This is a genomic window from Flavobacterium sufflavum (assembly GCF_004016525.1).
Taxonomy (GTDB): domain Bacteria; phylum Bacteroidota; class Bacteroidia; order Flavobacteriales; family Flavobacteriaceae; genus Flavobacterium; species Flavobacterium sufflavum.
The window spans coordinates 403,700-519,042 of sequence record NZ_SACJ01000001.1 but is presented as its reverse complement, the minus strand read 5'-3'; the positions used below and the strand labels follow the sequence as shown (position 1 = coordinate 519,042).

84 protein-coding genes (2 of these 84 running past the window's edge) are annotated in these 115,343 nt (G+C 35.8%); 56 read left to right on the top strand and 28 right to left on the bottom strand.

The genetic code is table 11. The features are described from left to right. From EOD40_RS01760 to EOD40_RS01635, 26 genes are all read left to right on the top strand, one after another. Positions 1-375, top strand: partial view of a glycosyl hydrolase gene (locus EOD40_RS01760; RefSeq protein WP_128193176.1) — the 3' end only. Its footprint begins 3,048 nt before the window's first position; 375 of the gene's 3,423 nt are visible here — the last part of the coding sequence; the start codon falls outside the window, past its left edge; its stop codon occupies positions 373-375. Positions 376-380: 5 nt separating this feature from the next. Continuing rightward, positions 381-1,805, top strand: coding sequence for a sialate O-acetylesterase (locus EOD40_RS01755; RefSeq protein WP_128193175.1), 1,425 nt, complete (start codon positions 381-383; stop codon positions 1,803-1,805). Between the two features lie 103 nt (positions 1,806-1,908). Beyond that, the gene (locus EOD40_RS01750) at positions 1,909-4,242 is read left to right on the top strand and encodes a DUF5703 domain-containing protein (protein WP_231129559.1); all 2,334 of its coding nucleotides are present in this window, start codon (positions 1,909-1,911) and stop codon (positions 4,240-4,242) included. A gap of 7 nt (positions 4,243-4,249) precedes the next feature. Next, the gene (locus EOD40_RS01745) at positions 4,250-6,718 is read left to right on the top strand and encodes a pectate lyase family protein (RefSeq protein ID WP_231129558.1); all 2,469 of its coding nucleotides are present in this window, start codon (positions 4,250-4,252) and stop codon (positions 6,716-6,718) included. Positions 6,719-6,813: 95 nt separating this feature from the next. After that, the gene (locus tag EOD40_RS01740; RefSeq protein WP_128193173.1) at positions 6,814-8,829 is read left to right on the top strand and encodes an aceric acid hydrolase; all 2,016 of its coding nucleotides are present in this window, start codon (positions 6,814-6,816) and stop codon (positions 8,827-8,829) included. A 320-nt stretch (positions 8,830-9,149) separates the two neighbouring features. Then, positions 9,150-12,350: a SusC/RagA family TonB-linked outer membrane protein gene (locus EOD40_RS01735; protein ID WP_128193172.1), complete on the top strand. Its 3,201-nt coding sequence runs from the start codon at positions 9,150-9,152 to the stop codon at positions 12,348-12,350. A 25-nt stretch (positions 12,351-12,375) separates the two neighbouring features. After that, positions 12,376-14,403, top strand: coding sequence for a RagB/SusD family nutrient uptake outer membrane protein (locus EOD40_RS01730; protein WP_128193171.1), 2,028 nt, complete (start codon positions 12,376-12,378; stop codon positions 14,401-14,403). Between the two features lie 121 nt (positions 14,404-14,524). Continuing rightward, positions 14,525-16,243, top strand: coding sequence for a polysaccharide lyase (locus EOD40_RS01725; protein ID WP_128193170.1), 1,719 nt, complete (start codon positions 14,525-14,527; stop codon positions 16,241-16,243). Between the two features lie 93 nt (positions 16,244-16,336). Next, the gene (locus tag EOD40_RS01720) at positions 16,337-17,002 is read left to right on the top strand and encodes a DUF3826 domain-containing protein (RefSeq protein WP_231129557.1); all 666 of its coding nucleotides are present in this window, start codon (positions 16,337-16,339) and stop codon (positions 17,000-17,002) included. A 23-nt stretch (positions 17,003-17,025) separates the two neighbouring features. Further along, positions 17,026-18,711 carry a thrombospondin type 3 repeat-containing protein gene (locus EOD40_RS01715; protein WP_128193169.1) on the top strand — a complete coding sequence of 562 codons (1,686 nt, stop codon included), beginning with the start codon at positions 17,026-17,028 and terminating at the stop codon, positions 18,709-18,711. Positions 18,712-18,755: 44 nt separating this feature from the next. Continuing rightward, positions 18,756-21,935: a DUF6298 domain-containing protein gene (locus EOD40_RS01710; RefSeq protein ID WP_196781406.1), complete on the top strand. Its 3,180-nt coding sequence runs from the start codon at positions 18,756-18,758 to the stop codon at positions 21,933-21,935. A gap of 2 nt (positions 21,936-21,937) precedes the next feature. After that, the gene (locus EOD40_RS01705) at positions 21,938-23,356 is read left to right on the top strand and encodes a glycoside hydrolase family 140 protein (RefSeq protein WP_231129556.1); all 1,419 of its coding nucleotides are present in this window, start codon (positions 21,938-21,940) and stop codon (positions 23,354-23,356) included. Positions 23,357-23,480: 124 nt separating this feature from the next. Next, positions 23,481-25,061, top strand: coding sequence for a glycoside hydrolase family 28 protein (locus EOD40_RS01700; protein ID WP_128193168.1), 1,581 nt, complete (start codon positions 23,481-23,483; stop codon positions 25,059-25,061). 13 nt (positions 25,062-25,074) lie between these two features. Then, a complete protein-coding gene (locus EOD40_RS01695) occupies positions 25,075-25,995 on the top strand; it encodes a glycoside hydrolase family 43 protein (protein ID WP_128193167.1) in 921 nt (306 codons plus the stop codon). Then, on the top strand, positions 25,995-27,863 hold the full coding sequence (locus tag EOD40_RS01690) for a sialidase/neuraminidase family protein (protein ID WP_128193166.1): 1,869 nt from the start codon (positions 25,995-25,997) through the stop codon (positions 27,861-27,863). The genes EOD40_RS01695 and EOD40_RS01690 overlap by 1 nt, the downstream gene beginning before the upstream one ends. Positions 27,864-27,988: 125 nt before the next feature. Further along, positions 27,989-30,778 (top strand): family 78 glycoside hydrolase catalytic domain, encoded by a 2,790-nt coding sequence (locus tag EOD40_RS01685; RefSeq protein ID WP_128193165.1) that lies wholly within the window; start codon positions 27,989-27,991, stop codon positions 30,776-30,778. 41 nt (positions 30,779-30,819) lie between these two features. Continuing rightward, the gene (locus EOD40_RS01680; RefSeq protein WP_128193164.1) at positions 30,820-32,232 is read left to right on the top strand and encodes an alpha/beta hydrolase family protein; all 1,413 of its coding nucleotides are present in this window, start codon (positions 30,820-30,822) and stop codon (positions 32,230-32,232) included. Further along, positions 32,216-34,693, top strand: a complete 2,478-nt coding sequence (locus EOD40_RS01675) for a glycoside hydrolase family 95 protein (protein ID WP_128193163.1) — start codon at positions 32,216-32,218, stop codon at positions 34,691-34,693. Before EOD40_RS01680 ends, EOD40_RS01675 begins: the two co-directional genes overlap by 17 nt. 133 nt (positions 34,694-34,826) lie before the next feature. Beyond that, complete coding sequence (locus tag EOD40_RS01670) at positions 34,827-36,392, top strand: MGH1-like glycoside hydrolase domain-containing protein (RefSeq protein ID WP_128193162.1); 1,566 nt, start codon at positions 34,827-34,829, stop codon at positions 36,390-36,392. Positions 36,393-36,457: 65 nt separating this feature from the next. Beyond that, positions 36,458-39,214, top strand: a complete 2,757-nt coding sequence (locus tag EOD40_RS01665; RefSeq protein ID WP_128193161.1) for a glycoside hydrolase family 78 protein — start codon at positions 36,458-36,460, stop codon at positions 39,212-39,214. A 2-nt stretch (positions 39,215-39,216) separates the two neighbouring features. After that, positions 39,217-40,362 (top strand): sialidase family protein, encoded by a 1,146-nt coding sequence (locus EOD40_RS01660; protein ID WP_128193160.1) that lies wholly within the window; start codon positions 39,217-39,219, stop codon positions 40,360-40,362. Positions 40,363-40,507: 145 nt separating this feature from the next. Next, positions 40,508-41,416 carry a sugar phosphate isomerase/epimerase family protein gene (locus EOD40_RS01655; protein WP_128193159.1) on the top strand — a complete coding sequence of 303 codons (909 nt, stop codon included), beginning with the start codon at positions 40,508-40,510 and terminating at the stop codon, positions 41,414-41,416. A gap of 111 nt (positions 41,417-41,527) precedes the next feature. Continuing rightward, complete coding sequence (locus tag EOD40_RS01650) at positions 41,528-44,260, top strand: alpha-d-galacturonidase (protein ID WP_128193158.1); 2,733 nt, start codon at positions 41,528-41,530, stop codon at positions 44,258-44,260. A 70-nt stretch (positions 44,261-44,330) separates the two neighbouring features. Continuing rightward, positions 44,331-47,828: a malectin domain-containing carbohydrate-binding protein gene (locus tag EOD40_RS01645; protein ID WP_128193157.1), complete on the top strand. Its 3,498-nt coding sequence runs from the start codon at positions 44,331-44,333 to the stop codon at positions 47,826-47,828. 94 nt (positions 47,829-47,922) lie between these two features. Beyond that, a complete protein-coding gene (locus tag EOD40_RS01640; protein WP_128193156.1) occupies positions 47,923-50,352 on the top strand; it encodes a sugar-binding domain-containing protein in 2,430 nt (809 codons plus the stop codon). 660 nt (positions 50,353-51,012) lie between these two features. Further along, positions 51,013-52,902, top strand: a complete 1,890-nt coding sequence (locus EOD40_RS01635) for a peptidase U32 family protein (protein ID WP_128193155.1) — start codon at positions 51,013-51,015, stop codon at positions 52,900-52,902. Between the two features lie 196 nt (positions 52,903-53,098). On the opposite strand, the gene EOD40_RS01630 is transcribed toward EOD40_RS01635, so the two are convergent. From EOD40_RS01630 to EOD40_RS01610, 5 genes are all read right to left on the bottom strand, one after another. Further along, positions 53,099-53,431, bottom strand: a complete 333-nt coding sequence (locus EOD40_RS01630) for a 2Fe-2S iron-sulfur cluster-binding family protein (protein ID WP_128193154.1) — start codon at positions 53,429-53,431, stop codon at positions 53,099-53,101. Positions 53,432-53,711: 280 nt separating this feature from the next. Further along, a complete protein-coding gene (locus tag EOD40_RS01625) occupies positions 53,712-54,122 on the bottom strand; it encodes a BrxA/BrxB family bacilliredoxin (RefSeq protein WP_128193153.1) in 411 nt (136 codons plus the stop codon). Between the two features lie 112 nt (positions 54,123-54,234). Further along, a complete protein-coding gene (locus tag EOD40_RS01620) occupies positions 54,235-55,380 on the bottom strand; it encodes a lycopene cyclase family protein (RefSeq protein WP_128193152.1) in 1,146 nt (381 codons plus the stop codon). A 35-nt stretch (positions 55,381-55,415) separates the two neighbouring features. Then, positions 55,416-55,880 carry a thioredoxin family protein gene (locus EOD40_RS01615; protein ID WP_128193151.1) on the bottom strand — a complete coding sequence of 155 codons (465 nt, stop codon included), beginning with the start codon at positions 55,878-55,880 and terminating at the stop codon, positions 55,416-55,418. A 7-nt stretch (positions 55,881-55,887) separates the two neighbouring features. Beyond that, positions 55,888-58,191, bottom strand: coding sequence for a TonB-dependent receptor (locus tag EOD40_RS01610; protein WP_128193150.1), 2,304 nt, complete (start codon positions 58,189-58,191; stop codon positions 55,888-55,890). Between the two features lie 108 nt (positions 58,192-58,299). On the opposite strand from EOD40_RS01610, the gene EOD40_RS01605 reads away from it, so the two are divergent. Further along, entirely contained in the window at positions 58,300-60,171 is a 1,872-nt protein-coding gene (locus tag EOD40_RS01605) for an Nramp family divalent metal transporter (protein ID WP_128193149.1), read from the top strand. A gap of 73 nt (positions 60,172-60,244) precedes the next feature. Further along, complete coding sequence (locus EOD40_RS01600) at positions 60,245-60,898, top strand: metal-dependent transcriptional regulator (RefSeq protein ID WP_128193148.1); 654 nt, start codon at positions 60,245-60,247, stop codon at positions 60,896-60,898. A 123-nt stretch (positions 60,899-61,021) separates the two neighbouring features. On the opposite strand, the gene EOD40_RS01595 is transcribed toward EOD40_RS01600, so the two are convergent. From EOD40_RS01595 to EOD40_RS01570, 6 genes are all read right to left on the bottom strand, one after another. Continuing rightward, positions 61,022-61,147, bottom strand: coding sequence for a FeoB-associated Cys-rich membrane protein (locus tag EOD40_RS01595; protein WP_128193147.1), 126 nt, complete (start codon positions 61,145-61,147; stop codon positions 61,022-61,024). 6 nt (positions 61,148-61,153) lie between these two features. After that, the gene (gene feoB, locus EOD40_RS01590; protein ID WP_128193146.1) at positions 61,154-63,253 is read right to left on the bottom strand and encodes a ferrous iron transport protein B; all 2,100 of its coding nucleotides are present in this window, start codon (positions 63,251-63,253) and stop codon (positions 61,154-61,156) included. Then, the gene (locus EOD40_RS01585) at positions 63,253-63,492 is read right to left on the bottom strand and encodes a FeoA family protein (RefSeq protein ID WP_128193145.1); all 240 of its coding nucleotides are present in this window, start codon (positions 63,490-63,492) and stop codon (positions 63,253-63,255) included. The genes feoB and EOD40_RS01585 overlap by 1 nt, the downstream gene beginning before the upstream one ends. 144 nt (positions 63,493-63,636) lie before the next feature. Further along, a complete protein-coding gene (locus EOD40_RS01580; RefSeq protein ID WP_128193144.1) occupies positions 63,637-64,302 on the bottom strand; it encodes an SCO family protein in 666 nt (221 codons plus the stop codon). Between the two features lie 48 nt (positions 64,303-64,350). After that, positions 64,351-65,295 (bottom strand): DMT family transporter, encoded by a 945-nt coding sequence (locus EOD40_RS01575; protein ID WP_231129555.1) that lies wholly within the window; start codon positions 65,293-65,295, stop codon positions 64,351-64,353. A 2-nt stretch (positions 65,296-65,297) separates the two neighbouring features. Continuing rightward, positions 65,298-66,122: an NAD-dependent epimerase/dehydratase family protein gene (locus EOD40_RS01570; protein WP_128193143.1), complete on the bottom strand. Its 825-nt coding sequence runs from the start codon at positions 66,120-66,122 to the stop codon at positions 65,298-65,300. A gap of 169 nt (positions 66,123-66,291) precedes the next feature. Between EOD40_RS01570 and EOD40_RS01565 the strand changes: the two genes are divergently transcribed. Together EOD40_RS01565 and EOD40_RS01560 are read left to right on the top strand one after the other, a co-directional pair. Next, positions 66,292-66,750 carry a DUF4352 domain-containing protein gene (locus EOD40_RS01565; RefSeq protein ID WP_128193142.1) on the top strand — a complete coding sequence of 153 codons (459 nt, stop codon included), beginning with the start codon at positions 66,292-66,294 and terminating at the stop codon, positions 66,748-66,750. Between the two features lie 139 nt (positions 66,751-66,889). After that, positions 66,890-67,402 carry a hypothetical protein gene (locus tag EOD40_RS01560; protein ID WP_128193141.1) on the top strand — a complete coding sequence of 171 codons (513 nt, stop codon included), beginning with the start codon at positions 66,890-66,892 and terminating at the stop codon, positions 67,400-67,402. A gap of 191 nt (positions 67,403-67,593) precedes the next feature. Here the strand turns inward: EOD40_RS01560 and EOD40_RS01555 are convergent, their stop codons facing one another. From EOD40_RS01555 to EOD40_RS01540, 4 genes are all read right to left on the bottom strand, one after another. Beyond that, entirely contained in the window at positions 67,594-67,962 is a 369-nt protein-coding gene (locus EOD40_RS01555; protein ID WP_128193140.1) for a flagellar basal-body rod protein FlgG, read from the bottom strand. A gap of 130 nt (positions 67,963-68,092) precedes the next feature. Next, on the bottom strand, positions 68,093-70,618 hold the full coding sequence (locus EOD40_RS01550) for a M28 family peptidase (RefSeq protein WP_128193139.1): 2,526 nt from the start codon (positions 70,616-70,618) through the stop codon (positions 68,093-68,095). Positions 70,619-70,642: 24 nt separating this feature from the next. Then, the gene (locus EOD40_RS01545) at positions 70,643-70,990 is read right to left on the bottom strand and encodes a hypothetical protein (protein ID WP_128193402.1); all 348 of its coding nucleotides are present in this window, start codon (positions 70,988-70,990) and stop codon (positions 70,643-70,645) included. A gap of 3 nt (positions 70,991-70,993) precedes the next feature. Beyond that, positions 70,994-72,523 (bottom strand): bifunctional GNAT family N-acetyltransferase/carbon-nitrogen hydrolase family protein, encoded by a 1,530-nt coding sequence (locus EOD40_RS01540; protein WP_128193138.1) that lies wholly within the window; start codon positions 72,521-72,523, stop codon positions 70,994-70,996. A gap of 211 nt (positions 72,524-72,734) precedes the next feature. Between EOD40_RS01540 and EOD40_RS01535 the strand changes: the two genes are divergently transcribed. Next, the gene (locus EOD40_RS01535; protein ID WP_128193137.1) at positions 72,735-73,070 is read left to right on the top strand and encodes a single-stranded DNA-binding protein; all 336 of its coding nucleotides are present in this window, start codon (positions 72,735-72,737) and stop codon (positions 73,068-73,070) included. A 226-nt stretch (positions 73,071-73,296) separates the two neighbouring features. On the opposite strand, the gene EOD40_RS01530 is transcribed toward EOD40_RS01535, so the two are convergent. The 5 genes from EOD40_RS01530 to metG all read right to left on the bottom strand — a co-directional run bounded on the left by EOD40_RS01530 (position 73,297) and on the right by metG (position 77,930). Further along, positions 73,297-73,482 (bottom strand): hypothetical protein, encoded by a 186-nt coding sequence (locus EOD40_RS01530; protein ID WP_128193136.1) that lies wholly within the window; start codon positions 73,480-73,482, stop codon positions 73,297-73,299. Between the two features lie 80 nt (positions 73,483-73,562). Beyond that, the gene (locus EOD40_RS01525; RefSeq protein ID WP_128193135.1) at positions 73,563-74,081 is read right to left on the bottom strand and encodes a ferritin; all 519 of its coding nucleotides are present in this window, start codon (positions 74,079-74,081) and stop codon (positions 73,563-73,565) included. 141 nt (positions 74,082-74,222) lie between these two features. After that, on the bottom strand, positions 74,223-74,909 hold the full coding sequence (locus EOD40_RS01520) for an HAD family hydrolase (RefSeq protein ID WP_128193134.1): 687 nt from the start codon (positions 74,907-74,909) through the stop codon (positions 74,223-74,225). A gap of 5 nt (positions 74,910-74,914) precedes the next feature. Continuing rightward, positions 74,915-75,793, bottom strand: a complete 879-nt coding sequence (locus EOD40_RS01515; RefSeq protein ID WP_128193133.1) for a DMT family transporter — start codon at positions 75,791-75,793, stop codon at positions 74,915-74,917. Positions 75,794-75,869: 76 nt separating this feature from the next. Beyond that, positions 75,870-77,930, bottom strand: a complete 2,061-nt coding sequence (metG, locus tag EOD40_RS01510) for a methionine--tRNA ligase (RefSeq protein WP_128193132.1) — start codon at positions 77,928-77,930, stop codon at positions 75,870-75,872. 296 nt (positions 77,931-78,226) lie between these two features. Between metG and EOD40_RS01505 the strand changes: the two genes are divergently transcribed. Beyond that, a complete protein-coding gene (locus EOD40_RS01505) occupies positions 78,227-78,832 on the top strand; it encodes a hypothetical protein (RefSeq protein ID WP_128193131.1) in 606 nt (201 codons plus the stop codon). 160 nt (positions 78,833-78,992) lie between these two features. Here the strand turns inward: EOD40_RS01505 and EOD40_RS01500 are convergent, their stop codons facing one another. Continuing rightward, a complete protein-coding gene (locus EOD40_RS01500) occupies positions 78,993-79,508 on the bottom strand; it encodes a TlpA family protein disulfide reductase (RefSeq protein ID WP_128193130.1) in 516 nt (171 codons plus the stop codon). A gap of 144 nt (positions 79,509-79,652) precedes the next feature. On the opposite strand from EOD40_RS01500, the gene EOD40_RS17915 reads away from it, so the two are divergent. The 10 genes from EOD40_RS17915 (at position 79,653) to EOD40_RS01455 (ending at position 89,310) form a co-directional block, all read left to right on the top strand. Further along, complete coding sequence (locus tag EOD40_RS17915; RefSeq protein ID WP_164905435.1) at positions 79,653-79,823, top strand: hypothetical protein; 171 nt, start codon at positions 79,653-79,655, stop codon at positions 79,821-79,823. A 110-nt stretch (positions 79,824-79,933) separates the two neighbouring features. Continuing rightward, positions 79,934-80,473: a DMP19 family protein gene (locus tag EOD40_RS01495; RefSeq protein WP_128193129.1), complete on the top strand. Its 540-nt coding sequence runs from the start codon at positions 79,934-79,936 to the stop codon at positions 80,471-80,473. A gap of 232 nt (positions 80,474-80,705) precedes the next feature. Continuing rightward, positions 80,706-81,794, top strand: coding sequence for a sensor histidine kinase (locus EOD40_RS01490; RefSeq protein ID WP_128193128.1), 1,089 nt, complete (start codon positions 80,706-80,708; stop codon positions 81,792-81,794). A gap of 236 nt (positions 81,795-82,030) precedes the next feature. Beyond that, the gene (gene serS / locus EOD40_RS01485) at positions 82,031-83,302 is read left to right on the top strand and encodes a serine--tRNA ligase (RefSeq protein WP_128193127.1); all 1,272 of its coding nucleotides are present in this window, start codon (positions 82,031-82,033) and stop codon (positions 83,300-83,302) included. A 135-nt stretch (positions 83,303-83,437) separates the two neighbouring features. Then, positions 83,438-85,216: a tetratricopeptide repeat protein gene (locus tag EOD40_RS01480; protein WP_128193126.1), complete on the top strand. Its 1,779-nt coding sequence runs from the start codon at positions 83,438-83,440 to the stop codon at positions 85,214-85,216. Positions 85,217-85,293: 77 nt separating this feature from the next. Continuing rightward, the gene (locus tag EOD40_RS01475; RefSeq protein WP_128193125.1) at positions 85,294-85,605 is read left to right on the top strand and encodes a DUF4286 family protein; all 312 of its coding nucleotides are present in this window, start codon (positions 85,294-85,296) and stop codon (positions 85,603-85,605) included. 134 nt (positions 85,606-85,739) lie between these two features. After that, complete coding sequence (rsmA, locus tag EOD40_RS01470; protein WP_128193124.1) at positions 85,740-86,519, top strand: 16S rRNA (adenine(1518)-N(6)/adenine(1519)-N(6))-dimethyltransferase RsmA; 780 nt, start codon at positions 85,740-85,742, stop codon at positions 86,517-86,519. Continuing rightward, positions 86,509-87,858: a magnesium transporter gene (gene mgtE / locus EOD40_RS01465; RefSeq protein WP_128193123.1), complete on the top strand. Its 1,350-nt coding sequence runs from the start codon at positions 86,509-86,511 to the stop codon at positions 87,856-87,858. Before rsmA ends, mgtE begins: the two co-directional genes overlap by 11 nt. 11 nt (positions 87,859-87,869) lie before the next feature. After that, entirely contained in the window at positions 87,870-88,649 is a 780-nt protein-coding gene (gene proC, locus EOD40_RS01460) for a pyrroline-5-carboxylate reductase (protein ID WP_128193122.1), read from the top strand. A 127-nt stretch (positions 88,650-88,776) separates the two neighbouring features. Then, complete coding sequence (locus tag EOD40_RS01455) at positions 88,777-89,310, top strand: hypothetical protein (RefSeq protein ID WP_128193121.1); 534 nt, start codon at positions 88,777-88,779, stop codon at positions 89,308-89,310. A 54-nt stretch (positions 89,311-89,364) separates the two neighbouring features. On the opposite strand, the gene EOD40_RS01450 is transcribed toward EOD40_RS01455, so the two are convergent. Continuing rightward, positions 89,365-90,417 carry a glycoside hydrolase family 43 protein gene (locus EOD40_RS01450; RefSeq protein WP_128193120.1) on the bottom strand — a complete coding sequence of 351 codons (1,053 nt, stop codon included), beginning with the start codon at positions 90,415-90,417 and terminating at the stop codon, positions 89,365-89,367. Between the two features lie 599 nt (positions 90,418-91,016). Between EOD40_RS01450 and EOD40_RS01445 the strand changes: the two genes are divergently transcribed. The 3 genes from EOD40_RS01445 to EOD40_RS01435 all read left to right on the top strand — a co-directional run bounded on the left by EOD40_RS01445 (position 91,017) and on the right by EOD40_RS01435 (position 92,941). Beyond that, positions 91,017-91,964 carry a 2-hydroxyacid dehydrogenase gene (locus EOD40_RS01445; RefSeq protein WP_128193119.1) on the top strand — a complete coding sequence of 316 codons (948 nt, stop codon included), beginning with the start codon at positions 91,017-91,019 and terminating at the stop codon, positions 91,962-91,964. Positions 91,965-92,049: 85 nt separating this feature from the next. Next, positions 92,050-92,562, top strand: coding sequence for a DUF805 domain-containing protein (locus tag EOD40_RS01440; RefSeq protein ID WP_128193118.1), 513 nt, complete (start codon positions 92,050-92,052; stop codon positions 92,560-92,562). A 97-nt stretch (positions 92,563-92,659) separates the two neighbouring features. Further along, on the top strand, positions 92,660-92,941 hold the full coding sequence (locus tag EOD40_RS01435; protein ID WP_128193117.1) for a TM2 domain-containing protein: 282 nt from the start codon (positions 92,660-92,662) through the stop codon (positions 92,939-92,941). A gap of 67 nt (positions 92,942-93,008) precedes the next feature. Here the strand turns inward: EOD40_RS01435 and EOD40_RS01430 are convergent, their stop codons facing one another. Further along, a complete protein-coding gene (locus tag EOD40_RS01430; RefSeq protein ID WP_128193116.1) occupies positions 93,009-94,814 on the bottom strand; it encodes a GNAT family N-acyltransferase in 1,806 nt (601 codons plus the stop codon). Between the two features lie 139 nt (positions 94,815-94,953). Between EOD40_RS01430 and EOD40_RS01425 the strand changes: the two genes are divergently transcribed. The 3 genes from EOD40_RS01425 (at position 94,954) to EOD40_RS01415 (ending at position 97,878) form a co-directional block, all read left to right on the top strand. After that, positions 94,954-95,718 carry an exodeoxyribonuclease III gene (locus tag EOD40_RS01425; protein ID WP_128193115.1) on the top strand — a complete coding sequence of 255 codons (765 nt, stop codon included), beginning with the start codon at positions 94,954-94,956 and terminating at the stop codon, positions 95,716-95,718. 68 nt (positions 95,719-95,786) lie between these two features. Continuing rightward, the gene (locus EOD40_RS01420) at positions 95,787-96,728 is read left to right on the top strand and encodes an OmpA family protein (protein ID WP_128193114.1); all 942 of its coding nucleotides are present in this window, start codon (positions 95,787-95,789) and stop codon (positions 96,726-96,728) included. Positions 96,729-96,840: 112 nt separating this feature from the next. Beyond that, a complete protein-coding gene (locus EOD40_RS01415; protein ID WP_128193113.1) occupies positions 96,841-97,878 on the top strand; it encodes an aldo/keto reductase in 1,038 nt (345 codons plus the stop codon). Positions 97,879-98,066: 188 nt separating this feature from the next. Here the strand turns inward: EOD40_RS01415 and EOD40_RS01410 are convergent, their stop codons facing one another. From EOD40_RS01410 to panC, 5 genes are all read right to left on the bottom strand, one after another. Beyond that, positions 98,067-100,028, bottom strand: a complete 1,962-nt coding sequence (locus tag EOD40_RS01410) for a transglycosylase domain-containing protein (RefSeq protein ID WP_128193112.1) — start codon at positions 100,026-100,028, stop codon at positions 98,067-98,069. Positions 100,029-100,378: 350 nt separating this feature from the next. Further along, positions 100,379-101,740: a DNA repair protein RadA gene (radA, locus tag EOD40_RS01405; RefSeq protein ID WP_128193111.1), complete on the bottom strand. Its 1,362-nt coding sequence runs from the start codon at positions 101,738-101,740 to the stop codon at positions 100,379-100,381. Then, a complete protein-coding gene (locus tag EOD40_RS01400) occupies positions 101,740-102,882 on the bottom strand; it encodes an alpha/beta hydrolase (RefSeq protein ID WP_128193110.1) in 1,143 nt (380 codons plus the stop codon). Before EOD40_RS01400 ends, radA begins: the two co-directional genes overlap by 1 nt. A 140-nt stretch (positions 102,883-103,022) precedes the next feature. Beyond that, the gene (gene panD, locus EOD40_RS01395; protein WP_128193109.1) at positions 103,023-103,373 is read right to left on the bottom strand and encodes an aspartate 1-decarboxylase; all 351 of its coding nucleotides are present in this window, start codon (positions 103,371-103,373) and stop codon (positions 103,023-103,025) included. A gap of 14 nt (positions 103,374-103,387) precedes the next feature. Beyond that, on the bottom strand, positions 103,388-104,266 hold the full coding sequence (gene panC, locus EOD40_RS01390) for a pantoate--beta-alanine ligase (RefSeq protein WP_128193108.1): 879 nt from the start codon (positions 104,264-104,266) through the stop codon (positions 103,388-103,390). A gap of 79 nt (positions 104,267-104,345) precedes the next feature. Between panC and EOD40_RS01385 the strand changes: the two genes are divergently transcribed. The 8 genes from EOD40_RS01385 to EOD40_RS01350 all read left to right on the top strand — a co-directional run. Then, the gene (locus EOD40_RS01385) at positions 104,346-105,149 is read left to right on the top strand and encodes a glycogen/starch synthase (RefSeq protein ID WP_128193107.1); all 804 of its coding nucleotides are present in this window, start codon (positions 104,346-104,348) and stop codon (positions 105,147-105,149) included. 23 nt (positions 105,150-105,172) lie between these two features. After that, the gene (locus EOD40_RS01380) at positions 105,173-106,843 is read left to right on the top strand and encodes a DUF4270 domain-containing protein (protein WP_128193106.1); all 1,671 of its coding nucleotides are present in this window, start codon (positions 105,173-105,175) and stop codon (positions 106,841-106,843) included. Between the two features lie 11 nt (positions 106,844-106,854). Next, positions 106,855-108,699: a glutamine--fructose-6-phosphate transaminase (isomerizing) gene (gene glmS, locus EOD40_RS01375; protein ID WP_128193105.1), complete on the top strand. Its 1,845-nt coding sequence runs from the start codon at positions 106,855-106,857 to the stop codon at positions 108,697-108,699. A gap of 235 nt (positions 108,700-108,934) precedes the next feature. After that, positions 108,935-111,799: a TonB-dependent receptor domain-containing protein gene (locus EOD40_RS01370; protein WP_128193104.1), complete on the top strand. Its 2,865-nt coding sequence runs from the start codon at positions 108,935-108,937 to the stop codon at positions 111,797-111,799. Positions 111,800-112,116: 317 nt separating this feature from the next. After that, a complete protein-coding gene (gene atpD / locus EOD40_RS01365; RefSeq protein ID WP_128193103.1) occupies positions 112,117-113,628 on the top strand; it encodes a F0F1 ATP synthase subunit beta in 1,512 nt (503 codons plus the stop codon). A gap of 94 nt (positions 113,629-113,722) precedes the next feature. Continuing rightward, the gene (locus EOD40_RS01360; protein ID WP_128193102.1) at positions 113,723-114,004 is read left to right on the top strand and encodes a F0F1 ATP synthase subunit epsilon; all 282 of its coding nucleotides are present in this window, start codon (positions 113,723-113,725) and stop codon (positions 114,002-114,004) included. 62 nt (positions 114,005-114,066) lie between these two features. Continuing rightward, on the top strand, positions 114,067-115,209 hold the full coding sequence (locus EOD40_RS01355; protein WP_128193101.1) for an aminotransferase class I/II-fold pyridoxal phosphate-dependent enzyme: 1,143 nt from the start codon (positions 114,067-114,069) through the stop codon (positions 115,207-115,209). A 24-nt stretch (positions 115,210-115,233) separates the two neighbouring features. Then, positions 115,234-115,343, top strand: partial view of a putative signal transducing protein gene (locus tag EOD40_RS01350; protein ID WP_128193100.1) — the 5' end (the start) only. 298 nt of this gene lie beyond the right edge of the window; 110 of the gene's 408 nt are visible here — the first part of the coding sequence; it begins with the start codon at positions 115,234-115,236; its stop codon lies off the right edge, out of view.

The window sequence follows — 115,343 nt, the reverse complement described above, 5'->3', positions numbered from 1 at the left end:
TCTGACAATCAAAGTATCAAATATTATTCGGGAACTGCGGTGTACAGCAAGGAGTTTATCTGGAGTCAGGATACAAAAACTCCGGTTTATTTAGATTTAGGTTCGATTGCCAATCTTGCAGAAGTGACTGTTAACGGGATAGATTGTGGAACGATTTGGACTTTCCCTTATCGTACCGATATTTCGAAAGCATTGCAAAAAGGTAAAAATAAAATAATAATTAAAGTGACGAATACCTGGGCTAATCGTTTGATTGGTGATCAAAAATTACCAGAAAAAGAGCGATTAACCTGGACAACTGCTTCTTATCGATTAGTGGAGAGTGAAGATTTATTGAAAGCAGGTTTGTTAGGACCGGTAACTTTAGAAAAATAAAAAAAATGAAGAATTCAATTATTACGCTTTTTTTGATTTTAGGAATTTCCCAAATCAATGCAAAGATTAAATTACCCGCTTTGTTTTCGGACAATATGATGCTACAACAGCAAAGTAATGCGCCAATTTGGGGCTGGGCAGATAAAAATCAAACGATAAAAGTCCAAACTTCGTGGGATTCTAAAACCTATGAAGTGAAAGCCGATAAATCAGGAAAATGGAAAATAGCTTTGCAAACTCCTGCAGCAGGTGGACCTTATGAAATTTCAGTTTTGGATGGTACAGAAAAAAAATCAATTAAAAACATCTTAATTGGAGAAGTTTGGTTGTGTTCCGGTCAATCTAATATGGAAATGCCGTTGAAAGGATTTCCGGGACAACCTGTATTGAAAGGAAACGAAGCGGTGGTTCATTCGAAAAATAATAAAATCCGTTTTATTACCATTCCAAGAGCTACAGTTTTGACTCCAAATGAAGATTTTGAAGGACAATGGTATACAGCCGGTCCTCAAACTACAGGTAATTTTAGTGCTACGGCCTGGTATTTTGGTTCGCTTTTACAGGAAGTTTTAGATGTTCCTGTGGGGATGATTCTGGTTTCTTATGGTGGTTCAAGCATGGAAGCCTGGATGAATCAGGAAATGTTGAAAGATTTTGCAAACGTTAAAATTCCAACCACAAAAGAAGAATTAGCTAAAGACCCAAATCGTGTGCCGACGACTTTGTTTAATGGCATGCTTTCGCCGGTAATTGGATACGCAATTAAAGGTTGTATTTGGTATCAAGGAGAATCGAATTATGAGCGTGCAGCACAGTACAAAGATTTGATGAAAAAGATGGTGAGCAGCTGGAGAGGACTTTGGCAACAAGGCGATTTTCCGTTTTATTATGCGCAAATAGCTCCGTTTAATTATGCACAGTTTCATCCAAAAGACAATAAAGAAGAATACAATTCGGCTTATTTGAGAGAGGCCCAATTGAAAGCTTCAACGGAAATTCCAAATTCAGGAATGGCAGTGTTGATGGATATTGGTGAAGAAAATAATATTCATCCTGTTCACAAAGAAGCTGGAGGAAGTAGATTGGCTTATTTGGCTTTGAACAAAACTTATGGTATTACAGGTTTTGAGTTTGAAAGCCCTGAATTTAAAGCAATGGAAATCAAAGATAATGCGGTTACTGTTTCATTTGATAAAGCACCAAATGGTATCACATCGAATGGAAAAGAAGTAACCGGATTTGAAATTGCAGCCGAAGATAAAGTGTTTTATTCCGCAAAGGCCGAAGTAAGAAGAAAGTCGGTTGTGTTGACTTCTGATAAAGTGTCGAAACCAGTTGCTGTTCGTTATTTGTTTAAAGATTATACCGAGGCACAAATTTTTAGTACGGGTGGTTTGCCGGTTTCATCGTTTAGAACTGATAATTGGTAGTGTTTTAAAACAAGATTATAAAATTAAGTATCTGCTCAAATCTGCTGAATCTGCGTGAAAATAAATTGGCACGCAGATTAGGCAGATTGTAAATAAATCAAATTTGAAAAAATTAATCCTCATATCATTTCTATTCATAACGCTTTGTGCCAAGGCGCAAATTTCCACGCTTGAAAATTACAATCAGGTTTGGAAAACCCAAAGCAATAATTCGTCTGAATCGATGCCGTTGGGTGGTGGTGATATTGGTTTGAATGTGTGGGTAGAAAAAGGCGATTTGTATGCTTATATTTCTAAATCGGGGACATTTGATGAGCACAATACTTTATTGAAATTAGGAAGAATAAAAGTGAGTTTGAGCCCTAATCCTTTTAAGGATAATGAAGGTTTTAAGCAGGAATTGAGCTTGAAAGACGGTTTTATTGTGGTTTCGCAAAACGGAACTTCAGTAAAATTATGGGTGGATGTTTTTAATCCTGTGATTCATGTTGATGTGGTTAGCAAAAATCCAACTGAAATGAAAGTGGCTTATGAAAGTTGGCGTTACAAAAACAGGGATTCTAAAGGAAAGGCCAATAATGCCAATTCGTACAAATGGGCTCCGCAAGGCGATATTATCACTTATAAAGATTCGATTTCTTTTGAAGGAAACGCAGTGCAGTTTTATCATAGAAACAGGGCAAATACCGTTTTTGATGTGGCTGTAAAGCAACAAAAAATGGAATCGGTAAAAGACCAAATGATGAATCCTATTGCGAATCTTACTTTTGGCGGGCAGCTTTTTGGAAGTAATTTGAAAGCCGATGGGACTTATAACGGCATTTATCAGGATACGGATTTCAAGGGCTACCGACTTTTGAGTATAAAAGCAGCCAAAAAACAGCAATTCCAAATCCAGTTGCATACAAATCAATCGATGGATGCGAGTTTATGGACGAAGGAGTTGAAAAGTCAGATTTCAAGCTATAAAAAAATAAAAAATAATAAGGCTGAGCAAAAAACAATCAATTGGTGGCATGATTTTTGGAATCGCAGTTTCGTTTTTACTCAAAAAGGAAAAACAACAAACGATTCGGTTTACCAAATCGGTCAAAATTATCAATTGTTTCGTTATATGCTGGGATGTAATGCGTATGGAAAATATCCAACTAAATTTAACGGCGGACTTTTTACGGTGGATCCAGTGCATACCAATAAGGAATTGAATTTTACTCCTGATTTCAGGAATTGGGGTGGAGGAACCATGACGGCACAAAACCAGCGATTGGTTTATTTTCCGATGACAAAAAGCGGCGATTTTGATATGATGAAATCCCAATTGGATTACTATCTGGGTTTGCAAAAAAATGCCGAATTGCGTAGTGAAGTCTATTGGAAGCATAAAGGAGCAGCTTTTACAGAGCAATTGGAAAATTTTGGATTGCCAAATCCTGCCGAGTATGATTGGAAACGTCCTGAAGATTATGATCCGGGAATGGAATATAATGCCTGGTTAGAATACGAATGGGATACGGTTTTTGAGTTTTGTCAAATGATGTTGCAGCAAAAAGAATATGCAAATGAAGATATTCAGAAATACAATCCGTTTATCATCAGTTGTCTTCGATTTTTTGATGAACATTATCAGTATTTGGCAAAACAAAGAGGAAGAAAAGCCTTGGACGGAAATGGAAAATTGATTTTGTATCCGGGTTCAGGAGCTGAAACCTATAAGATGGCGTATAATTCGAACAGTACGATTTCGGCTTTGCAGGTTATTACTGAAAGGTTATTACAATTTTCTGAAAAAGAATTGTCTAAGGAAGATTTAGAGTATTTGAAAGCTTTTCAAACCCGAATTCCACCTTTGAATTTCAGGGAGTTTGACGGACATAAAACATTGGCTCCGGCCAAAAGTTGGGAAAGAATCAATAATACGGAAGTGCCACAGTTGTATTCTGTTTTTCCATGGGGAATTCAGGGTCTTGGGAAGAGTGATTTGCAAACCGCTCTGAATACCTGGAAATACGATACGGATGCATTGAAGTTTAGAAGTCATGTTGGTTGGAAACAGGATAATATTTTTGCGGCAAGACTTGGTTTGACTGAGGAAGCAGCGAAATATAATTTGTTAAAAATGGCTAATTCCGACCGAAGATTTCCTGCTTTTTGGGGACCGGGCTACGACTGGGTGCCGGATCACAATTGGGGAGGTTCAGGAATGATTGGGATGCAGGAGATGTTGTTGCAAAGCAATGGAGATAAAATTTATATTTTTCCTGCCTGGCCGGCAGACTGGGATGTGCATTTTAAATTGCACGCACCAAAAAATACAACTGTTGAAGTAAAAATGGATAAAGGCAAAGTAACTTTTCTTAAGGTTTTTCCAAAAGAGAGAGAGAAAGATATCATAAATCTGTTAGGAAAAAGTCTAACGGAAAAATCAAATTTAAAATAAAAAAACAATGAGTATAGTGAAAAATATTGCTTTTTGCGCAGGAGCAATGATAACGTTTACATTGAGTGGTAGCGCGCAAACTCAGAGTGTAATTCCGGTTAGTAAATCGGTAAAAGTCGATTTTGATTTGGCACAACGCAGAACTTTAGAAGTAAATGATCCTAATTATATTTCGTGGCCTATAAGCGAAGGAACTCAATTTGATAAAACTTTTGGAGATCTAAAAGTGACTTTGAAAGGAGCGATTAATTCGAGCTGGTACAAAACAGGAATGCAGGCGCCATTTTACGCCCGTTTGGTAAGTGATGGAATTGTTGCTGATAAAAATGTTGAAATGGTAATCAGTGGGTTGTCCAAAGGGCGTCATAGTCTGTTGGTTTTTAGTAATACTTTTGATAGTCCTGAATTGGCTAATTACGCCCCTGTTTCGATTTCTGTGAATGGTGTTTTTTCACAAACTATTCAGCCTACTAATAGAGCAACTGCTACCATTCAGGCTGCTACTTCTTATATTAATTTTAATGCTGAAACCGGAAAAGATGTTGTTATCCGTTTCGAAACTGATGCAAAAGCAACCGGGAAAATTCAAAAAGTGGTTCTTAATGGTTTCGAATTGGATTTGCCAAACCTAAAAAAGCAAGCCAATACACCAGTACCAGCTAATAATGACGGACATGTGATATTAGGGAATGATTTTAAATTAGGATGGAATTCGCCTGAAGGAACTGTTTCCCACGATTTTTATTTTGGGGAAAATGAACAAAAAGTGGCTGAAGCCAATCATAATTCGCCTGAATTCAAAGGCAATTTGACAAAGAATGAAGCGACTGTTGATAATACAGTTCTTAATAATTTGAAAAGTTATTACTGGAGAGTGGATGAAATCGATGCCAATAAGGAAGTGACTAAAGGAAAAGTTTGGTTTTTTAAACCAGCCCAAATTGCTTTTCCGGGTGCTGAAGGTTATGGACGTTTTGCTATTGGAGGAAGAGGTGGAAAAGTGATTGCTGTAACCAACTTAAATGATAGCGGACCGGGAAGCTTGCGTGATGCTGTTGAGCAGGAAGTAGGACCAAAAACCATTGTTTTTAATGTTTCAGGAAATATTCAGTTAAAATCACGTTTGGTGGTAAGTCAGCCATTTGTAACTATTGCCGGGCAAACAGCTCCCGGAAAAGGAATCATGATTAGTAGAGCACCTATTGGGTTAACCGGAAATGATGGGATTATTCGATTTTTGAGAGTTAGAATTGGTGGCGGAACTACTTATGACGGAATGGGATTAACAGGTGCCAATCATAGTATTATTGATCACTGTTCGATTAGTTGGACTATTGACGAATCTTTTAGTTCAAGAGGAGCACATAACATCAGTTTGCAACGTACTTTAATTGCCGAGGCTTTAAATGTTGCAGGTCATGATAAATACGGAGCAGGAAAAATGCATGGCTATGCAGCTACTATTGGTGGTGATGTAGGTAGTTTTCATCATAATTTATTAGCGCATAATTATGGTCGTAACTGGAGTATTGGTGGCGGATTAAATGGCGATGGTTTTTATGGAGGAAAAGTTGATATTCGTAACAATGTAGTTTACAACTGGGGACATCGTGCTACTGACGGTGGGGCTAATCAGGTAAATTTTGTCAATAATTATTACAAACCGGGAGCTTCGACTAATTTCTTTTTTGCATTAAATGCACAACATGAAGGTGTTGGAAAAGGAAAACAGCAATATTATTTTGATGGGAATGTAATGCCGGGGTATTTCAATGTAAAAAATCAGGAGAAAGGAAGAACGGTGAGTTATTCAAATGGAGATAAAGCTACTTATGAAACGTATGTAGATAAACCATTTTTCGAATCGTATGTAAATACACAATCGGCGGAAGCTGCTTATAAAAATGTATTGTCAGATGTTGGTGCTAATCAACCGGTATTTGATACCCATGATCAAAGAATTATTCAGGAAACACTTAAAGGGACCTATACTTATAAAGGAAGTAAAAGTGGTTTAGGCGGAATGATTGATCATCAGGACGATGCCGGAAGTTGGGAGAATTATCCTAATGAAAACCGTAATGCTAATTGGGATACCGATAAGGATGGATTGCCAAACTGGTGGGAAGAATCAAAAGGGTTGAACGTAAATTCGGCTTCAGGAGATTTTGCTGATGCAAATGCAGGTACAGGAAGTGGATTTACACAATTAGAAGATTATTTAAATTGGATGGCACAACCTCATTATTTTGTAAATTCAGGTGAAAAAGTAGTGCTTAATGCAGTTGATTTTTTCAAAGGTTATGAGAAAAAACCAGTGTATACTTTTTCGGAAATAAACAATGGAAATGCAGTTTTGAAAGGAAAAGAAATCCAGTTTACAGCAGGTCAAAAAGGATTTGCTTCTTTTGTAATCTCGGTTAAAGATGCCGATGGGGATTCTATGAGCCGTACTATAAACGTATTTATTAAATAAAAATACCGCAAATTCGCAAATTAAAAACTTTGAATAGGTTTTAAATTTGCGAATTTGCGGTTAAAATTTTTAAGTGGATTCAAAAAAAATATAAAATGAAAAAGAACATTATTCTATTGTCAGCCGTACTTTTTTCGACTGTTTCATTCGCTCAAAATAAGGGATTGGTAGATAATTCGGCTAGTCCGTATTCTAAATTGAGAAGTGTTGGTTTGCAGGATGTGAATTGGACCAATGGATTTTGGAAAGAGCAATTGAATGTTGAGAATAAGGAAACTTTGCCCTTTATGTGGGATTTGTATCATAATGATGAAGTTTCTCATGCTTATGCCAATTTTGAAATAGCTGCTGGAAATAGAAAAGGAACTTTCAAAGGGCCTTCTTTTCATGATGGTGATTTTTATAAAATTTTTGAAGGAATGGCGGCAACTTATGCTGTTACCAAAGACAAAAAGTTGGATAAACAAATGGACGAAGCCATTGCATTGTTCGCTAAAGTGCAGCGCAAAGATGGTTATTTACATACTCCTGTTTTAATTGACGAACGTTGGGGAACTCTAGGGCCGGAAGAAGTTAAAAAACAATTGGGTTTCGAAAAGTACAACATGGGGCATTTAATGACTGCTGCCTGTGTGCATTACCGTGCCACCGGGAAAACTAATTTCTTGAATATTGCGAAAGGAGTTGCCGACTTTTTATATGACTTTTATAAAAAAGCTTCTCCAGAGTTGGCTCGAAATGCCATTTGTCCTTCGCATTATATGGGGATTGTCGAAATGTACCGCACGACAAAGAATCCAAAATATCTGGAATTGGCTAATAACCTAATTGATATCAGAGGAACTACGGCAGATGGAACTGATGATAATCAGGATCGAATTCCGTTTAGACAACAAACAACTGCAATGGGACACGCTGTAAGAGCCAACTATTTATATGCCGGTGTCGCCGATTTGTATGCCGAAACAGGAGAGAAAAAATTATTGGACAATTTAGAATCCATTTGGGACGATGTGGCTTATCGCAAAATGTACATTACAGGTGCTTGTGGTGCTTTGTATGATGGTGTTTCTCCTGATGGAACTTCTTATGATCCTACAGTAGTGCAAAAAATACATCAGGCTTATGGCCGTCCATTTCAATTACCTAATGCAACAGCGCATACTGAAACCTGTGCCAATATTGGTAATGTATTATGGAACTGGAGAATGTTGCAACTGACCGCTGATGCCAAATATGCCGATGTTTTAGAATTGGCGTTATATAATAGTGTGTTGTCCGGGATGAATTTAGAAGGAAATAAGTTTTGTTATAATAATCCTTTGACTGTAACTGTCGATTTGCCTTTCGAACAAAGATGGAGCAATGAACGCGAAGGTTATATTGCCTTGTCTAATTGCTGTGCGCCCAATGTTACCAGAACTGTAGCCGAAGTTAGTAATTATGCTTATAGTTTGGCTAAAGAAGGACTGTATGTAAACTTATATGGAAGCAGCAGTTTGAATACAAAAACCGAAGAAGGAGCTGAAATTCAATTGCATCAGCAAACTAATTATCCTTGGGATGGAGAAATTTCGATTAATATCGATAAAGCTCCAAAAGGAGATTATGCACTGTTTTTAAGAATTCCGGGATGGAGTAATGGAGCTACAGTTTTAGTTAATGGTCAAAAGATAGAAAACAATCCTGTTTCTGGAACTTACTTGAAAATTGTCCGTAAATGGAAAAAGGGGGATGTAATCAGTTTGAATATCCCTATGCCGGTGGAATTGATGGAAGCTAATCCATTGGTTGAAGAGACTAAAAATCAAGTTGCGGTAAAACGTGGACCATTAGTTTATTGTCTGGAATCAGATGGTATTTCTAAAGCAACTTCTATTAATGATGTGGTGTTGAATGTTAATTCAGATTTTAAAATTGAACCAATTCAAAAGAATAATAGAAGCCTTATTGCTATAACTGCTGAAGGATTTTTGGATTCCAATTCATGGAATAAGAAGTTATACCAACCTTTAAACAAAGGTAAAGAGCAGATTTTCTTACGTTTAGTACCTTACTTCTCTTGGGGTAATGGAAATAGTAAGGAGATGAGCGTATGGTTTTCACATTAAAAGACTTGTTAAAATCCAGTAAATATTGGAATAATGAAAATTTAACATAAAAAAAACACTAAAACTTAAAATAAACTTAAAAAAAAATAAATAAAAAATAGTGGTGTAATAAAATTTTATTACTTTTGATAAATGTAAACGTTTACATTTTATCTACTTAGCTTGTAAATAAATTAAAAAATTACATTCGATTTTGAAAATGTAAACGTTTACAGAATAATCTTTTTAAGATTAGATTAGCAGTTTTGATTTCTCAGCTTACAATAGAAATAATAAACCAAACTTAAACAATTAATTTTTTAACCAAAAGAAACACACTTATGAAACAAACATTTAAAATGGTGTTTAGTGTATTGCTGTTCGTTATGAGTCTGACAGCTTTTGCACAAAATACAACCATCACTGGAAAGGTGGTTGATAAAGACGGGCTTGGAGTCATAGGCCTTAATGTAGTTGAAAAAGGGACTAAACACGCCGTTTTGACTGATATTGATGGTTCTTATAAAATTCAGGTTCCTAAAGGGGCTGTGTTACAGTTCTCATATATTGGGATGAAAACCCAGGAAAAAACAGTAGGATCAGCTACAGCAATTAACATAACTATGTTAGAGGATAATTCTACTTTGAATGAAGTAGTGGTGGTAGGTTATGGTACACAGAAAAAATCACATCTTACAGGCGCTGTTGAGTCTGTAAAAATGGATGAGATTGTAAATCTGCCATCTGGAGATGTTGGGGCTGCATTGAAAGGAAGGATTTTAGGAGTTTCAATTTCAGGTGGTGAAGCTCGTCCTGGAAATAAATCTAGTTTAACAATTCGTAAACCTTATAGTTTAGCTAAAGATGGAGGAAATTTAAATCCTTTATATGTTATAGATGGTGTTTTGCAAATTGGAGCAGATGGTTTAAATGATTCAACAATGTTTGATAATTTGGATTCATCTGAAATTGAAAGCATTTCATTTTTGAAAGACGCTGCGGCTGCAATTTATGGTGCGCGTTCTGCACAGGGAGTTGTGATTATAACAACTAAAAAAGGTAAGGTTGGAGAACCTAGATTTTCATATAGTGGTTCATATGCAGTTAATGATAAAATTTATCAAACCAAAGTATTAAATGCTTATGAATTTGGACAATATGTAAATATTATGAATGGGAAAAATGGGTATAATCAAACATCAACAGATCCACAGTATTTCTTTTCACAAGACGAGATGGATTATTTTAAAACATTAAAAAACACCTTTTTAGATGATGAATGGTCTTCTTCCTATAATATGCGTCATAATTTGAATGTAAGTGGTGGTAGTGAAAAAGCTACTTATTTCGCTGGAGTTTCTTATTTTGAACAAAATGGTAATTTAACAACTTTAGATTATAATAAATGGAATTTTAGATCGGGGGTAGATTTAAATCTATCAAGTAACTGGAAAGCAAGTATGCAGATTTCAGGTTATTATTCAGATAAAACTAAAACTTTTAATAAAATCGGTGGTGAAAATGATGAGAATGATTACAATGAGTTATTATTCCATGTTCCATATATTCCAAATTATGTGAATGGAGTGCCAATTGAGTTGTTAGGTAATAATGATGGAAATCAACGTTATCATTATGGAGAGATTAAAAAATTAAACAATTTAACTGAAACTACTGAAAGCAGAACTACTATTAATTTAAGTACAGAATATAAATTCTCTTTTATTAAAGGTTTATCTGCTAGAGCATCTTATGCCAGAAATATGGGAAGTTCTAGAGGTTCTCAATTTGGTACTGGATATACATTGTATCAATTTGCAGGTTTAGGTGCTAATGGTCATATTTTTAGTGATGATATTACAACAGCGCCAGTGAGATCTAAGTTTTACGAAAATGGTAATCGTCTGTATTTTGATAATGGTAAAGATTTATCAGAACAATACAACTTTACAGGGATTTATAACAGAGATTTCGGTAAACATAGTATAAGTGGTTTGTTTTCTGTAGAAAAATCTGAGGCAACTGCTAATCATGAAATAGTTTGGAAGTCTGGAGTTTTATCAGGTTCAAATGGTCAGTTTAATACTGCAAATGGTACTATAGATGGTTCAACCAATAAAAGCGAGTCAGGAAATTTAGCATATGTTGGTAGGTTAAATTATGCTTATGGAGATAAATATTTAGCAGAAGTTTTATTTAGATCAGATGCTTCAACTAAATTCTCGCCAGCTAATTATTGGGGTAGATTTTACTCTGTTTCAACTGGTTGGGTAATTTCTAAAGAGGATTTCTTTAAATCATCAGTAATTGATTTTCTTAAAGTAAGATACTCGGTTGGATTGTTAGGTAAAGACGATACAAAAGCTTGGGCATGGAGACAACGTTATACTTTCCAAACTTATAAAGGTGCTGTTTTTGGTGGCAATTCAGCAAGTACAGATGGATTAAAAATGGAAGCAACTCCTAATCCTGATGCGACATGGAGTGATGAAATTAAAACTAATTTTGGTATCGATGCTAAGTTTTTAAATAATAGATTATCTGTAACTACGGAGATGTATTATAACATTGGGACTAATTTGCTTTTAAATAAAACTACTACCCCTTTTACAATTGGAGGTACACCGGCAGCAGAAAATTTTGGTTCTATGGATACCTACGGTTATGAACTTTCAGTAGGTTGGAATGATAAGATAGGTAAAGACTTTAAATATGGAATTGACTTACGTACAGGATACTCTGATAATAAATTGATTAAAGGGAATTTTGATTCGATAATTTATCCATGGACTGCTTCTCAACCTGGAAAATCAACAAATATTGGAATATGGGGATATGATTATTTAGGTATGTTTAAAAATCAAGCTGATATAGACGCTTATATAGCAAAATATAACATTACTTCTGTAGCAAGTGTTGATGGGAATACAACATATACACCAGCACAACTTAGACCAGGAATGTTATATTATAAAGACGTAAGAAGTTATGATCCTGTGACTAAAACATTTGGTGCTCCAGATGGTAAAATCGATCAATATGATCAAATCAAATTGAGTAATAACAGACCTATAAGTCTTGGAGGAACTCTAAGAATGTCTTATAAGGCATTTAGTTTGAATACTGTGTTTTATGCCTCTTGGGGAGGTTGGTCTGAAATTGATAGCGGTGTAAGAAAATCGCTTAAGCCAAAAATTCCACAAATTATAGATAATACCGTTTCTATTTGGAATGATATTTATGATGCAGATGTTAATCCTGATGGTAAAATGCCTAATCCAGCATTTGAAGCAAATAACAGTATTATTTCAACTTTCTGGAGAGTAAATCCATTTAGAGTTGGAATCCGAAATATTCAATTGAGTTGTGGATTGCCTGAAGGTGTTTTAAAAGCTTTGAATTTGAGTAGTTGTAAATTTAATTTAGTTGCCTTAAACCCTTTTACAATTTACAATCCTTATACATATAGAGAAGCTGATAATAGTTACAATAATTACCCTAGTTTACGTACATTTTCATTAGGGTTAAATGTTGGGTTTTAATTAGTGATTAATAAACTTTAAGATTATGAAAATAAAATATATAAAATCGATAGGAGTTTTAGCTCTTATGGCAGTATTCACTTTAGGAAGTTGTAGTGATGACTTTCTTACTGAAAAAAAGGATTATAATGGTCTAAATGATCAGGTTTTTACTGATCCAGCATATGCAAAACAATATGTAGATTACATTTATTTTTCTTTATTACCATCAAATAATGCAGCTGCTTTTACTTGGGATCTTACAACCGGGGGTAATGATACTTGGAGTAAGACTACAGATGAATTAGCAGGTGAAACCAATTGGAATAAAGTTTGGACAAGTATTTCTCCTGTCAATGCGCATTGTTTACCATATTTTGGTTCTAAATTACCAACTAGTATTACAAATAACACCTATACTCGTATTAGGCAAATAAATCTATTTTTAGATAATATTGATAATTATGGGATGGCTGAGGCTGATAAAAATCCATTGAAAGGTCAAATGTATTTTTGGAGAGCTTATCAATATTTTGAAATGGTAAAATTTTATGGAGGTGTACCATTAGTATTAACTGCAGAAAAAACTGTTGGAGATGGACTTGAAGTGCCTAGAAGTTCCACTTCAGCCTGTATAGAGCAAATTGTTGCAGATTTGGATAAAGCTAAAGAATTATTAGCTAATACAACATGGGCTTCTTCAGATTGGGGCAGAATTACAAGTGGAGCAGCTGCTGCTTATAAAGGAAGGGTTCTGTTAACATGGGCTAGTCCTATTTTTAATCCTAATGATGATGTAGCAAGATGGCAACGTGCTTATGATGCTAATTTAGAGGCTAAGACGTTGTTAGAAACAAAAGAAGGAAAAGCTCTTTTTACTACCGGAGGTACAGCCAATGGTAAGGCTTGGGGAGATATGTGGTTTAAGGAAAGTGCTAATCCTGAGGCGATTATTGTATATGGATTTAATACTTCTACAGCTACAGATTTAAAAAATAATGGTTGGGAGAAAGCCTGTCGATCCAAAACGGCTGGTGGTAATGGATCAATTTCACCGACTAAGCAAATGGTAGATGCTTTCCCGATGGCTGATGGGAAAAGTATTGTAGGAAACGCTTCCTACAACCCAGTATTGTTTTATAAAAATAGAGATCCAAGATTTTATAAAACTTTTGTTTATAATGGAGCAGCTTGGCCGTATGCTGAAAATACCAACTTTAAGCAATGGACTTACAGTTGGTATACTACAGCTCCTGCAAATTCAACAGTTGCGCCTAATAAATTTACTGAAACACTAGGAGCTAATTCAAGTGGTATATATTTAAGTAAAGCTACGGCTGCTTCTGCTTCTGCTGCTGCAAGTGGTTTTCAATATAGTGGTACTGATTTTATGGAGATGCGTTTTGCTGAAGTTGTGCTGAATTTAGCAGAATCTGCAATTGGTGTTAACAAATTAGCTGAAGGGAAAACATTGATTGAGTCAATAAGAATCCGTGCTGGTATTACTAATGGTGATGGACATTATGGTTTGGCTAATGTTACAACAAGAGATCAACATTTTGCAGCAGTATTGAATGAAAGAAAAATTGAGTTTGCTTATGAAGGTAAAAGATTTTATGACTTAAGACGTTGGAAACTGTTTGATAATACAGCAGGAACTACTACTAGATTAGGTATTGCACCTTTAAATGGTACAAGAAGAACAGCATATTATATAGTTGCCAAAAAAACAGATGGAACTAAATATGTGCATGCATCAGTAGATCCATTCATTGCAAATGCTGCAGGAGTTGCACCAATTGTTAACAGAGAACCTACTTTTCCTTATACAATTCCAGCAACAGGGAAAAATCCAGGTACTGTAATTGCTAATAATGATGCTTATATGGATTATTTATATACTAATTATTTTGATATTGTTGAAAGAGATAATCTTGATCCAACAACGAATAACTGGAAGTTTACATGGTATCCGGAGTATTATTATTTTGGTATCTATCAAGATTTGCTTAATGTTGCTCCGTATATTCAACAAACTAAAGGATGGGGAGGTACTTTCGATCCATTACAATAAATTTTAAAATTATAGAAATGCCTGATAAATTTCAGGCATTTCTTCTTTTATAGCTCACAAATTTTAATTTAATAAATGGCAATTCTAACCAAATGTTTTTATTAATTAAGAAAATTTTAAAATGAAAAAATTAAATTTTTTATTGGCTTTTTTGGTTTTGGGAAGCGCTAATTGTTTTGCACAATACCCAAAAATATCTCCTGAAGTACAGGCGAGAGAAAATGCGATTAAGGCAGAAGCTGAAAAGCTTTCTAATGAGGCTTGGGAAAAAGCTAAAGTTGTTGTTGAACAGGAAGCAAGACAGGGTAAACCTTTTGTTCCTTGGGCATCCAGACCAACTGATTTACCACAGGCTTCCATTCCTGCTTTTCCAGGTGCTGAAGGAGGAGGAATGTACAGTTTTGGTGGACATGGAGGTAAAGTTTACGTGGTTACCAGCTTGGAAGACAGAGGGCCAGGTACTTTGCGTGAGGCTTTAGAACAAGGTGGAGCCAGAATTGTTGTCTTTAATGTTTCGGGAATTATTAAATTAAAAAGTCCGTTAATTGTTCGTGCTCCCTACGTGACTATTGCAGGACAAACAGCTCCTGGTGATGGAATCTGTGTAGCTGGAGAAACAATTTGGATTAATACGCATGATGTGGTTATCCGTCACATGCGTTTCCGTAGAGGAGAAACTTTTGTGGGTCGTCGTGATGATGCTATTGGAGGAAATCCGGTAGGAAATGTGATTATCGACCACGTTTCGGCTACTTGGGGGTTAGATGAGAATATGTCATTTTACCGTCATATGTATGATGATGAGACTGGTATTGCAGAGAAGAAATTCGGAATTGTAAATGTTACTATTCAAAACAGTTTGTTTGCTGAAGGATTGGATACTTACAACCATGCTTTTGGGAGTACTTTAGGTGGAGAAAACTGTTCTTTTATTAAAAATCTATGGTCTAGTAATACAGGTAGAAATCCATCTATTGGTTGGAATGGAATTTTTAATTTTGCCAATAACGTAATCTTTAACTGGGTAAATCGTTCTATTGACGGTGGAGATTATACAGCTCAATACAATATCATCAATAATTATTTTAAACCGGGTCCGGCAACTAATAAGGATGAGCCTATTAGCTACAGAATCTTAAAACCAGAATCAGGCAGAAGTAAATTGCCATATATGGTTTTTGGTAGAGCTTATGTAAACGGAAACGTGGTGGAAGGAAACGAAAAAGTTTCTAAAGACAACTGGGCTGGTGGTGTGCAAATGGAAAACAAAAAAGGAGAACCGATGAGTTTTGAGGAGGCTTCTACTTATTTTGCTAAAATGCGTTTTGATAAACCATTCCCAATGCCTTGGTTGAAAAAGTTCATGACTGCGAATGAAACCTATGATTATGTTCTTAAAAATGTGGGAGCTAATTTGCCACTAAGAGATCCAGTAGATACCCGTATCTTAAGAGTTGTAAAAACTGGTGTTCCTGAATATGCTAAAGGTTTAGAGGGTAAAACTTTCTATCAGTTTGAGCACCGTCGTTTACCGATGGATTCTTATAAGTTAGGAATTATTACTGATATTTCTCAAGTAGGAGGTTATCCGGAATACAAGGGAAAAGCTTATAAAGATTCTGATAAAGATGGAATACCTGATGCCTGGGAGAAAAAATACGGTTTGAATCCAAATGATGCTTCTGATGCTAATGGAGATTTAAATGGTGATGGTTATACTAACATCGAAAAGTATATTAATGGCATAGATCCTACTAAAAAAGTGGATTGGAAAAACTTGGATAATAATGAAGATACTTTAGCTAAAATCGAACAAGGATTGGCTGAATATAAGAAGTAAATCGATGTTTTTTGGTATAATTCTTGCCTAATCTGTCACAGATTGAGCAAGAATTTTGCTTTATAATACTTTAAGTTTTTAAAAAGAGAAGATATGAAAATGTACAAAAAATTAGTAGTTGCTTTAATGCTTTTTGTGGGTTCAAATGTAGTTTTGGCACAATCAGGAAATGATGCTGAATATGTAAAAGTAACCAATGAAAGAGCGCAAAAAATTGTTGATGTTTTAAAACTACAATCACAAGAAGATCAATTAGCAGTTAGGGATATTATTGCTGAGCAATACAGATCATTGAGCAAAATTCAGGAAGCTCGCGATGCGAAGATAGCTGAAGTCAAAAAAAGTGTTACCGATAAGGAGCAACAACAGAAAGAAGTCGACAAATTAAATAACGATACCGATAAAAAAATTATGTCGCTTCATAAATCCTATTTGAAAAAACTAAGCAAAAAATTAAATAACAGTCAAATTGTTCAGGTAAAAGACGGGATGACCTATGGGGTGTTGCCTATTACAGTATTGGGTTACAATGATATGTTGCCAAATTTGACTAACGAACAAAAAAAATACATCTATGATGCACTTGTGGAAGCAAGAGAACACGCTATGGATGGAGGTTCTTCGAAAGAAAAACACGCTTGGTTTGGAAAATATAAAGGAAGAATCAATAACTATCTTTCTAAACAAGGATATGATTTGAATAAAGAAAGTACTGATTGGCATAAAAGATTAGAAGAAAGAGAAAAAAACAAAAAATAATTCATTTATAAAATCCTCAAAAAATGAAGTACAATTTAAAATCACTGTTCAACTTAGGTGTTATCTTATTCAGTTGTTCTGTTATGCATGCGCAGTATCCTGAAATACCAAAAGAAATTCAGGATAAAACAGATGCTATTCTAAAACAAGAAGAAGAAAGATTAGCTAAAATTTGGACTGATAACGAGCAAGTTATTAAAAATGAGACGTTACAAGGTCGTCCGTATTTGCCTTGGGCATCTTACCCAAAAGATTTTGTTCACGCAAGTATTCCTGCATTCCCCGGAGCCGAAGGTGGTGGAGAGTTCACCCCGGGTGGTAGAGGAGGAAAAGTTTTTGTTGTAAGCAGTTTAGAAGACAGCGGACCGGGAACTTTTAGAGAAGCTTGTGAAGCTGTTGGAGCAAGAATCATTGTTTTTAACGTTTCAGGAATTATCAAATTAAAAAAACGCATCAGTATGCGGGCGCCTTATGTTACCATTGCGGGTCAAACGGCTCCTGGTGATGGTATTTGTATTGCGGGTGAAACCTTAGAAGTAGATACTCATGATGTCATTATAAGACACATGCGTTTTAGAAGAGGAGCTACCGAAGTAACCAGAAGAGACGATGCTTTGGGTGGAAATGTAATTGGAAACGTAATTGTAGATCACTGCTCGGTGAGTTGGGGATTAGACGAAAATATTTCGTTGTATCGTCACCAATTTCAAGCGAATCCTAAATCAAAATTAGAAAAATTACCGGCTTGTAATATTACCATTCAAAACACTATTTCGTCAGAAGGTTTAGATACTTACAATCATGCTTTTGGAAGTACCATTGGTGGTTTAAACAGTACTTTTATGCGTAACCTTTGGGCGGATAATATTTCGAGAAACTGTTCTATCGGAATGTATGGCGATTTTAATTTCGTGAATAATGTGGTTTTCAACTGGTGGAATCGTTCCCTTGATGGAGGCGATTATCGTTCGATGTTTAATATCATCAATAACTATTTCAAACCAGGACCTATTACTCCTAAAGGGGAGCCTATTCAATACAGAATCTTAAAACCAGAATCGGGTGGTATGGAACCTAAAACTTTTGGTAGAGCTTATGTAAATGGAAATTTTATTGACGGTGTTCCTGAAGTAACTAAAGACAACTGGAATGGTGGAGTTCAATTAGAAAATCTTAATTTAGAGCAAGCTAAAGATAAGTTGGCAATGATTAAACAAAATCAAGCCTTTCCAATGCCGAAAATTACCATCATGAGTGCTGAAGCAGCTTATGAGTTTGTTTTGAATAATGTTGGAGCTACTTTCCCAAAAAGAGATGCGGTTGATGAGCGTATTATCAAACAGGTTAGAACTGGGAAAATTGAGGTAAAAGATGGTTTGGAAAATACCATTGGAAAAGAATTTATTAAAAGAAGATTGCCTGCTGATTCTTATAAAAAAGGAATTATTACTAGTCCGGAACAAGTAGGAGGTTATCCGGTGTATAAAGGAAAAGCTTATAAAGATTCAGATAATGATGGGATTCCTGATGCCTGGGAGAAAAAATACGGTTTGAATCCAAATGATGCTTCTGATGCTATTAGCGATTTAAACGGTGATGGTTATAACAATATAGAAAAGTATTTTAACGGAATTGACCCTACTAAGAAAGTAGATTGGACTAATCCGGAGAACAATAAAGATACTCTTTCAGCTAGTTTGCTACAGTAGTTTTTGAATTTTAATATTAAAAATGACCTTTTGGGTCTTTATATATGAAAAACAAATATCCATATTTGAGTAAAATAAAGAGTTGTTTTAGCAACAAAATCAATAAGTGTCTTCGTACGGAGACACTTTTGTTGTTGTTTTTAGTAGGCTCTTTAAATGCTCAAAATAACTTTCCTACCATTGCTAAAGATAAGGCAGGAAAAATAATTAGGACTAAAGATAACTCAGGAAATGAAATCCCGGATTTCTCATTTGCAGGTTATCGCGCCGGAGAATTTGCAATCCCTGAGGTTGCTGTAAAAGCTTTTGTGCCAAATATTTCAGGAGATGCTACTACGACCATTCAGGCAGCAATAGATTACGTTGCTACACTCAAAGCAGATGCTAATGGTTTTAGAGGCGCAGTACTTTTAGATAAAGGAACTTATAAGGTTTCCGGGGTTATTAAGATGAATGCGAGCGGAATTGTTTTAAGAGGAAGCGGAGCTGGAAATAACGGAACAATTATACTGGGAACAGGAACTAAAAGAGAAGCGATTGTTACTATTTCGGGAGTGGACAATCGTGTTTTGAAAGATAAATTTCAATTAGCTGATGCTTATACACCATTAGGAAGTACCACGATTTCATTAAAAAACAGTACTACTATTAAAAAAGGCGATCATATTTTAATTATTACTCCTATTACCCAAAATTGGATTGACAATCTTGAGATGGTAGATTATGGAGGAGAAACGGGATGGATAGGTTGGAAAAAAGATGATTTTGTAATTCGTGCCGATAGAGAAGTGACTCAGGTACAGAATAACAAAATCAATATTGACGCTCCATTGACGAATGCTTTGAACGAAAAATTAGCTCCATCGGAAGTAGTAGTTTATAATTGGTCTGGTCGAATTAATAGTATTGGAGTCGAAAATTTGACTTTAAAATCTGATTTTGATACTACAAATCCAAAAGACGAACAACACAGATGGTATGGTGTTTCAATACAAAATGCTGAAGATACTTGGGTTAAACAAGTTAATTTTGAACAGTTTGCCGGTGGCGCAGTTTCGATATTAAAATCGGCTAAAAAAATCACCGTTGAAGATTGCATGTCTTTGAATCCTATTTCAGAAATCGCCGCTTTTAGAAGAAATACTTTTTATACCGAAGGGCAGCAAACATTATTTCAACGTTGTTATTCAGAATACGGTTATAACGATTTTGCTGTTGGCGGTTATGCTACAGCGGGACCCAATGTCTTTTTACAATGTCAATCTTATTTGCCTTATAGTTTTAGTGGTTCTATCGGAAGCTGGGCTACAGGAATGCTTTTCGACGTAGTTTTAATTGATGGAAATGCGTTAAGCTTTAAAAACTTAGGACAAGATGGTCGCGGAATTGGTTGGAATGCAGCCAATAGTGTCATCTGGGAAACATCGGCATCTAAAATAGATAATTTTAGTCCGCCTACAGCGGATAACTGGGTTTTTGGTGTTTGGGCACAATGGGCTGGAAACGGACATTGGAATGATGTAAATAGTCATATTAATCCAAGAAGTTTGTATTATGCTTTGCTGGAACAACGTCTTGGTAAATTGCCGATGCAGGCTCAAATTTTAGATTTGGGTACAGAGCCTTCTTCGAGTCCAACAATGGAACAAGCAGCAGCTTTAACAGCTGAATCGTATAAAAAACAGACGACCTTGAAACAATGGATTGCTGAGGCTGCGACTCGAAATCCAATTGCCATTAATTCATCCAAGGCAAAAGTTATTAATGAAGTAAGGGCAGAAGCCAAATCGACTGAAACTACTTCAGATAAAATCACAATTAAAAACGGACTTTTAATTAGCAATAAAGGATTGCTTGCGGGCGAAACCATTGATGTGCCTTGGTGGAGAGGAAGTTTACGTGATTCGGATGTTTCTAAGGCAAGACCACACATCAGTCGTTTTGTACCGGGACATTACGGATTGGGGTATACTGATAATTTATCAGAAACAGTTCAGTTTTTAGTTGATAATAACAAAGTGGCTTTGGATCATAATTATGGTTTATGGTACGAACAACGTATGGCCGACCATGAACGCATTCGTAGATTAGATGCCGATGTTTGGGCACCTTTTTACGAACAACCTTTTGACAGAACAGGACAAGGTACGGCTTGGGATCATTTGAGTAAATATGATTTGACAAGATTCAATACCTGGTATTGGGATCGTTTGAAAACTTTTGCCGACTTAGCTGCTCAACAAAATAAAATATTGATGAATGAACAATATTTTCAGCATAATATCTTAGAAGCAGGAGCGCACTGGGCAAGTTCACCTTGGCGTCCGGCCAATAATGTTAATAATACTGGACTTCCTGAACCACCGCCTTATATGGGGGATAAAAGGATTTTTATTGCCGAACAATTCTATGATGTCAAAAACGAAAATATCAAAAAGTTGCACCAGGGCTTTATCGAAAAAAGCTTAGAGAACTTTAAGGATAATGCTAATGTGATTCAGTTTACAAGTGCTGAATATACCGGACCATTGTCTTTCATGCAGTTTTGGTTAGATGTTGTTTCAAATTACAAGAAAACACATCAAAACGAATCTAAAATAGCTTTGAGTGCCACTAAAGATGTTCAGGATGCAGTTTTAAATGATGCGGCCAGAGCTGCTGTGATAGATGTAATCGATATTAGATATTGGTATTATAAAGATGACGGAAGTTTGTATGCTCCTGAAGGTGGAAAAAACTTAGCGCCAAGACAACACGCCCGACAAATGAAAGTGGGTAAAGAAACTGATGAACAAACGTATAGAGCCGTTCGTGAATACCGTGATAAATATTCTGATAAAGCGGTTATTTATAATACTCCCGGAGCTAATCGATTTGGTTGGTCAGTGTTAATGGCAGGAGGTTCTTTGCCGGCAATTCCTGAGATTGCAATTCCCGGTTTTTATGAGTCATTGACAAACATGAAAACAGCTAAGGATGAGAATTACAACAGTGCTGTTTGGACTTTAAAAGAGGATGGAAAAGCGTATCTTTTTTATCTGTTAAAAGCCAATAAAGTGGCAGTTGATCTATCACAGTATAGCGGTACTTTTGAGGTGTATTGGATTAATTCTGAAAAAGGAAATGTTATCTCTAAAGAAACAATTCAAGGAAAATCAGTACATACTTTGACAGTACCTCAAGGAAAAGAAACTAAAATAGTAGCATATATTAAAAAGAAATAAAAATGAAAATAATGATTTCTAAAAAGAAGATTGGTAAAATAATTACTCTTGCAGGATTGAGTTTTGCGAGTATTTGTTCTAATGCTCAGACCACTGCAAAACCTTTGCAAAACCTTCAGGTTAGTCCAAACAAACACTATTTTCAAACTCAGGATGGAAAACCATTTTTCTGGTTGGGAGATACGGGTTGGTTAACTTTTGGGAAGTTGAGCCGTGAAGAGATGAATACCTATTTTCAGGATAGAAAAGCAAAAGGCTACAATGTTATTCAGGTAATGGTATTGCATAATATAACAGCCAAGAATGTTTATGGTGATGCGGCACTGATTGATTCTGACTTATCTAAACCATTAACTACTCCTGGAAATAATTTTAATAATCCGGCCGAATATGATTTTTGGGATCATGTTGATTATGCTTTAGATGTAGCACAAAAGAACGGGATTTACTTAGGTATGGTACCGGTTTGGGGAACTAATATTAGTAGTAAAGACAGCAAAGTAACTAAAGCTCAGGTTGAAAAATACGCTAAATTTTTAGCCGAAAGATTTAAAAATAGAACCAATGTTATCTGGTTGAACGGTGGAGATACTTATGGAGATAAATTCACGGACATTTGGAATACCATTGGAAGTACTTTAAAAACCAATAATCCAAAACAATTAGTGACTTTTCACCCTTTTGGACGTACGGATTCATCTGAGAATTATCATAATACAAGTTGGTTGGATTTTAATATGTTCCAATCAGGACACAGAAGATACGATCAGGATACTTTGCCAAATTCTTTCAAAGAGGATAATTACAAATTTGTGCTGAGAGATTTTGCGTTGAAACCTACTAAACCAACATTAGACGGAGAGCCTTCTTACGAAGGAATTCCTCATGGTTTGCACGATACTTTGCAACCAAAATGGAAAGATCAGGATTTGAGAAGATATGCTTATTGGTCAGTTTTTGCTGGTGGTGCCGGTTTTACTTATGGGAATAATGCTGTAATGCAAATGTATCATAAAGGCGAAAAGAAAGGAGCTTATGGAAACAAAGCAATTTGGAGAGATGAGCTTAATGCTCCGGGAGCAGCTCAAATGCAATATCTGAAAAAATTAATACTGAAACACAATTATTTTAGTCGTGTTCCTGATCCTTCAATCGTGGCTAATCAAGGTGAAAAATATGATTACTTGATTGCGACAAGAGGTACAAATTATGCTTTAGTTTATACGTATAATGGAAAAACCATGTCGTTGAATATGGGTAAAATTAAAGGAGCAAAAGTAAACGCTGCCTGGTTCAATCCTAGAAATGGAGTAGAGAAAGCAATAGGCGAATTTAAAAATGCAGGTGTTTTACAATTTGATCCTCCAGGTGAAAAAGTAGATGGAAATGATTGGGTTTTAGTTTTAACATCAAAAAAATAATCTGCTTTTCCTGCAATCCTGAAGCTTCGGGACAAAACTTTGTAGGTGTAATTGCTAAACATACAAATATCTACAAGGTCTGAAAAGACCTTGCAGGATATGAAAAAGATTAAAAATAACAATTATGAAGATCAAACATATACTATTATTACTTTGTTTCATAGCTGGATTCAATTCCGCTGTCGCTAAAAATGAAGGTTGGATTAACATTCTGAATGCAGGTGGAAACAACAAAGGGATTTTGTGTACAAAAGTAATTCAAGGTGCTATTGATAAAGCATCAACTAATGATGGAGGCGGAACTGTTTATTTTCCTGCCGGAAATTATTTAACAGGGGCTTTAAAATTAAAAAGCAACATTACAATTTATCTGGATGCTGGGGCGGTTTTGAAATTTTCAGAGAATTTTGATGATTATTTACCTTATATCGAAATGCGTTATGAAGGAATCATGATGAAAACTTTTTCGCCATTATTCTATGCTAAAGATGCTGAGAATATTAGTATCAAAGGAAGAGGAGTTATCGACGGTCAGGGAAAAGCCTGGTGGAATGAAGTATACCGAATTGAAAGTGCCAAAGGTCCTATTCCACCAACTAAATACCAAACCATGTGGGTGGAACAAAACGAAGGAATTAAGTATGAAGCTTATTATAAAAGAACAATTGATAAGCATTTTTTCAGACCTTCTTTTTTCCAAACTCAAAACTGTAAGAATATTTTAATTGAAGGAGTTACTTTTCAAAATTCTCCTTTCTGGACCATAAATCCGGAGTTTTGTGAGAACATAACAATTACTGGAATTACAATTAATAATCCGCATTCACCTAATACCGACGGTATCAATCCTTCGTCTTGCAAAAATGTACACATTTCGAATTGTCACATTAGCGTAGGCGACGATTGTATTACCATCAAATCAGGAAGAGATGAAGACGGTCGTAAATATAACGTAGCTACAGAGAACGTAACGATTACCAATTGTACGATGTTGAGTGGGCACGGTGGAGTGGTGATAGGTAGCGAAATGTCGGGTGGAATCAAAAAAATTACGATTTCAAATTGTGTTTTTGACGGTACAGACAGAGGAATCCGACTGAAATCGGCTCGTGGTCGTGGTGGTGTTGTCGAAGATATTCGTGTAGACAATATCGTGATGAAAAACATCAAAGAAGAGGCTGTTATCCTGGATTTGTTTTATGATAAATCGAGCAAAGAAGAGCCTGTTTCAGAGCGAACGCCTATTTTCAGAAACATTCACATCAGTAATTTAACAGGAACAGAGGTTAAAAAAGCGGGAACTATTTATGGAATCTCTGAGATGCCTGTTCAAAATATTTCTTTTTCGAATATCAACATTCAGGCTGTAGAAGGATTTACATTGAACACTGCTGATAATATAGAGTTTCACGATGCAAAAATTACAACGACCATTGGCGCTTCTTTCAAAATCGAAAATTCGAATAATTTGATTTTAGACAATGTGGCTACAATGAAACCAATTGCTAATACCCCATTGATTAAATTGACGGATGTTTCAAACATGATGATTAATAATAATTTTCCAATGTTTGCTACCGATGTTTTCTTAGAAGCTGATGGTGCTAAAACTAAAGGGATTTATTTGAAAAACAACGTTTTTAACAATGTGAAAAAAGTAGTAAACAAAGGAGCAGCATTAAACGCGGCTGCTGTTGTTGAATAAAAGGATTAATTTGATGAAAAAAATTACAATAGCATTATTAGTATTAGTTGGTTTATCCAGTTGTGTTTCTAAAAAAGCAGAAGCTTATTTGTTTACTTCGTTTAGAGAACCGGCTACTGATGGATTGTATTTGGCTTCCAGTGAAGACGGTTACCATTGGAAGGATTTGGGTGGGCCTTACTTAAAACCGGAAGCCGGAAAGAGTAAAATCATGAGAGATCCTTCTATCGTAAAAGGGAAAAATGATGTGTATCACATGGTTTGGACAACCGATTGGAAAGGTGGGGACGGTTTTGGTTATGCCAGTTCTAAGGATTTAATACATTGGTCAGAGCAGCAGTACATTCATGTGATGAAGAATGAGCCTGAGGTTGTCAATGTTTGGGCTCCCGAAATTTTTTATGATGACGAACAGGATAGATACATTATCATTTGGGCTTCAACCATTCCGTTTCGATATGCAAAAGGTCAGGAAGAAGAGAAAAACAACCACCGAATGTATTATGTAACGACTAAGGATTTCAAGACTTTTTCGGATACCAAATTGTTTTTTGAACCTGGTTTTTCGGTTATTGATTGTGTGCTTTTAAAAAGAGCTAAAAACGATTATGTTTTGGTTTTAAAAGACAACACCAGACCAATGCGAAATATAAAAGTGGCTTTTGGAAAAACACCTCTTGGACCTTTCGAAAATATCTCTGAGCCGTTTACAGCCTATCTTTCAGAAGGGCCTACAGTTTTAAAGAAAGATAATGACTGGTTGATTTATTACGACAATTACGGAGCAAAAAATTACAAAGCCGCTAAAACTTCCGATTTCAAAAAATTTGAAGATGTGTCTTCTCAAATTCAATTGCCGGAAGGACATAAACACGGAACGATTACAACTATTTCAAAGAAGACTTTGAAAGCTTTAATTGAAAATAAAAAATAATGAATACAATTCTAAACATAAAAGAAAGCTTCTTAGCAGTAGTCATAACAATTGCAAGTTGTACAGCTGCTGTTGCACAAAACGATACGGTAAAATATGTTGGAAAAACGCTTTCTAATATCGATTATCATCACGGTCAGTTGAGTCCGGCTGTTGGTGTTCATGCCACTCAAATCATGCGTGCCAGCCGTGAACATCCTGAAAAAGCGGACGGTTTTGGTTGGACCTACAATCACCAGCCGATGATGGCATATTGGAATAATACTTTTTTTGTGGAATATTTAAGTGATCCTTCGGGAGAACATATTCCGCCAAGTCAAACCTTATTGATGACTTCTAAGGATGGGGTTAACTGGTCAATGCCTAAAGTGATTTTTCCTATTTACCGCATTCCTGATGGATGGAAAAAAGAAGGTGTTGAAGGAGTTGCTAAAAATCTCGATGCAATCATGCACCAACGTATGGGATTTTATACTTCAAATGACAAACGACTTTTTGCCTTGGCCTATTACGGAATTGCCATGGATGAAAAAGACGATCCAAATGACGGAAAAGGAATTGGACGTGTGATTCGTGAGATATACAAAGACGGAACTTACGGGCCTATATATTTTATCAGATATAATAAATCCTGGGACAAATCTAAATCGGCTTTTCCATTTTATACTCAGGCAAAAGACAAAGGTTTGAAAAAAGCCTGCGAAGAAATCCTGTCAACACCTTTAGTTTTACAACAATGGGTAGAGGAAGCTGATCGCGATGACGAATTAATTCCGTTACAAAAACCATACAAAGCCTTTAATTATTATCATTTACCAAACGGAAATGTGGTAGGTTTATGGAAACACGCCTTGACTTCTATTAGTAAAGATGAAGGGAAAACTTGGGAATACAATCCATTGAGAGCACCAGGTTTTGTAAACAGCAATGCTAAAATTTGGGGACAAAAAACATCTGATAACCGTTATGCAACAGTGTATAATCCATCAGAATACCGTTGGCCATTGGCCATTTCGACTTCTAATGATGGTTTAAATTACACCGATTTATTATTGGTTCACGGTGAAATCAGTCCGATGCGTTATGGTGGAAACTATAAATCTGTAGGGCCGCAATACGTTCGTGGTATTACCGAGAAAGACGGAACTCCGCCGGATGGAAATCTTTGGGTGAGTTACAGTATGAATAAAGAGGACATTTGGGTGGCTTCCATTCCCGTTCCGGTGACTTCGGTTGTAACGGAAAACGCAAATGATGTTTTTAATAATTTGCCTGATGGTCAGGAATTGAAATTATGGAATATCTATAATCTTTCCTGGGCTTCCGCCAAAATTGAAAAGAAAGATGACGGTAAAAAATGGCTGACTCTAAGAGATCATGATTTATTTGATTATTCCCGCGCCGAACGTGTGATTCCTTTTGCTGAAAAAGTAGAAGCTACATTCACGGTAAAACCGGAACAAAATAATCATGGTTTATTACAAGTTGAATTTCAGAACCGTCAAGGATTGCCGGCGGTACGATTGGTTTTTGACTCTGATGGACAGTTGAAAGTAAAAAATGGAGCCCGTCATAGTGGGGTGACAAAATATGAGGCAAATAAGGAGTATACAATTAAAGTGACGTTGGATGTAAAAACACGTTCTTACACGGTAAAAGTGAATGATGAAAAAGAATCAGGTGCAAAAATATTCTATGCTCCGGTAGACGGAATTTCACGCATTATGTTTAGAACCGGAGAACAACGTTATACTCCAAATCCTGATACAGCTCCTGATGTAGAGGATTATGATGATTTAAAAAATACGGGTATGGAAATCCCGGAAGCTGTGTTTAATATTAAATCTTTGGTTACGAAAAAATTATAGGACACAGATGAAACGGATTCGCTATCGCGAAGACGCAGATTGGTACGGATTTAAAAATCTGTTTTTATCCGCGTTTTTTACAAAGTAAATCAGTGCCATCCGTGTGCTAATCTCAACAATAAGAAATGAAGAATTTAAAAAACATAGTATTTCTCCTTTGTCTGTTACTGGCTTTTAGTTCTAATGGACAAATTGCTGTTAGCCATTTAACATGCAATAGTGCTACAAATCCTTTGGCGATAAGTGCGCAAACTCCTGTTTTTAGTTGGCAAATCAATTCTAAAGATTTCAATGTTTCGCAAACGGCTTATCAGTTATTGGTGGCTTCGTCAAAAGAGAAATTAAATAGTAACGAAGGAGATGTTTGGGATAGTGGAAAAGTAGTTTCTACAGCAAGTCAGGATGTGCGTTATAATGGCAAAGGCTTAAAAAGCGAAACCAAGTATTTCTGGAAAGTGAGAGTTTGGGTTAATGATAAAAAAGCTTCTGAATGGAGTGAAATAAATTCTTTTAGAACGCAGCCTTCGGATTTGAATCCAACTTGGATTGGTGCTATTACTAAAGCAGATAGTCATTTGCCGGAAGGCCGAAATTATCATGCTGTTACTTTCAAAAAAGAGAAAAAACAAGCTATTATTGATGCCTCTGATTCTTTGTCCCGAAGAAGTATTCAATTGCGTAAATCATTTGCTATTTCGAAAAAAATAAAAGAAGCAGTAGTTTATGTTTCGGGATTGGGACATTATGAGTTGACGCTGAATGGGAAAAAAGTAGGAAATAGTGTGTTTGCTCCTTTGTGGACGGATTATGACAAAACGGTCTATTACAATACCTATGAAATCAATGCGAATGAATTACTGAAAGGTGAAAATGTAATCGGGGTTTTATTGGGTAACGGAATGTATAATATGCTTGCCGAAAGGTATGCGAAATTCTTTGTGAGTTTTGGTCCGCCAACCTTATTCTTGAAAATGAAAGTGGTTTACGAAGACGGTTCGGAACAAATTATAAAAACCGATAAAAGCTGGAAATATTCTAAAAGCCCGATTACTTTCAACAGTATTTTTGGAGGCGAAGATTACAATGCCAATTTAGAACAGAAAGGCTGGAATACCGCTGGTTTTAATGACAAAGATTGGAAAGCAGTTGTTGTTCAGGAAGCGCCAAAAGGTGTTTTAAGGGCCCAACAAACCACTCCCGTGCAAGTTGAAGAACAATTTGGCGTTAAGGCCGTAACGGAACCAAAAGCTGGAGTTCGTGTTTTTAATATGGGGCAAAACTTATCCGGTTTCCCAACGATTAAAGTAAAAGGGAAAAAAGGACAAAAAGTACGCATTTGGGTTGGTGAAGGATTGAATGATGACGGAACCGTTGGTCAGGGAAGATCCGGAAAACCGTATTATTTTGAATATACTTTAAAAGGCGAAGGCGTAGAAGAATGGCAGCCAAGATTTAGCTATTATGGTTATCAATACATGCAAATTGAAGGCGTGAATTACAAGGAAACAAAGGATTTTTCAAAGCCAACAATTGTAGATTTAAAATCTAATTTTATCTATAATTCGGTTGGAATGGCTGGAAGTTTTACTTCTTCAAATGAAATTTTCAACAAGTCGCACGAATTGATTAATAATGCCATTAAGAGTAATTTTCAATCTGTGTTGACCGATTGTCCGCATAGGGAAAAACTGGGTTGGCTGGAAGAATCACATTTGAATGGTCCGGGACTGATTTATAATTACAATATGAAAAATTATATCCCGTCCATCATGCAAAACATTGCCGATGCACAGCGTGAAAACGGTATGATTCCTACCATCGCGCCGGAATATGTGGTTTTTGGTGGTGATTTTACCGATTCTCCTGAATGGGGTGTGGCAGGTGTAATTTTACCTTGGATGTATTATGATTATTATGGCGATGATTCTTTGTTAAAAGAATACTATCCTGTGATGAAAAAGTATGTGGATTACCTGACTTCAAAGGCTGACAAAGGTATTGTTTCTTATGGATTGGGCGATTGGTATGACTACGGAGAACACGCCGCGGGTTATTCTAAAAACAGTCCGATAGCACTTTCGGCTACCTCACATTACTATTTTGGTATCGATTTACTGGCCAAGGCAGCGAAGTTATTAAACAAGAAAGAAGATGCTGTTATTTATGAAAATTTAGCAATAAGTGTAAAAAAAGCATTTAATGGCAAGTTCTTTGATACAAAGACAAAACAATACGGTACAGCGAGTCAGTTTAGTAATGCCATTCCGTTGTTTTTGAATATGGTTGCTCCAGAAGATAAGCAGGCAGTTTTAGATAATTTGGTAAACGACATTAAAGCCAGAAATTATAGATTGACGACCGGAGACGTGGGGAATCGTTATTTGTTTCAGGTTTTGGCTGATAATGGGCTGAATGAGGTAATGTACAAAATGCACAATCATTATGATGCGCCGGGTTATGGTTTCCAAATTAAATTTGGCTTGACCACCTTAACTGAGCAATGGGATCCACGCAAAGGAAATTCATGGAATCATTTTATGATGGGGCAAATTGAGGAATGGTTTTATGAAAGTTTGGTTGGAATTGTTCCTGATGAGTCAAATCCAGGGTTTAAACATTTCTTCCTGCAACCTGAAATTGTAGGTGATATGACTTTTGTTAAAGGAACTTATAATTCGGTTTTTGGGGAAATTGCATCGGAGTGGGAGAAAAAAGACGGTAAAGTATCTTTTAAATTCACGATTCCGGCTAATACCACGGCAACGGTAAAATTGCCGATAAATAAGAATGCAGTTATCAAGGTAAATGGTAAAATACTAAGCGATTCTAAAACGGTTCTGAAAGTTTTAAGCAATGAAGATAAAGCTTCATTTGTTTTAGGTTCAGGAGTATATGTTGTAGAATGTGCTTTGTAAATGAAAATAAAATGATAAATTTAAAGAGGAAAAGGGATAGAATGAAAAAGCTGTTTTTTGTGGCATTTCTGTTTTTGTTCTTACCAAAAGTAAGTGCGCAAACTTCCGATAGTAATTATAGAGAACCGATAGCAAAGGCCATCAAAACAATCGAATCCATTTTTAAAGTTACGATTAACGATAAAGATGGTTTGTTAAAAGGCAAGGAACTGGATTATGCCGAATGGAGAATTCGTCAGGGGAATTTAGAGGTTTCATTGACAGCCATTTTAGCTCCGTTTGATCTTACTTTTTTCAAAGAAAATGATTCAACTTATGTGATTCGAAAGTTTGAATACGCCAGAAGATCGATTGATGTAGGCAAAGAGCGTTTGGAATATCTGGCTGATTTGTATCCTAATTTAAAAGCCTGGGAAAGCAGAAAAGCCGATTTGAAACAATGTATCATTAGTTCCATTGGTTTAGACAAAGCACCGCCAATGCCAAAGGGAAAACCAATTTTGACACCAAAAAGAATCTATAAAGATTACAGTGTGGAGAATATTGGTTTGGAAATTATTCCGGGCGTTTATGCAACGGGTTCTATTTACAAACCCTATCCATTAAAAGGAAAAGCGGCTGTAGTGATTACGCCTAATGGACATTTTGGTGATGGAAGGTATAGAAAAGACCAGCAATACCGTTGCGCTATATTGGCAAAAATGGGAGCGGTTGTGGTAGATTTTGATTTGTTTGCCTGGGGTGAATCGACTTTACAGTTTGAATCGATTTTACATCGAAATAGTATTGCGCAAACTATTCAGGTTTTAAGTGCTGAACGATTGTTAGATTATTTGGCAACACAAAAATATGCTGACATGAGTCGCGTAGCAGCTACCGGAGGTTCTGGTGGTGGTTCTCAAACGATGTTTTTGGCAGCGATTGATGACAGAATAAAAGTTTCAGTGCCGGTGGTAATGACATCATCTCATTTTGTTGGTGGTTGTCCTTGTGAAAGTGGTCGCGGTTTACACCTTTGTGGAAACGGAACAAACAATGCTGAAATTGCAGCAATGGCGGCTCCAAAACCACAGTTGATTGTTTCCGATGGTGGCGATTGGACGGCTACAGTGCCGGAATTAGAATTTCCATTTATTCAAAAAACCTATGGTTTGTATGGAAAACAAAGTTTGGTTGAAAATGTACATTTTCCTAAAGAAGGACATAATTATGGAGAGTCAAAACGCATGGCGATGTATCCTTTTATGGCAAAATATTTAGGATTGAACATTAACAAAGTAAAAAACAGCAAAGGAGAAATAGACGAATCGACTTGTGTGATAGAACCAACAGAAAAGCTATTGGTTTTTGGCGCTAAAGGCGAAAAGTTACCTGCAAATGCATTAAAAGATATTAATCAACTATATGCCCTTTTTGGCGAAAAAAACGAAAAAGTATATGAAGTTAAGAAATAATATAGCGAGAATTTTATTTGGATTATCGACTTTTTTGGTAACGATAACAATTCAGGCGCAATCAAAATCGGATTTAAAACTTTGGTACAATAAACCCGCTGCTATCTGGAATGAAGCCCTGCCTTTGGGGAATGGTCGTTTGGGAGCAATGGTTTTTGGAGATCCGTCTATCGAACGTTTACAATTAAACGAAGAAACTATTTGGGCAGGTTCTCCAAACACAAATGCACATAGCAAATCGTTAGCTGCTTTGCCAGTGGTAAGAAAGTTAGTTTTTGAAGGAAAATTCAAAGAAGCCCAGGAATTAGCTACTCGTGATATCATGTCGCAAACTAATGATGGGATGCCGTATCAAACCTTTGGGAGTGTGTATATTTCGTTCAATGGGCATAACGATTATAAAAATTATTACCGTGATTTAGATATTGCCAATGCCACGGCTTCGGTTCAATACGAGGTGGATGGCGTTACTTATAAGAGAGAAGTATTAACTGCTTTTGCTGATCAGGTTATTGCAGTGAAATTATCGGCCAGCAAAGCCGGGAAGATTAGCTGTAATGTGATGATGAACAGCCCGATTGATAAAACCATTTCTTTTTCAGACAACAACGAAATTGTGATGACCGGAACCGGAACTAATTTTGAAGGTGTAAAAGGGAAAGTAAAATTTGAGGGTCGTCTGGCAGTTCAAAATAAAGGTGGAAAAGTAACTTCAAAAAATGGGGTTTTAAGCATCAATGGAGCTGATGAAGCGACTTTGTACATTTCTATTGGAACTAATTTTGTTGATTACAAAACATTAGACGAAAATCAGGAGCAAAAATGTAAACGTTTTCTTGAAGCGGCCTTGACCAAAAACTTTGATGAAATTAAGAAAGCACATGTGGCTTATTACCAAAAATTCTTTAACCGTGTAGCATTGGATTTGGGTACAAATTCGGCTATGAATGCTACAACTGATGAGCGTATTAGAAATTTCTCGAAACAATTTGATCCGCAATTAGCGGCTTTGTATTTTCAATTTGGTCGTTATTTGTTGATTTCATCTTCGCAACCGGGTGGACAACCGGCTAATTTACAGGGAATTTGGAACGATATGGTTTCGCCTCCCTGGGACAGTAAATACACTACAAACATCAATGCCGAAATGAATTATTGGCCGGCTCAGCTAACCAATCTTTCTGAAATGCACGAGCCTTTTATCCAAATGGCAAAAGAATTGAGTGTTACCGGTGCTGAAACTGCAAAAACAATGTACAATGCCCGCGGTTGGGTCTTGCATCATAATACCGATATTTGGCGCGTAACCGCTCCGGTAGATCAGGCAGCTTCAGGAATGTGGCCTACAGGTGGCGCCTGGGTTTGCCAGGATTTGTGGGAACGTTATCTGTATACAGGCGACAAAAAATACTTGACCGAAATTTATCCGGTGATGAAAGGAGCGGCGCAGTTTTTCCTTGATTTCATGGTTATGGATCCAAATACAGGTTATTTAGTCGTAGTGCCTTCTTCTTCTCCTGAAAATGCACATGCCGGCGAGGATGGAAAATCGACTATTGCTTCGGGAACAACTATGGATAACCAATTGGTTTTTGATTTGTTTACCCATGTGATGGAAGCTTCGGCTTTGGTTTCGCCTGATGCAGCTTTTACCAAAGAATTGGCAGCAGCTTTGGCAAAAATGCCTCCAATGAAAGTGGGGAAACACAATCAGTTACAAGAATGGCAGGAAGATTGGGACAATCCACAAGACAATCACCGTCACGTTTCGCATTTGTACGGCTTGTTTCCGAGTAATCAGATTTCACCAATTAAAACACCTGAATTATTTGAAGCGGCTAAACAATCGTTGATTTACAGAACAGATGAATCTACTGGTTGGTCTATGGGGTGGAAAGTTAATTTATGGGCCCGTTTGTTAGACGGAAATCACGCTTATAAATTGATTCAGGATCAATTGCATTTGGTAACGGCTGACCAAAGAAAAGGTGGTGGAACTTATCCGAATATGCTTGATGCACACCAGCCATTTCAGATTGACGGTAATTTTGGATGTACCGCAGGAATTGCCGAAATGCTGATGCAGTCTCAGGAAGGAGCTATTCAATTATTACCGGCCTTGCCAACGGTTTGGAAAGATGGTTCGATAAAAGGATTAGTAGCCCGAGGTGGTTTTGTAATAGATATGGAATGGAAAAATAACAAAGTTTCAACTTTGAAAGTATATTCAAAAATTGGTGGAAACTGCCGTTTGAAATTAGAAAACACGTTAAAAGCAGACAAAGGATTTGTACTTAAAAATGCAAAAGGGAAAAATCCGAATCCTTTATTTTATGAGGTGGAAGTGAAAAAACCGATTATTTCTAAAGAAGCAAAATTGCCTAAAGTGCAATTGCCAAAGTATAATGAATACGATGTAGAAATGAAAGCAGGACAGACTTATACTTTTTACGGGAATTAATTTTTCCCCTCCATTTGAGGGGTGCCCGTAGGGAGGGGTGGAAAAATATAGTGAAAAAACACCCCGGCTTTCAGCCACCCCTCTTAAAAAGAGGGGAATGACAAACGGAAAACTAAATTAAAAGAATAGAACAATGTTACACCAATTTAAATACAAAATAATCGCTTTCGCAGTTTTGATTGCAGCTTTCAGCAGTTGTAAATCGGGTGCTGGCTATTCTCAAAAAAATAAAGCAGCTGTTTTGAAAGCGGCTGATTTTAAGCATTATGTTGATTATTTCAACACCATGGAAGATGAAAATCTGAAATTTGCAGTTCCGAATGACAGTGCCTGGGTTTGGATGAAATCAAATATTCCTTTGTTTGAATGTCCGCAACAAAATTTTGAAGAAATCTATTATTTCCGTTGGTGGTCAGCTCGTAAGCACATTATCAAAACACCACAAGGTTTTGCCATTACGGAGTTTTTGGTGGATCGTTCGTATGCCGATAAATACAATATGATTAGTTCTGCTTTAGGGCATCACATCCAAGAATTCAGATGGGTTCATGATCCAAAATACTTGGAACAGGATATCCATATTTGGTTCAGAGGTAACGAAGGGAAAATGATGAAGAAGTTAAGAACCTTCAGTAGCTGGACTGCCAGTGCTTTATATAACCGTTATTTGGTCAATAAAGATGATAAGTTTTTGTTGGATATGTATCCGGATTTAGTTGCTGAATATGCGGCTTGGGAAGGAGACAGAAAACGTAAAGATGGCTTGTTCTGGCAATTTGATGTAAAAGACGGAATGGAAGAATCCCTGAGCGGAGCCAGAAAATTTAGAAATGCCCGTCCTACAATTAACAGTTATATGTTTGGAAACGCAACGGCTTTGGCTAAAATGGCAAAAATGAAAGGTGATGGCAAAAATGAAAGTTATTTTATTGCAAAAGCGGATACGCTACAAAAATTAGTGGAAACGAAACTGTGGAATTCAAAATCGGAATTTTTTGAAACCTTTACAGAGAAAGATACTTTGGCGCAAGTTCGTGAAGCTATTGGATTTATTCCCTGGTATTTTAATTTGCCACAAAAAGACAAAGGTTTCGAAAAAGCCTGGGAGCAAATTAAGGATGAAAAAGGATTTTCGGCTCCTTTTGGATTGACAACTGCTGAACGAAGAAGTCCGCGTTTTAGAACGCACGGAACAGGAACCTGCGAATGGGATGGAGCGATTTGGCCATTTGCCACTTCACAAACTTTAACGGCCATGGCGAATGTTTTGAATAATTACAGTCAGAATTTCGTTGGCAAAACCGATTATTTCAAACAAATGAATTTGTATGTGGAATCGCAATATTTTCACGGAAGACCGTATTTAGGGGAATATCTGGATGAAACTACTGGTTATTGGTTAATGGGTGAAAGAGAAAGAAGTCGTTATTACAATCACTCGACTTTTAATGATTTGATGATTACAGGATTGATAGGTTTACGACCTAGAGCAGATGAAAAGATAGAAGTAAATCCGTTGATTCCACAGGAAAAATGGGATTGGTTTTGTTTGGATAATGTGTTGTATCACGGTAATATTATCACAATTCTTTGGGATAAAACAGGAGAGAAATACCATAAAGGGAAAGGTTTCAGGATTTTCAAAAACGGAAAAGAGATCGCTGCTTCTGAAAAATTGGAAAAATTAGTATCGGAATAAAAAGAATGGTAAACAGACCCGACAGATTTCAAAAACCTGTCGGGTCTTAATTGCAAATAAAATTTATGAAAAAAATAGTTCTACATACCTTCATCCTCATAGTATCGTTCTGTTTTTCTTTGGCGAAAGCCCAAAACAAAATCAGTGTTACAAACCTGCAATGCGAAATGCTGAACAATCCGGAAGGGATCGATGTGCTTCAGCCGCGATTGAGCTGGCAGATAAAGTCGGATGCTAACGATGTAAAACAAACGGCCTATCAAATTATCGTCGCTTCCACTTTAGAAAACCTGAATGCGAATAAAGCCGATTTATGGGATAGTGGAAAAGTAACAAGTGATGCTTCGGTTAATGTTGTTTATAACGGGAAAAAGTTAAAAGACCGTCAAAATGCATTCTGGAAAGTAACTGTTTTTACTGATAAAGGAGAAGCCAAATCGGCCGAAAACGCTCATTTCAGCATCGGGATTTTAACCTATGCCGACTGGAAATCGACACGTTGGATTGGTTATGAAAAATTGTCGAAAGACGATAGCATTTCTCAGTATTCTAAATTGTCAGCCCGTTATTTTCGAAAAGAAATTGATTTGAAAAAACAAGTCAAAAACGCCAAGGTGTATATCATGGGAATGGGCTTGTACGAGTTGTACATCAACGGAAATAAAATTGGCAACCAAGTCTTAGCTCCCGTTCCAACGGATTATACCAAAAATGTAAAATACAATGTTTTTGATGTGACTTCGCAATTGAAAGAAGGTAAAAACATGTTGGGAACGATTTTAGGAAATGGTCGTTTCTTCGCGATGCGTCAGGATTACAAACCTTATAAAATCAAATCTTTTGGTTTGCCGAAAATGGCTTTGCAATTGTTTGTGGAATATACCGATGGGAGCAGTGAAGTTATCCGAACAGACGATACCTGGAAACTAACTACTGACGGACCGATTTTATCTAACAACGAATATGATGGTGAAGAATACGATGCCCGCAAGGAAATGAAAGGTTGGAACACTATTAATTTTGACGATAAAAACTGGGTAAATGCCAGATATGTGCAGGAACCGGGTGGTTTTTATGAAGCGCAGATGACGCCGAATATGAAAATTAAAGACGAGGTAAAACCAATCTCGATTAAAGCGACTCCAAGAGGAACTTATATTCTAGATATTGGTCAGAACATGGTGGGCTGGCTGCAACTGAAAGTAAAAGGAAAAAGCGGTGACCAAATCACGATGAAATTTGCCGAGTCATTGCAGAAAGATGGTTCGCTGTACATCGCTAATTTACGTGATGCCAAAACCACTGATGTGTATACTTTGAAAGGTGAAGGCGAAGAAATCTGGGAACCACGTTTTATATTTCACGGATTCCGATTTGTAGAAATTTCAGGTTTTCCAGGTAAACCAACAGTGGATAATTTCGTTGGGAAAGTGGTGTATGACGATATCAAAACAACCGGAACTTTCGAATCTTCGGATGCAATAATGAACCAGATTTTCAAAAATGCCTGGTGGGGAATCAGAGGGAATTACAAAGGAATGCCTATTGACTGCCCACAGCGAAATGAGCGCCAGCCTTGGTTAGGTGACAGAACAACGGGAGCTTATGGCGAAAGTTTTCTGTTCGATAATCAAACATTATATGCTAAATGGCTGGATGATATTAAATATTCCCAAACACAGGATGGAGGATTACCGGATGTGGCGCCGGCTTTCTGGCGTTATTATGGTGATAATGTGACTTGGCCGGGAACCTACATTACGGTTGCCGATATGTTGTACCAACAATTTGGCGATGCGGCAGTGGTTAAAAAACAATATCCATATATGAAAAAATGGATGGTTTACATGGAAGAAAATTATCTGCAAAATGATTTAATGGATAAGGATAAATATGGTGATTGGTGCGTTCCACCTGAATCACTGGAATTGATTCGTTCTAAAGATCCTGCCCGTCTAACCGATGGACAATTGTTATCGAGTGCGTTTTATTATGAGCTTTTAATAATTATGAAAAAGTTTGCTGTAATCGCAAATGCCGATGCTGATATTGCACATTATGATGATTTGGCCGTGAGAATCAAAAAAGCTTTCAATGCTAAATTTTTAAATACTGGAAAAAACTACTACGCTAATAATACGGTGACGGCAAATGTATTGCCTTTGGCTTTTGGTTTGGTTCCTGAAAACTTAAAAGACAAAGTATTCCAGAATATGGCTCATGAAGTTGAGGAGACCAAACAAGGACACATCAGCACGGGAGTAATCGGGACGCAATTTTTGATGCGAACATTGACTAACTTCGGAAGAGGTGATTTGGCTTATAAACTGGCTTCGAACAAAACTTATCCAAGTTGGGGCTTTATGGTCGAAAACGGTGCCACAACTATTTGGGAATTATGGAACGGAAATACCGCAGATCCATCAATGAATTCACAAAACCACGTGATGCTTTTGGGTGATTTATTGATTTGGTACTACGAAAATATGGCCGGAATCAAGAGCAATCCTGAAACTCCGGGTTTCAAACAAATTATTATGAAACCTGATTTTAACGCCGGATTGACTTTTGTAAACGCTTCTTACGAATCGATCTACGGAACAATCAAAAGCGACTGGAAGAAAAATAAAAACACTTTAGAATGGAAAATTAGCATTCCGGCTAATACTTCGGCTTTGGTTTATTTACCAACGGTGAATGCTTCGGATGTAAAAGTGAATAAAGGTAAAGTATCGAAAAATTATAAAATAGAAAATAATAAATTGGTTCTTGAATTATCTTCAGGGACTTATCAAATAAATGTAAATAATATAAAACAATAATAATGAAAACCTTAAAGACAAGCCTTCTCGTTTTAACCGTACTACTTTTAGCAAGCTGTAAATCGGCTTTAGAGAAAAAAACCTGGAAAGAAGGAATTTTAGTAGATGAATTTATTTATGAAAAAGCACCTTATCCTTCTTGTCATGCTGTAACCATTGTGGAAGCAACCAACGGAGATTTAGTAACATCTTGGTTTGGAGGAACTGCCGAAAGAAACCCTGATGTTTGTATTTATGTAAGCAGAAAACCTAAAGGCAGCGACAAATGGACCGAAGGAATAAAAGTGGCCGACGGTGTAATGAAAGAAGGACCAAGATTGCCAACCTGGAATCCTGTTTTGTACCAAATACCGGGAGGTGATTTGATGTTGTTTTACAAAATCGGGCCAAAACCATCAGAATGGTGGGGAATGCTAAGAAGATCTTCTGATGGTGGAAAAACCTGGTCGGAAGCTGAAAAAATGCCTAACGGATTCTTAGGGCCTATCAAAAATAAACCGGTATTGTTAAGCAATGGGACTTTATTGTTGCCATCAAGTATCGAAGGTGATGGTTGGAGATTGCGTATGGAATCAACTCCTGATTTTGGTAAAACCTGGGTTATGGGAGATACTTTAGCAAGAGGGAAAAAACAAATCAATGCTATTCAGCCAAGTATTCTTTTCCATAAAGACGGAAGCATTCAGGCAATTGGTAGAACTCGAAACAGAGCTATCTACAGTACATTTTCTAAAGATAACGGAAAAACCTGGTCAGATTTAGAATTAATCGGTTTGCCAAATAACAATTCAGGAACTGATGCGGTTACTTTGAAAAACGGGAAACACCTGTTAGTTTACAATCACGTTTTGCCTCCGGGAACTGAAGCTAAAGGACCAAGAACGCCATTGAATGTCTCTATTTCTAAAGACGGAATTCATTGGAATGCTGCCTTGGTATTGGAAGACTCAAAAATCAGCCAGTATTCTTATCCCTCTATGATTCAAAGTAAAGACGGAATGGTGCATATCGTTTACACTTGGAGAAGAGAAAGACTTAAGTATGTAAAAATTGACCCTAGTAAATTGGTAGCTCTACCAATCAAAAACGGAATCTGGCCTGGACAAGAAGGTAATGAAGTGAAAGCGGTTAAAGCGGAAGAAGAATAATTTGAAAAAATGTTTGCCACAGATTAAAAAAATTAAAAGGATTTTTAAATAGTTTAATTTTCTTATCTGCGTAAATCTGCAAAATCTGCGTGAAAAAAATTAGCATGCAGATTCAGCAGATTTTTAATAGTTATAAAAAAATAATATGGAATCAGGTAATTTTAATAGAAGCTTTATCAAAAATACCGCTATCGTTTTGGCAATCTTTTTAGCAGGAATGTTCGATAGTTGTTTGACTGCGCAGACTTCCAATAAGAAACAGCAATATAAAGTAGCAGTTTGTGATTGGATGATTCTAAAAAGACAAAAGCTGGGTTCGTTTGAATTAGCGAGCCAACTCAAAGCAGACGGAATAGAATTAGACATGGGCGGTTTAGGAAACCGTGAAACTTTTGACAGTAAATTAGCCGATCCTGTTGAGGTGAAAAAATTTAAGGATAAGTCCAAAGAGTTTAATGTTGGGATTTCTTCGATTGCGATGTCCGGTTTTTACGGACAATCATTTGCTAAGCGTGAAACGGTGAAAAGAATGGTTCAGGATTGTATTGATGCGATGAAAACTATGAATGTAAAAGTGGCTTATTTGCCATTGGGAAATCAATGTGATTTGAGAAAAAATCCAGAATTGCGTCCGGTAATAATTGAACGTTTGCAATGGGCAGCAAAACAGGTGGCTAAAATAGGCGGTGTTATCGCTATTGAAACTACATTGGATGCTGCGGCTGAGAAAAAATTATTGAAAGACATTGGGTGTAAACAAATCAAGAGTTCGTTCAATTTTTCGAATGCTATCGAAAATAAAAAAGACATTTCGGAAGAACTTGCAATTTTAGGTAAAAAGAATCTGGCTCAAATTCATGCTTCAAACACCGATGGTTTTTGGTTGCAAAATGACAAGTCCATTAATATGCCTAAAATCAAAGCGACTTTAGATAAGATGAATTGGAAAGGCTGGCTTATTGTTGAGCGTTCCCGTGATACCACAGATGTACATAATGTGAAAGCAAATTATGGTGCTAACGTGGCGTATTTAAAACGCATTTTCCAGAATTAAAAATTAAATGCCACGAAGGCACAAAGTCACAAAGAAAATTTAAGTTCAACGGTTTTATTAACTTCTAAAAACTTTGAGTCTTTGTGGCAAAACAAAAAAAATACAATACAAATGAGATATTTAAGTTTACTTTTTTTATGTTTTTTTGCGTCTTATTTATCGGCGCAAAACATCACTATTGTTCGTGATGCCAATGCAGCCCGAGCGCAATTTGGTGCCGAAAAACTATCAGAAACGGTAATAGCTAAAGGGTTTAAAGTAGTTTTTGCTGATAAAACGCCTAAAAAATCTAAAGACAAGGTTATTGTCATTGGCGAAAAAGGAACCGATTTTTGGAAGCAAAATGCAAAAAATGCTACAATCGATGATAGCAAATTAACGAAGAAAGAAGGTTTTCAAATCAGTACTCAAAACAATATCATTTTCATTGAAGGAACCGATGCTTCAGGTGCTTTGTATGGCACTTTGGAATTGGCAGACCGAATCAAAGAAGAAGGTAAAATTCCGTCAGAAATAAATATTCAGGAAAGTCCCGAAATGGTTTTGAGAGGTGCCTGTATCGGAATGCAAAAACCGGTTTATCTTCCGGGCAGAGACGTTTATGAATATCCTTATACTCCTGAGACTTTTCCTTGGTTTTATGATAAAAAACTTTGGACGAAGTATTTGGATATGATGGTCGAAAACAGAATGAATTCATTGTATTTGTGGAACGGACATCCTTTTGCTTCTTTGGTAAAACTGAAAGATTATCCGTTTGCCGTTGAAGTAAGCGACGAAGATTTCAAAAGGAACGAGGAAATTTATAAATATCTTACCGTAGAAGCCAACAAAAGAGGGATCTGGGTCATTCAGATGTTCTATAATATCATTGTTTCCAAACCATTTGCGGAGCATTATAATATGAAAACACAGGATCGTTCAAGACCAATTACGCCTTTGCTTTCCGATTATACCCGAAAATCAATCGCAGCTTTTATCGAAAAATATCCAAATGTTGGATTACTGGTTTGCCTTGGTGAAGCCATCAATACAATCGATGATGACGTAGAATGGTTTACCAAAACTATTATTCCGGGAGTTCAGGACGGATTAAAAGCATTGGGAAGAACAGATGAACCACCAATTATTTTGCGTTCTCATGATACCGATGGACCTTTGGTAATGGAAAAATCATTGCCGCTGTATAAAAACTTATATACGGAAAGTAAATATACGGGTGAATCGTTGACAACCTATACACCAGGCGGGCCTTGGGGAGAGACTCATAAACAGTTAAGTGCTTTAAAGTCCATTCATATTGAAAACGTTCATATTTTGGCAAATTTGGAACCTTTCCGTTATGGTTCACCTGATTTTATCCAAAAAACAGTTAAAGCAATGCATAGTATTCATGGAGCCAACGCGCTTCATTTATATCCGCAGGCATCGTATTGGGACTGGCCTTATTCAGCTGATAAAACCAAAACGGGTGAACGTTTACTCGAAATGGATCGCGACTGGATTTGGTACAAAGCCTGGGCAAGATATGCTTGGGACAGCAAAAGAGACCGAAATGAAGAGGTTAAATTTTGGGATAAAGATTTAGCAGCTAAATACGGAACAGATACCGAAGCAGCCAACAATATTTTAAAAGCATACGAAGAAACAGGAGAAATCGCGCCAAAAACCTTAAGACGTTTTGGAATCACTGAGGGGAACCGTCAAACTTTATTGTTAGGAATGTTCGAAAGCCAGTTGGTCAATCCGGCTAAATGGAGAGTTTATCCTGGATTCCACGAATCTTGTGGCCCTGCCGGAGAATTACTTTTAGAATATGCTAAAAAAGAGTGGAATCATGAAGTACATTCAGGTGAATTGCCAACACAAATCATCTCGGAAATCACAGAGCACGGAAGATTAGCTGTTGAAGCTATCGATAAAGCAGAAGCTAAAGTAACTAAAGATAAGGAAGAATTCTTGCGTTTGAAAAACGATATGCACGCTTACAAAGCTTTCGCCGATTTCTTTTCAGAAAAGGTAAAAGCCGCCTTATCAGTTTTAAGATACGGTTATTCTAATGACATCGCCGATTTAGATAAGGCTTTGCCGCATTTGGAAAAAAGCATCGAATATTACGAAACTTTAGTTAATTTGACGAAAGACCATTATTGGTATGCCAATAGTATGCAAACTGCGCAACGTCGAATTCCAATTGGAGGAGACGACGGAAACAACAAAACCTGGGCAGAATTATTGCCACATTACGAAAGAGAGTTGGCTAATTTCAAACGAAATTTGGAACTATTAAAAACATCAAAAGATGGTAAAGTTGCAACAAAGCAAGGCAAGCCATGGCAAACTGCCGAGGTAACTTTGTTAAGTGAAAGTAAGGGTAGTTATGCAGTAAAAAATGGAACAAAAGTGTACGGAACTCCAATTTCAGAACTGATAAAAGTAGCTCCGGAATTACAAAATCTAAAAGGGATTGCATTTGATGAAACTTCTCAAAATGAGAACGGAACGCATTTGAAATTCAAAAACAACAAAGCGGTAAAACTGGTTGTGGGTTATTTCAATTCTGACCAAAAAAGATTTTTATTCCCGCCAAGTTTAGAAACTGATGCAGCCGGAAATGCTTACGGTCAGGCCGAAGTAATTTTGGCAAGTGCGATGAATTTGAAAGAATTACCAAGAATCAATATTCATACTTATACCTTTCAACCGGGAGAAAATAAACTGGATTTAGGAAAAGGAAGAGTCTTGATTTTAGGCTTTATCGATGCTAATCAGAAAATAGAAACCCGCGATGTGGGTTATATCGATGCAGGTGAAAAAGCTGCGGTAGACTGGTTGTTTTACTAAGAATAGAATAGTTTTTCTCAACCCCTTCAGGATTTAAAATCCTGAAGGGGTTTGGGCTAAATATATAAAAATGAAGAAAATACTATACATACTATTTTTTATAACTACTTTTTCGTGGGCACAAACGCGTGAAGAAATTTCGTTGAATGCCGATTGGAGAACCACTATGGTGGATTCAAATCCTAAATCGGAACAGGATTTTGCGAAAGATTTAAATGCTGATGCCAATTGGAAAACGGTAAATGTTCCTCATAATTGGGATCAATATGAGGGCTTTCGCCAAATGAAACATGGAAATTTGCACGGAACGGCTTGGTATTCGAAAAATCTGAAAATAGGTAAACAACAAAAAGGAAAAAAACTCTTTCTGTTTTTTGAAGGAGTGAACAGTTATGCCACGGTTTGGGTAAATGGAAAGGAAGTAGGACAGCACAAAGGCGGCCGAACGACTTTTACTTTGGACATTAGCGATGCTGTAAAATATGATTCCAATAATAAAATCGTGGTCAAAGCGGCTCATCCTGCTTTTATTGCCGATTTGCCTTGGGTTTGTGGCGGTTGTTCCGGCGAATGGGGATTTTCAGAAGGTTCACAACCGATGGGGATTTTCAGACCTGTGACTTTAGTCATTACAAATGAGGTTCGGGTAACTCCTTTTGGAGTTCATATCTGGAATGACAAATCGACTTCCAAAGAAAAGGCTGTTTTGCATACCACAACTGAAATTCAGAATTACAGTCAATTCGATAGAAATATTACGGTGATTAGTTCTCTTTTGGATAAAAATGGAAAGGAAGTAGGTTCGGCTAAGAATACTGTTTTGCTTTCGAAAGAAACCAAGGAGATTCAGCAAACCTTGCCTGAAATCAAAAATCCAAATTTATGGTCACCGGAAAGTCCGTATTTGTACAGCCTTTCGACAACTATTTTAGAAAAAAATAAAGTTCTCGATAAAATTACAACTCCTTACGGAATTCGTTGGGTTTCCTGGCCTGTTGATAGAGCGGGTGATGATAAACGATTTTTTATCAATGATAAGCCGGTATTTATCAATGGAACTTGCGAATATGAACACCAATTAGGGCAAAGTCACGCTTTTTCGGATACCCAAATAAAAGCCAGAATCGAACAAATAAAAGCAGCCGGATTCAACTCTTTCAGAGAAGCGCACCAACCGCACAATCTAAAATACCAGAAACTTTTAGATGAAAGTGGGATTTTGTTTTGGAGTCAGTTTTCGGCTCACGTTTGGTATGATACGCCTGAGTTTAAAGCTAATTTTAAAACTTTATTACGCGAATGGATTAAAGAACGTCGCAACAATCCATCGGTAGTGTTGTGGGGATTGCAAAATGAAAGTACCATTCCAAAGGAATTTGCCGAAGAATGTACCCAAATTATCCGCGAAATGGATCCAACCGCTTCATCGCAGCGTAAAGTTACTACTTGTAACGGCGGTGAAGGAACCGACTGGAATGTGGTGCAAAACTGGTCAGGAACTTACGGTGGAAATCCGTTTAATTATCATGTGGAACTTTCAGAACAATTGCTGAATGGGGAATATGGTGCCTGGCGTTCGCAGGATTTGCATACCGAAGGCGAATTTGACCAAAAAGGGATTTTGAGTGAAAACCGTTTTTCACAGTTAATGGAAATTAAAGTTCGCGAAGCCGAATCGGTGAAGGATAAGGTGGCGGGACAATTCAACTGGTTGTTCAGTTCGCATGAAAATCCGGGACGAGAACAAAATGGCGAAGGGTTTAGAGCCATTGATCAGGTTGGACCAGTTAATTACAAAGGACTTTTTAGCATTTGGGGCGAGCCTCTGGATGCGTATTATATGTACCGAGCCAATTATGCGTTGAACAAAACGAATCCGATGGTTTATATTGTTTCGCACACCTGGCCGAATCGTTGGGAATCTACCGGAATCAAAAACGGAATCGATGTGTATTCTAATTGTGATGAAGTGGAATTGTTCAATGATGTCAACAATCAATCTTTGGGGAAATTAAAAAACCCGGGAAGAGGACAGCATTTTCAATGGAATAATGTCAATATTGCTTACAATGTGTTGTACGCTGTGGGCTATGTGAATGGTAAAAAAGTGGCTCAGGACTATATTGTTTTGAATAATTTGCCTGAAGCGCCTCATTTGAAATCATTAAATTCAAAAGAAGAAGTCATTTCGTTAAAAGCCAATTACAATTACATCTATCGTGTAAATTGTGGTGGGCCTGATTTCAAAGATAATGCAGGAAATCAATGGTTAGCCGATGTGCATAAAACTCAGGCTAATACATGGGGTTCTTTGTCCTGGGCGGATGAATTTAAAAATGTACCTGCTTATTTTGCGAGTCAGCGCGCTACTTTTGACCTTGTTGACGGAACTCAAAATGATGCCTTATTCCAGAATTTCCGTTACGGAATGGATAAATTAAAATATGAATTTCCTGTTCCTGATGGCGAATATTTGGTCGAATTGTATTTTTCAGAACCTTGGTATGGTACCGGTGGCGGACTGAATTGCAAAGATTGGCGCGTTTTTGATGTGGCGATTAATGGTAATGTAGTGCTGAAAGACTTTGATATTTGGAATGAAGTTGGTTTTTCTAAAGCGGTGAAAAAAACATTCACGGTGAAAAGCAAAAACGGTCAGTTAGTGATTTCTTTTCCAAAAGTGACTTCGGGAGAAGGAATTATTTCGGCGATTGCAATTGCTACCAAAGACAAATCGGTGAAAGCGGCTGCGTCTTCGCCAAAGAATATTGTGGATGTTAAGGCCAATGTATCATTTGAAGTAGGTTCCTGGTTGAACCTCAATTCGAAACAATATTTAAATTCGGATGTGTCGTTTACGCAATTACCTGCTAATTTGTACGCCGCCGATTATATTCAATTTTCGAATGAAAATAATCTTACGGGGTCTTTTGTTTCGAAAGAAGATGCTACGGTTTCGGTATTGGTAGATTCGAATAGCAAAACAACCTTGCCTTGGCTTGCTGATTACAAAAAATCGGAAGCAACGGCTAAAAATAGCATAGGGGTTACTTTTGCTGTTTTCGAAAAAGAATTGAAAAAAGGCGAAAAAATATTCTTTGGTAATAAAGGAGATGCTACTTCAAAGTTTACTATTGTTGTTGTTCCCACTTCGGATATGGGGAAAAATAAGGACGACAGACCTTCGTTGAAACTGGAAGCCGAAGTTGCTAAAATTACCGGCGACGGAATTGTAAAAGGCAATTTCAAGAGCAGTGATTATGTCGAATTTACCAAAAGCACCCCAAACAGTATCGAATTTGAAGTGAATCCGGGTGTTGCCAATGTCTATTTGATGCGTTTCAGATACATGAATATGAACGCCGAACCGATAAAAGTAAAGTTGGTTATCGAGGATGCTTACGGCATTTTATTGCGAAATGACAACATCGAATTTCCTGCTCCAACCGAAAAATGGAAGCTTTTAAATACCACTTCGGGAGGTTATATCAATGCTGGAAAATATAAAATCCGAATCGAATCGGATAATATGAAAGGATTGCGTTTGGAATCTTTTGAGTTTCAATAAAGTCATTGCGAGGAACGAAGCAATCTCATAACGTGAGCAACTACTGTGATTGCTTCGTTCCTCGCAATGACATACAACATAAAAAAATAAGTTTATGAATAAAAACATTTTACAAAAATTCAGGATAGCAATCGTAATGTTGCTTTCGGTCGCTTCTATATCAGCGCAAAAAAAATCCAGAATCGTTGAAGATTTCAATAGAAACTGGAATTTTAAATTGGGAGATTACCCAACTGCTATTCAGTCTGATTTCAATGCATCCGATTGGAGAACTTTGCAATTGCCACACGATTGGAGTATCGAAGGGACTTTTGATAAAGACAGCAAAACCAAACAGGCTCAAGGATTTTTGCCGGCGGGAAAAGGATGGTATCGTAAAGTTTTTACGGTTTCTTCAAAATGGAAAAACAAAGTCGTTTCAATAGAATTTGACGGAGTTTTCAAGAATAGTGAAGTGTTTATTAACGGACATTCGTTAGGAATGCGTCCGAATGGTTATATTTCTTTTGCTTATGATTTGTCGCCTTATTTGCATTTTGGAAAACAAAAAAATATCATTGCCGTAAAAGTAGATAATGATGCACAGCCTAATTCCAGATGGTACACCGGTTCCGGAATTTATAGAAATGTACGCTTGGTGGCTGCCGAAAAACTGCATGTGGCACAATGGGGAACTTATGTAACTACACCGGAAGTTTCAAAGGAAAAAGCTACAGTAGATTTTAAAGTTAGCATTCAAAATGATGCCGATTTGCCAAAGGAATTTAAAGTGGTAACGAATATTTTGGATGCTAATAATCGTTCGGTGGCGCAGTTGGAATCTACTGAAAAAATTGGAGCGAATAGTAATTTGGAAAAAGGGCAGCATTTTATAGTTAATAATCCAAAATTATGGGATACTAAGAATCCAAATATGTACAAGGTGGTGACAAAAATCTATGAAAAATCGACTTTGGTAGATGAATATGAAACCCCACTTGGATTCCGCTATTTTGCTTTTGATGCCGAAAAAGGTTTTTCTTTAAATGGTGTTCTAACGAAAATTTATGGTGTTTGCCTACATCATGATAATGGCGCTTTAGGAGCTGTGGCTAATTTTCATGCGATTAAAAGAAAATTAACCATCATGAAAGAAATGGGTGTGAATGCGATTCGAACTTCACATAATCCCCCTTCTTTAGAGTTGTTGCAACTGTGTGACGAAATGGGGCTTATTGTGCAGGATGAGGTTTTTGATGTTTGGAAAAAGAAAAAAGTAACTAACGATTATCATAAATATTGGGACGAATGGCACAAACGCGATTTGGAAGATTTTATTAAACGCGACCGCAATCATCCATCGGTAATGATGTGGAGTATTGGAAACGAAATCCGTGAGCAATTTGACAGCACCGGTGTTCGTATTACCAGGGAATTGGCACAAATTGTAAAATCTTTAGACAAAACCAGACCGGTAACTTCGGCTTTGACTGAGAATGTACCGGAGAAGAATTTTATCTATCAGTCGGGTGCTTTAGACCTTTTAGGATTTAATTACAAACATGCCGATTATCCAACTTTCCCAACGCGTTTTAAAGGACAAAAAATCATCGCTTCTGAGAGTGTTTCAGCTTATGAAACCCGTGGACGCTATGATATGCCAACGGATAGTATTCGATTCTGGCCTAAAAAATATGGTGAAACTTTTGATGGCAATCCTGATCTGACGGTAACTGCTTTTGATAATATCGCTTCTTATTGGGGAACTACGCATGAGGAAAACTGGAAAGCGGCAAAAAAATATGATTTTATAGCAGGAACCTTTGTTTGGACCGGTTTTGATTACATTGGAGAACCTGATCCGTATCCGTATCCTGCCCGTAGTTCGTATTTTGGGATTGTAGATTTGGCAGGTTTTCCTAAAGATGTGTATTATATGTACCAAAGCGAATGGAGCGATAAAACGGTCTTGCATTTGTTGCCACATTGGAACTGGAAAGCGGGACAGTTAATTGATGTTTGGGCGTATTACAACAATGCCGATGAAGTGGAATTGTTTCTCAACGGAAAATCTTTAGGTTCGAAAGTCAAAAAAGGAGACGAATTGCATGTTGCCTGGAAAGTGCCTTTTGAAGCAGGAACGCTGAAAGCAGTTTCCAGAAAAGATGGAAAAATAGTGAAGGAAACTGAAATTCATACTGCCGGCGAAGCAGCTAAAATTGATTTGAAGTCGGATAAAAAGAGCATTAAAAATGATGGTTACGATTTGGCTTACGTAACAGTTTCTTTGCAGGACAAAGACGGAAATCCACTTCCTACAGCCGATAATCTAATTAATTTTAAAGTTACAGGTGGTGCTAAAATTGTTGGGGTAGACAATGGTTACCAAGCCAGTTTAGAACCTTTTAAAGCCAATTATCGCAAATTGTACAACGGAAAATGCTTGGTGATTTTGCAATCAAATAAAAAAGCAGAAAATATAACTCTTGAAGCGACTACAGCAGGGAATATTAGCTTAGGTACTGTGAGTATTAAAGTAGAATAATTTTTTAGAGATATTTAGTTTTTAAAAGCACGGATTTTATTCGTGCTTTTTTGTTTCTATTTTTTAAAAAGTAATATTGTTATTTGGGCTATTGAAATCATTATAAACAAAATTAATGGTACGCTTTTTTTAATAGCCTTTTGATTAAAATTAAACTTTAGATTTAATTCTTCAATCATGAAATGAAAGAAAGTTAGAATGACATTTAATAAAAAGTAATTAATAAATACACTTAAGCTTAGAGATAAAAGCATTATGTAAGTGTCTTTAGAAGTTAAATGTGTTGAAATAAAGAAATATTTATAAATTTTTGATATTAAAATAATTGAAATTATAAATAACACTATGTTCTTTAATTTTAAAAAACTAAAACGATCACTTTGTAATAATTTGAAAATTATAAAGTTGAAGATTGAAAAAAATATAATATTAAAATAAAGCATTTTATTTTGTTTTCGGTTTAGATTTAAACAAATATAGTTAAATCAGTAGAAAATGATATTTTATAAAATAGAATAAGAATAAGCTTTTTAAAATTTTATAAGCGTCTCTATTTCAGTTAATTTAAATCTTAATTCCGTTAAAACCCTGCTTTTTTGAGAAGTATTTTATACTTTTGCACTCTGATTCCAGAAAATTTGGAATTATAGCAATGATAATATGAAAAAGAAAGTAGAAATTCTTGCTCCGGCTAAAAATTTGGTTCAGGGAATTGCGGCTATCAATGCGGGTGCAGATGCTGTATATATTGGAGCACCGCTTTTTGGAGCGCGTACGAATGCAACTAATTCAGTTGAGGATATTGCCGAAATGGTCAAGTATGCTCATCTCTTTAAGGCGCAGGTTTTTGTGGTGATCAATACCATTTTGTACGACAACGAATTAGATGCTTGTAAAAAATTAATCTATCAATTATACGATATTGGTGTCGATGCGCTTATTGTGCAGGATATGGCGATTATGGAAATGGATTTGCCGCCAATCGTTATTCACGCGAGTACGCAAGCGAATAATCGTGAACCAAAACACGTAAAATTCCTGAAAGATGTAGGGATGCAACGCGTGGTTCTAGCCAGAGAGTTGAATTTAGACCAGGTGAGAGACATTGCCGCAGCAACTGATGTAGAATTAGAATTCTTCGTTTCCGGTGCGCTTTGCGTGTCTTTTAGCGGGAATTGTTACATGAGTATTGCTGGTGGAGAACGTAGCGCAAATCGTGGTTCTTGTGCGCAAAACTGCCGCTTGCCGTACAATTTAATTGATGGAAACGGAACGACTTTATTGACCGAAAGTCATTTGCTTTCGATAAAAGATTTGGATTTAAGTGACCAATTGCCCAATTTGATTGAGGCAGGAATTACTTCGTTTAAAATAGAAGGTCGTTTAAAAGACATTGTTTACGTAAAAAATAATACTTCGTTTTTAAGAAAGAAACTAGATGCTTTTTTAGAAAATAATGATAGTTTTCAAAAAGCATCATCGGGAAGAACTTTCTATAATTTCGAACCGGAAATGGACAGAAGTTTTAATAGAGGTTACACCGATTATTTTGTAAACCAACGTAAGGAAAAAATTGGAAACTGGGAAAGTCCAAAATCACAAGGGCAGTACATTGGTAAAGTAACTGAAATCAAAGCCAATGGTTATGTGATTGAAAATCATGATAAGCTAAATAATGGTGATGGTTTGTTTTTTATCAATGAAGAAGGAATTGCCGATGGAGTCCAAATCAACATTATCGTGAATGATATTGTGGTGCCTAATACCTTTAAAAATATTGCTGTAGGAACAGTTATTTATCGAAATTCGGATGCAGAATTTAATCGAATTGTAGAAAAAGAAAACGCTGCAGTTAGAAAAATTGGAGTAAGTCTGCGTTTTTCTGAAACGGAAGAAGGTTTCCAATTGACTGTTACCGATGAAGACGGACACCGAAGTGTATCGAATTTGGTTACTGAAAAAGAACTGGCAAAAAGCGAAGAATCAGTAATCTCGAATATCAAAAAGAACTTAGTTAAAACAGGAAATACGCCTTTTATAGTTGACGATATTGAAGTAGAATTTACTAAGAATTGGTTTTTGCCGATTTCGAAAGTGAATGAAGTAAGAAGAATTGCTTTGGAACAATTGATTGATATTCGAATTAACGAATACCACAGGGAAGAATTCCAAATCACCAAATCGGATATTCCTTATCCAACCGAAAAATTAGATTTTACTTTTAATGTTTCGAATAAATTAGCGAGAGCTTTTTACAAAAGACACGGTGTAACCGAGATTGAAAAAGCATTCGAATTGCAATGGGATCCCGGAAAAGCCCGTGTGATGACAACCAAATATTGCGTGAAATATGAGTTGGGTAAATGTGCCCGTTTCCAGCGTGAAACTATGGGAGAAAAAGTGAAAGAACCGCTAACCTTAAAACACGATGAAACGGAATACAAATTGAAATTCAACTGTAAGCCTTGCGAGATGGAAATTTGGGAAAAAGATGCCGAATTTGAAATCATCGACCAGGATGAGCAATTGGATTATGTGAAAAGAAGATAAGTTTTGATTGAATAAATAGAGAAAGCTGCAACAGATGTTGTGGCTTTTTTTATTGCTTAACCACAAAGGTCACAAAGAATACACAAAGGTCTCTAAGAAAATTTTTAGAAACCATTAAGTTTAGTTAAGAATGCTTTGTGAACTTAGCGTAAAAACTTAGTGTGCTTTGTGGTTAAAAAAGCATAGATTCAGTAGGTTATATTTCTAAAATAGTAATCTCAGCTCCATCTAAATCAGGGGTGATATAGATTTGACACGAAAGACGTGTAGCTTCGTCAGAATGGCCTAGTTTCTCTAAAGTGGTGGGTTCGTTTCGTTCTTTGATTGCAGCAGCACCTGTAAGTCCTTTTGTTGTTATAACGCAAGTGGCACATCGGCCTACGCCGCCACATTCGCCAAAACTTTCCAACTGTAATTCTTCCTTAAGTAAATACATCAGATTGGGATAGCTGCCATGACGCGTTGAAATCGGGATTTGTGTTCCGTTTTCAATAACTGTGAAGGTGATGTTTTTGAGTTCTTTTTCCAAAGTTTTTCATTTTTTTTAACTACAAAGGGCACTAAGTTTTTACGCTAAGTTCACAAAGTTTTTTTAATAAACCATTAAGGCAATTAAGTTTAGTTAAGAGTTCTTTTTCGTTTGTGTGGACTTAGCGGTTATAATTAGATTCTAAATTTTCTTAAATTTCTTAATGGTTTAAAAAAAAACGCAAACTCACAGATTATAAAATTTGCGAATTTGCGGTAATTATTTTTGTGTTCTTTGTGTAAAAACTTGGTGAACTTTGTGGTTCAGCCTTAGTTAAGTCTTAACAATATTCGTTGTAAGCATCTTGTAAGTTCTCAGCGATCATTTCAGCTGGACGACCTTCAATGTGGTGACGCTCTAACATGTGAACCAATTCTCCGTTTTTGAACAAAGCCATAGATGGCGATGATGGAGGGAAAGGAAACATGTGTTGTCTTGCAGCATCTACTGCTTCTTTGTCAACTCCTGCAAAAACAGTGATTAAATGATCTGGTTTTTTAGCACCTTCTAAACTCAATTTTGCTCCCGGACGTGCGTTTCTTGCAGCACAACCACAAACAGAGTTTACAACAACTAATGTTGTTCCTTCGGCTTTGATAGCATTTTCTACGTCTTGAGCACTATGTAAATCTTGAAAACCAGCTGTAGTTAATTCAGCTTGCATTGGAGTTACCATTTCTTGTGGATACATATCTTTTGTATTTTAATTTGTAATTTTTGAATAGGCAAAGTTACGAAGAATCTATCGAACTCTATGACTTGGATTATAAAGTTTTGTTATAGTTTGATAGTCATTTTCGAAATTATAAATAGCGTCCTGATTTTAATAATGCTTTTATAAAAAGCTTTTTAGGACATTTTAGGATTACTTTGATATCTTCGATTATTGAAGTTTCTTCGTCCAGAAATTTAAAAATCAAAGCAGGATTTCTATTTTTGAACATCGAAGAAAAAATCCGGGAACCCAATTGGTTTTGTCGGTGCAGAATATCCAATAAAAGCAAGTCGTAAAACCAAAACCTGCTTTTGCGGTGGAATTTTCTAAGGTCGGTTTCCTTTTGAAGAAAGCTAACTAATCGAGTTGAATGTTTGTCAGTATTTTTAAAAGTATAACCCGTGCTGGCTTTTGTCCATCCTCCGGCAGTGCCAATATTCAGGACTTTTTTGGTGTTTTTTTTCCAAAATGGATAGCAAGTCATCGGAATGCTGCCTTGTTCTTTTTCGATAATTTCGAAGTTTTGAATGCCTAGTTTCTGAATGTAATTTTCAATTTCGGTTTCGTATTCCTCTTTCTCCAAAAGTTCAGCAGAGAAAAGCGTATATTCTATCAGGGCTTCGTTTTCAGAAATTGGCAGTACATAGATGAATCGCGTATTGCCTTTTTGGGCAACGGAAAAATCCATAAAAGTAGCTTGCTCCAGATTGAAAATGGCTTCGGCTGTTTTTATACTCCAACCAATAAAATGCTGTTGCAAAATCGGAAATTTCGTTTGTCCGGTAACAGCAGCTTTATTGAAAATACTATTAAAAACCTGGTCACAAGTAAACGAATTGTTCTCGGTAGCTACATAAACGTGATTTTCCAGTTCGTTGATGTTGGTTACCTTTTCATTTAAAAAAGTGATGTTTCCTTCTTTCGAAAGGGATTCGAAAACAAAATTGTAAAAATCCAATCCTTGAATTTTACAGTATTGATAAGGTTGTAATTCTAAATTTCGATTAAAATCGGCATTGGCAAACAAAGCCGAATTCCATTTTTTTGAAATGATGGAATCCCAAATGGTTTTTTCTTTTTCCCAAAAACACCAGGTTCTGTCATTTGTTTTTTTTGGATTCTCATCCAATAACAAAATGCTTTTGTTATTATATTTTCCGGATTGTGCCATTTTATAGACCGTCATTAAAGTGGCCAGACCTGTTCCGGTAAAAATATAGTTGTAGTGTTTCATATTGGTTTAGGAAGATGCTTTCCAAAAGTAACCAATTATTTTATTTTCTCAAGAATTTCAAGTAAGTCTTGGGCTTTTAGGTAGGAAGCTTGCTGGAATACAATGGAATAATCCGAATCTAAAATAGTCAATGTGGGATAACTGACCTGATTGTTGTTGGTGGCTAATGCTGTGGCGAGTTCGTGAATGCCGGTATTGGTTCCGGTGGGTTGGTATTGAAAAGTATGTTTGTTGAATCGAATGTCTTTTTTGTCCTCAGCGTCCAATGCGATGAAATAAAAAGAGTCGTTTAATTTGTTGCTGATTTCGACATTTTTAAAAGTCGAATTTTCCATCATTTTGCAGAATTTGCACCAGGAAGTATGGGTGAAAACGACAAAGGGTTTTGGGTTTTTTACGGCTAATTGCTCGGCTTCTTCAAACGAATAGGTTTTCAATTGGGCAAAACCGGATGGAATCGCCCAAAAGAAAATCAATAATATGAATAACCTTTTTTTCATTTTTTTATTATTTCAAAGTATAGCGCAATCCGAAAAAGCTACGAATGCCCTGGTTTGGTCCATAAACATAACCGGGATCGAAAGTCAACGCATAAGGATTATCTGCGGTGTCGACTACCTGATCTTTTGGAACAAAATTCCCTTGTTGACCATAATTACTGGTGTCGTTAGTATTGCCATTAGAAATTTTTACATTTTTATCAAAAGGATCGTTGGCACGGGCAATGATAAACGGATTTCCTTTGTTAGGTGTCCAGTTCAATAGGTTTTTTACACCAGCATAGATTTCGATGTTTTTAAACTTGTTGAAGGTAAATTGGATGTTCTGGATACTCCATGTTGGGGAATAAGGTTTTCTCGGGTCTAAATCACCCAACAGCGGTAAACGCATAGGACCATAAAGATTTCCGGTATAGTCAACATCAAGAAATAATTTATTGATGCGATAAGAAATAGCCCAGGTACCTGTGAATTTTTCTGTTAACATTTGACGGGTTTTAAATCCGTTTTCGGTTTTGGTGACATCCATATAAGTTGCTCCCAGAATCAATTTTAAACCAGAGTTGAAAACCATGTCTATATTGGTGCTGATTCCTTTGGTAACAGCGTATCCATCCAGGTTTTTGTAGATAATCTGATTCGGATTGGTGTCATAATCCGGTATAATCGAATTGGAAAAATAAGTGTACCAGGCTGTTGTTTCGAGTCCGATGAAGTTGCCGTTTTTGGTAAATATTTTTTTCAAATAATTCAAATTGGCGTTATAAGAACGTTCCGGTTTTAATGCTTCTAATACGATTACATCACGCGAACCGGTCAATGCGGCGTGTTCTTCGGTAAACAGGTTGACAATCCTGAAACCGGTTCCTGTATTGAATCGCAGAATATTATTGTCGTTGATTTTCCATTTATAAGCCAGTCTTGGTGTGAAAATATTACCGTGATTTTTGTTATAATCATAGCGTGCACCCAGAAGAAGTTTGTGGTTTTCATGCAATGTTATTTCGTCCTGAACAAACAAACTCGGAATCCAATTGATGTCTTCTGTTATCGTAGCAGGTGTATTGTCATCATAATATTGGTAACGTATAGCCGTGCCAAAAAGCAAATCATGTTGACCTATGTTTTTGTCCAAAGTCAATTGTCCGAAACCAATGCGTTGTTTTGCCAGATACGGAATGTCTCCATATACCGAGTTTTGGTCGTGGTCAGTGTAAGAGAAAGAGAATAGCATTTTTTCTTTTACAGGCAATTCATAAGCCCCTAATAATTCCCAACGTTTGGTGTAAATACTTTCACCGTAAACGTCACTTCCGCCACGGTATTTTTTCTCCCATTGCATTTCTCCACCCCATCGGTCTTCATAGAAAAAACGTCCGGCCATCGAAAGCAGTTTGTTACTTTTTCGATTGAAATTCCATTTTTGGAAAACAGAAATACGATCTGATAAAGTAACATCGGTGAAATTGTCATTGTTGTTATCAATAGGGTTGCTGTAATTGAAATAATTTATTCCGGTTAATACGGATGCTGTTTTGCTAACGTTTCCTTTAAAGCCTAAATCGAGATTCATTTCACCCCAACTGGTAGCAAATGCATCTGCTGAGAAAACAGGTGCGGTTTTTGGGTTTTTAGTGATAATATTAATTAAGCCACCCACAGCCTCACTTCCATAAAGTGAAGAAGCCGGTCCTTTCACAATTTCTATTCGTTCTAACAAAGAATTAGGGATTCCAGATAATCCATAAACTGTCGAAAGTCCGCTTACAATAGGCATTCCGTCAATTAAAACCAGAGTGTAAGGCCCTTCCAATCCGTTAATGTGAATGTCTCCTGTGTTGCAGATATTGCAGTTCAATTGTGGTCGTACACCATTGACGTTTTGTAAAGCATCAAAAATATTGGCTGTTGGGTTTTTCTTGAAGAAAGTAGGTTTGTAAACTTCTACGGGTACCGGACTTTCCAGACGACTAACCGCTTTCAGTGTTCCTGTTACCACCACTTCGTCCAGTGTATTGTTTTCTTTTAGATTAAAATCAATCATAACTTCAGTGCTGTCAGTTACCTTAATTTTTTTGGTTTCGGATTTATAACCGATATATGAAGCGATAATGTCATACTCGCCTAAGGCAATGTTTTTTAAAGTATAAGTCCCCTCAGCATCACTTGTGGTTGATTTGTTTGTCTTTTTTAAGCTAATGTTTGCCAGTTGCAATGGAGTTCCACGAGACATAATCTTCCCTTTGATACTCGTTTGAGCAATTAAAAGAGTAGGTAGAAGAAAAGAAAAAGATAAAATTAGATTTTTCACAATTATAATTTAGCTTATATTTAAATATAAATTTAGGCAAATCTAAAAATAATATTTCAACAAACAAAAAAATATAATTATATTTGCCTCAGTCAGTTAGAATATACAATGGGAAAATCACTTGAAGAAGTTCATCAGTCGGTTTCGACACAGAATCAAAAATCCGTTTTTAAAAAAATATTAGCCTTTTTTGGACCTGCCTATTTAGTAAGTGTGGGGTATATGGATCCGGGAAACTGGGCGACCGATATTGCTGGAGGAAGCCAGTTTGGTTATTCTTTGCTATGGGTATTGCTAATGAGTAATTTAATGGCTTTGCTTTTACAAAGTTTAAGCGCGCGACTGGGAATTGTTACCCAACGCGACTTGGCACAAGCATCCAGAGAAACATATTCTCCTGTTATTAATTATATTCTATATTTTTTGGCAGAGATTGCTATTGCAGCTTGTGATTTGGCTGAAGTTTTAGGGATGGCAATAGGGATTAATCTGTTATTTGATATTCCACTTATTGAAGGGGTTCTGATTACGGTTTTGGATACTTTTTTATTGCTTTTTTTAATCAATAAAGGCATCCGAAAAATGGAAGCTTTTATTATTGTACTAGTTGCTATTATTGGTTTTTCTTTTGTTTTCGAAATGATTTTTGCACAACCGGAAATAGATAAAGTGGTTTATGGTTTAATTCCTTCTATACCAAGCGAAGCTGCTTTATACATTGCTATCGGTATTATTGGAGCAACGGTGATGCCGCATAATTTGTATTTGCATTCGTCATTGGTACAAACCAGAAATTTTGACAGAACAACTGCTGGAATTAAGCAAGCTTTGAAATATAATTTTATCGATTCGACCATAGCTTTAAACTTAGCTTTCTTTGTAAACGCTGCTATTTTAATTTTGGCAGCAGCCACATTTTATAGAAATGGAATGTTTGAAGTTGCCGAAATTCAGGATGCACATAAGTTTTTAGAGCCGCTTTTAGGAACCAAATGGGCACCTGTTTTGTTTGCCGTAGCCTTAATTGCGGCAGGACAAAGTTCAACAGTAACTGGAACTTTAGCAGGACAAATTGTGATGGAAGGTTATTTGAATCTAAGAATTCAACCTTGGGTTCGAAGAATCATTACCCGATTAATTGCGATTGTGCCTGCGGTAATTGTCATTTTAATTTATGGCGAAAGTGTAACAGGAAAATTATTGATTTTGAGTCAGGTAATTTTGAGTTTACAGCTGGGTTTTGCTATTATTCCGTTGATTCATTTTGTGAGTGATAAATCGAGAATGAAAGGATTTCACATTGGTAAAATAACCCAAATAGCTTCCTGGATTATTGCTTCCATTATTGTTTCATTGAATGCCAAATTAGTTTACAACGAAATTGATGGATGGCTTGAAACTTCTGAAAACCCAATTGTACTGTGGCTTACGGTAGTTCCTTTGGCCTTTGGTTTCTTGGGATTATTGCTTTATATTATTTTTAAACCTTTTATTACCAAATCAAAAATTGCCATTCAAAATCACTCACCACATCATTTGAAATTGCATTTTTCTGAAGCAGAAAGTTATACTAAAAAGAATATAGCTGTTTCGGTAGATTTTTCTTCGGCTGATGAAATTGCTTTGAATAGTGCTTTCGAATTGGGAGGAAAGGAAGCAAATTACACTTTAATTCATGTGGTAGAAACCGTGGGCGCAATGGTTTATGGTGAAAATATTGACGATCATGAAACCATAGTTGATGAAAAATTATTGAAAGAATATCAGGTAATGCTTTCACAAAAAGGTTTTAAAGTGGAAATCCAATTGGGTTTTGGTAAACCAAACAAAGTAATTCCTAAGATTGTAAATGAGGCTGAATTTGATATTTTGGTTATGGGAACTCACGGACATACGGGCTTTAAAGATTTAATTTTTGGTACTACAGTAGACGATTTGCGTCATAAAATTTCGATACCTTTGTTGATTGTTAAAAAATAGTTGCTGAGGTATTAAGTTTCTGAGGTTTTTCCTTTGATGCTTTTGACCTTAGAACCTTAGAACCTTTCAAAAAATGACTTTTTCAGAAGAAAATTATCTTAAAGCAATCTATCATCTTACCGTAGTTTTAAGCTCGGGAGTAAGTACCAATGCTATCGCCGAAGTGATGGAAACCAAGGCCTCATCTGTAACGGATATGCTGAAGAAGTTAGCCGAAAAAGATTTGGTTAATTATAAAAAGTACCAAGGAGTTACCTTGACCGATCAGGGGAAATTAGAAGCTAAAATGATTGTTAGAAAACACCGTCTTTGGGAAGTTTTCCTGGTCGAAAAGTTAGCTTTTTCATGGGATGAGGTACATGATATCGCCGAACAATTAGAACACATAAAATCAGAAAAACTGATTAACAAACTCGATGATTTTTTAGGGAATCCTACCGAAGATCCTCATGGAGATCCCATTCCGAATGCTCAGGGCCAGCTTCCTAAAATCGACAAACAATTGCTTTCGGAATTATCCGAAGGGCAAAAAGGGATTTGTGTAGGGGTAAAAGATACTTCTTCGGAGTTTTTAAAATACTTAGACAAACAAGGAATTGCCTTAGGTTCGGCTATTGAAATCATAGGGAAAGAGAGTTTTGATCTTTCGCTTCGAATTAAAGTAGATGATGTTTTTTTAAATGTTTCCAGTAAAATTGCCAGTAATCTTTTTGTGAAATTGAGCTAGAGAATTATAGTTTATATTAATCTCTAATGTCAGTTCGAGCGAAGTCGAGAACATTACTTATACATTATCATCCCTCGACTTCGCTCGGGAAGACAGACAGTATGAAGATATAGTCTGAAATTTTTAATGACATCCACAATCACCGCCGCCGCAATCTTTATCCTTTTTTTTCTTCTTTAAAACGAATTTTTTAAAAAGATAGATAACTGCAATCCCAAGGGCTAAAAAGGCTATGATTTGTTGAAACATCTTTGTTTATTTTAGAATTTGAAAAGCCACTAAGGCAGTAAGATAAGCAAAACTACTCATAAACACAAGCTGTCCTAAAGGCCATTTCCAGCTGTTGGTTTCTTTTTTAGTGATGGCAAGTGTACTTGCACATTGCAGCGCAAAAGCATAGAATAACAATAGCGATATTCCGGTAGCAAAATTAAATATTTTGGTTCCTGTTATTGGATGAATTTCGGATTCCATTTTGTTTTTAATAGTGGTTTCATTGTCAGTTCCTCCCACACTATAGATGGTGGCTAAAGTACCCACAAATACCTCTCTTGCTGCAAAAGAACTGATGATGGCAATACCTATTTTCCAGTCATATCCTAAAGGGGAAATGACAGGTTCTATTGTTTTACCCATGATACCAATATAGGAATTCTCCAGTTTAAAAGCGGCCACTCTATTGTTCAGTTCTGTTTTTGAAAGCGAATGATTATTGGCTTGTGTGTTGATAATGGTTTCGGCATTTTTGAATTTTTCACCCGGACCATAAGAGGCCAAAAACCACAATATGATTGAAATCGCCAAGATTATTTTTCCGGCACCTGAAATGAAAGCTTTTGTTTTTTCGATTACATTTATTGCTACGTTTTTAAATAAAGGTAATTTGTAATTGGGCATTTCGACCACAAAAAAAGTTTTACCGCTTATTTTCATGACTCTGTTCAGTACATAGGCAGAGAATATTGCCATTCCAAAACCTAATAAATACAATAGCATTAATGTTAAGCCCTGAAGGTTTAAGAAGCCCAGTACACGATGGTTTGGGATTACCAGTGCAATGATAATGGCGTAAACGGGTAATCTTGCTGAACAGGTAGTAAAAGGCGTTACAAGAATAGTAATTAAACGTTCTTTCCAGTTTTCGATATTTCGGGTGGCCATAATAGCCGGAATGGCACAAGCTGTCCCTGAAATTAACGGAACAACACTTTTTCCTGATAGTCCAAAACGGCGCATGATTTTATCCATGATAAATACCACACGACTCATATAACCGCTTTCTTCCAGTATGGATATAAAGAGGAATAAGAAGGCAATTTGCGGGATGAAAATCAGGATTCCTCCAATTCCCGGAATGATTCCCTGCGAAATCAAATCGGTTAAAATACCCTCAGGTAAATGCTCGGCAGCCATTGTGCTTAAAGTAGCAAAAGTACTGTCGATGAAATCCATAGGAACCGAAGACCAATCAAAAATAGATTGGAAAATCACAAAAAGAATCACAAAGAAAATGATGTATCCCCAAAATTTATGCGTTAGTACGCGATCTAATTTTGAACGAAAATCTTTTGCAACACTACTGTCAACATTCAATCCTACTTTTAAAACATCATTGATAAATTGATAACGTTTTATAGTTTCCTGTTGCTGTAAACGCTTTAATTCGGTATGCGATTTGGTAAACGGACCCTGTATTTCCTTGCGCTCTAAATTTAAGAAATTGACATCCTGGGTAATTACTAACCAAAGTTTGTATAATAATTGGTCAGGAAATGCTTTTTGTAAGTTGTTAAAATATTCCTTGTCAATGATAGAGGCGTTCAAACAAGGCTCAGCCGAAATGGATTTGTAGGTTACAATAAGGTTTTTTAATTCCTCAATACCCTGTGATTTTCTTGAACTGATTAAGGCAATTTTTGTTTTTAATTGCTCTTCAAGATAAGGAATGTCCAGTGAAATTCCTTTGCTTTCCATTCTGTCAGCCATGTTAATGACTAAAATGGTTGGGATTTCAAGATCTTTTATTTGGGTAAAAAGCAGTAAGTTTCTTTTTAAGTTTTCGACATCAGTAACTACCAGCGCTACATCAGGATATAACTTATCGTTTTTATTTAACAATAATTCAATTACCACATTTTCATCAATAGAACTGGCGTTTAGGCTATAGGTTCCGGGTAAATCGAGAATGTTAGCTTTGATGTTATGGGGTAATTTGCAAAAACCAATTTTCTTCTCCACCGTAATTCCAGGATAGTTTCCTACCTGTTGGTTCAAGCCTGTAAGTTGATTGAAAACCGAAGTTTTTCCAACGTTGGGATTCCCAATTAAAGCTACGTTAATATTTTGATGAATCATTAAAACTCCGTTTTGATTAGTTCAACTTCAATTTCTCTGGCGGTTTCTAAGCGAATGGCCAGGTGAGAACCATTGACATCTAGGTATAATGGATCTCCAAAAGGAGCTATTTGAAGTAATTCGACCGTATTTCCTGGTAAGCAACCCATTTCAAGTAACTTTAAAGGAATGATATCAATATCAAAATCTTTGATGATTGCTTTTTCGCTCTTTTTTAATGAATTTATAGTGGTACGCAAGGTCTTATTTAGATTGAATTAAGATTGCAAAAATACATATTATATTGCTAACTCGAATGATAATTATCAGTTTTATGTTTTAATTAGAATTTAGTAAAGCATAAGATAGGCATTTCTGTTTTTTTGTCTTTTCGAATAGTCTTCTTATTCGCTACACAGGAAGTTAATGTCTTCTATGAGTCGTTGAATTTCTTCTTTTTTGGTGCCGTCATAAAAACCGCGAACTCTTCTTTTGGCATCTACTAATACAAAGTTTTCGGTATGAACCATATCGTATAATTCGCTGGGTTTACCCAGTTTTACTGCCAGATATGATTTTCTAGCCATCTTGTAAATTTCCTTTTTATCTCCGGTAACCAGATTCCATTTGTGGTCGTCAACGCCATGTTTTATAGCATAGGCTTTCAGGACTGCAACACTATCAACTTCCGGAAAAACCGTATGCGACAGTAACATTACCTTTGGATTGTTTTTAATCGCTTTTTGAACGTCAACTAAGTTGGTGGTCATTTTTGGGCAAATAGTACCGCAGGTGGTAAAGAAGAAATCGGCAACATAAATTTTTCCTTCGTAATCTTTTTGAGTGATGGTTTTTCCGTTTTGATTGGTAAACGAAAAATCGGCTATAGTATGGTATTTACTAACATATTGAACGGTGCTATCCACTAATTCGGGATTTACATCGGCAGGATTGTAAATAGGAAGCGTTTTTTTAGGCTTTAAAGCACTATAAAAAAGAGAAAGTGTAACTACTGAAAAAATAAAAAAGATACCAATGAAGATGCGGTATTTGTATAAAACAGGTTTCATGAAATTTTTTTGCAAAAGTACAAAAACTGTATTGGAAATCAGGAAGCTTTACTTAATTAATATGTTTGTTTTTTTGCGACTTTGCCTTAGAGATTGATTAACCAGATAAAGTCCCAACAGCGTAACCGTACCACCTAATGCAATGGAAAGACTAAGTGATTCTCCAAATAGGGCAGCACCCAAAAGAACCGCTACTACAGGATTCATATAAGCATAAATACTGCTTACTTCAGGCGGGAGATTTTGTAAAGAATAGATGAAAATAGTAAAAGTAATCAGCGAACCCACAATAACCAAGTAAGCAATGGCGTACCAGGTAGTAATTGGGATTTCGCTTAAGTTGACCGAAATTCCGGTAGCTCCATTATAGGCAAATAATAAGATACTGGAAATAAACATTTGCAATCCCAGACTAAAATAAGGATTAAAAGAAGCGGCTTTTTTCTTGGTATAAAGTGTTCCAAAAGCCCAGGTAATCGTTGCTATAATTGATAAGATGATGCCCAGTCTGAAATCAGCAATCAGGAAATCACCCAGGTGTTCATAGAATATAACACAAATACCTACGAAACTAATTAGGGTACCTGTTACGGCTAATTTGGCAATTCGCTCTCCTCTAAAAAAAGAAATAATCACTACCCAAATAGGGAAAATGGCAGCAATAATAGCACCTAGTCCGCTGCTGATGTATTTTACACCGGCGGTACTCAAACCGTTGCTGAGTGTGAAATTCAATACGGCAAGAATGATGATGGTTTTCCATTGTTTGCCTTTAGGCCAAGGGGCTTTGGTAACTAAGAAAAAAAGAATATAGAGTAAGCCGGCAATAAACTGGCGAATAGCTGCCATCTGAATTCCGGGGATGTATCGCACTCCTTCTTTGGAAGCAATCCAGGTGGTTCCCCAAAAAAAGCCAACCCAGATCAGTGCTAAAATTGGCAATCCAATAGCATTGATTTTAGTCGAAAAGCTGTTTTTTATCTTATGAATCACCTTTATAAAGGGTTTTTAGTAAAAGTATAGTTTAGTTTTTCTATTAGATAATCACTTAAAATAGTTTTTCCTGTCGAAGGATTTTCATGATTAAAGCTGGGTGGAATTAGTTTTTCGGCCACTGCTTTTTCAGTATAATAGACTTCTCTGCTGGGATGAAAAGGAGTCACCGCATTTAGCGTCGTGTTCCAGGTATCCGTAGCCAAGATTTTCAGGATAATACCAATGCAATCTTCCAGATCAATCAGGTTAATTGGAGCATCAGGATTGGCAACATTTTCTTTTCCGGCTAAGAAACGGGCGGGGTTTCGGTCTTCACCAATTAAGCCCCCAAAACGTAAAACAGTAGTTTTGAAATGCGTATTCGCTAATAACAATTGCTCAATTTCAAGTAATTGTTTGCCACTTTCGGTAACAGGAACGGGAATGGTCTTTTCGTCAATCACATCGTTTGCTTCTCCATACACCGCAGTCGAACTGATAAACAATACATTTTGTATAGTGGACTTTTGGATATACGGAACTAAGTTCTCTATCTTTTTAACGAAGGAATTATTGTGAGCATCGGAGTAATCCTTGTTTTTTCCTCTTAGTTTAGGCGGAATGGCAATAATGAGCGTTTCACTAGCTGTTAAAAAATCAGCAAAAGCATCAGGAACAGTATTAGAATCTAAAGCCAATAAAAAACTTTGAATTCCGTTTTCTTCTAATGTTGCCAGTTTTTCTGCCGACGTAGTAGAACCTTTTACTTGAAAACCTTCTTTCAATACCGCTTTCGCCAAAGGAAGTCCCAGCCATCCGCAACCTAAAATACTTATCTGTGTCATTTCGCCCTCAATTAGTTCAGATTGCAAATTTCTGCATAATTATCCGACTTTTGTGGTTATAGTTTGTTCTTTTTTTGAGGTATAGTTTTGTAAGAAAAAAATAATATATTTGAAAGAATGTAAATAAAAACATAAACCGATGTCGATTGGTTGATTAATTTAAAAGCAAATGAAAAGAATTTTAATATTATTGTTAATTGGTGTTTTAGTATCATCCTGTTATACTACTTATCAGGTAATACCTAAAACCCAAAACTATACTGAAAGTATTAGTTTTACTATTGATAAAATTGTAGAAGGGAAAAGTGTTGCAACTGGAAATGGCTCATGGCATCCTAGTCGAGGGCATAAATTTGTCTTTGTTTTCCTTACATTAAAAAATAGTTTAGAAGAGAAACAAGAATTGAATTTTGACAATTTTTTGTTGCTAAATCCAAGAACTCAAACACAGTATAAAGCAGAATGGGCGATGCTTACGGGCCCAATTAATATGTGGGGAAAAATTGATTCTAAAATTGCAAAAGGAGATGAAAAGAAAAGAAAATTAGTTTTCATTTTCCCAGAAGAAGATAAAGCTGAAATGTTGATGGTAAATAATAAAATTATCGATATTGAATATGCTAATTGATTCCAATTGTTCAGAAATATTATCGCAACGTGGTTAATTAATGTAAATAACTATTAAATAAAAAAAACATACAGAAATAAAATAGTATTGTCCTAAAATAAAACCATCATTGATACAAAAATTAAATAATTCAAAATTTATGAAAAAAGCTATTCTAATTGCATTTTTAATGGTTTCATTGTCAAGTTTTTCTCAGCAGCTTACTTATGACAGTGGAGGAACTGTATATAATTCTGAAAACAGAAAAGTGACTCCAGATGGTGTTCGGCAATTATTGGCAAAGAATAAAGAGGCTTTATCTCTGTATAATTCAGGAAGAAGTAAAAAAACTTGGGGTAATGTTCTTTTTTATGGAGGTTTAGGACTCGTGACTGCAAATCTTGTTGTGGGAATGAATAGTGATAATACAACATCATCTTATTCAGGGAATGGATATTATCCATCAGTGCAATCAGAGCGCACTAATATGACAGCTGCAATAATTGGAGGAGCTATGATTGTTGCTTCAATTCCAATTAAAATAGGATATCCTAAAAAGATTAAATCGGCATTGGGCTTATATAATAATACTTTAGCTAATGACTATAAACCAGAACCTAGAACATCACTATTGGCAAGTGCTAACCAGATTGGATTTAGGATTGAATTCTAAGTTTAATTTGTAGTAAAGCAAAAAACTTTGTTATTCTACTTTTGAGCTATCTTCTGCTGCCGGACGAAATGAAATGTCCTCTGATTTAATTAAGTACTCGACGAAGAAGGACTCCAGGAGTATCATAAAAATCTAAAAATAAAAGCCACTCATTTGTTTTTTTGAGTGGCTTGAAGTGATATATAAGGTATTTACATTTTTGTGAGTGTAATTTTCATTTCTTTACTGTCTAATATCAGTTTGTCTTCTGTAATAGTGCTTTCACAAGGGTATGGAGTGCCATTTTCGTCTTTAATTACGAGACTTTTACCTTTTTTTGTCAAAGCATAGGTGCCATCGTTTATTTCGCTTTGGAAGAATCCATTAACATGTCCGTCTTTAGTAAAAGTTAATTTTCCTTTAGTTAAAATTTCGTTTTTTGCAGAATCTGAGAGCGGCATTTTTGCTTCTACCTCAGAAGTTTTCCATGAATTAATCAAATTGTTTCGCTTATTATTGCATGAAACCATTAATGTTGCCAGTAATATAATCCCAAAGATAAATAGTTTAGATTTTTTCATGATTTTAGATTGTTAGGTTAATTGATACAAGTTACAAAAAATACGAATTAAAAAGTATTAAAAATCAGTTGTTTATATTGGGTAAAGAATGAAAAAACAATATTATTGTACTTTGAGTTTTGTCGTTTATTTATCTTGTGGTATCAATAGGAGCATCAATAAGTTTTAGGCGAGTTCGGGTTTTGGGTTTAGATTTTATAACTTTTTTATTGGCTTCAGGAACTTTGTTTACTTCGGGAATAGTTGTTGGTTCACTAACAGTTTTAGGTTCCATATCTGGAACTGCGTTTACTGGCGTTGGTTGCGTTGTATAAACTTGAGGTTCGGCAACTACTGCGGGTTTTTGAATGGTTCCGGGACTAGGTTTAATGGTTTCCATAATTGCCACGGCATCATTCAATACAAAAGGCGTTGGCATCATCCAGTCGGCTCTTTTGTTGATGTGAAATAATGGATTTTGCATTAAATCAAACGAACTTTCTAATAGTTTCATATCAAACACAGTAGCAACGTTGATGTTGAATTCTAAAAGAAGTGGTTCATTATCGACTATATAATAGCTTAGTAATCTTTTTCCATCTCTTTTATATATTTTCCCGTTTTGTTCTAAATGAGAAACACCATTGGTTTTGATGTTGTAAATATCCATTTTTTCGTTCGCAAAAATATCATAGCGATTGACTTTTCGATTGGGCGAAATGCGAATTTTCAAATAGCGCAGATTATCCGAAATGCTATCGATAAGAAAATCAATAGTAGGCTGCGGAATGTTTTTTATGGGTGCTTTGGCTGCAAAGGTAAATTGCGAATCGTATTTGCTAAATAGTGGAACAGCTTCAAGTCCTTTTGGAGTATTTGGATTTTCGCCTAAATAATTTTTTGTCCAGGAATCCAGATTTTTATCATAAGTCAGCCATTGTGCCGAGTTGGTATCGGCATCATAGAGATAGACCAGACTGTTGGATTTTGCCTTTCCTTTTTCGTAATCGGATTCCGAATGTGCTTTCGCAAAAAAGGCTATGGAAGCAAGTAAGAAAAGAATAGACCAAGTTCCTTTTTGGACGTAATTACCAAAAGTAGGCAAGAGTAATCCGAAACATAAGGTGGTTAGGATAGCACTTCCAAACAATAGTTTCAATCCTAATCCTATTGGGAACATTTGGATAAAAGGAGGGATGATTAATAGGGCCGGGATGCCAAAAATCAGGTTTAAAACAGGGCTGTATTTTTGGGTAAGAATATAAAATCCGAACATAAAGATTCCGAAATAAACTGGAATGATTAAAAATCCGGCTCCCTGTAAACCAAAGGCAATGCCGGCATTGATAAGCAACCAGATCAATAATGGAGCTACAAAATGATTGGCAGTAATTTTGTTTGGCGTAAAAAAATGATAAAACGCAAAGCAAATAGCAATGCTTAATAATACGAAAGCGGCAATGTAAGCGTGTCCGTTATAGGTGAAACCATTTAATAAATCATTGTATTGCGGATAGATTTGTAATAATGCCTTCCAGCCCAAAAAAGTAATCAATCCTGCTGAAAAAAGCGAACCCAATAGCGGAATGAATCCTTGCAGCATTTTTTGGGGAGTTAATATTCTTTTGGCCACACCTAAAAAAATAAAGAATAAGAAAAGAGCAAAAGCGATAATTTCCATTGGAACGACCCAACTAAAAGGATAGCTGATAAAACTGAAAGGAATAGAGAAATAAACATAATCTTCAGTTGATTTTGTGGTATTCAAATCGGTATTTGATAAATAATTTAGTAAAGGCATTAGGTAAGAACTTTGATGTGCTACCGAAGTATGGTCTAAATGGTTGTAGTCGTCTTGTGCGGTGTGGTAGTTGTAATGGCTGTCGATAAAGGCAAAATTAAAGCCTTGAATATTGCCTTGTTCTCTAAAGACAGTCAAATCGGTGTCGTTAGGCAACATTTTGTAAATGCTGTACATTAACGAATTAGAAACGGGAAAAGTAGTATTTGCGGCAGCGAAATTTTTAACCATTCCCGCATTTCCATTGTTGGTTTCCATCAGCATATAACTGGGACCCGAAGTACCGCGAGCTTCAAAGTTAAGTACTAAACCCACTTCTTTTGCCCATTGATGTTGGGTTACAAAAAGTGCCGCGCCATTGAGTCCGAGTTCCTCGGCATCGGTAAACAAAATAATGATGTCATTTTGATGCGGGGTTTTATTGTATAAAAAAGCACGAACGCTCTCCAAGATGGTGGCAATTCCGGAAGCATCATCGCCAGCACCATGTGAGGCTGAATGGGGTGCGCTGTCATAATGGGAAAGTAACACCAGTGCTTTTCCTGATTGGTTTCCTTTTATTCGGGCAATTATATTTTTTGATTTGGTTAAATTCCCCCAATCAGTCAAGGTGTATCCTTCCTGAAAGCTAGTTTTTAAGCCTAATTTAGTTAATTCCTGTTGCAGATAATTGGCTACCTGATTGTGATTTTCTGAACCTACAAAATGTGGTTTTTGACTAATTTTTTTTACGTGAACCAAAGCTCTTTTGGTTGAAAACTCAGATAAGGGTTGGTTGTCGTCAAAGGTCCATCTAGGCATGATACTGAGATAAATAAAAGCGAGGACTGCTATAAAAAATAGGGTGTAAACTATGGATGATAAATCTTTTTTCATTTTAGCTAGGTTTGGGGCGGGTTGCTAATTGTCTTTTTTGACAAGGATATACAAATCGTTTTCTAATAACATATAACCTTGGTCATAAAGGAAATAGTATGTGTTTCCTGTTTTAGTCTTTAAAATATTGGTGAAAAAATCAAAATCAAATCCTTTTCCTAATAATTTTGTTCTTGTAGTTTTAGATTTTCCATCAGTGTTGAGTTCGCTGAGGATGCGATAATTCTTGCGTAATTTATTATTGATGTTGCGCATGATGTTATTACTATCCTTATTTATTTTATTGTTGTAGGCATTGCGACAACCGTCGCTGCAAAACTTCTTGTCTTCTCGACCGATGATTTTTTCACCACATTCTAAACAGTTTTTCATCATCTAATGTTTTAGTTTCTTAATTCGATACAAATCATGACGACGGTCTTTTAAAATTTTAACGCTTCCATGTTCGTGTAGTTCTTTCAACAGGTCTAAATCGACATCAACAATCAAGGTCATTTCGGTATTTGGAGTCGTTTCGGCTTTGATTCCGTTGCTTGGAAAAGCAAAATCCGCAGGTGTAAAAACAGCCGTTTGTGCATATTGAATATCCATGTTATTTACTTTTGGTAAGTTGCCTACACATCCTGCTATGGCTACATAACATTCATTTTCTATGGCTCTGGCTTGGGCGCAATGTTTTACACGGGTATAGCCGTTTTGAGTATCGGTCAGGAAAGGAACAAATAGAATATTCATGCCTTCATCGGCCATTAATCGGGAGAGTTCGGGGAATTCTACATCATAACAAATCATAATTCCTATTTTTCCACAATCGGTATCAAAAGTCTGAATCGTATTTCCTCCGGTAATTCCCCAATGAAAAACTTCGTTTGGGGTGATATGAATTTTAGTATAGGTTTCGTAAGTACCATCTCTTTTGCATAAAAAACCACTATTATAAAGGACTCCATCAACTAGATTAGGCATGCTTCCACTAATGATGTTGATATTATAAGAAATGGCTAATTCCTGAAAACGTTTCCTTATCGGTTCGGCATATTTAGCCAATTCCCGGATGGCATCGGCTTCGGATAAATGATTGTAATCGGCCATTAGGGGAGCGATAAACAATTCAGGGAAAACAGCAAAGTCGCTGCCATAACCCGAAACGGCATCAATAAAAAATTCCGATTGTTCAAATAGTGCGTCTAAGTTTTTTAATGTTCTCATCTGCCATTGAATCAAGCCCAGACGGATAACGGTTTTTTCGGTATTAATGATTGTGGGGCTTTCAATATAATAGATGTTGTTCCATTCTAATAAAACAGCAAATTCTTTGGATTTTCTATCGCCTTCGAGATAGTTTTTCATGACACGCATTACGTGAAAATCGTTGCTTAACTGAAAAGAAAGTACAGGGTCGTGAATTTCTTTTCTTTTTACCTTGTCAATATAGGTTTTTGGGTTGATCTCCTGAGCATATTTGGCGTAATTGGGGATTCTGCCTGCAAATACAATGGCTTTTAAATTTAATTGCTCGCAAATTTCTTTTCTCGCATCGTACAAACGACGTCCTAATCGTAAGCCACGGTATTTTGGTACCACAAAAACATCAATACCGTATAAAATTTCACCTTTGGCCGTATGGGTAGAAAAAGTATAGTTTCCAGTGATCTTAGCATAATCATGGTTTTGATCTACCAAATCTTCCGGTACAATAAGAGATAATGCCGAGCCTACCACAATATCATCTACCAGAATAACCAATTGTCCTGCTGGAAATATTTTGAGTAGTTTTTTAATATCGGCTTCTCTCCAATAGTCATCTACCATTTCAGGATAAGATTCAATCATCGAATTTTTCAATTCTTTATAATCCTGAATTTTCAGATTTCTTAGTTCGACTTTGTTGATTTCTGCTTGCATAAAAGGATTGATTTGCTGAAAGATACGAAAAAATAATTATCCGTTTACAAACGTTTACAAATATTTATAGCCGAAAGTAAATAGGTACTAACCGAATAAATTTTGGTAGTGGTTGCAACTTTGTACTGTCGGAAAGCAACAATAGCAATGACAATTTCAATAACAATTTTGGAAATCAATTTTATTCATTAACAATTAAATTTTATACGCCATGAATGCATTAAGAAACAAAGTACAGTTGATCGGTCATTTAGGAAATGATCCGGAAATCAAAAATTTTGACGGAGGTAAAAAGTTAGCCAATTTCACATTGGCAACTAATGAAATTTACAAAAACGATAAAGGTGAGAAGGTTGAAGAAACCCAATGGCATCGTTTAATAGCTTGGGGTAAAACCGCTGAGATTATCGAAAAATATGTTACTAAAGGAAGAGAAATTGCCATCGAAGGTAAATTGACTCATCGTACTTATGATGATAAAAACGGAGAAAAACGCTATGTGACCGAAGTTGTGGTTTCTGATTTGCTTTTATTAGGAAAGCCTTAAATCAGCGAGGACAGTTTAACCGTAAAAAGTGCTAAGATGTTTACCGCAAATTCGCAAATTATAAATTTTAATCTGCGATTTTGCGGTTTATTTATTAGAACTTCCCAGACTTTGCGAAATCTTAGTGCTCTTTGCGGTAAATGAAACCTTGGGGTTGAAATCAGTAAAGATATTAAACAGAAAACCCATCTCGTTTTTAGAATGAGATGGGTTTTTATATATAAAGTTAGGCTACTTTTTGAATCAAGTCATACATAGGGCAACGTTTGCAACGCTTGTTCTCTGACTTTTTGAATTTTTCACAACAGGAAGATTTGCAGTTTTCTACTTTTTTAATGACATTAAGAGCTTCTTTTTTCTTTTTGTCCTTCTTCTTACTTTTTTTGTCTTTTTCTTTGTCTTTCTTGCTCACCTTTTCTATCAGTTTAAAACCGAGACAAATATAAAACAAAAAATGTTATTTTTATATATTCTAAATAAACTTTAACTTTTTTATTTTGGATTTATAGCCACCGAGCTGGTAACGGCCAGTTGTTGAATATCACGGTCAAACAAGTATAATCCACCTTTGTCATCACCAATTAGGTTGATTTTGTCCAAAATTGTTTTAGCTGTTGCTTCTTCTTCGATTTGTTCAGAAACATACCATTGTAAGAAGTTGTGAGTGGCATAGTCTTTTTCAGAAAAAGTAATGTGTACCAATTCGTTAATCGAATTTGAAACAAAAATTTCATGCTCATACAAAGCTTCAAACATTTCTTTAAAAGTGCTGTAAGTAGTTTTAGGAGCTTTTAAATCGGTAATTTGTGCGTGACCACCACGTTCGTTTACATACTTAATTAATTTAAGCATGTGTGCGCGTTCTTCGTCAGATTGTTTATACATGAATTGTGAAATTCCTTCCAAACCATGTACTTCTGCCCAACAAGCCATTGACAAATAAGTTTGAGAAGATTCAGCTTCAATGCGAATTTGCTTGTTTAATGCAGCTTCTATATTTTTTGATAACATAATCGTGAGTTTTTTGTTAAACGTGAAGTAAAGTTACTAAAAATCGTATAAAGACTATCGTTATAAGCCTATTTGATTTTTATTTAACAATAGTTTTAATTGAATCTAAGTCTGGGAAAAAGTAGATAAATTCAGATTGGTTTATTTTAATTTTTTCAAAACTTCAGTAATTTTTTCAAAAGCACTAAAGTTTTCATGTTTTACTTCGTGGTCAATTTTCTCATGTGCCCAAGTGGTGTGGAACGGGACATGTGCGGCATAACCGCCAATGGCTAAAACCGGTAAAACATCCGATTTTAAGGAATTTCCAATCATATAAAATTCCGTTGGTTTAATTTCCAAACGTTTAATCAGGTCCAGATAATCCTGTTCTTGTTTGTCTGACATTACTTCGATATGGTGAAAATATTTACCCAATCCTGAATTATGCAGTTTTCGGCGTTGATCTAACAAATCGCCTTTGGTAGCTACAACCAGTTTGTATTTTCCATGCAGCGTTTTTAATGTTTCTTCAACACCGTCTAATAGAACGATGGGTTTTTCCAGTAATTCTTTACCGTACTGGATAATTTTTTCAATCACTTCAACCGGAATTGTATTATTGGAAATAGTCATCGCGGCTTCAATCATCGAAAGAATATAAGCCTTAATCCCGTAACCGTATATTTTTAGATTGTGGATTTCTATTCTAAAAAGTTCCTGAGCAATACCCTGATGTGAAAGGTAATCACTCATCAACTCGCAAAATTTTTCTTCTGTTTCTAAGAAATAGGTTTCGTTAACAAATAAGGTATCATCGGCGTCGAAGGCAATTACTTTTAAAGACATGGCTTTTATTTTAAATTTTTAAATCCAATGGGTTTGTTATAGAAGGTGATTCGTATTCCTAAAAGTAGAAAAACAGCGCCAATAATCCTAAACCAATTCATTTTTTCGTCTAAAAATAACCAGGCGAGTAGGGTGGCCAGAACGGCTTGTCCTAACAAACTAAGTGAAACTCTCGTGGCTTGTAAATGTTGGGTGGAATAACTGATTAATAACCAGGCGGTCAGTTGACAAACGGCACCCTGGATAAACAAAACCAACCAGGCGGTATTTGAAAAACCGCTAAAGTTTTCCTCCGTAATTCCGCAAACCAAAGCTAAAAACAGACTCGAAGAAACCAGAACAATACTCATAAAAGAGAGTATGTCAACCTTGGATAAAATGTTTTTGCTGATTAATATATAAGTAGCGTAAAGCATTCCGGACAAAAGGGCGAGTACAAAGGCCAGGTCAAAGTTGAGTTGGGCAAAAGTTTCAAAACCTACTAAAGTTACCATTCCCATAAGGGCGATTGCTGTTCCAATCCAAAAGTTAACTGAGGGTTTGTTTTTTAAAATCAAAAATGAACCTATACCCACCCAAACAGGGGATAAATTAGCCAATAAAGTAGCTTGGGTTGCACTTGATTTTTGAATGGCTATATTCCAAATGGCAATATCAGTCGCAAATACAATTCCGCAAACTACTGCTAGTAATGTTATGGTGGTAGGAGGGCGTTTGAATTTTCGAGTAATAATTACATAAGGCAACAATAACACTGCCGCAATAAACATGCGATAAAATGCCGAGATTAATCCGTTAGTTAATTGCAAGCGAACCAAAATAGGAAAGATGGAAATACAAAGTATTCCAAGTGCTAAAGCCAGTTTGGGTTTTGCATTGTTCATGTTTCCTATCGTTTATAAAAACCAATTGCCACGTAGAAGTTGTGGCAATTGAGTGTAATTTATGATTGTATTTCTTTTAATTTATCGTCTCTCCATTCCCAACACCATCAGTATCCGGATTTACGAAAACTAGTTTTCCTTCGGCGTTATTGGTCATCAAAATCATTCCCTGACTTTCTACACCACGAAGCGCTCTTGGAGCCAGATTAGCTAAAATAGTTACTCTTTTTCCAATAATATCTTCTGGTTTGAAACTCTCGGCAATTCCTGAAACAATCGTGCGAATATCAATTCCGGTGTCAACTTTTAGAATTAAAAGCTTGTTTGCTTTTGGCATTTTTTCTGCTTCTAAAATGGTTCCAACACGTAAATCCATTTTGGCAAAATCCTCAAACTGAATTAGGTCTTTTTGTGGTTCGGCTTTTTTGTTTTCAGCGATATTGGCTGTTTTAGTAGCTTCCAGTTTGTCTATTTGTTTCTGAATTTCTTCGTCTTCAATTTTAGAAAACAATAATTCGGCTTCACCAATTTGGTGTCCGGCAGGCATTAAATCAGAAGTTTCAGTAATGGTACTCCAATTTAATTTATTCTCTATTTTTAAGATACGAGTCAGTTTAGCGGCAGTAAATGGTAGGAAAGGTTCGCAAAGTGAACTCAAAGCAGCAGCAATTTGCAAAGCCACATGCATTTGGGTTTTTACACGTTCCGGATTGTCTTTAACCATTTTCCAAGGCTCTTCGTCAGCCAAATATTTATTTCCTAAACGAGCGGCATTCATCATTTCGCCTAAAGCCTCACGGAATCTGTAACGCTCAATCGAACTTGAAATCACAGCTGGATAAGCTTGTAATTCCGCTAAAGTTTGTTCATCCACTTCCGAAAGTTCGTTTGGAGTCGGAACAATTCCGTTGTAATATTTATTGGTTAATACCACCACGCGATTGATGAAATTTCCAAAAATCGCTACTAATTCGTTATTATTTCTAGCCTGGAAATCTTTCCAGGTAAAGTCGTTATCCTTAGTTTCTGGCGCATTCGAAGTCAAAGCATAACGCAAAACATCCTGCTGATTTGGGAATTCTTCCAAATATTCGTGCAACCAAACCGCCCAGTTTTTAGAAGTCGATAATTTATTTCCTTCCAAATTCAAGAACTCATTTGCAGGAACATTGTCAGGCAAAATGTAGCTTCCTTCAGCTTTTAACATCGCCGGGAAAATCACGCAATGGAAAACGATATTGTCTTTCCCGATGAAGTGAACCAATTTTGTCTTTTCATCTTTCCAATATGGCTCCCAATCTTTTCCTTCTCTCGCAGCCCATTCTTTAGTTGACGAGATGTAACCAATTGGGGCATCAAACCAAACGTATAATTTTTTTCCTTCAGCACCTTCTACAGGAACATCAATTCCCCAGTCCAAATCACGGGTTACCGCACGAGGCTCTAATCCGCCGTCAATCCAGGATTTTACCTGTCCGTATACATTCGGTTTCCAGTCGTTTTTATGTCCTTCAAGAATCCATTCTCTCAAAAAAGCATCGTATCTGTCCAATGGTAAAAACCAGTGTTTTGTCGATTTCAAAATAGGAGTTTCTCCTGTAATAGTCGATTTTGGATTAATCAAATCGGTAGCATTCAAAGTCGAACCACATTTTTCGCATTGGTCGCCGTAAGCTTCTTCGTTGCCACATTTTGGGCAAGTTCCAATTACAAAACGATCTGCCAAAAATTGATCCGCTTTAGCATCATACAATTGTTCGGTTACTTCTTCGATAAAATCACCTTTTTCATATAATTTTTTAAAGAACTCCGAAGCCGTTTCATGATGAATCTTAGCTGAAGTTCGAGAATAATTATCAAATGCAATTCCAAAATCAGAGAACGATTTACGGATAATTCCATCGTATTTATCAATAACTTCCTGAGGCGTAATCCCCTCTTTTTTGGCTTTCATCGAAATGGCAACTCCGTGTTCGTCGCTTCCGCAAACAAACAAAACGTCTCTTCCCTGTAATCTTAAATATCTGGAATAGATGTCCGAAGGCACGTAAACACCCGCCAAATGCCCAATATGAATTGGTCCGTTAGTATAAGGCAACGCCGCCGTAATGGTATATCTTTCTGGATTCTGTAGCATAATTCAATTTTATAGAGCGCAAAAATAAGGAATAGAATTTTATTTGGAGCTATTTCCCGCTATCCGTTGCAATCTTTTGTGCCGAACACCGGCACAAAAGGATTTTAACTGCTATCGGGGCTAAATAGTATTCAAATAAATTACGTTCACGTTTCCTTAATAATAAGCTTTGTCAAAGTTTTGAACTTTAACAAAAGTGAAATTAATTTACTTTTATTATTGTGTTATTTTTTCAGGTTCTTGTAAAATCAATATAAAGTATTTGTTTATTTGTTACAAAGTTAATTCCTGTTAAAATGAAAAAATCTGTTTTGTTAATTTTGATTTTCTGTATTGTTGTTTTTAAAATACAGGCGCAAGAAAAATCAAATCCTATTATCTATTTTGATGGCAATTTGGGTTTTGCTGGAGGTAATTCTAGTGGATTCATGATTGGGGGCTCTCTAAATTACCAAAAAAAAGAAAATTTATTTACTTTAAGAACTACACAGTTTTCGAATTCAAAATTGTCATATGTCTCTCCATACTTACCAATACCTTATTTAGATACTAAAGAAATTATTACAGAATATGGAATTTTGGTGGGTAAAAGGTATATTCATAATAATAAAGCCTGGAGTTTTTCAGTAGGATTAGCCACCGTAGAAAGAGAAATTAAGAAAGTAGATGAAAATAATTACTATTATTTTGACAGTTCTCATGCAATTGGATTTCCATTTCAAATAGATATCAATTGGTTTAAAAGCAAAAAAGAACCCTATAGAATTTATGGAGTGATACCAGTTACCAAAAAAACGAGTTTAGGTAATAGCATTGGTTTTAAATTCATAGGCAATGTCTCTAAAACTACTTTTGTTGGCTTAGGACTTTCTTTAGGAATTGGATATTATAAAGAATATTAGTTTTTTATAATAATTGCTTATAGCCGTTGACTCGGCAAATGTTGCAGGGATGGATTTTAATCCATCCACATTTAGCGAAATATTAATAAAGTACCTTCGGTACGGACAATGTTCCAAATAATATCTGCTAAAATCCGTGTATAAGTATTTAAATTTTGAATTAAAGCTGTTTTGTAGAATCTGTGCTTTTGTATTTTTCGATAATATCTTTTATTACTTCAGAGCTTAGTTTATATCCGGTTAATAGTGGATAGCCTTCCCAACGGACAATACCATTAGGATCTATCAAAATGCAATGCGGAATACCTTTTACTTCTAAGGCGTTGTACATGTTTCTTTGTGTGTCAATGGCGCTGTAATATTCAATTTGAGGAGATGTCAATGCGGCTACTTTTTCTTTTGGTTCGTCGCTGATACCAATAACTACCAAATCATTTTCAAACTCCGTTTTAAAACGGTTTAATTCAGGAATGGCTATTTTGCAAGGACCACACCAGGTAGCCCAAAAATCAATTAGTACAAATTTTCCTTTTGTCTTAGGTTTTTCTGAAAGCCATTTTTCTACTACTAGTTTTGGTGCTTTTTGATTGATAATAGATTTTGCCCAGATTTTTTTCTCTTGTGAAAAAGCATTTAGGGCTAATAAAAAGCATAATGATAGTATTGTTTTTTTCATCTTTGGTTGTGTTGATTTATAGTTTGGTTTTTCAAATATATTGTTTTTTTTCTTACAAAAAGTATTTCTGTCGCCCCTATAGTAGTTGGTTATTTGTTCTATAGGTTTGTTTATCTTTGCAAACAGATTTAAAGAAGATAAATCATGGCAAAAGGACCTGAAAAAAATACCAAAAATAAGACTTTACATACCAAATTATTGAATCGGAAAAAGGCCAAGCTTCAAGAAGAAAAAAAAGAAAAAGCTTTGCGTTTGAAAGCTTTGGTTGCCAAAATGAATCAGCAAAAGAATACTAACGAATCGGGTGCTGAATAACTTTTGGGACTATTAATCTGTGCTAATCCTTTTAATCTGTGGCTAAAAACATTTTCATTCTTCACTATTTTAGCCGAAATTTGCAAACCACTCTTTAAAACAAACTCCACATGGAATTCGGAAGCATCATTATCTCAGAAACAGCCGCAAATAGCGAAAATCCTCAAGATGTAATCAACTCAAATATTTCGGTAATTAATCTGATGCGTGAGGAAAAAATCGATGACGATTTGATTCACGAAGATGCGTTGATGAGTTATTATTTGGATTATTACTATAGCCAATATGTGAAGGGTAATTTTGCACAATTTGTGTACAATTCAAGATGGAATACCGAATTAAACGAATTGATAGAAGAAGGTTTGGCTTTAATTGGTGCCGGAAAACATTTGGAATTGTTTCAGGAACAATGCAAAAAAGTCAAATTGATGAGCAGTGTAAAAAGAGAAAAATTCTTTAAAGGCAAATTAGAAGGGGTAAATCCTATCCGTGATTTGCTTAACAACGACCGCTTTTTCGAACTGGAAGAAAATTTATTGCAGTTGAATACTGCTTTCTTAAAAAATCATCCGGACACACAGGTTCTTTCTGTTGATGCCATGTTCGAATTGTTGGAAGACTTTGTTGGCCACGAAATTAAAAGAGCATAGTCAATAAATTGTTTTTTTTGCAAAGACAACAAAGAATTCATTAGCTAAATACTGAATTTTGTGTGTGTGTCTTTGTCCTGTTTTTATATCTGTTTTATGTAAGATATTTTTGCTTTATTTCGAAAATTTTAACCTATATTTACCATACATTTTTTTAATTTGTTAACCTAATCAGTAAATGATTCGACACTTTTAGTTAAAGTCATCCCTGAATCAAATTGCAAATAATTTCATGGTATATTCTTTTGAACTTTTTGACTCATTCATAGACTCCATTGCTGTAATTAACAAAAAAGGGGAGGTTATTTACACAAACATCGCCTGGAAACGTTTTTCGAGTGAAAATTTTGGCTCTTTGGACAAAACGGATGTTGGTGTAAATTATTTGGATATATGTGGAAGAGCAGCCGGTAAAGATGCAGAAAGCGCTACCGAAGCATTAGTGGGTATTCAGGCTGTGATTAATAGGGAACAAGCTCTTTTTCAAATGGAGTATTCTTGTAATTCCTTAAACGAGCAAAGATGGTTTATTTTGAGATGTACTCCATTGGTAAACAACGTCGATTTGTCAATTGTGTCGCATATTAATATAAGTCAACGAAAAATCGCGGAAGAGATTGTTAAAAAGCAAAACAAGCAATTGAAAGAAATCAACAAACGCTTGGATTCTACCATGTTTAAAATTACTCACGATATAGTTGCTCCTTTAAATTCGGTGATAGGTTTGATCCATTTATCAAGGATAGACAATGAATCAATTGATGAATATTTTTCTCTTATAGAAAAAAGCGCTTCTAATTTGAAATCCTTCGTTCAGGAAACCCTTGAGTTGTCTAAATCAACCAATAAATATACAGAAGTAGATTTTAATAGATTGTTAAGTGATTTTTACGAATCCGTTAAATACAATCTAGCTTTGGAACATGTTAAAATCAAAACGGATGTACATCAAACAGTTGAATTTTATACGTATAAAAATGAAATCACTTCGGTTATTTCAAACTTGATAGACAATAGTTTGAAATATTATGATAATAAGAAAGAAGAGTCATTTGTATTGGTCTCAATCGATTCAAATGGTATTGAAGCAAAAATCTCAATCAAAGACAATGGAATTGGCATCAGCAAAGAAATGCTTTCGAAAATATTTGATTTAAATTTTCAGGTAGAGAAGGAGGTCAGTGAGGGTTTTGGAATTGGTTTGTCTATAGTAAAACAGTCTGTTGATTTAATGGATGGTGTGATAAATGTAAATTCCGAATTAGGTGTTGGAACAGAATTCAATATAATTATTCCGAATTTAAAGCAATTTAGAGATTGATATGATGAATAACAAATATCAGCTTAGCTGTTAGTTGCTTGACAGATAATAAGCATTTCGCAAAGGCAGATTAAGAATTCCAGAAGTAAAGCATAAAAAATATGTACTTCTTGGTGCAAGCTCCATAAACCTTAGGGGAATATTTTTTTCAATTTAAACTTTGTCTTATTTGTACCAAACATTTCCTTAAATTTGCTTCCGTTATTAGAAATATAATAGTTTATAAAAACCCAACTATGTTACAAATTGCATTTATTAGAGAGAATCAGGAAAAAGTGATCAAGGCTTTGGCAAAAAGAAATATGGATGCCAAAAGTGTTGTGGAAGAAGTGGTACAACTTGATGAGCGTCGTCGTGCTACGCAAGTAGAGTTAGACAACATTTTAGCCGAATCTAATAAATTGTCCAAAGACATTGGCGAATTGATGAAAGCAGGTGAAAAATCTAAAGCTGCTATCTTAAAAGAAAAAACAGTTATCAATAAAGAAAAGAGTAAGAAACTGGCTGAAACCGCTGAGGTTATTGCTGCTGATCTTGCTGAAAAATTATATACTTTACCTAATCTTCCTGCCGATATTGTTCCTGAAGGAAAAACACCGGAGGAAAATTTAAATGTTTTTGAAGCTGGTGAAGTACCGGTTTTACATGAAGGAGCACAACCGCATTGGGATTTGGTAAAAAAATACGACATCATTGATTTCGAATTAGGAAATAAAATTACAGGAGCTGGTTTTCCGGTTTATAAAGGAAAAGGAGCTCGTTTGCAACGTGCCTTAATCAATTATTTCTTAGACAAAAATACGGCTGCAGGTTACAATGAAGTTCAGGTGCCTCACATGGTAAACGAAGCTTCGGCATACGGAACGGGACAATTGCCGGACAAAGAGGGGCAAATGTACCATGACGCTACCGATAATTTATACTTAATCCCAACAGCGGAAGTTCCGGTAACCAACTTGTTTAGAGATGTAATCTTGAATGAAAATGAGTTGCCAATTTTAACTACAGCTTACACGCCATGTTTCCGTCGTGAGGCGGGTTCTTATGGAGCACACGTACGTGGATTGAATCGTTTGCACCAATTTGATAAAGTAGAAATAGTGCGTGTGGAGCATCCTGAGAAATCGTATGAAGCTTTAGACGGAATGGTAGAGCACGTAAAAGAAATTTTGAACGAATTGAAATTGCCATACCGAATTTTGCGTCTTTGTGGAGGCGATATGGGTTTCACTTCGGCTTTGACTTATGATTTTGAAGTGTATTCTACGGCGCAGGAGCGTTGGTTAGAAATTTCTTCTGTTTCTAACTTTGAAACTTTCCAGGCGAATCGTCTGAAATTGCGTTTCAGAGATAAGGATGGAAAAAACCAATTGGCACACACCCTAAACGGAAGTTCATTGGCTTTGCCTAGAGTACTTGCGGGAATTCTTGAAAATTACCAAACTCCGGAAGGAATCGTAATTCCAGAGGTTTTACGTCCATACTGTGGATTTGATATTATAAATTAGTTCTGTTTAAAAACAGAAAGAATTATCTACAACCATTAAGAAATTAAGAGCCATTAAGTTTAATGTTCTTAATTTCTTAATGGTTTAAAGAAAAAAGGAAATTTTTCAAATTTAATTTCAAACCCTTATCCGGTTATGAAAAAGCTCTTTCTTTATATTACTTTGTCATTTTCGCTGTTTGCGTTTTCACAAAACGAACAACTAGCGCAGTATTACTACGACAAAGGCGATTTTGAAAAAGCCAAAATCAGTTATGAGGAATTATTGGAAAACATTCCTCAAAACATGCAATACTTTCTTCGAACAGTAGATTGTTACCAGCAATTGCAACAATATGATGTTGCCGAAAAAGCCATCCAAAACCGGCTTACAAAATACAACCAAGGCAGTCTTTTAGTTGAATTAGGTTATAATTACCAACTGCAAAAGAATGATGCTAAAGCCAAAAGTTATTATGATGAGGCAATAGAACGCATCCGTAAAAATCCCAATGAAGTGTACGGAATTGCTAATTCTTTTGAACGAAAAGTACAATTAGAATATGCTTTAAAAGCTTATAAAACCGCTACTGAAATCCAGCCTAATTATAATTTCAATTACCAACAAGGATTACTTTACGGGCAATTAGGTAATTTCGAAATGATGATTAATACCTTTCTGGACGAAGCTTATGCAAATCCTCAAAATTCGATTGTGATTCAGAATCAATTGTCGCGTTTTATGACCGATGAAGCCGATGTGAGTTTTAGCAATGCTTTGCGAAAAGCTTTGGTTTTGAAGGTTCAAAAAAGTCAGGATTTGTTCTGGAGCCGCTATTTGAGTTGGTTTTATATTCAGCAAAAAGAATTTTCGAAAGCCTTTATTCAGGAAAAAGCCATCTACAAACGCAATCCGGAATCGCTTTCTACTATTTTGAATTTGGCAAATCTGGCCATTGAAGAAGAAAATCAGGAGGTGGCTAAAGAAATACTGGATTTTGTAATTGAAAATACCAAGGATTTAGGATTGCTGGTGCAAGCCCATTCGTATTTGATAGAACTAAAAATTGCTAAAGCCACCGAAAAAGATTACGCAACTATCAATACGGAGATTGAGGCTTTGCTGAAACAATTTGAAATAAGTCCTTTTACCTTATCTTTGCAGCTAATTCAGGCACATTTTGTGGCATTCCATTTGAAAAAACCGGAGCAGGGAAGAGCGATTGTAAAGAAAGCTTTGGAGTTGCAGCTCAATAATTACGAAGTGGCTCAGGCCAAAATGGAATTGGCGGATATTTTGCTTTTCGAAGAAAAATTCAATCAGGCGTTGTTGTATTATTCGCAAATTGAAATGGATTTGAAAAATGATGTGGTGGCTCACGAAGCGAGTTTGAAAGCAGCTAAAACGAGTTATTTTAAAGGTGATTTTCCTTGGGCGTTAAAACAGTTTAAGGAATTGAAATCGGCAAATACGCAGTTGATTGCTAATGATGCTTTAGAATATTTTTTACTGATAAATGATAACACAGTAGCTGATTCGACACAAACGGCTTTGAAGGCTTTCGCCAAAGGCGATTATTTGTTGTATCAAAACAGGAATCAGGAAGCCATTGCGCAGTTTCAGTTGGTTTTAAAAACCTTTAAAGGACAGGAAATAGAAGCGGTTACAGAGTTGCGACTGGGGAAAGTTTATGAAAAAACTGCCGAGTATAATTTGGCTTTAAGCCAATACCAATCGATAATTGACCATCATAGTGATGGAATTTACATTGATGAAGCACTGTTTTTTTCGGCTGAAATTTATAGTAAGAAGTTAAACGAACCCGAAAAGGCGAAACCATTATACGAAAAGTTGATTTTTAATCATCAGGACAGTATTTATTTTGTGGAAGCCAGAAAGAAATTCAGGGAGTTAAGAGGAGATAAGAATCTTTAAAAAGTTTAATCGGTTATCGTTGATTCGGTTAAACGATTAAACAATTAAACAAATCAATGATTAAACAAACAAATACAATGATAATTTATAACATTACAATTAATATACACGAAAGCGTTCATGACCAATGGATGATCTGGATGCAGCACAAACACATTCCTGAAATGCTGGCAACGGGTAAATTTACCAATGCTAAATTGGTTCGTGTTTTAGTAGAAGAAGAAATGGGAGGAGTGACTTATTCGGCTCAATTTACAACGGATAGTTTAGCGACTTTAGAAAAATTTTATCAGGAAGATGATGCAGCACTTCAGGCTGAGGGGCAAAAGCTTTTTGGTGAAAAAATGCTCACTTTTAGAACTGAATTACAAGTGATTTCAGAGCACTAGAGAATAACTGGACTAAAGTCCAGCCTTACAAAATATGTCGAGCCGAAGGCTCTTTGAAATAAGTAAAGTTCCGTAGGAACGAATCATATTGTAGCAACGGATTTTAATCCGTTGAAAACAAAAGCAACAACAACATGGATAAAGTAAAAGCCAAAAAACACCTCGGACAACATTTCTTAAAAGACGAAAGTATTGCCAAAGATATTGCTGATACATTAAGCTTAGAAGGATATGATGATGTATTGGAAATAGGACCAGGAATGGGGGTTTTGACCAAATATATGTTGGATAAACCCATCACTACTTATGTAATTGAAATTGATACCGAATCGGTGACTTATTTGGAAGCCAATTATCCAAAATTGCACGGTAAGATTATTTCGCAGGATTTTTTGAAATACAATATCAATGAGGTTTTCGAAAACAAGCAGTTTGCTATAATTGGGAATTTTCCATATAATATTTCGACCCAAATTGTTTTTAGAGTATTGGAATTCAGAGACCAGATTCCTGAATTCTCAGGGATGTTTCAAAAAGAAGTGGCTGAGCGAATTTGCGAGAAAAAAGGAAGTAAGGCCTACGGGATTTTATCCGTTTTGGCACAGGCTTTTTACGATACTGAATATCTGTTTACGGTAGACGAGAATGTTTTTAATCCGCCACCAAAGGTAAAATCAGGGGTGATGCGTATGCGTAGAAAAGAGGATTACAGCTTGCCATGTAGCGTAAAACTATTCTTTACGGTGGTGAAAACTGCCTTTCAGCAACGTCGTAAAACTTTGCGTAACAGTTTAAAAACACTCGATTTATCGGATAATTTAAGAGAAGATAGTATCTTTGACCTCCGTCCGGAGCAATTGGATGTGGCACAATTTATCGAACTTACTCAAAAAATAGAAGCCGATGGAATTTAAAATCACCAAAGACTTAATTCTCGAATTAGAGCAACACATTGTCAATAAGAATGATAAGGAACTGGAAGCCTTACTTAATGACATGCACCATGCTGATATTGCCGAGGTTTTGGACAAACTTGATTTTGAAGAAGCTACTTATATTTTTAAGGTATTAGACAGTGAAAAAACAGCAGAAATTCTTCTTGAATTAGAAGATGATTTGCGTGAGAATATATTAAGTCGTCTTTCTGCAAAAGAGATTGCAGAGGAGCTTGACGAGTTAGATACAAATGATGCTGCCGACATTATTGCAGAACTTTCTCAGGACTTAAAAGCAGAAGTAATCTCGGAACTTCAGGACGTTGAACACGCCAAGGATATCGTTGACTTATTACGTTATGATGAGGATACTGCCGGTGGTTTGATGGGGAAAGAGTTGGTGAAAGTCAATGAAAACTGGAATGTGCTAACTTGCGTAAAAGAGATGCGTATTCAGGCCGAAAACGTATCCAGAGTACATTCAATCTATGTGGTTGATGATGAAAACCGATTAAAGGGAAGACTTTCGCTAAAAGATTTATTGACTACTTCAACCAAGACACATATCAGCGATGTCTATATTCGAAAATTAAACTGGGTAAAAGTAGACGATAAAGATGTGGAAGTGGCGCGAATCATGCAAAAATATGATTTGGAAGCCATTCCGGTAGTGGATGAGTTGGGGAGATTAGTAGGGCGTATTACCATTGATGACATTGTAGATGTAATCAAGGAAGAAGCGGAGAAAGATTACCAATTAGCGGCGGGTATTACTCAGGACGTAGAAACTGACGACAGTATTTTAGAGTTGACTAAGGCGCGTTTGCCCTGGTTGCTTATCGGGATGGTGATAGAGGTTATTGCTTCCTTTGTTTTAAAAGATAATGAAAATGCTTTTCGACGCTATTCGACCTTGATTATTTTTGTGCCTTTGCTTTCGGCAACTGCAGGAAATATTGGGGTTCAGGCATCAGCAATCGTTGTGCAAGGTTTGGCTAATGGTTCTTTGAAGGAATTTAGCCGGGTTTATTTTAGCAAGGAAATCGCCGTGGCCATGATTTCGGGTTCGATAATTTCTTTGTTGTTGTTAGGGTATCATTCAATTATGTACCAACAATATCTGGTAGGACTGGCTATTTCTATTTCGATGGTTGTAGTTATCCTTTTTGCGGCTACATTAGGGACATTGGTTCCACTTTTTCTGCATAAAAATAAGATTGATCCTGCTATTGCAACAGGACCTTTTATAACCACGGCGAATGATATTTTTGGTATTATTCTTTATTTTGCTGTAGCAAAAATGATTTTAGGATTTTAATACATTTTTCAATGAAAGTACATATAATAGGAGGTGGTAACTTAGGTGCTGCTATTGCATTAGGAATGGCGAAATGCCCTGCCGAAAATCAAATTACGGTAACCAGAAGAAATACTGCCAGTATTCTATATTTGGAGAAATTGGGTGTTACAGTTTCTTCGGATAATAAACATAATATTCAAGAGGCCGATGTTATTATTTTAACCATTAAACCGTATCAGGTAGATACTGTTTTGGCTGAGATACTTCCTGTTATTTCTAATAAAATAATTGCTTCAGGAGTAAGTGGTTTGTCTATTGATGCGTTGCAAAGTAAAATTGGCGAAGGACATCAGGCAATTCGAATTATGCCTAACATTGCGGCACAATACGGAGCTTCGGCAACTTGTATTTCTTTTAACGAAAAACACAGCGCTGAAGGGCAAAAATTAGTCACTCTTTTTAAAGATTTAGGTACGGCACCAGTTATTGACGAAAAATTAATGGATGCGGCTACAGTTTTGGCAGCCAGCGGAACTGCTTTTGCTTTGCGTTATATCAGAGCATCTATGCAGGCGGGAATCGAAATAGGATTCGACTGGAAAACGGCATTGGCTATTTCGGCACAAACCGTAAAAGGAGCTGCCGAAATGGTAATGGAAGAACAAATTCACCCGGAACAATTAATAGACAGAGTAACGACTCCTCAAGGTTGTACGATTACAGGATTGAGCGAAATGGAATCTCATGGATTTAGTTCTTCATTAATACGAGGAATTAAAGCTGCGGTAAAGAAAATTAAAGGGATTTAATTCCGAATTTTTTAAATACAAAAAGGGCTTCTCGAAATTTTGAGAAGCCCTTTTTGCTTTTCATAATAATATTTGTAATACATTTTTTATATATTTGATTAGGCCAATTTTACTAAAAACAAGCAATATGCTAAAAAAGAAAATATTATTAATTCACCTTTCAATATTAGGTTTACTATTCTTAAACTTATTATTTTTTTCGGTGTCTGGTATTACATTGAATAATACCGTAAAATTAAGTATCAAAATCGCTTTTTTTATTAGTGGATTTATTGCTTTTTTCTTCTATTTGAAACCTTTTACAAAATTATCATTATACTTTAGTTATTTTACAATTGGTCCAATAATAGGATTCTTAGGTTGGTTAGCTGATGGTATTATGGGAGCAATTGTGATTTCATTCTATTTTTGGATATTACCTAATTTAGAAGTCTACTTTAATAATGATTATATAATTTACTCTAAAACAGGAGGACCACTATCAGCAGGAGGGCAATATGAACTTTATGAAAAACTAGGGCTTTTTGAAAACAGAATAGGAAAAATTCAAAGCAATGATATATTAGAAGAAAATCCAAATGACATCAAAATAATTCATAAAAAACACGAACTATTGATATACCATAAAGACACAATTATCTTTACAAAATATCTCAATTAAAAAAAGGCTTCTAAAGAAAATTGAGAAGCCCTGTTTGTATGAGTAAAAACAATATTATTTCTTATTGGTTTTCAAAGCCATATCATTATCATCAATATCCTGACCAAAATCAGGCATGCCGTCTTTAGTCCATTTTAATACTCTGGCACGGGTATGGCGGTTAGGGTCAGATAAGGCGTCACCTTTGATTTTTTCATAATCACGGGCGTGGTAAATCATAATATCGGTTTTACCGTCTTCGGCTACTGTAAAACTGTTGTGTCCCGGACCGTAACGTTTGAACTTTTCATTTGTAAAGAAAACGGGTTTGTCTAATTTGTTCCACGATTTTGGATCAAGTAAGTCGGCATCTTCTTTTGCCCAAAGTAAACCTAAACAATAAGTAGCATCAGTTGCGCTGGCTGAGAACGTTAGAAATACTTTTCCATTGCGAATGAGTACAGCAGGTCCTTCATTTACCTTGTAAGTGTGCATTTCCCAATCGTAGTCAGGTTGACTAATTACCACTTGTTTGTTATCAACCGTAGTTGGACTGGTCATTTTTGCAATATACAAGCTCGTATTTACTATATTTCCAGGTCCTCTGTCTACCCAAATAAGGTAGCGTTGTCCTTTATGTTCAAAAGTAGTTGCATCAAGTGCAAAAACATCTTTTTTAGTCACAATCTGACCTTCTTCTTTCCATTCCCCTTTTGTAGGGTCTTCTGATGGATTAGATAAGGTATAAATGCGTATTTTCCATTTGTCTTCAGCTGATCCTGCAGCAAAATAAATGTACCATTTTCCATCAATTCGGTGCAATTCAGGAGCCCATATATGATTTCCCATAGCACCTTTGTCGTGTTTACGCCATACTATTACCGGTTTAGCTTCTTTGATGCCATTAATGGTCTTTGAACTGCGAATTTCAATACGGTCATATTCGGGAGCTGTGGCTATAAAGTAGTAAGTGCCATCTGGAGTTTTTGTTACAAATGGATCCGCCCGTTGCCATGCCAAAGGATTGTTGAATTGATTCTTTTTTAGTTTTTGGGAATGTACAGTCGTTCCCATAACTATGAAACTGAATAGAAAAGTCAGGCGTAAAAAGTTCAAGGTTTTGTTCATTTTATTATAAATAGGATGGTTTTTTATTTAAATGTAAAAAATACATTTTTAACAAAGATATAAATATTGTTGATTCAGTGTTTGTTTTTTTAATTTTTGGATATTAAGTATAATACACTGATTTTGAGTCTGTTTTTTGTAAATAAAATAATTCAAATGACTGATTATCATGTAGTTTATCTTGAAAAATTGCTTTATATCGAGTATTCCCGAAGTTGTTTTTATAAGATTAAAAAATGCCGTAATTTTATGAAAGCTAACCCAGTCTATCGCCACTTTACTTTTCTCATTAATGGTTTAATTTAAAACTAACACTAAATAAACATTATTATGAAAAAGTTATTCAACATGATTTATGACAAGATTTCCCGTTTTTTGTTCGGAGACGAAACAATGGTGAGATATTAACGGAAAATGTATCTGTAAAAAAAGAGCGTATGTAAAAAACTTTACTTTAAGTTTGGGTAGTCCACGGCAAACCATTTCTGAATTAATTTTAATTTAGAAATGGTTTTTTGTTTTTAAGCGTTGCTAATCTTTGGGAATAAATTAATAACCCATTTTTTTATTAATTTTGAAGGCTCAACTTAAAAACAGTTATGGATATTAAAATTCTTCACATCGATAGTAATAATCCCATTTTAATGCAGCAATTGCAGGAATTAGGTTTTCAAAACCATGAAGATTTTACTTCGTCAAAAGAAGCAATTGAAGCAAAAATTCAGGATTATCATGGTATCGTGATCCGAAGTCGGTTTAAGATAGACAAGACTTTTTTGGATAAAGCAACTAATTTGCAATTTATAGCCCGTGTGGGTGCAGGTTTGGAAAGTATTGATTGTGATTATGCTCTGACTAAAAATATCCGACTTATTGCAGCACCCGAAGGCAATAGAAATGCAGTTGCCGAACACACCTTAGGAATGATTTTGTCGCTTTTTAATAATTTAAATCGTGCCGACAGAGAAATTCGTTCCGGACATTGGAACAGAGAAAGCAATCGGGGACATGAGTTAGACGGGAAAATCGTAGGTGTTATTGGTTATGGTAATATGGGAAAATGGTTCGCTAAAAGACTAAGAGGTTTTAATGTTGAGGTACTTTGTTATGATATACAAGAAAATGTTGGTGATGCCAATGCAAAACAAGTTTCGTTAGCAGAATTACAACAGAAAGCAGATGTATTGAGTTTGCATATTCCGTGGACTCCTGAAACCGATAAAATGGTCAATGAGACTTATATTAATGCTTTTGCCAAGCCGTTTTGGATTTTTAATACTTCGAGAGGGAAAAACATTGTGACGGCTGATTTAGTTGCTGCTTTGCAATCCGGAAAGGTTTTAGGTGCCGGATTAGATGTGTTAGAATATGAGAAACTTTCTTTCGAAACTTTATTTCAGGATAAAACCACGCCAGAAGCTTTTCAGTATTTATTGGAAGCCGATAATGTACTATTGTCGCCTCATGTGGCCGGTTGGACATTTGAAAGTCACGAACGATTAGCGCAGGTAATTGTCGATAAGATTAAAAAATTATATTTTAAATAATTATTAAGTATTACTTTTCTGTAAAATACATATATTAGTAACCAAAATCCTAAAGTAGGATTAGCAAACTAAAGATTTATTAATTATGATTGAATGGTACAAAAAAGTAGTTTTTGAAAATTATGCAAGTTTTAGTGGTAGAGCCAGGAGAAGTGAATATTGGTATTTCATATTGGCTAATATGATTATTGGTGTATTGTTGACTTTATTGGACAATATTTTGGGGTTTAAATTAGGAACTTCAGGAGTTTTGAGTGGTTTATATAATTTGGCTGTTTTTATACCTAGTTTGGCTGTTTCAGTAAGAAGACTTCATGATATTGGTAAAAGCGGCAAGCTATTATTACTTTTTTATGGAATAATTATAATTTTAGTTATTGTAATGTTAGTTTCTGGATTTTCTGTATTTATGTCAGGAGGTTTTTCTATGAGTTCTCTAGGAGTAGCTTTTTTTGGTCCACTTTTAGTTGTAATAGCGATGTCAATATGGATGTTAATACTATTTTGTACTGAGGGTGAACATAGCTCAAATAAATATGGGCCAGATCCTAAAAATGAAACATCCGAAATTAATAAAATAGGTACTTTTGAACTATAGTTCATTTTTTTTCTTTTAAATACATCAGCAATTTTTTATGTTCATTCCAATATAATTTCATAAATTTAAGGGTTGATAATCAGTTAAATGTGTGATTATGGAAAATTCAAAACACGAACATTGGAATAATCCGCAACCTTTTGAAGAAGACAATAAAAGACTGGCTGCCGGTTTATTAGCTATAATTTTGGGTCCTTTTGGAATTCATAAATTCTTATTGGGCTATACCAAGGAAGGTATAATCTGGCTGTTTCTAAGCCTGATTAGTTTTGGCGCAATAACAGGTTTGCTGGGACTCATAGAAGGAATAATTTATTTGACAAAATCAGAGGATGAATTTTACAGAATCTACCAAATAGGGCGAAAGCCATGGTTTTAAAAAATAAAAAAGTCGCGTATTATTTCTAAAATATTACGCGACTTTTTTGTTGATATGAAGGAAAGGATTATAATTCTCCTTTTTCGTTGAATTTTCGTTCCAATTCCGCCTGAAATTCTTCCATTACCGGTTTCATGGTGCTTTCCGGAATATCCGCAATCCTAATGTACATCAAGCCGTCAACTGCATTGTTAAATAAAGGGTCAACGTTGAAAGCAACTACTTTTGCGTTTTGTTTGATGTATTTTTTTATCAATACTGGTAAACGCAAAATACCTGGTTCTAATTCGTCGATAATTTTATCAAATTTATTCAAATCGGCTTCCGTTTCATTAAAGATAAAATCCTTATCGGCATCTTTCAATTTTACCTTATAGGCCTTTTTCGGATGGATGTATTGTGCAATGTAAGGATCATAATAATTGGATTTCATGAACTCAATCATCAATGATTTTGAGAAATCAGAAAACTGATTACTGATACTCACTCCACCAATAAGGTATTTATGCTCAGGGAAACGCAAGGTAGTGTGAATAATTCCTTTCCAAAGCAGGAACAATGGCATTGGTTTTTGCTGGTATTCTTTGATGATAAAGGCACGACCCATTTCAATAGACTGATGCATGGTTTCGAATAATTCAGGTTCGAAACGAAACAATTCGTTAAGGTAAAAACCATCAATACCATGTTTAGGATAAATTTCTGACCCTAGTCCCATTCGGTAAGCACCTGCAATTTTTTGTGCTTCATCATCCCATAAAAAAAGATGGTGGTAGTATTGGTCAAATTTGTCTAAATCGATAGATTCATTGGTTCCTTCGCCGACTTCTCTAAAAGTTATTTCGCGTAAACGTCCTATTTCATGTAAAATACTCGGAATCTTGTTTGCTTGTGCAAAGAAAACTTCATAGTTTTTGCTTTGCAATAATCGGCAATCAGTATCTCTTAAGGCTTTTACTTCCGAAATTATTTTTTCTTCATTAGCAGGAGTTGCAATTTCCTTAGGATTCTTAGTGATTTTTAGATTAGCAGGAGTGAGTAACTTGCTCTCTTTTTCGAAAGGATTAGCCAGCATATAGGTTTTCTTTCTCAGGAATTCCGAATAGGCTTCAATACTTTCATATTCATTTTGCTCGGCTACCGAAATTGGTTTTCCAATTCTTACCTTGATAACACGGTTTTTTTGACTAAAAAGTTCCGAAGGTAATTTTGCAGTACGCAAAGTGCCGCTGATTTTAGAAAGCAAATAGAAAAGGTGACTGTTTTTAGCATGAAAATAAATTGGCACAACAGGAACCTGCGCTTTTCTGATTACCTTGATGGCGCCTTCTTCCCATTGTTTATCTACAACAAGTTGTCCGTCTTTATAGCTGGAAACTTCTCCGGCAGGAAACATTCCCAGAGGTTTTCCGTCACTAAGATGACGTAAAGTTTCTTTGATTCCTAAAACGCTTGATTTTGCATCCTTATGATTTTCAAAAGGATTTACAGGCATGATGTATTGCTTTAATGGCTCAATTCGATGCAATAGGAAATTAGCGATAATCTTAAAATTAGGCTCTCTTTCAAGCATTAATTTCAATAACAAAATACCATCTATTCCTCCCAGCGGATGGTTGGAAATGGTGATATAAGCTCCCTCTTTAGGCAAGCGTTTGTAATCTTCTTCAGGTATTTCAAACTTTATTTGTAAATCATCTACAATTCCATTTAAGAAATCAATTTCTTTTAGATGTTTGTTGCGGTTATAAACTTTATTTAGAGTGGAAATCTTCAGAACTTTCATTAATAGCCAACCTGAAAAAGTCCCTAATGCTCCGTATTTCTCAACATTAATTGCTTTTGCAACTTCTTTGGCGGTAACTAAACCCATTTATTTTTTGTTTTTTGAGAGAAAAACAAAGATAGAAAAAAACTCCATTATCCGGCTATGAGCCACATTTGATTTTAAAGTTTTTTGTAGCCCGACCGATTTATTTTTTAGTATTTTTGGAAATCAAAAAACAAATTAGATGAGAATTGTATCTTATAATGTCAATGGAATTCGTGCAGCAATTTCAAAAGGATTTATTAATTGGTTAGATCAGGCTAAACCTGATGTGGTTTGTCTTCAGGAAATTAAGGCTACGCCAGACCAACTTCCGCTGTTAGACTTTGAATTAGCGGGTTATCCGTACCATTATTGGTTTCCGGCAACTAAAAAAGGTTATAGTGGTGTTGCTATTTTATCAAAAGTTAAACCCAATAACGTGGTTTATGGCACAGGGATTGAACACATGGATTTCGAAGGACGAAATGTTCGCATTGATTTTGATGATTTTTCGGTAATGAGCCTTTATTTGCCTTCAGGTACTAATATTGAAAGACTCAACCATAAGTTTCAGTTTATGGATGATTTTCAAAATTATATCAATGATTTGAAAAAAGAGATTCCAAATCTTATCATTTGTGGCGATTATAATATTTGTCACGAAGCCATAGATATTCATGATCCAATCAGGAATGCTAAGGTGTCGGGTTTTCTTCCGGAAGAACGTGCCTGGCTGGATGCTTTCCTGAAAAACGGATTTATTGACAGTTTTCGTTTTTTAAACAAAGAACCGGGTAATTATTCCTGGTGGACTGTGCGTGTAAAAACAGCAAGAACTGATAATAAAGGCTGGCGTATTGATTATTGTCTGGTAAGCGAGCCATTGAGAGATAGGATAAAGAAAGCGCTTATTTTGCCCGAAGCAAAACATTCTGACCATTGCCCCGTTCTTGTAGATATAGAATAAATTAATGCCAATTGCAATATCAATGACAATGTCAAAAAAACAATTAGGTTCAAATAAAATTAAATAAAATGATAAAAAAAATCTCTCTAGGCTTATTAGTTTTAGCCCTTTCGACCTCTTGTGTTTCGAAAAAAATATATAACGATTTAGAAAATAAATACACTGATTTAAAGAAAGAAAACAGAAGTTTGTCGGACGAAAACGCCGATCTTTTAAAATCAAAAAATCAATTAGAATTAGATCGTGATGCTTTAAAAAATGATTTGAGTAAGCTAAAGTCAGAACGTGATAAACTAACTGCTGATCAAAAAGCATTGAATGAAAAAATGGCTCGTTTACAAGATTCGTATAGTGCTTTAGAGAAAAACAGCAATGATGCCTTGGAGTCTAATATGAAGAAAAACCGTGATTTATTAGCTGAATTAGAAGCAAAAGGAAAGGCTCTGTCTATTGAACAAGAGCGTTTGAACAAAAACGCGCAACGTTTGAAAGAGTTAGAAGACATGATTGCTGCCAAAGAAGCTACAATGCGAAAATTGAAAGAAACTTTATCGAAAGCCTTAAACGGATTTGAAGGAAAAGGATTGACTGTAGAGCAAAAAAACGGAAAAGTATATGTTTCTATGGAAAACAAATTGCTTTTCAACTCAGGAAGTTGGGCGGTAAGTTCCGAAGGTAAGAAAGCAGTGGTGGAGTTAGGGAAAGTTTTGGGTGACAATCCTGATATTGCTGTACTTATCGAAGGACATACTGATAATGATCCTTATGGAGGTTCAGGGCCAATTGCAGATAACTGGGATTTGTCGACTAAAAGAGCAACGGCTATTGTAGGTATTTTGAGCGAAAACAAAGCTATCAATAAAAAGAGTTTGACTGCTGCGGGAAGAGGAGAGTTTTCGCCTTTAGCTACTAATGAAACTGCCGACGGAAAAGCAAAAAATCGTAGAATTGAGATTATCCTAACACCAAGATTAGACGAAATTGCCGAGATGTTGAATGAAATCAACTAGGCATTTTAAATAAAAGTTAAAAAAGGTTCGAAGTGCTGCTTTGAACCTTTTTTGATTTGAATAGTTCATACAAATCTTTGTAACTTTATTTTTTTAATTTTAAAATTCGACAATGAAATACACTACTTTACCCGATACTGATATAAAAGTGAGTAAAATATGCCTTGGGACAATGACTTTTGGGCAACAAAATACTGAGACTGATGGTCATGCCCAAATGGATTATGCTGTAGAACATGGGGTGAATTTTTTTGATACTGCCGAGATGTATTCGGTGCCGGCACATGAATCCACCTATGGAAGTACCGAGAAAATTATAGGAACCTGGTTTAAAAAGTCAGGAAAAAGAGAAGAAATCGTTTTGGCAACCAAAATTGCGGGACCTAATCCGAATTTTACTTACATGCGTGAAAAGAATGATTTTTCGCCTGCCAGTATCAAACATGCTTTAGACAAAAGTTTACAGCGTTTACAAACCGATTATATTGATGTGTACCAATTGCACTGGCCGGAGCGAAAAACCAATTTCTTTGGACAGCGTGGTTTTAAAGTACAGGAAGATATTTGGGAAGACAATATCCAATTGGTATTGGAAACCTTAGAAGGTTTTATCAAAGAAGGAAAGATTAAACACATCGGACTTTCAAATGAAACACCTTGGGGAATTATGCGTTTTCTGGAGGAAAGCAAGTATAATAATTTGCCAAAAATCAAGACGGTTCAAAATCCGTATTCCTTATTAAACAGGCTTTTTGAAGGAGGTTCAGCCGAAGTGTGTATTAGGGAAAATGTGGGTTTATTAGCTTATTCTCCATTGGCTTTTGGTGTTCTTTCAGGGAAGTTTTTAACGGGTTTCGAACATCCAAATGCCAGAATTAGATTGTTCCCACAATTTTCAAGATACAATAGCGAAGAATGTACTCAGGCGACTAAATTGTACAGTGAAATTGCAAAAAAGCATAGTTTGTCGTTAGCGCAGATGGCTTTGGCTTTTGTGAATCAGCAAGCTTTTGTGAGCAGTAATATCATTGGAGCAACTACTTTAGGACAATTAAAAGAAAATATTGGTTCGATTGATGTTGTGCTTTCAGATGAAATTATGAGTGAAATAGATGCGGTTCATGCTATTGTTCCTGATCCTGCTCCTTAAAAAGAGTTTTCAGTAATCAGTTTTGAGTGTTCAGTTTTCTTGTTTTGAGGACACTGAACACTTTGATTATTATTTACCGCAAATTCGCAAATTGTAATCTGTGAATTTGCGGTTTGTTTTTTCTAAAAGCTTAGAATAAAAAACCTTTGTGCCCTTCGTGCCTTCTTAGTGGGCTTTGTGGTTAAATTTTAAAATTCAAATTCCTCTTTTACCGATAAAGAATCAACCACAGTAGTATCTTTTGCTTTTATATTTAGATAGGATTTAGCCGGTCCGGTTAGAATGGTAGGCTGGCTTTTAAAAATAGTGTCGTCTATGGTTAATAATCCTCTTTTGATCATTAAATTGGTTAAAAAGGAAACCTGTTTTGCTGCTGAATCTTTAAGATTTCCTTCGTCATTAAACTGGTACATGAATTTTTTCGGACTGGGAATAATTCGGGCAAGATACAGGCATTCGTTAAAAGTCAAATCGGCTGGAGTTTTCTGGAAATAAAACTGACTTGCTTCGCCAATTCCGTACACATTTGGCCCCCATTCGATAATATTAAAATACACTTCCAGCATGCGTTCTTTGCTTACAATACGATTGTTTTCCAAGATGTAAACCAGCAGAATTTCTTCCAGTTTTCGGGACAAGGTTTTTTCTCTGGTCAGGAAAACGTTTTTGATTAATTGCATGCTAATGGTGCTGGCACCCCGACTAAATTTCTTAGTTCGGATATTTTTTACGATAGATTGTTTGAAAGCTTCATTGATAAAACCATGATGAGAAAAGAATGAAGGGTCTTCGGTGGTCAAAACGCATTTTCTTAAATAAGGCGAAATTTGGTCTAGCGGTGTGTAATTCGAATTGGCTGCGCCAACAAGAATTGGTCGTTGCAATACGTCTTGTATAATGGCGCGATAGATGAATTCGCCATTGAGTTTATTCAAATTCGCCTCGCCATATTTGGTGATTTTTAAGTTTTCTTTTTTCAGATTACTATTAAAGACCAAATCGTTTGGTTTGTTTTTATTGTATTTGAAATCCAGATTATAGTCGAAAGTTCCGTTGGCTTCCATGCCTTGAAAATGGGTAAATAAGCCATCAGGAAGCGAGGATATGAAATCCTGTGCTTTCATTTTTGGGATGTTGACTTTGAGTTTGTAGATGGTATCCTCCTCCGTTTCGTAAGCCAGATAAGGATGGAATTTTATTTTGTTAAACTGTACGGTCGAACTGCTGTCAACTGAAACAAAATCAGAACCCAAAAGCAAGCGATAATCAAAACGGGCGTTTTTAATTAGCACATCTTTTCGGGCAATTTTAGCATGATTAATTTTTAAATTGGCAATAGAAGCAAAGCCGTCAATATGCAATTCGCCTCCACTTTTGTCAATGTTTTCGATATTTAATCGAATGGAATCAAAACTGGAGATAAGTTTGTAGCGCTCGTCAAAATAGGGCACTTTGATAGCTCCTGTGTCAATATTAAAGAATCGAATATCGGCTTTTTTATGTCTTGGGTCAGCAAAACCTTTTATTTTCCAGCGTTGGGCAAACGTATTGGTTTTTACATGAATCGAAGTTTCGAGTTCCTTGTTTGCTAATACTAATTTTTTAATGTCAATAGTGGCTTTTTTGCCGTTGTCGTCGAGTTTGAATTTTAGGTTTTCGACATGCATATCCGTCGGAATTAGATTTAATACTCTGGATATGATTCGGTAGGCAAAGGCGGCGTAATCTTTTTTGTTAGTTGTGTTTTCCTCGTCTTTATTTTTTTTTAGAAAAGCGGCAAAATTCTTCACTTCCCCTTTTTTAGTCAGCTGGACAAAGCCATTTTTGATTTCTAAAGTTCCTAATTGCACATCGCCAATTAACAAACGCCAGATGTTGACACTGGTTCTCATTTTTTGGATTTTGAACAAGGTATCTGCGTTGTTGGGAACTAAAGTAATATCGGTAAGATTGATACCTGAAAGTCCTTCGAAATTGGCTTTTTTTACCAAAAAACGACTGTTGTAGTCCACTTCCATTTTAGAAGAAGTCTTTGCGATAATTTGCTGTAAAAGCGTTTCTCTAAAACTGAAAATCCCGATAATAGCAATTGCGATGAAGGCAACAACTATTTTTGCAATTAAGATTATTTTTTGTTTTCGGGTTTTCATGAATTTTGGAACATTTTAGCAATGGGCTAAAATAATAACTTTTTTGTTCAATGAATATTCTTTATGTAAAGTTTAATAAAGTCTTAGTGATTAGCTGATTTTGGTAGTAAAAAAACCGACAGTCCCGAAGCCTCGGGATAAAATCTGTCGGTTTTTTTGTAAAATAATTAAAAGAGTTTTACGAATATAATTCCTAAAATTATTCCGATTGTAAGTGAGAATAGTATATTTCTAATTCTATTATTTTCCCCTTGTTCAATTGCTAAATCCGTTTTACAAAATTTAATTAATATCCACCAGATAAAGCCTCCTAGGTAATGTAAAAAAGGATACCTCATATTTTTATTTTTTTACCCAAAAAGCATACTCGCCACATCTTCAATTTTAGCGACCAATTCAATTTTGATTCCTGTATTTTTTAAGGCAATTTTGTTGTATTTCGATACAAAAATGGTCGAAAATCCTAGTTTCTCGGCTTCCTGAATGCGTTGGTCTATGCGGTTTACAGGACGGATTTCGCCTGAAAGTCCCACTTCACCAGCGAAGCAGAAATCCTTATTTACGGGAATGTCTTCATTTGAAGATAAAATAGCGGCTACCACGGCCAAATCTATAGCGGGATCGTCTACCGAAATTCCTCCGGTCACGTTCAGGAAAACGTCTTTGGCACCAAGCCTGAAACCGGCCCTTTTTTCTAAGACGGCTAAAATCATGTTCAGTCTTTTGGCGTTATAACCAGTGGTGCTGCGTTGTGGAGTTCCATAAACCGCAGTGCTGACCAAGGATTGAATTTCAATCAACAACGGGCGCATGCCTTCGAGTGTGGTGGCAATGGCTGTTCCTGATAATTCTTCGTCTTTGTGCGAAATCAATATTTCCGATGGATTGGAGACTTCTCTTAATCCGCTGCCCAGCATTTCATAAATCCCGATTTCGGCAGTAGAACCAAAACGGTTTTTATGTGCACGCAAAATGCGGTATACGTGGTTTCGGTCGCCTTCAAATTGCAACACGGTATCCACCATGTGTTCCAGAATTTTTGGCCCGGCAATATTTCCGTCTTTGGTAATATGACCAATCAGAATCACAGGAATGTTGGTTTCTTTGGCAAACTTGATGAGTTCGGCAGTAGTTTCCCTGATTTGGGAAATGCTCCCGGCTGTTGATTCGATATAATCGGTATGAAGAGTTTGAATCGAATCGATAATCACGATTTCGGGTTCAATGGCTTCAATTTGTTTGAAAATGTTTTGGGTTTTGGTTTCCGTCAGAATGTAGCAATTATCGCTGCTGGGAGTGATTCTTTCAGCACGCATTTTTATTTGTTTCTGACTTTCCTCGCCCGAAACATATAAGGTTTTATAAGGTAGTTTTAATGATATTTGCAGTAGAAGTGTACTTTTTCCAATTCCCGGTTCTCCGCCTAAAAGAATCATGGAACCCGGAACAATGCCACCACCTAATACGCGATTGAGTTCGTTGTCAGTGGTGTTCATTCGGATTTCCTGAGTCGAATCAATTTCGTTTATTCGTAAAGGTTTTGGCGCTTTGCTGCTGGGAGCCGATTCACTTTTCCAGGCTACTTTTTCCTGTTTTTGAATGATTTCTTCGGCTATTGTGTTCCATTCTTTGCAGGCATTGCATTGGCCTTGCCATTTGGCATATTGAGTTCCGCAGTTCTGGCAGAAAAAAGAGGTTTTAACTTTCGACATTATTTTTTAACGGTTAAGCTTTTCATATCATCGTACTTATTGTACATCATTTCTTTGGTCAAATCGCCAATTTCATCTAACTGTGATGCGCGTTGGTATTTGGCAGCAGCTTTTTTAGCATCGCCGTTTTTTTCATACATTAAGCCTAATTCGTAATCGGCAAGCATGGTTTTTGGGTAATTTTTATTGGCAATTTGGGCTAATTTCTCTAGTTCATCATAAGCCTTGTTTTTTAAAATAGCAGCTTCGATGGCCTTGAAATCATTGATTCGAACAGGGATTTGTAAACCTAGTTTTTCGGTTGTGGTTTGGTATTTCTTAATCAGATAATCCACATAACCAGATGGTAAAACGACAATTTTTTCAGTGAATTCAGTGGAAGAAATAGGTTTGTAGCTGTCGAAAATTTGGTACAAAGCATTTGGAATCGAATATAAAACCAAGGAATAATGCGAGGCATTGTTGAATTTGTTGTATTGGTAATTGACTAACGGATTTGTTATCGATTTTAGGTTGTTGTCTAATTCTTCTACCGGTTGGCGCAATTGTTTGATGTCACCGTCGGCCGAAGATTGATAGTAGAACAACGGTTTTTTAGTATTGGTTAAACTCGTGGCAATTTGGTTTTCCATGCCTGGGGCAAATTCGGGACTCAATGAAATATAGGCATTAAAAAAAGAGTTTTCTTTGTACAGAAAGAAATTTAAAAAACCGGCTGTGGTGTCATGTCCTGCAATAATTCGAAAAGGAGCTACACGGTATTTTTTTTCGATAAAAGGCATGAGTTCTTCGCCAATGAAGTTGTAAAAAGCGGCTGATTTTTTCGTTGGAGTGCCTTCGGTTTCGTCAAAAGCGCAGTCGTTCATACGGCTGCTTTTTTGATTGATTCCAATAATAATAGTTTCAGGTAAGTCGTCCCAATATTCGCCATATTTTAAGGCGCCTTGGAAAGGATCAAATAAGTAATCTCCGTCTAGTAATAACAGGATAGGGTACCTTTTGGTAGGGCTAGTTTCGTAAGAAGAAGGCAGGCTAACGATGATTTCTCGGGTTTCTCCCAGTTTATTAGATTTGATTAACTCGGTTTTTTTTTGAGCAAATAATGAAATGCAAAAGAAGAATAAAAGTAATGTTTGTTTCATGATTTGGGAGTTTTAAAATGAGAATTTTAAATGGAATAGCAAGATAGTAATTTTTAATCAAAGTAAGATATAGCCTAAAAAACAAGAAGCGTTTCTTTTTAGGAAACGCTTCAATTATTTTATGTTTTTTGAATACTAATTTAGGTCAATGAATTGTCATTTTCATTTGGAAAAATAATCCAGGGTTGGAAGGTTTTTGCTTCTTCGAAATCTATAGTTGCGTAAGAAATAATAATGATAATGTCGTCTCTCTGCACTTTTCTGGCCGCCGGACCATTAAGTGTAATTTCGCCAGAATTTCTTTCTCCTTTAATGGCGTAAGTGTCAAAACGTTCTCCGTTGTTGATGTTAACAATAGAAACTTTTTCTCCTTCAATAATATTTGAAGCTTCTAATAAGGTTTCATCGATGGTAATGCTGCCAATATAATTTAAATCGGCTCCCGTTACTTTTACCCGATGAATTTTTGATTTTAAAACTTGAATTTGCATGGCACAAAAGTAAATTATTTTAGTGAAATGGTATCAATCAATCGGATATTATTAACAAATACGGCTATAAATGCGCGATAATTTTTATCTTTTGATTGATTTATGCAAGGTAAAAGTGTTTCTTCATCGGCGATTTCAAAGTATTCTAAATCAAAAATACTGTTGGAGTCGAATACTTCTGTTACCCATTTTTTTACTTCGTCACAATTCTGGGTTTCGAATTTTTCTTTGGCTTCAAGCAGTGTTTGATATATAATTGCCGCTTTCTCTCTTTCGGAGGCAGATAAACGTTCGTTTCTGGAGCTCATCGCCAGTCCGTTAGCTTCTCGGTAAATGTTGCAACCAATGATGTTTACGTCCAAATGGGTTTTGCGGACCATTTTTTTTACAATTTGCAGTTGTTGGAAGTCTTTTTCTCCAAAATAAGCATTGGTAGGTGAGACGATTTCGAATAATCTTTTGACAATAGTTCCTACTCCGTTAAAATGACCGGGTCTGAATTTACCTTCCATTTGATTTTCCAATCCGTCAAAATCAAAGTCTTGTGATACGGTTTTTCCTTCGTAAATATCGTCTACTGTGGGTGCGTAGACAATTATATTTGCATCTAAATGAGCTATTTTTTGAGTATCTGCTTCTAAGGTTCTTGGGTATTTTTTTAAATCTTCAGGATTGTTAAATTGTGTAGGATTGACAAAAATACTTACTACAGTATTGTTGTTTTCTGCTAGTGATTGTTGCATCAGAGAGAGGTGGCCTTGATGTAGCGCACCCATTGTTGGAACAAAACCAATAGTGGAATTTGGCGTTTTAATCGAATTTAAAAAATCAATTAAAGCAGCTTTTCCATAGAAAATAGGCATGATTATTTTATTAAAATTAAATGCAAACATAATATATTAGTTAATAACTGCATAAAATTTCGTAATTTTGCGTGGTTTTTATTACCAACTTAACTAAGTAAATTACAATATGAAAGATAAGAGGATATTATATGTATCATCTGAAGTGGTTCCCTATTTAGCTGAAAATGAGGTTTCTTTAATGTCTTATGATGTTCCTAAGATGGTGAATGATCAAGGGGGACAGATTAGGATTTTTATGCCAAGATACGGGAATATTAATGAAAGAAGACACCAATTGCATGAAGTAATTCGTCTATCTGGAATGAATTTGGTAGTAAATGACTTAGATATGCCTTTGATAATTAAGGTAGCTTCTATTCCAAAAGAAAGAATTCAGGTATATTTTATTGATAATGATGAGTATTTCAAAAGAAAAGCTACGTTTGCTGATGAAGATGGGGTGATGTATCCTGATAATGATGAGCGTGCTATATTTTTTGCAAAAGGAGTTGTTGAGACGGTGAAAAAATTAAACTGGGTTCCTGATATTATTCACGTTCACGGATGGATGGCGGCAATGTTGCCAGTTTACATGAAGCATTTTTATAAAAATGAAGCTTTGTTTTCGGAAACTAAGATAGTTACTTCGGTATATGCACAATCTTTTGACGGGACTTTAGATGTTGAAATGATTAACAAAGTAAAACTTGATGGAGTGCCTCAGGAGGATGTGGCTATGCTTTCGACTCCTGATTACGAGAATATTATTAAGGCAACTGTAATGCATTCGGATGCGGTAATTATTGCTTCATCAAATGTAAGTTCAAGTTTAACAAAATTTATTGAAACTTCAGGAAAACCTTTTTTACCTTACGTCCCGAAAGATGCTTTCGCGGAAGCGTATAGCAATTTTTACAGAGAAATGCTTTAATCCCAACTTTTTTATTATCAAATATGCACAATAATTCTTTTTTTAAGATAATTCTAATTGTAATAAGTATTGTTTTTTTATCTTCCTGTGATAAAGATTTTAATACCATTGGGAATGATTTAGTGGGGGATGATCATTTTGGTTTGGAACACAGTACTTATGATGTGCTTTCTTATAATCAAAAAGTAGGTCCGGTTCAGTCTAATAATTTGCCTGTAAATGCTTTGGGAGTCTATGAAGATCCTGTTTTTGGTACTACCGAAGCGAGTTTTGCTACCCAGGTAGTTTTGGCTTCTGTAAATCCTACTATTGGTAATAACGCTATAGTAGATAATGTAGTTTTGTCTATTCCTTATTTTAGTACTCTAACTAGTACCGATGCAACTTCAGGAGATAATACTTATAGATTAGATTCAATTTATGGTCCTGAAACTGGAAAAATAAAGTTGAGTGTGTACGAAAATGGTTATTTCATGCGAGATTTAGATCCTGATGCGGCATTTTTAGAACCGCAAAAATATTACACAAATCAAGGAGCTGATTTTGATGCTTTAAAAAAAGCTACCCGATTAAATGATAGTATTGTTTCTCAAAACGATGAATTTTTCTTTGATAATAAGGAGTTTAAGGTAACAACGCCAGCAACAACCACTGATGGTACGCCTACGATAACGAGAACTCCTCCGGCTATGCGTTTGGCTTTGAATAAAGGTTATTTTCAAACAAGTATTATTGATGCTGCTGCTTCGGGTAAATTAATAACCAATGATGTTTTTAAAAACTACTTTAGAGGCTTGTATTTTAAAGTAGAAAAATCAGGTTCGAATCCGGGACGTTTGGCGATGATGAATTTTAAAGCAGGAACCGTTACTATTAACTATAAGGAAGATAATGTAGTTACAACAACAACGAATGGAGTAACTACAACTACTACAACTAGAGTTAGTAGATCTATAGTTCTTAATTTAACTGGAAATACAGTGAATTTGTTATCAAATACAAATCAACCTAGTTATAATGCAGCAATTACTAATCCAAATAGTGCAGCTGGAGATAGTAGGTTGTATTTAAGAGGTGGTGAAGGTTCAATGGCTGTTTTAGAGCTTTTTAATAAAACTGATTTGAAAGGTTATGATGCTGATGGAAATCTAGTTAATCAACCTAATGGTGTTTCGGATGAATTAGATGATTTAAAATATCTTTCAGGAAAGAAAAAATTGTTGGTTAATGAGGCTAATCTGGTTTTCCATATTGATGGTGATGCAATGGGGTCAAATAAATTGCCTAATCGTATTTATCTGTATGATTTGACTAATAATGCACCAGTATTGGATTATCTTTATGATGGAACAACAGGAACAAATGTTAAATCAGGACAGTTGATATATAGTGGTATTTTAAATCCAACTAATACAAGTGATAAAACTTATAAGATTAGATTAACTAATCAAATCAGAAGTTTAGTTAAAAATAGAGATTCTGTAAATGTGAAACTTGGAGTTGTTGTTACAGAGGATATTAGGAATAGTACAATTAATAAGTTGAGATTACCGTTGCAAACAGGAACAACTTTGACTAAGTTGCCTCAGGCATCTGTGATGAGTCCATTGGGTGTGGTACTTCATGGTAGTAAGTCAACTGTGGCAGATGATAAAAGATTAAAATTAGAAATATATTACACAAAACCTGATTAATATTAAAATTTATGTGTGGAATCGTTGGTTATATAGGTCATAGAGAGGCTTATCCTATCGTTATTAAAGGTTTAAAAAGACTTGAGTACAGAGGTTATGATAGTGCCGGTGTAATGGTTTATGATGGTGCGATTAAAGTTTGTAAAACAAAAGGGAAAGTTGTTTCGCTTGAAGAACGTGCTTTGAAAGAGATTACTACTAATGGAACTATCGGTATTGGTCATACAAGATGGGCTACACATGGTGTTCCGAATGATGTGAACTCACATCCCCACCTTTCAAATTCAGGCGAATTGGCAATTGTTCATAATGGAATTATTGAGAATTATGCACCATTAAAAGAAGAATTGATCAAACGTGGTTATGTTTTTCATTCAGATACAGATACCGAAGTTTTGGTGAATTTGATTGAAGAAGTTCAAAAGAAAGAAAAATTAAAATTAGGAAAAGCAGTTCAGTTAGCGCTTAATCAAGTGGTAGGTGCTTATGCTATTGCTGTTTTCGATACAAAAAATCCAGAAGAAATTGTTGCGGCCCGTTTAGGTAGCCCTCTGGCAATTGGTGTGGGCGAAGGAGAATATTTTATTGCTTCAGATGCTTCTCCTTTTATCGAATATACTTCAAACGCAGTGTATTTAGAGGATGGTGAAATGGCTAATATCAGACTTCATAAGCCTATTAAGATTAGAAAAATAAAAGATGATAGTTTGGTTGATCCTTATATTCAGGAACTTCAAATGAATTTGGAGCAAATTGAAAAAGGAGGATTTGATCACTTCATGTTGAAAGAAATCTATGAGCAACCTAGTGTAATTAAAGATACTTATAGAGGTAGGTTACATGCTGATAAAGGAATTATTCAGATGTCCGGGATTGAGGATAATTTAGAGAAATTCTTAAATGCCGACAGAATAATTATTGTAGCCTGTGGTACTTCATGGCATGCTGGTTTGGTTGCTGAATATATTTTTGAAGAATTTGCCCGTATTTCAGTAGAAGTAGAGTATGCTTCAGAGTTTAGATATAGAAATCCAATCATTAAAAGTACAGATGTAGTTATTGCAATTTCGCAATCTGGTGAAACTGCCGATACTATGGCGGCTATTAAATTAGCTAAAGAATGTGGGGCTTTTGTTTTTGGGGTTTGTAACGTAGTGGGTTCTTCTATTTCAAGAGAATCGCATGCAGGGGCCTATACTCATGCTGGACCAGAAATTGGTGTAGCTTCGACAAAAGCTTTTACTACTCAAATTACTGTTTTGACAATGATAGCATTGCGTTTAGCAAAAGCTAAGGGAACTTTGTCTCATTCTGATTATCATAGATATTTATTAGAATTAGAATTGATTCCTGAGAAAGTAAAAGAAGCTTTGGAGACTAGTGATAAAGCAAAAGAAATAGCTGCTGCATTCAAAGATGCTCCTAACTGCTTGTATTTAGGTCGTGGTTATAATTTTCCTGTAGCTTTAGAAGGAGCTTTGAAGCTTAAAGAGATATCGTATATTCATGCAGAAGGTTATCCGGCTGCTGAAATGAAACACGGTCCAATTGCTTTGATAGACGAGCAAATGCCAGTTGTGATTATTGCTCCAAAGCAAGGACATTATGACAAAATAGTGAGTAATATTCAGGAAATTAAGTCAAGAAGCGGAAAAATTATTGCTGTTGTGACTAAGGGAGATACTCAGGTTAGGGAATTAGCTGATTATGTTATCGAAATTCCTGAAACTTCGGATGCTTTGTCTCCGTTGATTACTACTATTCCACTGCAATTATTGTCTTATTACATTGCTGTTTATAGAGATTGTAATGTTGATCAGCCTCGAAATTTAGCAAAATCGGTTACAGTAGAGTAATAATTCATTTAAGATTGAAAATAGAAAAAAGCAAGACTATAGAGTCTTGCTTTTTTTATGCAATTTTTTTAAAATAGCGTCAGATTATTGGAAATTGAATTTTCTGACATATTTTTTGTTAAGTATGACTTTTTTGATTAAATTTAATTAGTCGGAAACGCTTGGTTTTTTTGGTGATGTGGTAATGAGAAAGTTGATGGCTTTTGAATGTATAAATCAATAAAAACTAAATCATATGAGAGCGTATTTATTTATTTTGTCATTGTTTTTCTGTAATGCACTATGTGCTCAGAATGCTGTTCAAGGCGTAGTTGTCGAAAGTAATAATCAACCCGTTGTTGGCGCTAATGTCAAGGTGATAGGAGATTCATCTGCGGCAGTAACCGATAGTGATGGGAAGTTTATTTTAAATACATCTAAGACGCTTCCGTATGAAATAGAAGTCAGTAGCATAGGTTTTGAATCAAAGAGGATAGAGATTACTTCGAAAAAACAAGTAATTAATGTTGTTCTTAAAGAGAAACAAAACGTGCTCGATGAAATTGTGGTGTCAGCCTCTAGGACACCAGAAAGGGTTTTTGAATCACCGGTTACCATTGAGAGAATGGGTATTGCCGAGGTGAAAAAAACAGCCTCCCCAACTTTTTATGATGGTTTGGAGAATATGAAAGAAGTTCAAATGAATACCAGTAGTTTGACTTTCAAGTCTATTAATACCCGTGGTTTTGCTACTGTAGCCAATTCCCGTTTTTTACAATTAGTGGATGGGATGGATAATTCGTCTCCTTTGTTGAATTTTGTTTTAGGGAATATGGTTGGTATTTCTGAAATTGATGTTCAAAATGTGGAGTTGTTACCGGGTGCTTCTTCTGCCTTATATGGTGCAAATGCATTTAACGGTATTATGTTTATGAATAGTAAAAGTCCTTTTACCAGTCAGGGAATTACTGCTTATGTAAAATATGGGCAAACGAGTCAAAAAGCCGCTGGTAGTAATGATTTTGTTGATTATGGAATTAGAATGGCTCATGCTTTTGATAAACATTTTGCTGCTAAGGCAAATTTTACCTATATGCGAGGAACCGATTGGTATGCTACAAATTATAATGATAGAACAATAGATGGAAGGGATAGAAGTCATCCCAATTATGACGGAATCAATGTTTATGGAGATGAGGTTACTACTAATATCTATAATGTAGGTCAGGCTATGATAGCCAATGGAAAATGGGCTGCAGCAGGTTTGCCGGTGGGTTTTGCATCATTATTGCCTAAAGAAAACGTGTCGAGAACGGGATATAATGAAACGGATTTGACCGATAATAAGGCGAGTAATACCAAAATTGATCTTTCGCTTCATTTTCGACCTTTTGGAAATGAAAATTTCGAGATTATCTGGTTGAGTAAATTTGGATTTGGGAATGCGGTTTACCAAGGGGCAAATCGTTATTATTTGAATAATTTCTTCATGCAGCAACACAAATTGGAATTCAAAGGTAAAAACTTTTATTTGAGGGGATATACGACTTCAGAAGATGGTGGTCAGTCTTATGATATGCTTTTTACCGGGATTAATGTGAATAGAGCATGGAAATCAGATGATGTTTGGTTTGGGACTTATGCGGCAACTTATGCGGGAGCGGTTGGGAATCCGGCAAGTCCTTTTTATAATAATCCTGTAGCTGCACATGCTTATGCAAGGTCTCAAGCGGATGTTGGTAGGTTAATGCCGGGAACGGCTGCTTTTAAAGCTGCATTTAATGGTGTTATTGCTGAACCAAATGTTTTGACAGGCTCTAAATTAGTTGATAATTCTAAAATTTATCATTCCGATGCTAATTATAATTTTAAGGACTTGATAAAATTTGCTGAAATCCAAATTGGAGGTTCGTTCAGAGAATACCAATTGAATTCTCATGGAAGAATTTATACCGATGGCAATGGGCCGATTCATTATAATGAGTATGGTGCTTATACCCAATTGATGAAAAAGTTTATGGATGACAGGCTAAAGTTTACAGGTTCCATACGTTATGATAAATCTAAAAATTTTAATGGTAGCGTTTCGCCAAGGGTTTCTTTGGTGTATGCCGGAGGAGAAAATAAGAAACATAATTTTAGAGCTTCTTTTCAAACGGGTTTTAGAAATCCTACAACACAGGATCAATATATAGGATTTAATGTTGGAAATGCGGTATTGATAGGTTCGGCTCCGGATAATTTATTGCGATATTCAGAAACTTTGCCTGTTAGCACAACTGTTGGGCAGTTTTTTAATGGTGGAGCAACAAAAGTTATGACAGGAGTGAATGCTTATGGTAATTCGTATACAGCAACTACGGTTCAGGCATTTGCTGCTTTGGCGCCTGCTAATCCGGTTGCTGCTTCGGCTTTGTTGAGAAAAACAAATGTGGGTTATGTAAAACCGGAAAAGGTTAAGGCATTTGAATTAGGGTATCGTTCGTATGTAAATAAAACGTCTGTTGATGTTAGTGCTTATTATAATATATATAATGATTTTATAGGGAACTTAAATGTTGTTGCGCCATATTATGGAACGGCACAGGATTCTCCAAATCCGTTAGCAGGACCTACTGATCCTGGATTTCAAACATTACACGCTCTTCAAAATGGAAATTTTAGAGCCTATCAATTATATACTAATACTGATGTTGAGATAAAATCATTTGGTTTTGGTTTAGGTCTTATTAGAAAGGTGTATAAAGATTTTGAAGTGGGAGTGAATTATAATTATGCTGAATTTAGTTTTGATCAGGCTAAAGATCCTAGCTTCGAAGCAGGTTTTAATACACCAAAACATAGAGTAAAAGCATCATTCGGAAATGAGAAGCTGTTTAAAAATTTCGGATTTAATGTTAGTGGACGATGGAATACAGGATATTTGTGGCAGTCTACAATGGTGGATGGTATGATTGATGCGGCTACTGTATTTGATGCGCAAATTAATTACAGCATTCCGGGGCTTAAATCGACTTTGAAAGTAGGGGCTTCGAATATTGGGGGTAAGGAATATGCTCAGGTTTTGGGAGCAGGTTTGATAGGGCACCAATATTTTGCTTCTTGGATAATAAATCCATAATAAATGCTTTGACGAATAGTTTTGAAAATCTCTATTAAGGTTTTCTATGATGACGTTGGGAAAAGTTATCGGTTTTGACAAAAAATCACTTGTTTTTATAAAGAAGTGATTTTTTGTTTTTTAGGAAAATAGTGTTTTTAAAGTCGGTTTTAGGGGTGTTTTCGTGTCTTGTTTTATTTTTTTATGTTTTTTGCATAAAATTGTTGATTTTTTATTTTAAAAAATTATCTTTGCGCTCTGAAAAAACACCTAAATCATTGAATTTTGATGAGGTAAGTTTTGTAAACCTAAATAGCTGTTTAATAAATACATAAGTAATGTCTAGAGTAATAGGAAAAGTTGCCCAAATCATTGGCCCAGTAGTTGACGTTGTTTTCAACGGTAAGGATGTTGAACTTCCAAAAATTTATGATTCATTAGAAATCACTAAAAAGGATGGTACTAAATTAATCCTTGAGGTACAATCTCATATTGGAGAAAATACTGTTCGTACCATTTCGATGGATTCAACAGATGGTTTGAGCAGAGGTTATGAAGTAGTAGGAACAGGTAATCCTATTCAAATGCCGATTGGAGCAGATGTTTACGGTCGTTTATTCAACGTTGTTGGAGATGCTATTGATGGTTTACCAGAATTGCCTAAAACAGGTGAAAACGGAATGTCAATTCACCGTCAAGCACCAAAATTCGAAGATTTATCAACTTCATCAGAAGTTTTATTCACAGGTATTAAAGTAATCGATTTGATTGAACCTTATGCAAAAGGAGGTAAAATTGGATTGTTTGGTGGAGCCGGTGTTGGTAAAACTGTATTGATTCAGGAGTTGATTAACAATATTGCAAAAGGTCACGGTGGACTTTCAGTATTCGCAGGAGTAGGAGAAAGAACACGTGAAGGAAATGACTTGCTTCGTGAGATGCTAGAGTCAGGAATTATTAAATACGGTGAGGAATTCATGCACTCTATGGAAAATGGAGGATGGGATTTGTCTAAAGTAGATTTACCAGGAATGAGAGAGTCTAAAGCTACTTTCGTTTTCGGACAAATGAATGAGCCACCAGGAGCTCGTGCACGTGTGGCACTTTCTGGATTATCTATTGCTGAGTATTTCCGTGATGGAGCTGGATCTGATCAAGGAAAAGACGTATTATTCTTCGTTGATAATATCTTCCGTTTTACACAAGCAGGTTCTGAGGTATCGGCACTTTTAGGGCGTATGCCATCTGCGGTAGGTTACCAACCAACATTGGCAACTGAGATGGGAGCTATGCAAGAGCGTATTACTTCTACAAACAAAGGATCTATTACATCTGTACAGGCGGTTTACGTACCTGCGGATGACTTAACTGACCCGGCACCGGCAACAACGTTTGCTCACTTAGATGCTACAACTGTATTGTCTCGTAAAATTGCTGAGTTAGGTATTTATCCTGCGGTAGATCCTTTGGATTCTACTTCTCGTATCTTGACTCCACATATCTTAGGAAATGAGCACTATGACTGTGCACAAAGAGTAAAAGAGATACTTCAAAAATATAAACAATTACAAGATATCATCGCTATCTTAGGTATGGAAGAATTATCTGAAGAAGATAAATTAGCTGTATCAAGAGCACGTCGTGTACAACGTTTCTTGTCTCAACCGTTCCACGTTGCTGAGCAATTTACAGGTATTCCAGGTGTATTAGTTGATATTAAAGATACTATCAAAGGATTTAATATGATTATTGACGGTGAATTAGATCACTTGCCAGAATCAGCATTTAACCTTAAAGGAACTATCGAAGAAGCTATCGAAGCTGGAGAGAAAATGTTAGCTGAAGCTTAATATAAAGTTATAAGTTATGAGTTATAGGTTGTGAGGTTAGCAATTACTTCACTAAACTTTTAACTCATAACCCATAACCCATAACTCAAAAATTATGATTTTAGAAATAGTATCACCAGAGGCATCTTTATTCAAAGGAGAAGTAACGTCTGTATCTGTTCCAGGTGTAAACGGAAGCTTTCAGATTTTGAATAATCACGCTCCAATTGTTTCCTTACTTCAAAAAGGGACTGTTAAAATTACAGCGCCAAGTTTTAGCTTCAGTAAAGAATCTGCAAAGTTGTTTTCGAAAGTAAACGATCAAAACTATACTTTAGCTATTTCTTCAGGGACTATTGAAATGAAAGACAATAAAGTAATTGTTTTAGCTGACTAAGACAATTTAGATTTATATAAAAACGTCAAGCTTTGCTTGGCGTTTTTTTTTACTTTTGATTTATGAGAAATCTACCTAATATTCTTAAAGCAAAATTAGAATTCAGAATTCAAAATAATGCACTGCGCCAATTGCCTTCTGAGGGTAATCTTATTGATTTTGCATCCAATGATTATCTTGGCTTTTCAAAATCAGAGTTAATTTTTAATCAAACGCATCAGTATTTATTAGATAATGCTTTTGTCCAAAACGGAGCAACAGGTTCCCGATTGCTTTCTGGAAATCATAATTTATATAGTGTAACAGAAAATTTTATTAGCAAATTTCATCAAGCGGAAACTGCGTTGATTTTTAATTCGGGTTATGATGCCAATGTTGGTTTCTTTAGTTCCGTTCCTCAAAAAGGCGATTTGATTTTGTATGATGAATTGTGTCATGCTTCCATCAGAGACGGAATCCAATTGTCTTATGCGAAAGCTTATAAATTCAATCACAATGATTTTGAAGATTTAGAACAATTGATTCTTCGAAATCAAAATACTACTATTTACATTGTTACCGAAAGTGTTTTTTCAATGGATGGTGATGCTCCAAATTTAGAAGAATTAGTTCATTTATCTGAAAAGCACCGCTGCTATTTAGTACTTGACGAAGCGCATGCTTTGGGTGTGTTTGGAGATAAAGGTCAAGGACTGGTTCAGGAATTTGGTATTCAAGATAAAGTCTTTGCCCGAATCATGACTTTCGGAAAAGGTTTGGGTTGTCATGGAGCAGCTATTTTAGGTTCTCAGGAATTGAAAAAATATTTAGTCAATTTTGCCCGAAGTTTTATCTATACTACGGGACTTTCTCCACATTCTGTTGCGACAATTTTAATTGCTTATCAGAATTTAGAAAAAGAAAATAAGGCTATTGAGTTGCTGCGTGAGAATATCATCCATTTCAATCAAGAAAAGAATTTATTGGGTTTAAAACCAATTTTCGTTCGAAGTAAATCATCTATTCAATCGGTTATTATTCCGGGAAATGAAAAGGTAAAAACTATTGCTAAGCAACTTCAGCAAAAAGGTTTTGATGTCAAAGCAATTCTTTCGCCAACCGTTCCCGAAGGACAGGAAAGATTGCGATTTTGTCTACATGCTTTTAATACTAAGGATGAAATATCGGAAGTATTAAAGTTGTTAAGTACTTTTGTTTTTAAATAGGAAGAGATATATAGATCTAAACAAATGGAAGAATCAATTTTCACATTAATAGGAAGATATCAATATACATCAGAAGCAATGATTTTCAAAGGGAAATTAGAATCTGAAGGAATTGAAGTTTATATGAAAGATAA

What these genes read in the sequence shown, in the direction of transcription:
- EOD40_RS01755 (WP_128193175.1), top strand. Translation starts at nt 381, where the DNA reads ATGAAGAATTCAATTATTACGCTTTTTTTGATTTTAGGAATTTCCCAA.
- EOD40_RS01745 (WP_231129558.1), top strand. Translation starts at nt 4,250, where the DNA reads ATGAGTATAGTGAAAAATATTGCTTTTTGCGCAGGAGCAATGATAACG.
- EOD40_RS01740 (WP_128193173.1), top strand. Translation starts at nt 6,814, where the DNA reads ATGAAAAAGAACATTATTCTATTGTCAGCCGTACTTTTTTCGACTGTT.
- EOD40_RS01735 (WP_128193172.1), top strand. Translation starts at nt 9,150, where the DNA reads ATGAAACAAACATTTAAAATGGTGTTTAGTGTATTGCTGTTCGTTATG.
- EOD40_RS01730 (WP_128193171.1), top strand. Translation starts at nt 12,376, where the DNA reads ATGAAAATAAAATATATAAAATCGATAGGAGTTTTAGCTCTTATGGCA.
- EOD40_RS01725 (WP_128193170.1), top strand. Translation starts at nt 14,525, where the DNA reads ATGAAAAAATTAAATTTTTTATTGGCTTTTTTGGTTTTGGGAAGCGCT.
- EOD40_RS01720 (WP_231129557.1), top strand. Translation starts at nt 16,337, where the DNA reads ATGAAAATGTACAAAAAATTAGTAGTTGCTTTAATGCTTTTTGTGGGT.
- EOD40_RS01715 (WP_128193169.1), top strand. Translation starts at nt 17,026, where the DNA reads ATGAAGTACAATTTAAAATCACTGTTCAACTTAGGTGTTATCTTATTC.
- EOD40_RS01710 (WP_196781406.1), top strand. Translation starts at nt 18,756, where the DNA reads ATGAAAAACAAATATCCATATTTGAGTAAAATAAAGAGTTGTTTTAGC.
- EOD40_RS01705 (WP_231129556.1), top strand. Translation starts at nt 21,938, where the DNA reads ATGAAAATAATGATTTCTAAAAAGAAGATTGGTAAAATAATTACTCTT.
- EOD40_RS01700 (WP_128193168.1), top strand. Translation starts at nt 23,481, where the DNA reads ATGAAGATCAAACATATACTATTATTACTTTGTTTCATAGCTGGATTC.
- EOD40_RS01695 (WP_128193167.1), top strand. Translation starts at nt 25,075, where the DNA reads ATGAAAAAAATTACAATAGCATTATTAGTATTAGTTGGTTTATCCAGT.
- EOD40_RS01690 (WP_128193166.1), top strand. Translation starts at nt 25,995, where the DNA reads ATGAATACAATTCTAAACATAAAAGAAAGCTTCTTAGCAGTAGTCATA.
- EOD40_RS01685 (WP_128193165.1), top strand. Translation starts at nt 27,989, where the DNA reads ATGAAGAATTTAAAAAACATAGTATTTCTCCTTTGTCTGTTACTGGCT.
- EOD40_RS01680 (WP_128193164.1), top strand. Translation starts at nt 30,820, where the DNA reads ATGAAAAAGCTGTTTTTTGTGGCATTTCTGTTTTTGTTCTTACCAAAA.
- EOD40_RS01675 (WP_128193163.1), top strand. Translation starts at nt 32,216, where the DNA reads ATGAAGTTAAGAAATAATATAGCGAGAATTTTATTTGGATTATCGACT.
- EOD40_RS01670 (WP_128193162.1), top strand. Translation starts at nt 34,827, where the DNA reads ATGTTACACCAATTTAAATACAAAATAATCGCTTTCGCAGTTTTGATT.
- EOD40_RS01665 (WP_128193161.1), top strand. Translation starts at nt 36,458, where the DNA reads ATGAAAAAAATAGTTCTACATACCTTCATCCTCATAGTATCGTTCTGT.
- EOD40_RS01660 (WP_128193160.1), top strand. Translation starts at nt 39,217, where the DNA reads ATGAAAACCTTAAAGACAAGCCTTCTCGTTTTAACCGTACTACTTTTA.
- EOD40_RS01655 (WP_128193159.1), top strand. Translation starts at nt 40,508, where the DNA reads ATGGAATCAGGTAATTTTAATAGAAGCTTTATCAAAAATACCGCTATC.
- EOD40_RS01650 (WP_128193158.1), top strand. Translation starts at nt 41,528, where the DNA reads ATGAGATATTTAAGTTTACTTTTTTTATGTTTTTTTGCGTCTTATTTA.
- EOD40_RS01645 (WP_128193157.1), top strand. Translation starts at nt 44,331, where the DNA reads ATGAAGAAAATACTATACATACTATTTTTTATAACTACTTTTTCGTGG.
- EOD40_RS01640 (WP_128193156.1), top strand. Translation starts at nt 47,923, where the DNA reads ATGAATAAAAACATTTTACAAAAATTCAGGATAGCAATCGTAATGTTG.
- EOD40_RS01635 (WP_128193155.1), top strand. Translation starts at nt 51,013, where the DNA reads ATGAAAAAGAAAGTAGAAATTCTTGCTCCGGCTAAAAATTTGGTTCAG.
- EOD40_RS01625 (WP_128193153.1), bottom strand. Translation starts at nt 54,122, where the DNA reads ATGTATCCACAAGAAATGGTAACTCCAATGCAAGCTGAATTAACTACA.
- EOD40_RS01620 (WP_128193152.1), bottom strand. Translation starts at nt 55,380, where the DNA reads ATGAAACACTACAACTATATTTTTACCGGAACAGGTCTGGCCACTTTA.
- EOD40_RS01615 (WP_128193151.1), bottom strand. Translation starts at nt 55,880, where the DNA reads ATGAAAAAAAGGTTATTCATATTATTGATTTTCTTTTGGGCGATTCCA.
- EOD40_RS01605 (WP_128193149.1), top strand. Translation starts at nt 58,300, where the DNA reads ATGGGAAAATCACTTGAAGAAGTTCATCAGTCGGTTTCGACACAGAAT.
- EOD40_RS01600 (WP_128193148.1), top strand. Translation starts at nt 60,245, where the DNA reads ATGACTTTTTCAGAAGAAAATTATCTTAAAGCAATCTATCATCTTACC.
- EOD40_RS01595 (WP_128193147.1), bottom strand. Translation starts at nt 61,147, where the DNA reads ATGTTTCAACAAATCATAGCCTTTTTAGCCCTTGGGATTGCAGTTATC.
- feoB (WP_128193146.1), bottom strand. Translation starts at nt 63,253, where the DNA reads ATGATTCATCAAAATATTAACGTAGCTTTAATTGGGAATCCCAACGTT.
- EOD40_RS01580 (WP_128193144.1), bottom strand. Translation starts at nt 64,302, where the DNA reads ATGAAACCTGTTTTATACAAATACCGCATCTTCATTGGTATCTTTTTT.
- EOD40_RS01570 (WP_128193143.1), bottom strand. Translation starts at nt 66,122, where the DNA reads ATGACACAGATAAGTATTTTAGGTTGCGGATGGCTGGGACTTCCTTTG.
- EOD40_RS01565 (WP_128193142.1), top strand. Translation starts at nt 66,292, where the DNA reads ATGAAAAGAATTTTAATATTATTGTTAATTGGTGTTTTAGTATCATCC.
- EOD40_RS01560 (WP_128193141.1), top strand. Translation starts at nt 66,890, where the DNA reads ATGAAAAAAGCTATTCTAATTGCATTTTTAATGGTTTCATTGTCAAGT.
- EOD40_RS01555 (WP_128193140.1), bottom strand. Translation starts at nt 67,962, where the DNA reads ATGAAAAAATCTAAACTATTTATCTTTGGGATTATATTACTGGCAACA.
- EOD40_RS01550 (WP_128193139.1), bottom strand. Translation starts at nt 70,618, where the DNA reads ATGAAAAAAGATTTATCATCCATAGTTTACACCCTATTTTTTATAGCA.
- EOD40_RS01545 (WP_128193402.1), bottom strand. Translation starts at nt 70,990, where the DNA reads ATGAAAAACTGTTTAGAATGTGGTGAAAAAATCATCGGTCGAGAAGAC.
- EOD40_RS01540 (WP_128193138.1), bottom strand. Translation starts at nt 72,523, where the DNA reads ATGCAAGCAGAAATCAACAAAGTCGAACTAAGAAATCTGAAAATTCAG.
- EOD40_RS01535 (WP_128193137.1), top strand. Translation starts at nt 72,735, where the DNA reads ATGAATGCATTAAGAAACAAAGTACAGTTGATCGGTCATTTAGGAAAT.
- EOD40_RS01525 (WP_128193135.1), bottom strand. Translation starts at nt 74,081, where the DNA reads ATGTTATCAAAAAATATAGAAGCTGCATTAAACAAGCAAATTCGCATT.
- EOD40_RS01520 (WP_128193134.1), bottom strand. Translation starts at nt 74,909, where the DNA reads ATGTCTTTAAAAGTAATTGCCTTCGACGCCGATGATACCTTATTTGTT.
- EOD40_RS01515 (WP_128193133.1), bottom strand. Translation starts at nt 75,793, where the DNA reads ATGAACAATGCAAAACCCAAACTGGCTTTAGCACTTGGAATACTTTGT.
- metG (WP_128193132.1), bottom strand. Translation starts at nt 77,930, where the DNA reads ATGCTACAGAATCCAGAAAGATATACCATTACGGCGGCGTTGCCTTAT.
- EOD40_RS01505 (WP_128193131.1), top strand. Translation starts at nt 78,227, where the DNA reads ATGAAAAAATCTGTTTTGTTAATTTTGATTTTCTGTATTGTTGTTTTT.
- EOD40_RS01500 (WP_128193130.1), bottom strand. Translation starts at nt 79,508, where the DNA reads ATGAAAAAAACAATACTATCATTATGCTTTTTATTAGCCCTAAATGCT.
- EOD40_RS17915 (WP_164905435.1), top strand. Translation starts at nt 79,653, where the DNA reads ATGGCAAAAGGACCTGAAAAAAATACCAAAAATAAGACTTTACATACC.
- EOD40_RS01495 (WP_128193129.1), top strand. Translation starts at nt 79,934, where the DNA reads ATGGAATTCGGAAGCATCATTATCTCAGAAACAGCCGCAAATAGCGAA.
- EOD40_RS01490 (WP_128193128.1), top strand. Translation starts at nt 80,706, where the DNA reads ATGGTATATTCTTTTGAACTTTTTGACTCATTCATAGACTCCATTGCT.
- serS (WP_128193127.1), top strand. Translation starts at nt 82,031, where the DNA reads ATGTTACAAATTGCATTTATTAGAGAGAATCAGGAAAAAGTGATCAAG.
- EOD40_RS01480 (WP_128193126.1), top strand. Translation starts at nt 83,438, where the DNA reads ATGAAAAAGCTCTTTCTTTATATTACTTTGTCATTTTCGCTGTTTGCG.
- EOD40_RS01475 (WP_128193125.1), top strand. Translation starts at nt 85,294, where the DNA reads ATGATAATTTATAACATTACAATTAATATACACGAAAGCGTTCATGAC.
- rsmA (WP_128193124.1), top strand. Translation starts at nt 85,740, where the DNA reads ATGGATAAAGTAAAAGCCAAAAAACACCTCGGACAACATTTCTTAAAA.
- mgtE (WP_128193123.1), top strand. Translation starts at nt 86,509, where the DNA reads ATGGAATTTAAAATCACCAAAGACTTAATTCTCGAATTAGAGCAACAC.
- proC (WP_128193122.1), top strand. Translation starts at nt 87,870, where the DNA reads ATGAAAGTACATATAATAGGAGGTGGTAACTTAGGTGCTGCTATTGCA.
- EOD40_RS01455 (WP_128193121.1), top strand. Translation starts at nt 88,777, where the DNA reads ATGCTAAAAAAGAAAATATTATTAATTCACCTTTCAATATTAGGTTTA.
- EOD40_RS01450 (WP_128193120.1), bottom strand. Translation starts at nt 90,417, where the DNA reads ATGAACAAAACCTTGAACTTTTTACGCCTGACTTTTCTATTCAGTTTC.
- EOD40_RS01445 (WP_128193119.1), top strand. Translation starts at nt 91,017, where the DNA reads ATGGATATTAAAATTCTTCACATCGATAGTAATAATCCCATTTTAATG.
- EOD40_RS01440 (WP_128193118.1), top strand. Translation starts at nt 92,050, where the DNA reads ATGATTGAATGGTACAAAAAAGTAGTTTTTGAAAATTATGCAAGTTTT.
- EOD40_RS01435 (WP_128193117.1), top strand. Translation starts at nt 92,660, where the DNA reads ATGGAAAATTCAAAACACGAACATTGGAATAATCCGCAACCTTTTGAA.
- EOD40_RS01430 (WP_128193116.1), bottom strand. Translation starts at nt 94,814, where the DNA reads ATGGGTTTAGTTACCGCCAAAGAAGTTGCAAAAGCAATTAATGTTGAG.
- EOD40_RS01425 (WP_128193115.1), top strand. Translation starts at nt 94,954, where the DNA reads ATGAGAATTGTATCTTATAATGTCAATGGAATTCGTGCAGCAATTTCA.
- EOD40_RS01420 (WP_128193114.1), top strand. Translation starts at nt 95,787, where the DNA reads ATGATAAAAAAAATCTCTCTAGGCTTATTAGTTTTAGCCCTTTCGACC.
- EOD40_RS01415 (WP_128193113.1), top strand. Translation starts at nt 96,841, where the DNA reads ATGAAATACACTACTTTACCCGATACTGATATAAAAGTGAGTAAAATA.
- EOD40_RS01410 (WP_128193112.1), bottom strand. Translation starts at nt 100,028, where the DNA reads ATGAAAACCCGAAAACAAAAAATAATCTTAATTGCAAAAATAGTTGTT.
- radA (WP_128193111.1), bottom strand. Translation starts at nt 101,740, where the DNA reads ATGTCGAAAGTTAAAACCTCTTTTTTCTGCCAGAACTGCGGAACTCAA.
- EOD40_RS01400 (WP_128193110.1), bottom strand. Translation starts at nt 102,882, where the DNA reads ATGAAACAAACATTACTTTTATTCTTCTTTTGCATTTCATTATTTGCT.
- panD (WP_128193109.1), bottom strand. Translation starts at nt 103,373, where the DNA reads ATGCAAATTCAAGTTTTAAAATCAAAAATTCATCGGGTAAAAGTAACG.
- panC (WP_128193108.1), bottom strand. Translation starts at nt 104,266, where the DNA reads ATGTTTGCATTTAATTTTAATAAAATAATCATGCCTATTTTCTATGGA.
- EOD40_RS01385 (WP_128193107.1), top strand. Translation starts at nt 104,346, where the DNA reads ATGAAAGATAAGAGGATATTATATGTATCATCTGAAGTGGTTCCCTAT.
- EOD40_RS01380 (WP_128193106.1), top strand. Translation starts at nt 105,173, where the DNA reads ATGCACAATAATTCTTTTTTTAAGATAATTCTAATTGTAATAAGTATT.
- glmS (WP_128193105.1), top strand. Translation starts at nt 106,855, where the DNA reads ATGTGTGGAATCGTTGGTTATATAGGTCATAGAGAGGCTTATCCTATC.
- EOD40_RS01370 (WP_128193104.1), top strand. Translation starts at nt 108,935, where the DNA reads ATGAGAGCGTATTTATTTATTTTGTCATTGTTTTTCTGTAATGCACTA.
- atpD (WP_128193103.1), top strand. Translation starts at nt 112,117, where the DNA reads ATGTCTAGAGTAATAGGAAAAGTTGCCCAAATCATTGGCCCAGTAGTT.
- EOD40_RS01360 (WP_128193102.1), top strand. Translation starts at nt 113,723, where the DNA reads ATGATTTTAGAAATAGTATCACCAGAGGCATCTTTATTCAAAGGAGAA.
- EOD40_RS01355 (WP_128193101.1), top strand. Translation starts at nt 114,067, where the DNA reads ATGAGAAATCTACCTAATATTCTTAAAGCAAAATTAGAATTCAGAATT.